The following is a 113904-nucleotide window of genomic DNA, read 5'->3' as shown; positions in this document are numbered from 1 at the left end:
CTGCAGCTCCGTTTCCGCGACCTTCCCTTTCACTTCTGCACTCGACGCGATGAGGCTGCCAAGTTCGCCGGTGAGGTCGGCTGCATCCCGCTGCAGGGCGTACACTCGCGTTGCGGGAATGACGCCCTGCCTGAGAAGCGGTTCCAGGCTGGCGAGTTCCTTCTCGATAATGGTGATTGCCCGGCGCTTGCCGTCCTGCTGCGCGATCAATCCTTCGGCCTGCTGGTTCAGTTGGCTGACCCTTTCCCGCAATTGCGCCATACGTCCCCGCAGGGAGGCGCGGCGGTCATCGAACAGCCTCTGCTCACCCCTTTCCAGTGCGGCAGCCTCGCCCGGGTTTTCATCGCCAAGGGCTGCCGGAAAGGCGATTGCATCGACGCCGTCCCGCTCCGCTGCCAGGCGCGCCGATCGCGCTGCCAGCTCTTTTAACCGTCTCGACACGATCGCAAGGCTTGCTCTCGTCTGCGTATCGTCGAGGTGAAGGACGACCTGTCCCGCGACAACGCGATCGCCGTTGCGCACGAAGACCTGCCTGACCGTCCCGCCCTTCTGATGTTGAACCGGCTTGACGTAGCTTTCGACGACAAGCGTTCCTCGTGCAATCACCGCACCATTGATACGAATTGCGGACGCCAGGCCGCCAAGCGCACCGACGAGAACGATGGCTGTTGTCAGAGAAAGCACTGTGAGACGGCGAATTGCTTTTTCCGGTGATGTCGCAGACAGCCTGATCATGATGACAGCTCCCCACCCGCACGCAAGAGCCTTACGAAGGAACCTGAAACGGCCGTCGACTTTGGCGCCGTGTTGAGGACCGCATGCGGCGGGCCGAAGGCCTTTGCGCGTCCACCTTCGAGAACGAGCACCTTGTCGACCCCGGCAAGCGCATTTTTCCGGTGGGCGATGACCAGCACGACACCCTTGCGCGAGCGCACGTTCTCGATTGCCTGGGAAAGCGCAACTTCGCCTTCCGCATCGAGATTCGAGTTCGGTTCATCGAGGACAACCAGGAACGGATCGGCATAAAGTGCTCTTGCCAAACCAATGCGCTGCCGTTGTCCTGCAGACAGGACAGCACCCCTTTTGCCAATCTGCGTGTCGAATCCCAATGGCAACCCGACGATCATGTCGTAGACACCAGCTGCTCGCGCGGCGGCAATGATCAGATCGGAAGGAGCGTCTGGGTCGAACCGTGCGATGTTTTCGGCGATCGTCCCATCGAACAAGGCGACATCCTGCGGCAGGTAGCCGATATGTCGACCAAGTGCCGCTCGCGACCATTGCCCAAGCGAGGCCTTGTCGAGCCTGACGTCGCCGGCAAAGGCTGGCCACAGACCGACGATCCCCCGTGCCAGTGATGACTTTCCCGACGCGCTCGGGCCGACAATGCCGATCGCTTCGCCGGCATGCACATCGAACGACAGGCCGCGAATGATCGGGGTCTTTGACCCCGGTGCACCGAGATGGAGATTGGTGACCGTCAGCGAGCCCTTGGGCGCAGGCAGCTCGACGTCATGTCCGGCGTCGTCGGCGTCGGGTGCCTCCTGGTTCAAGCGTGACCAGGCGTGTCGCGCGGCGGCAAATCCTCGCCAATGCGCAATGGCAAGTTCGATCGGTGCAAGTGCTCGACTGACGAGAATGGAGCTCGCGATCATGATACCTCCCGTCGCTTCCTGGCGAATGACCAGGACCGCACCGACCGCAAGCACCGCTGACTGAAGAAACATCCGCGCCGATCGCGAGAGCGTCGAAAGCGTATTGATGAGGGTCGAACTTTGCAGGTGACTGTCAAGGTGACGCTGATTGAGGCCGGCCCACCGTGTCGAAAGCCTGGCTGCAAAACCCATGGCGACCACCGCTTCCGAATTACGCCTGACGGCGTCGGCAAAATCCATCCGCTCGGCAAGGAGGGTAGCCGTCTCAGCGATCGGTTTCCTGGATTTGAGTTCGGCCATGCACGCGAGGCCCGCCAGAACAAGGGCGCCTGTCGCTGCGGTCACACCAATCCAGGGGTGGAAGAGAAAACACAAGGCAAGATAGAACGGCATCCACGGGAGATCGAAAAGAGCTCCTGGGCCGGAGCCGGACAAAAAACCGCGCACAGTATCGATATCGCGGATCGACTGGACTCCCGCATCTTGAGTCTGCTTTCTCGATGCGGCGAGCGCGACCTCGGAAAAGGCTCGGCCGGCAAAGCGCTCGTCGACGGTTCGCCCGACCTGCCCGAGCAAAAGCGAGCGTGTGAGGTCAAGCAGCCACTGGAAGGCGAACAGCGTGACAACGATTGCGATCAGTCCAATCAGGGTCGGCAGGCTCCGGCTGGGAATGACCCGATCGTAGACCTGCAACATGAAAAGCGAGCCCGTAAGCCCCAGGATGTTAACGAGGCAGCTGGTCACGCCGATTCCGAGAGCGCCGCCGCGTAGCATCGACAGGAGGCCAGGGATCGGCCGTCGCCTGATGGGGAGGTTGCTTTTGGACACCTGTGCTCCTTCTGGCTTCGGGACATCTCGCAGCAATCGACTGCAACCCCGTGTCGTTTTCTGCCTCTTTCGCCTCTCAGACTGAGCCAAAAGAAGACGAATGACGACCTCAAACCACGCTCGCCGCCAGCCCATGCCATAGGTCGGATAACGAGGTGTTAAGCGCAAAGCACACGTCCAGTGACAGGTCCCAGACAGACTGTCCGCATTCGCACGCGACGACGTTATTCTGAGTGTTCCTCAAATATCGACGTGGTCGGCCGCAGTGCGCCGGGACTGATAGTTGCATCTTCGCCACAAAACTACCTGAGTGCGAGCAGCCGGACAGTCTTACCGCGGCGTAATCAGTATCAACCATCTGCGCCCGTCGTCTCGAAATGGCGAGAACACGGATCGACCGGGATCCGCGTCGAATTTTTGAAGTATGTCCCAGCTATCGGCCGGCAATTCCGGGATTTCAGCTTTCCTCCTCTGGATCACACTGAATCCCGGGGGGTCGGATGCCTCAATGCCGCCACAGAATTCCCGGCTAACTTGTACTTAAACGGGCGGATAGCAAAAATGAAGTTTCTGATTCTTGTTGCGGCAGCTTTTTTGCTGTCTGTGTGCCAGTCGAGTGCCCAGATCTACGGGCCATATGACGACTACGACATCTACGGCGATGACGGGTACTACAACCCTTACATGCCACCTCCCTACTATGGAGAGCCGCTGCCCGAGCGTCGAACCCAGACGAGGAGGGCAACCGGCACGATCGAGATCGCAACTCGCGAGCATACGCTTGTCTACACCACCCCGAGAGGCAAACAGCTGGTCTATCCGATCGCCGTCGGCCGCCAAGGCAAGCAATGGTTTGGCACGACGCGGGTGACATCGAAGACCAAGCACCCCGTGTGGCGACCGACGCCGGACATGCGGCGCAAGAATCCGAGACTTCCTGCGGTCGTTCAGCCTGGTCCGTCCAATCCGCTTGGCACGCGGGCTATCTATCTCGCCGACGGCCTGCTTCGCATTCATGGTACCAACGATCCGCGGTCCATCGGCACGAACGCCTCGAGCGGCTGCTTTCGTATGTACCGTGAAGATGTCGAGGAGCTCTACGACATGGTCCAGCCGGGCACCCGCGTGATTGTCCGGCGGTAGGCTGTCTGCTTACTTGCTCGCGATGCTCAATGCTGCAAGCTGGGCCAATCGGCGGGATGGCGGACAGTCAGTCATGATCTGGTCGGACTCGGTCGTCGCAGTGCGCGCTTCGAACGTCCGATCGGAAGGTACAATGACTGAGAAAACTTTGAGCCGACCAAAGGGCGCGAGATCGGAAACTGGCCGATGCCGAGCTTTGGATGAGCCTCGAGCAGGAACGTCGGTACAATCCCCTTATCAAGATCACGTCGTGCGAGAGACATGCCCGGCATCATCGGAAACGAACGGGCCGATGCACCCGGTGAGCAAGGGCCGCTATCCGTTCGGCGCTCCCGAACGCCCGTCGTGAATCTCCCACCCACCTACAGGTCGGTCCAGCTCGAAAACGCTGCTGCCTGACCATGTCTATCGCCCGCCTCATCGATGAGTTGCCAGACCACACCATGCTCCATCCAGAAGCGTTTTCCTGATTTCTTGACCCGAATACCCCGGTAGTCAGCGATGAACCCCTGACGCTCGACGGCCTCGAGAAGCGACTGGCGCTCCGCCCGGTCCGGCGCTTCCGCAGACAATCGCGAGGGCATCCCGATGAATTCGTCCCACGCATATTCGAACCGCTGCTGTGCGGCGATGTTGGCGTAGATAAATCGTGGATCAGGCGCGGTATCATGGGCAAGGATGACGGTCGACGTACTCCGGTATAGCGAGTCGGGCCCAAAGCTTTGTCCATTGCCCATTTCCAGAAGCGGCCTTCCAACCAGCCGGAGAAAGCTGCCCATGAGCAGTTTGAAAAATTCAGGATCGATCGCAAGGCCGGTCGGTTCGGGCAACTCGGTTCTCATGCCTCAGTTTATCCTCTCCCGGGTCGTCCGATGATGCACGTGGAAATCGAGGCGATGCGCCCATGGCGTGCCGTGAAAGAATGCAAAGTCAGGCATCAAACAACGACGTCGGCAAGGTGTAGGTGAACCGGCCAGGCTTTGCCAACTGCATGGCGACAGCTTCCCGCAACAGCGCAAAACGCAGTTCCAGCGCTGTGACATCAGGTGACCGTGGCAGCGTCGCCAGTTCATTAGCGAAAAGATCGAACTCGCGCCCCAGCGCTGTCTCATGAAAAGGTAGGCTCATGTTCCTTGGCCTCGTAGATTGCCTGAAAGACTCAACTCCGCAGATTTACATCGAGGCATCAACGACCTCCTCACCCGCGTAGCGACATGCTGAATACCCAGTTAACAGCGCAGGCGCGGGTTGAACAATAGCAATATCTCGGACAGGCATCAGTCAGCACAAGGCGGATAACAACATGAACCATGCGTTCATCTGGGCTTCAGATGGGGCTGCTTAACGGTTGCCTCATCGTCATATCCGCAACGAATCGTCGGAACAATTTAGCAATGCCTCATCCTCCCTCTCAATCGGCCGGCCGCGATCGGCGTCTCGATTTCTTCCGGGGAATCGCCCTGATCATGATCTTCATCAATCATGTGCCTGGCAATTTTCTCGAAGGATTAACGTCGAAGAACTTCGGCTTTTCCGATGCGGCAGAGGCCTTTGTGCTGATGTCCGGCATGTCAGCCGGGCTCGCCTATTCGAGTGCCTTTGGGCGGGACGTTATGGTGGCGACCGGGCGCATTCTGCGCCGTGCACGACATCTTTACGGTGTGCATCTCGCCACAACCGGCCTCGCGGTCGCAATCCTCGTGACCGGCGACCATTTTCTTGCGACCGGCGCGCTGTCGGACCGTGTCAACCTCGGCTCCTACCTGGAAGCGCCCTGGAAAACCGCAGCCGGTTTCGTGGCGATGACCCACCAGCTCGGCTATTTTAACATCCTGCCCCTTTATATCTTGCTGCTTGCCGCAACACCGATCTTTCTCGCAATCGGCTCGATCAGTCGTCCGGCGCTGATTGCGGTGTCTGTCAGCATCTGGGGCGCTGCAGGCTACTTCAATATCAATCTTCCCAACTTCCCGACGGAAGGGATGTGGTTCCTCAATCCATTCTCGTGGCAGCTCATTTACTGCGTCGGTCTGTGCGCGGGCATGGCATTGAAGAAACAGGAGACTTTCGTCGGATACAACCTGACGCTGATGACGGCATCGCTTGCCTACCTCGCCTTCTCGCTTTTCGTGATCGTGGGCCAGCACTACGAGTTGACGAGCTGGGGCAACCATCCGGCGTTCCTCGTTGGCTTCGACAAGGCTACCCTTCCGCTTCCTCGCCTGCTCCACATCCTGGCTCTCGCCTACGTCGTCTCGCAGTTGCCGATCTGTGCTCGGATTGCTGCAGAAGAACGGCTTGGCGCCGTCACCGTCCTCGGAAAACAGGGGCTTGCGGTTTTTGCCTGGGGCTCGTTGATCTGCATCGCCTTGCAGGTTCTTCGGGAGGCCTATCAGTTCCCGCTGCTACTCGAGGCGGCCACCCTTGCAGCCGGGCTTGCGGCACAATATGTCGTTGCCGAGCGCCTGCAAAATTCCAAGCTTTCCGCTCGCGCCGCAACGCAGGCGGCCAGAGCCGAATAGACAGCCGGAGCCGCCATTCAACCGGCCTCGGCCCGTCAGTCAGACCTAAGCCGCGCCGAGCGCCAGCATCGCAACAGCGATCCAGAACAAGACGCATACCTCCGCCGCAACCAGGTAACCCATCGCCCGATCACTCATCAAAGTCCCTCCTCCAGGTCCTCAGAAGCATTCAATCAACCAGCACGTGCCTCTCTCTCCAGGCAGCATCCCGGGTCTGCAGCAATTCGACGTAGCGTTTCCGAAGCGTTTGGATGTCGATGTCGGCCCGAGCCCATTGGCCCAGCCAGCCCTCGAATTCCTCGGATGTCTCCAGCGGGCATCCGGCCTGCCTGACGCGGCTGAATGCCTTGGCTATCAATGCATGTCGGGCTTCGATTGACATCAAATTCCCCTCCAACAGCGGCCTGCCTCGAGGGCACAGTAAGGGGCAAAAGCCCTCCTGGCGCCAGCAACCATAAGGCGACCCGCCCTATATAATTTCAGGCGTTGCTAAGTTTCTGCAGCACCCTTGGCCGAGGGCGTGGCCGGCTTTCCAGAGCAGACGAGACGATCCTGCATTGACAGGACTGACCCGCCATGTATTCTTTTATAAAAGCGCATATAACATAATTGTGGAACAAATCGGGAGTTAGATATGAGATTGAAGCTCGCATTCCTCGTCAGCACGGCGCTGATCGCAGCGCCGTCGCTTCTGCTGGCGCAGGAAAAAGGCGGCGTGATCAACGTCGCGACGATCGGCGAACCACCGACACTCGATCCGATGACATCGACGGCCGACCTTGTCGGCATTGTCACCCAACACATCTTCGAAACGCTCTACACTTTCGACAAGAGCTGGGCCGTGACGCCGCTCCTGGCAGAGGCGCTTCCCGAGGTCAGCGCCGACGGCAAGACTTACACGATCAAGCTGCGCACCGGCGTCAAGTTTCACGACGGAAGCGACATGGCATCCGATGACGTCGTGGCCTCTCTCAACCGTTGGACCAAGCTTGCCTCGCGTGGCAAACAGGCTGCGGCCTTCATCGAGTCGATCACCGCGACCGACCCGTCAACCGTTACCATCAAACTGAAGCAGCCTTACGCGCCGCTGGTCTCGCTGCTTGCCTTCAACAATTCCGCGGCGATCATCATTCCTGCGGAAAAGCAGGCCGACACGATGAGCGAATTCATCGGCACCGGGCCCTACATGCTGAAGGAGCGCAAGGCTGACCAGTATATTCAGCTCGTCCGCTACAATGACTACAAGCCACGCTCCGGCGAGAGCGACGGTTACGGCGGCGCCCGCCACCAGTATCTCGACGAAATCCGCTTCGTACCCGTGCCCGATGCGAATACCCGTGTCGAGGCGGCTGTCTCCGGCCAGTACGACTACATCGATTCACTGCCGGTCGAATCCTTTGACAAGCTGACGACGTCGACGGCAACCCAGCCTCTGCTGCTGAAGCCATTCGGCTATCCGGTTTTCGTCTTCAACACCGCTGCCGGCGTCACGAAAGACGTCGCGATCCGCAAGGCGGTCCGCCAGGCACTCAGCATGGAAGACATGATGGCCGCAGCCTTCGGCGGCACCGACTTCTACACGGCCGACGGCAATATTTACCCAAGCAACTTCGCCTGGAGCACTGATGCCGGTGTCAAGGGAAACTACAATATTGCCGATCCCGAGGGCGCCGCAAAAGCTGCCAAGGAGGCCGGCTACAATGGGGAGCCGATCCGCATCCTCACCAGCCGCCAGTACGAGTTTCACTACAAGATGGCCCAGGTCGCGGCCGAATACCTGAAGCTTGCCGGTTTTGCGGTCGACTTGCAGGTCGTCGACTGGGCGACGCTGACACAGCGCCGAACCGACAAGGGGCTGTGGGACATCTATATCAGCCATAGCCCGTTCCTTCCGGAACCGGCTCTTATCGGCTCCCTCTCCCCGAGTTCGCCCGGCTGGTGGGATACACCGGCGCGCAAAAGTGTCTTCGATGCCTTCACGACAGAAGTGGATCCAAAGAAGCGCGTTGAGCTCTGGGCCAATGTCCAGAAGACGATGTACGACGAAGTTCCGTTCATGAAGATTGGCGACTTCAATGCCGTCTCGGCCATGTCGACAAAGCTTCAGGGTGTCGATCCCGCGCCCTGGCCTTACTTCTGGAACGCGTCGATCAAAAAGTAGGCCGAAGGCGCGGCGGGTGCCGGCCGTGAGGCCGGTATCCGTCCATGATCCCGCTCCAGCGGACATAGGAGCCGCTTTCCATGATACGCTACATCCTCCAGCGCCTCCTCGGCATGATAGTTGTGATTTTTCTCGTCGTCACGATTGTCTTCGTGATCGTGCGCGTCACACCCGGCGATCCGGCCGCAGTCATGCTCGGCCCCGATGCAACGACCCAGGACGTTGCCGACCTGCGCGCCCGGCTGGGTCTCGACCAGTCGATCGTCGTCCAGTACTTCTTCTATATCGGCCAGCTCCTGAAGGGAGACCTCGGCCAGTCGATCTTCCTCAACATGCCGGTCACGTCGGCCCTTCTCGAGCGCGCGGAGCCGACCTTCTTCCTGACGATCTTCTCGCTCGTGATCGCAAGTGTCATCGCGCTGCCGATCGGAATCTATGCCGCATATCGGCGCGGCTCCTTTATCGACCAGTTGTCGACCACCATCGCCATGCTGGCTGCGAGCATCCCGAGCTTCTGGCTCGGCCTCATTCTCATGCAGTTTTTTGCCGTGCGCCTGAACGCCTTTCCTGTCTCGGGCTATGGCGGTCCCGGCGCGTCCTTTTTTGAACGCATGTACCATCTGACATTGCCGGCCTTCGCACTCGGTCTCGTCTCCTCCGCACTAATCCTGCGCTTTACCCGCGCCTCGATGCTCGACGTGCTGGGCGACGACTATATCCGTACCGCAAGAGCCAAGGGACTGGTCGAACGCAAGGTCGTGCTCAAGCACGCACTGAAGAATGCACTGATCCCGATCCTGACCGTTCTCGGGCTCACCGCAGCCGTGCTGATCTCCGGCGCCGTGGTAACCGAGACCGTGTTTGGCCTGCCTGGCGTTGGCAATCTTGTCGTCTCTGCCGTTCTCAGACGCGACTATCCCGTCATCCAGGGCGCGTTGCTGGTGATTGCCGGCCTCTACGTCCTCATCAATTTCGCGATCGACATGCTCTATCTGCTGGTCGATCCAAGGGTGCGCTACTGATGGCCGATATCGCAACCACAACCGAGAAAACCCCACCCAGCGAGCGCAGCAAATTTCTTCGCCGCCTCCTCAAACGCAAGACGGTCGCCGCCGGAATCCTCGTCCTGACCATCTTCGTGCTTCTGGCGGCGCTGGCCCCCTGGATTGCGCCTTACTCGCCCTCGAAGCTTTCGATCGTCAACCGGCTCAAGGCGCCAAGTGAGCTGTTCTGGTTCGGCACCGATGAGTTCGGCCGTGATGTGTTCTCGCGGACGATCTATGCCGGCAGGCTCTCGCTCCTGGTCGGGGTGGCCGTTGTTGCGCTCTCCGCCTTGATCGGCGTCACGCTCGGACTGCTCGCCGGCTTCTTCAAGAAACTCGACACGCCGATTGCCCGGCTGATCGACGCCATGATGTCGTTTCCCGACATTCTTCTGGCGATCGCGCTTGTCGCCGCGCTCGGGCCGTCGCTCACCACTGTCATCGTTGCGCTGTCGATCGTCTACTCGCCGCGTCTGGCGCGGATCGTTCGCGCCTCGACCCTGGTGATCCGCGAGCTCCCCTATGTCGAAGCAGCGCAGGCGCTCGGCATTTCCACCTTCCACATCATGACGCGGCACGTGCTTAGAAACCTGCTGTCGCCGATCATCGTACAAGGGACTTTCCTTTTTGCCAGCGCCATGCTTGCCGAAGCCGGTCTTTCCTTCCTTGGCCTCGGCGTCAGCCCCGAAATTCCGACCTGGGGAACCATGATCGCAGCCGGCCGTCAGTATATCGGCCAGGCCGACTGGATGACCTACTTCCCGGGCTTCGCCATCATCCTCTCCGTGCTGTCGCTGCAAATGGTCGGCGACGGTCTGCGGGACATGCTCGACCCAAGACTTCGAAAGGACCTCTAGAATGACCGGTGAAACAGCGGGCAAGCCGCTTCTCATCACCAACGTCAAGCCAATGGCTTTTGGTGCCGCTTCGCCATCCGGCACGACGGATATCCTTGTCGGTGCCGATGGAAAGATTTCTGCAATCGGCCCGTCGCTTCCAACCCCTGCGGATGCCTCTCGCATCGATGCGAAAGACGCCTGGATTTCACCAGGCTGGGTAGACCTCCACGTCCATATCTGGCACGGCGGGACCGACATCTCGATCCGCCCGTCGGAATGCGGTGCCGAGCGGGGCGTCACGACTCTCGTTGATGCCGGTTCGGCCGGCGAAGCCAACTTCCACGGCTTCCGCGAATACATCATCGAGCCGTCGAAAGAGCGTATCAAGGCGTTCCTCAATCTCGGCTCGATCGGCCTTGTCGCCTGCAATCGCGTCGCTGAGCTTCGCGATATTCGCGACATCGATCTCGACCGCATTGTCGAGTGCTATGCGCAGAACAGCGAGCACATCGTCGGCCTGAAAGTGCGTGCGAGCCATGTCATCACCGGCTCGTGGGGCGTGACACCCGTGAAGCTCGGCAAGAAGATCGCAAAGATCCTGAAGATTCCGATGATGGTGCATGTCGGCGAGCCGCCTGCGCTCTACGACGAGGTGCTGGAGATCCTCGGCCCGGGCGATGTCGTGACCCATTGCTTCAACGGCAAGGCGGGCTCGAGCATCATGGAGGACGAGGACCTTTTCAATCTCGCCGAGCGTTGCGCTGGCGAAGGCATTCGCCTCGACATCGGTCATGGCGGGGCGTCCTTCTCCTTCAAGGTGGCAGAAGCGGCGATTGCACGTGGCCTCCTGCCATTCTCGATCTCGACCGACCTCCACGGTCACTCTATGAACTTCCCGGTCTGGGACCTGGCAACGACAATGTCGAAGCTCCTCTCTGTCGGCATGCCTTTCGACAAGGTCGTGGAAGCAGTGACCCACGCGCTGGCCTCGGTCATCAAGCTGTCGATGGAAAACCGTCTTTCCGTCGGCCAGAGGGCGGATTTCACCATCTTCGACCTCATCGACGCCGATCTCGAAGCCACCGACTCCAATGGCGATGTTTCCCGCCTGCAGAAGCTGTTCGAACCGCGCTACGCGGTGATCGGATCGGAGGCGACCACCGCCAGCCGCTATATTCCGCGTGCCCGCAAGCTTGTCCGCCACACTCACGGCTATTCGTGGCGTTGAGCGCAAGGTCAAAACCCGCAGATAGGAGCAGACGTGAACACGTCACCAGCAAAGGCCGCGGCAGCGGTGCAAACGCCTTATGAGCGCCTCGCGGCGCTCGGCATTACCTTGCCATCAGCACCAGTGCCGATCGCCAACTTCATCACCCACGTCCGCGAGGGCAATATTCTCTACCTGTCGGGCCAGGGCCCGCGGGAGGCGGATGGTCACCTCCATGCCGGCAAGGTCGGCAGCGATGTCAGTACGGAAGAGGCCTACCAGCATGCACGGCTTACCGGTATCAATCTGCTCGCCGTCATGCACGACGCCCTCGGCGACCTCTCCAGGGTAAAGCGGGTCGTCAAGCTGCTTGGCATGGTCAACGCCGTGCCGCACTTCGAAAACCATCCAAGCGTCATCAACGGATGCTCGGATCTGTTTATCGAAATCTTCGGGGAGGCCGGCCAGCACGCTCGCTCGGCCGTCGGCTTCGGATCACTGCCCGGCAACATCACCGTCGAGATCGAGGCGATCGTCTCGCTGAACGATTGAGGAGACCTTGATCAGTGATTGCGCCAACCCATCAATTTTTCGATCCGCTGCGCCGAAGCCCGCACCTGTTCAGTGTAGCGGCTCTCGTCGGACAGGACCTTCTGTTCCGGCAGCACAATCGAGATGGTCGCAACGCACTGTCCCTCCCGGTCGCAGACCGGGGAGGCAATGCAGGCAACCGCGTAGTCCGACTCGGCGACCTGGATCGACAGCCTCTCCGCAAACGCCTTCCCGGCTGCGTCAGAAAGCGTTGCCGCATCGATTTCGGCGCGTCCGGTCGGCGAGCTGCGGGCGCAGCGCCTGAACAGGTCCACCCGCTCGCTCTCCGGCAGGTGACCGACAAGAAGTCTGCCGGATGCAGTCCAGTTCAGTGGCACGCGCGTTCCGACCCGCGAGGCGACCTGGAAGTGGCTTGGACCGTCCGCCATCGCAAGGACCAGCATGTAGTCGCCGTCGCGACCGCATACCTGGACGGTTTCGCCCGCCTGGCGGCAAAGATCGTGCATTTCATGCGTGGCAACACTCATGAAATCCAGCGACCGCGCATAGGCGAGACCGTAATGATAGAGGCGCGAACCCAGCCAGATCGATCCGTCGGAATTGCGGGCCAGCATGTTCTTGTCTACCAGGTCGTCAATGATGACATAGACCGTGGAGAGCGGCGCCCGGACGGCCTTGGCAATCGCGTAGGCTCCGGCCGGGGAACCGGTCTCGTAAAGATAATCGATAACCTGCAAGGCACGATCGATGCCGCTCACCCGAGAGCGCCGCGCGCCTTTGGCGTCCGCCTCGTCAACCGATACCGTCTCGTCAACCTGGGTTGCGGAGGAGGGCTTGGTGTCCAATTTCAAGGTTCCTCGTCTGATTACGGGACGCTATTACATTACTATGGCATAACTGTCGATGGCAATTCGCAAGCCGCCACTTTGGAGAACTAGAATGTCCGATGATATCCGCACCACGATCGGCCTGCGCCCGGTCATCAACGTGTCCGGTACGATGACCAGCCTCGGCGCCTCGATCGTCGTTCCGCAAGCAATCCAGGCGATGGAAGCAATCCTGCCGCAATTTGTCGAAATCAATGACCTGCAGCGCATGGCAAGCAAGGTCATCGCCAGGTTGACCGGTGCCGAAGCAGGCTTTGTCACGGCATCGTGCTCCGCTGGCATCAGCCTTGCTGTCGCCGGTGCAATCACCGGCAACAATCTCCTCGCCATCGAAAAACTGCCCGATGCGACGCTCGAGAAGAACGAAGTCCTCGTGCAGATGGGTCATGTCGTGAGCTACGGCGCGCCCGTCGATCAGGCCATCCGACTTGCCGGCGGCAAAGTCGTGCTGATCGGGCAGGCCACCTCGACGCATCGCTTTCACATGGAAAATGCCATCACCGAAAAAACAGCGGCGGCCGTCTATGTCGTGTCCCATCATGTTGTCGACTATGGCCTGCTGCACCTCAGCGAGTTCGTCGAGATCGCTCACGCCAAGGGCGTTCCGGTCATCGTCGACGCAGCTTCCGAATACGACCTCAGGCTGTTTCTTGCACAGGGGGCCGATATCGCCCTTTATTCCGGGCACAAGTTCCTCGGCGGCCCGACCTCCGGCATCGTTGCCGGCAAAAAGGAACTGGTCCGCAGCGCCTTCCTTCAGAACATGGGGATCGGTCGCGGCATGAAGGTTGGCAAGGAGAGCATCTATGGCGTCATGGCTGCGCTGGAAGCGTGGGAAAAGCGCGATCACGCTGGAATCCGCGAACGTGAGACAGGCTATCTCAAGCTCTGGAAGGAAACGCTGGATGGCCGCCCGGGCGTGAGAGCCCTCATCGAACCTGATCCGACGAACAATCCGCTTGAGCGCCTGCGGGTCGTGGTGTCGCCAACCGAGGCACACATCACCGCGTGGGATCTGGCCACGGCACTGTCGCGTGGCGACCAGCCGGTCATCGTACGCGACCACGAGGTCGAGCATCAGCATTTCTATCTCGATCCCTGCAACCTGCATCCTGGCCAGGAAAAGATCGTTGCCGCCCGGCTGAGCGAAGAACTCGACAGGGCCCGCGCCTCGAACGAGATCATCGCCACCCCGCTCGAAAACCGCAGCAGACACCGCTTCGACGGGATTTTGCGCTGGCCGGACTGAGGATCGGCAGGCGGCAAGGGATAAAGGAAAGGGAACAAAAATGAGTGTCACAGAGATTAGCGCTTCGCGGCCCGCTAACCCGGTTCTGTCCGTTCACAACCTGACCACCTCGTTTCTGGTTGATGGTGGCTGGAAACCGGTCGTGCGGAATGTTTCCTTCTCCGTGTCACCTGGAGAAACGGTCGCCATCGTCGGTGAGAGCGGTTCGGGAAAGAGTGTGACGTCACTCTCGATCATGCGGCTCCTGCAGGCGGACTCAAGCCGTATCGAGGGCAAGGTCATGCTTGATGGCCGTGACCTCTTGTCCCTTTCGCAAGACGAGATGCGCAAGGTGCGCGGCAACGATGTCTCGATGATCTTCCAGGAGCCGATGACGAGCCTCAATCCGCTCTTTACCATCGGCGATCAGATCTCGGAGGCATTGCTGTGCCACAGGGCGATGTCAACGGCAGAGGCCAGGTCGGAGACCATTCGCCTGCTGGAAAAGGTTCGCATCCCGTCCGCGGCCTCCCGTTTCGACGAGTATCCGCATCGTTTTTCGGGCGGCATGCGCCAACGCGTGATGATTGCCATGGCGCTTGCCTCCCGGCCGAAACTCCTTATCGCCGACGAGCCGACGACAGCGCTCGACGTAACCATCCAGGGGCAGATCCTCGATCTCATCAAGATGCTGCAGGACGAACAGAAAACCTCGGTCCTCTTCATTACCCACGACATGGGCGTCGTTGCCGAAATCGCCGACCGGACCGTCGTGATGTACCGCGGTGAAGAGGTGGAGACCGGGACAACAGGTGACATCTTCCACCGCGCAAAGCATCCCTACACCCGCACTCTCCTGTCGGCCGTGCCGGTGCTCGGATCGATGCAGGTCTACACGCGGCCATTGCGTTTTCCCGTCGTCAACGCCGTGACGGGCGAAACCGATGCTGGGGTCGAAGTGCCTGATACCGTCACCAGGGACAGACCGATCCTCGAGGTCAAAGGGCTGACCAAACGCTTTGACATCCATTCGGGACTGCTTGGCCGATTGAGCGGGCGGGTGCATGCAGTCGAGAACGTGTCTTTCGACCTTCGCGCCGGCGAGACACTGTCCCTCGTCGGCGAATCCGGTTGTGGCAAATCGACGACCGGTCGCGCCATCATGCGCCTGATCGAGCCGGATTCCGGCGCCGTCATCGTCGAGGGACGCGACATGCTCTCCCTCGGCAAGCGCGAGATGCGCGAGATGCGCAAATCGGTCCAGATGATCTTTCAGGATCCCTTCGCATCGCTCAATCCCCGCATGACCGTCGGTCAGGCGATTGCCGAACCGTATCTTGAGCACAAGATGGGTACGGCGAAACAGGCACGGGATGTCGTCGCCGACATGCTGTTGAAGGTTGGGCTCACGCCCGATATGGCGCAGCGCTACCCGCACGAATTCTCCGGCGGCCAGCGACAGCGCGTTTGCATCGCCCGGGCCCTGGCGCTTCAGCCGAAGGTGATCGTTGCAGACGAAAGCGTCTCGGCGCTCGACGTATCGATCAAGGCGCAGGTCATCAATCTGATGCTCGACCTGCAGCAGAGCCTGGATCTCGCCTTCCTGTTCATTTCCCATGACATGGCCGTCGTCGAACGCGTCAGCCATCGGGTGGCCGTGATGTACCTCGGAGAGATTGTCGAAATCGGCCCCCGCGCGGCGATCTTCGGCAACCCCCAGCACGAGTACACCAGGAAGCTGATGGCAGCCGTGCCGGTACCGGATCCCGACCGCCGCCATCAGAAGCGCAAGGCCGTCGTCGAGGAGTTGAAGAGCCCGATCCGGCCCGTCGAATACGAGGCTGACCGGCGTGAATATCGAACCGTTTCGCCGGGACATCTTGTGATCGCCTGAGCGCTCCGTGATGAAGGTCGAAGCGATCGCTGCCGCCACACCTCGGGTGGCGGCAGCGGCAGACCGCGGTTTTCTCGCGCCAATCTGGTAAGCAGCTGCAGCAATCGTTGCGGAACCGTGGTCGGAGTTTGGCGTTTAGAAACGGTCGCCGGCGGCAGTGCTTTCTGTCATTTTGTAGTTTGCACCTGCCTGCTGTCGGCGACAACCCCTCACGTGCAGGCTTGCGCTGTCGGGACACAGGTCGTTTGGTGTCGAAAGGTACTGGTACAACGAAGAGGCGTGCCTGTTCACGGCATGGGGCGTGAGCTTGCCCGAACCGATGCGAGGTGGCCGATGCTCGCCACCTCACATCACTGTCACGCGTTCAGTCCTTCGGGGTCGTCACGAACCCAGCACCTTGTCGAGTGTGAGCGGGAGGTCGCGGATCCGCTTGCCGGTTGCATGGAAAACAGCGTTGGCAATTGCTGGCGCCACACCGACGATACCGACCTCCCCTACCCCCTTTCCACCTAGAACCGAGGCTTCCTTGTCTGGAATGCCGACCGAGATGACCTCGATGTCAGGGATATCAGCATTGGTGGCGACGAGATAATCACCGAGGTTGTTGTTGACCAGGCGACCATTGCGCGGATCCACCAGCCCCTCTTCGAGAAGCGCCTGGCCGATCCCCATGATGATGCCGCCGCGCCATTGGCTTTCCGCCAGCTTCGGATTGTAGATCCTGCCGCAGTCGAATGCCGATACGACGCGGGAGACACGGATCGTCCCGAAGTCTTCGTCGACCATCACCTCGACAAAATGCGCGCACCAGCTGTGCATGGAATAATCACCTGCCGTTGGTCCGCGGATGCTTCCCATGGTCGTCCAGGCCTTGCGGTGACTATCGGGCCCCTGCTCATTGTCCGGAAGCGTGTTTTTTCGCGTCTCGATCGACTGGCGACCGAGCGCTGACATAAGGTCACGGATCGGCAACGACATGCCTCCGTCGCGCGGAACCGAAACGCGCCCGTCGGCAACCGTCAGCGTGTTCGCGCCGGTATCGCGAAATGGTGACGCTCCATCGTTGAGCGCCAGCGCGATCAGTTCGTCGCGCGCGGCCGATGCAGCCTTGTGCACAGCCCCTGTTATGGCGCCGGCGAGCATCGAGCCGCCGGCAACCGTCGCACCGGGAAGCGATGAATCGCCAAGCCGGACATTGATCGTCTCGACCGGGACACCCAGCGCATCGGCCGCCGTCTGGGCAAGGATCGTGTAGGTGCCCTGACCCATGTCGATCGCGCCACTGACGACCTCTGCCGAACCATCAGCGAGAATACGGACAAGCGCTTCGCTTGCGGCTCGAAGGACCGGAAACGTTCCGCAAGCGACGCCCCATCCGACCAGACGCCGGCCGTTTCTCATCGAGCGGGGGGCAAGGCTTCGGCGCGACCATCCGAATGCTTCACTGCCCGCTGACAGCGCCTCCCGCAACCGCCGCGTAGACCAGGGCTTGCCCGACTGCGGATCACGTTCGGCATAGTTGCGCAGTCTGATCTCGACAGGATCAATGCCGACCGCGTAAGCGAGCTCGTCCATCGCGCATTCGAGCCCAAAGGCACTCGGATTTTTGCCTGGTGCCCGCAGCGCTCCAGGAACAATCGTATTCACCGCGACCAGCCGATGCTCCGCACTGAAATTCTCGACCGCATACATCAGCGGCGTTGCTGCGCTGGTCTGCTCCGGAAAATCGGCATAGGTCGCCGTTTCGCTGGCACCGCGATGGACAAGTGCCTGGAGGACCCCTTCCGAATTCGCGCCGAGTGCGATCGTCTGCCGGGTCGCGGCACGGCCGCCGAGGGCGGTGAACGTCTGAGGACGCGTCACGGCAAGCTTCACCGGCCGGGCGAGCTTGCGGGCAGCCGCCGCTGCAAGTGCGCCATAGGCATAAGCCGTCGCCTTGGAACCGAACCCGCCTCCGATGAACGGCGAAATGATCCGCACATTTTCATAGGGCAATCCGAACCACTCTGCATAGGTGCGGGCCATTCCGTGCGTCCACTGGCTGGGCTCCCGGATGGTCAGGGTGTCGCCGTCCCACTCTGCGGTGAGGCCATGCGGCTCGATCGCGACATGGAATTCCCGCGGCGTCTTGTACTCTGCCTCGACGCGAACAGGGGCAGCGGCGAGTGCGCTCGTTGCATCACCCCAGGTGACCGTCAGTGCGTCTAGTAGCTTTCCTTCTTTCGCCGCGGCGTCGTCGAAACCGACAATCGCCGGAGCCTCCTCATAGGTGATCTCGATCAGCCTTGCCGCCTCACTCGCCTGCTCCAGGGTTTCCCCGATGACAGCCGCAACGGCCTGACCGTTGAAGGTGATGTCCCGGGACAGCGGATGATAGGCCTGGTTGTCCGGCCGGTTTCCATACCAGTCCGACGCAATGCTGAGATTGAGTTCGGTGTCCGGCGTCAGCACCATCAGCGTTCCCGGTGCTGCCTCGGCCTTGCTGCTGTCGATGGCGACGATGCGCCCGGCTGCAATCCTGCTTTGCACGAGGACACCGTAAGTGACCCCCTTGACCTGATGCTCGAGGGCAAAGGGCGCACCGCCGGTGATCTTCAGCCGGCCGTCAAGGCGCGACAGTCGCCCACCGATCGTGCCATCAGAGGAGTCTCCACGTTTGCTGCGAGGTTCCATAATGGTCATGCCAGACCTCCTGTCTCGAGAATGGCGCGCGTCACGACACGCGGTGCGAGTTCGATCTTGTGACGGTTGCCGCCGTGACTGACGGCACCTTCCATGGCAAGGCGGCTTGCGGCCGCAATCGCTCCGACGTCATCAAGGGATTTCCCCTTCAGTGCTGCTTCAACGGACCGCGCCCGCCACGGCCTTGTCGCAACCCCGCCCAATGCAACGCTGGCGTTGCGGATCGTCTTGCCGTCGGCCTCGAATTCCAATCCGACGGCTGCACTTGCGACGGCAAACTCGAAGGACTGGCGATCACGAACCTTGAGGTAGGTCGAGTTTCTTGCCAGCGGCGTGCGGGGAACCCTGATCGACAGGATCATTTCTCCTGGTTCCAGTACCGTTTCTCTCTCCGGCGTGTCCGACGGCAGCAGGAAGAAGTCTTCCACGGCCACCTGACGCCCGCCGAGATCGATCACCGCATCGAGGGCAGCCAGCGCGACAGCGAGGTCGCCCGGATAGGACGCGATGCAGGCGTCGCTGGTTCCCAGCACGGCATGGTTTCGGGTTACCCCCTCAATTGCCGAACAGCCAGAACCGGGGGCGCGCTTGTTGCAGGCCTTGAAGGTCGCGGGGTCGCGGAAATAGGGACAGCGTGTCCTTTGCAACAGGTTCCCCCCTGTTGTCGCCATGTTTCGCAACTGTGCGGAGGCGGCAAGGGAAAGGGATTTTGAAACGGCCGGATAATCGGCGCGAATGCCCGGGCTTGCTGCCACATCCTCCATCTTCGCAAGCGCGCCGATCGTGACACCGTCGCTGTCAGCAGAGATCTTTGCCAGATCCGGAAGACGGCTGATGTCGATCACCGAATCGGGAGCGGCAACGCCGCATTTGGCGAGATCGAGGAGGGTTGTCCCGCCTGCGATAAACACGGCGCCCGATTGCATGACGTGCTTTCGGGCGTCATCGACCGAGCGGGCCCTGATATACTCGAAATCTCTCATCGGGCCATCTCCGCAGCTTGGCGCACGGCCGCAACGATATGGTTGTAGGCTCCGCAGCGACAGAGGTTGCCGGCCATGGCCTCGCGAATCTCCTCGTCCGTCATGGCGCCTCCCTCGCGGATCAATGCGACCGCCGACATGATCTGCCCCGGTGTGCAATAGCCGCACTGGAATGCATCATGGTCAAGAAAGGCTGCCTGCACCGGGTGCAGATCGCCATTGTCTGACGCCAGCCCCTCGATGGTCGTGACCTCCTGGCCTTCGACCTGCGCGGCAAGGGTCAGGCAGGCAAGCACGCGCTTGCCATCGAGATGCACCGTGCAGGCGCCGCATTGTCCCTGATCGCAGCCCTTCTTCGTACCGGTCAGGCCCAGATGCTCGCGAAGCGCATCGAGCAAGGTCACGCGTGGCTCGACATCGAGTTCGTAACGGTGTCGATTGACGTCGAGGGAAAGATGAATCGTCCGGGTCATGGGGAGCTCCTGCTCTCGTCACGGGATGGCAATGAGGTTCCAGAGGGGTGGCCAAACAAGCCCGGCGCGCTAGCTAACGTCATGAAAGCAAGGCCGGGCGCGTTTCAGCATGACATCATGCCCTCTTCTGGATTAAGAAGTGGAGGGCGCTCCATATAATCGGAGGCGCCTCCGTTTAATCTAGAGACTTGCCGCGTCGCGTCAAGTCCCGAACGTGCATGGAGTCTATTTTGCCCTCGGCCGCGCCGGAGACAGCACCGCCCTCACACCCTCCCCTTCGGGCCGACGCACGCCGGAATCGGGAAAAGTTGATTGAAGCCGCGTCCGCCGCCTTTGCCGAGCATGGCGTTGAAACGTCGCTCGAGGATATTGCTCGAAAGGCCGGCGTGGGGATCGGCACCCTCTATCGCCATTTTCCCACCCGCGAGCACTTGGTTGAAGTGATCTACCGCAGGGAACTGGAGGCTCTCGCGGCTGCCGCACTGGAGCTTGCGGCAAGGCATCCCTCCGATATCGCGTTGGAAGAGTGGATGCGACGTTTCGTCGACTACATCGCCACCAAGCGCGGAATGGCCGGCAGCCTGAAGATATTGATGGACTCGAACAGCTCTCTCTTTGCCGAGGGTGCCGGCCGCCTCAAAAGCGCGGCGGGCGGCCTTCTGACAACAGCAGCGCAAGAGGGCAAGATCCGGGACGACATCGACACGACGGACCTCCTGCACGCCCTTTCGAGCATATATTCCCTGCCAGCGTCCCCGGAATGGCGCGACCGCTCGAACCGCCTCATCGGGCTCTTGATGGATGGCTTGCGAAGGAAATAGCCGGCGACCGCATCGACGACGGCAGCGGCGTTGCCTGTCTGAGGTGAGGCTTGACGCTGAAAATGAAAAGGCGGCGCCAGGGACGCCGCCTTGAAATCATGCTGCCTTGAGTCACGCCGCCTTGACGGTCGTACCAAGGGGAATTTCGACATCAATCTCCAGCACCGACATATGCTCGTCGCGATCCATTGTCACGCGCACCCTTTCGTTGTCGACGTCAATGTGCTTGGCGATGACCGCAAGGATTTCCTCACGCAACAGCGAGACAAGATCAGACCCGGCAGAGACGCGCTCGTGCGCCAGCAATACCTGCAGGCGCTCGCGGGCTGCAGGCGCGGTCCGCTGTTTCCCAAAGAAGTTGAAAATGCTCATGCAGCCGCCCTCCGTCCGAAGATCTTGCCGAAGATGCCCCGCTTCTCTCCCGGGATGACGACTGGAAACTCCTCACCCGCCAGTCTCCGCGCCGCATCGAAATAGGCCAGCGCAGGCGCACTGCGATTGTCCGCCAGGGTCACGGGGGCACCGATGTTGGATGCGCGAAGCACGTCCGAACTTTCCGGGATGATGCCAAGCAGCGGGATCGAGAGGATCTCCAGCACGTCGTCGACCTTCAACATGTCACCCCGTTCGGCACGGTTCGGGTCGTAGCGCGTCAGGAGCAGGTGCTTTTCCATCCGCTCTCCGCGTTCAGCCTTCTCAGTCTTCGAATCAAGCAGACCGATGATGCGGTCGGAGTCGCGGACGGAGGAAACTTCCGGATTGGTGACGACCACAGCGACGTCGGCGTGGCGCATCGCCAGCGTAGCGCCACGTTCGATGCCGGCTGGGCTGTCGCAGATGATCCAGTCGAAATGACGCTTCAGGTCATTGATCACGCGCTCGACGCCTTCGGCGGTAAGATTGTCCTTGTCGCGCGTTTGTGATGCCGGCAAAAGGAAGAGCGTCTCAACCCGCTTGTCGCGGATCAGCGCCTGGGAAAGCTTCGCGTCCCCCTGGATGACGTTGACCAGGTCGTAGACAACCCTGCGCTCAGCCCCCATGACGAGGTCGAGGTTGCGAAGGCCGACGTCGAAGTCGACAACAACGACCTTCTCGTTCCTTTGGGCCAAGGCTGCTCCGAGGGCTGCGGTGGATGTGGTCTTGCCCACTCCGCCCTTGCCCGAAGTGACGACGATGACTTTCCCCATCTTTATCTCCTGTGTGATAGCCAGTTTCGGGCCTAACTAAGTTTCTCTGCCTTGATGGAATCACCGTCCAGCCAGAGCTGAACGGACTGTCCGCGAAGGTTGGATGCTATGTCTTCGGCCATCTTGTAGATGCCGTCGATGGCAACGAGCTCTGCCTCGAGCTTGCGGCAGAAGATGCGCGCTGACGTATTGCCAACCGAACCAGCCATGGCGCGCCCCCTCAATGTTCCGTAGATATGAACCGAACCGCCGGCAATAATCTCCGCACCTGACGCGACCGAACCTATGACGGTAACGTCGCCTTCTGGAAAAATCAGCGACTGACCGGAACGGATAGGCTCGCGAATGACGATTGATTGCAACGCCGCACGCGTTTCGATCACCGGCGCCTTGCGTTCAACATCAATGGTCGGCTCCTGCTGGGGAACCTCGAAATCCGAGACTGGGCGCCCTCCCTTGAGAGCCGGCGGCATGCCTGGTCCGATCAGCGACGGGCGGCAGCCTTCGATCCCCATGATGCTGACATTGCGCTGTGCAAGCTCGGCAATTAGGCCCTTCAGTTGTGCGCGGTCGATCTGAAGATCGCTCACGTCGAGTACCACAGGCCGCCCCAGGAAGAAGCCGGCAGACCGCGCGGCAAGATCATCCAGTCGTACGAGCCAGTCGTCGAAGGGAAGATCTGGCGATAGCATGACCGCGAGGAAGGAGCGGCCCTTGATACGGATAGAGCGAGCGTCAGTTAGCACTTTGGTCATCTATGTTAAGAAAACGTTGACCAATTTTTATCGCTGATTTGGTTAACAAATGGTTAATATCTGACGCCCGGGGCGTTAACAATTTTCATTCCGAAACGCCGTCGGCTTGTTGCAATCAGCGCTTGACGGCATCGTCGGCCAGGCCTCAAAGGCGGCTGCTTTGGCACCTGCCAGTTCACCCCTTTACGCGGAGGTAAGCGCGTGTCCTCCCGCGGCAATCGCTCTGATGATTGGTTGCCCGTATGTCGGGGTCGGGGCTGGACGGTATGGCCCAAATACAACAAAGGCCCGCTCTGGCGGGCCTTGATGTCTCGGTCTTCTCGTCGTCTTAGCGACCGTAAACCAGGCGCTTGATGTCACCACGCGTGACCCCGATGTCCTTCAGGGCTGCATCGTCGAGTCTCGAAAGGTCTCTGTAGGCTTTGCGGAGCTGTAAGAACTCTCCGATCCGGTTGCCGATTTTCATGTCATATCTCCTTGTGCGTTGCACAAATATATAGCTGACTGCTTTCCAAATGAGCACTTCGAAAACCGCATATGTGGCATCTCGAATTTGCAACCTCGCCCTGCCGGTGAGCAACCGGGCGGCGGTTTCCACATCGGGTCGTGCGTCCGATAACCGCCGACGCGGCACTCGTCAGGCTGTTTTGCAAAAACAGTATAACTGAGCATCCGGACAAGGTTTGACACTCGGTCACCAGGGGCTCGAGGTCAGGAATTCAACCCGATAGCCAGTCGAATTCTGGAATGCCGACGAGGCTGCGGCGCCGGATCGATGAGGCACCGGCCGGAATGAAGGATCACCCCCTGCAGCAGCTCGACGATCGGCGGCAGGCTATCTTCGACTTCCCGGGAGATGGCATAGTCCTGCGCAATATCGGCACCCCGGTGAGGATGGCTGTCATCGGCAAGCGGACGCCCAGCAACCCGGGAATAGCACTGAAAGCCACCGTGCCGATGAGGACGCCCCGAAGCTGGAACAGACCGCCATCGGCCAATGCCTCTACGATGTCTCCGGACATGGCATCGGGCGCAGTCGTTCCCCCTTCGCGACCATTCGCCGCGGCGCGCCAAGGTCATCCTTCTCACGTTTGTGGTCAGCGACCCGCTGCGCGGTATCAGGATCGTGTTGCGGACCGACATAGCGACGTGTCGTTCCTCCGTGTCCATCGGGGATGTCGAAATACCAGTAGCGGCGACCTTTGATGTTGGCGGGCGTGAACCGTCCCTCCGGAGGGAAATCGGCCGTCCACGCGGCGTCGAGCGAGCGCTGACCAACTCGGCCAGCATTGTCTGATCACGAGGTCGATAGTCTTCAAGCACCTGGACCCCGTTTTTGTGGCTCGCACGGCGTTAAACCATTTTACAAAAACAGCATAACCGGCGAGAAGCTGAAAGAACAAGCGGCGGGTCACTCCCGGACGGAACCTCTCAGGGGGACGACACGCTGCTCCGGCATTACTGCTTCGACAAGCCGATCCCTCCCCAGGATTATCCGGACGGAAAACTTCCGCTTATGGAGGTATTTTTGAAACCGATGTTTCATCCGGAGGCGCTTTTTGCTGGAACCTGAAACGCTTCGTCTCTGACACTGCGCTATTCTCCCCAGAACCAAGAGTCGAGGAGGAACGAAGATGGCACAGGTGGTCGCGACCCGTTTTCGAGACAGGGAGGTACCTGACGAAGGCATTGACTGGACGCGGGTTGCCAGTCTGCTCCAGCTGTCGCGGAGCCTTGATGAAATGGAAGAAGCGCGCCTTGTTCCGGAGAAGAAGGTCCTCTATCAATTTTCCGCCCGCGGCCATGACATGGCGCAGATCATCCTCGGCCTGCAGCTGACGAACAGACACGATGCGACATGCGGCTACTACCGGTCACGGCCTTTGCTCCTGTCCCTTGGCGTCGACCCCGCCGACGCCCTCGGCTCGGCCATGGGTCGGGCAGGTGGTTATTCCGACGGCCGCGACATTGGCGTGGTCTTCAACTATCCGAGCAGAAACGGCGCCTCGGCCCTGCCGATGTGCGGCGGTGTCGGCGCCCAATACACGCCGACGGCCGGTTGGGCGGAGGCGCTTCAGTACTATGCGGGGCCAATGGGAAAGCCTGAATATGGCGATGCAATCGCAGTCGTTCTCGGTGGCGATGGGTCCGTTGCGTCGAATGGCTTTTGGTCGGCATTGACGATTGCCACCACACAAAAGCTGCCGATGCTGTTCTACGTCGAGGATAACGGGTACGGGATCTCCGTGCCATCGGACATGCAGACGCCCGGCGGGAACATCGCGGCCAACCTCGCAAGCTGGCGCAACCTTGCCATATTTGAAGGCGATGGCTGCAGTCCTGCCGATGTCGCCCGCCTCACCCGACAGGCTGTCCACTATGTCCGCGGCGACAGAATGCCGGCCCTTCTGCGCCTGAGCGTCCCGCGCCTTGAGGGCCACAGCTTCCAGGATACGCAGGCCTACAAAAGCGAAGCACTCGTCAAGGCAGAGTGGGCGCGCGACCCGCTGCCGCGCCTGCGAGATTATCTGGTCCCATCGATCATGAGTGCAGAGGCGTGGGACAGAGCAAGGGCGGAAGCGGATAGCATTGCAGAACAGGCCCGCATCGAGGCGGAAAGCCGGAACGTGCCCTCACCGGAGACCGTGGTGCGCCATGTTTTCTTCGAGGGCGATCTCCAGGCCATGGGTGGCCAGTACAGCACCGGCTATCGCCCGCCGGAATCGACCGATGAGCCTTCCCCGGAAGGCCAGCGTATCAACATGGTCACATCGATCAGACGCACGCTTGATCATGAACTGAGCATCAACGAGCGCGTCGTGTTGTTCGGTGAGGACATCGGCCAGAAGGGTGGCGTCCATGCCGTGACACTCGGCCTGCAGGAGAAATTCGGGAAGGACCGGGTGTTCGATACTTCGCTCTCGGAGGAAGGCATCGTCGGGCGGGCGGTCGGAATGGCGCTTGCCGGACTTGTTCCCGTTCCGGAAATCCAGTTCCGCAAATATGCAGAACCGGCAACGGAGCAGATCAATGATTGCGGGACAATCCGGTGGCGCACCAACAATCGGTTCGCCGCGCCTGTCGTGCTGCGCATGCCGGGTGGCTTCTTCAAGTGTGGGGATCCGTGGCACAGCCAGACGAACGAAGTCGCCTTCATCCATCAGCCCGGCTGGAAGGTGGCGGTTCCCTCAAATGCGGAAGATGCGGTCGGACTGCTGCGCACTGCACTGCGCGGCAATGATCCAGTCATCTTCTTCGAGCACCGGGCAATGCTCGACCATCCCTGGGCACGTCGACCCTATCCTGGCGACCATTACACCCTCCCCTTCGGCAAGGCGCGGTTTACCCGCAAGGGCGAGGCGATCACGATCGTGACGTGGGGCGCGATGGTCCCTCGTTGCGAGGAGGCTGCAGAAGGGATCTCGGCGGATCTTATCGATCTTCGCACATTGATGCCCTGGGACCGCGAGAGTGTCCTTTCCTCGGTGCGCAGGACGCGGCGGTGCCTTGTCGTACACGAGGATCTTGGCACGGCCGGCTTTGGCGCCGAGATTGCTGCCGTCATAGCAAATGAGGCCTTCATCGACCTCGACGCGCCGGTCTCGCGATTGACGATGCCTGATATACCCAGTCCTCACAGTCCGGTCCTGCTCGAGTGGGCAGTGCCGTCGGCGGACCGCATCAGACAGAAAATCAAGGACCTCCTGGAGTACTAGACGATGGCGAACTTTATCGAGGTCCTGGTCCCCCTGGAACAGGAGGGGACAACGGCCGTCGTTCGCAACTGGCTGAAACAGGCCGGAGATGCAGTTGCTGAGGACGACGCACTGGTCGAGATCGAAACCGACAAGGTGACCCAAGAGATTCCGGCACCCGTTGCCGGCATTCTCGCCGAGATCCTCATGATGCCTGGCGCCGACGCAACGCCCGGAGCCGTGCTCGCCCGGATCCGGGCCGACCATGCGCTCCCTGACCAGGGGACTTGCGAGACCGCTGAGAACGAGACGATAAAAGGTGACAACGCTCCCGTACGTGCCGGCGTCGGAACGCTCGGCAGCGAACGTTTGTCGCCGGCGGTGCGAAGCGCTTTCGAGGAATACGGCATCGATCCGGCAAACGTTGTCGGTACCGGGCGGAACGGTCGCGTGACCCGTATGGATATGGACAACGCATTCCTGGCGAGGAAATCGCCAGGCGGTGGCGAAACACCTTCCGACACTGATCGACGACAGTCCGATCGACCGCCTGCCAGCTCCCGCATTGTCGCACACACGCCGATGAGGCTGTCGATCGCGCGGCACATGCTGGAGTCGGTCACGACCGCCCCCCACGTCACGTCAATCTTCGAAGCCGACTTCACCGCCGTGATGCGCCATCGTGCCATGTACAGGGCAGAATTTGCGGCCGAAGGCATCGATCTGTCCTACTCGTCCTACATTGTCGCGGCATGTGCCGCAGCCATGCGGGCAGTCCCTGAGGTCAACAGCCGATGGCACGACGACCACCTGGAGATCTTCGACGACCTCAACATAGGCATCGGCGTCGCGCTCGGCGACAGCGGGCTGGTTGTTCCCGTCATCCACAGGGCCCAGGATCTGGACCTGTCCGACGTCGCCGCAAGGCTTCAGGACATAACCATGCGGGGACGGGACGGAAAGCTGACCAATGCCGACATGCGCGGCGGCACGTTCACCATATCGAACCATGGCGTCTCGGGATCGCTTGTCGCAGCCCCGATCATCATCAACCAACCGCAATCAGCCATTCTCGGCGTTGGAAAGATAGAAAAGCGGGTTGTCGTCAGAACTGTCGACGGCGTTGACGCAATCCAGATCCGACCGATGGCCTATGTATCCCTGACGATCGACCACCGCGCCCTGGACGCCCATCAGACCAATGCGTGGCTGACGCGGTTCGTTGAGACGCTGGAAGCATGGGACGCATCGCAACCGTCACATCCGCGGCGCTAAGAACGCCGCTCGGCCGCCGCGCTGATGTCACCCGATCGCAGCAGTTGGCATCGGTCATTGCCTCGTCTACCGTGGCGGCCATCGAAACGGGATGGTCTGCAAATGTGCAACTTGTATCGCATGGAGGACAAGGACTGGGTCAGCAAATGGGCCCTCGACGTCGAGAGCCTCGTCAACCTCATGCCCGCCTACCAGATGAATCCCGACCAGGCCGGCCCCATCGTCAGGAACACGCTCGATGGTCGCAGGCAGCTCGTTCATGCCCGCTGGGGCCTTCCCTCCCCTTTTTTCGCCCAGAAGAAAGCTGCCGAAGCTCGTGCCGAGAAGCTCCGGAAGAAGGGTGAGGCGGTGGACATGGACGCCCTGATCCGCATGGAGCCGGACCGTGGGACAACAAATGTGCGGCAGTTTCATCTGGCGCATTGGAAACGCTGGCTTGGCCGGGAACATCGATGCATTGTCCCCGTAACCTCCTTTGCCGAGCCTGATCCCGCCGCCCAGCGCGACGGCGATCGTGTCCCCAATGCGTGGTTTGCTCGCAATGAGGAAAGACCGGTGATGTTCTTTGCCGGTCTTCACGTGCCGGGCTGGACCAGTGTACGCAAGGCCAGGGACGGACTGACCACCGACGATCTCTACGCTTTCCTGACCACGGACCCCAACGCCGTCGTAAAACCGATCCACGACAAGGCGATGCCTGTTCTGCTGCTGACGAGGGAAGAGACCGACATCTGGCTGAACGCGCCGTGGGAGGAGGCAAAAGCGCTCGCCCGCCCGGGGCCTGACGACGCAATCAGGGTGATCGGACGTGAGCAATGGGGATCGACCATCGTGTCACCCCGCGGAGAGCCGAGCGAACCCACCATCCTCTAGATCGAGCCGACTGCGTCACGGTGCGACTGGCGAGCCGCTCTTTCGAGCCGATGCGCCGCCGGAGCGGACATCGCCGAACCGGCCAGCCCGACGTCAGGGACAGATGCGCGGACATTCACTCTCAGGCAGAAGCCGCCACCGCCATGTAGTGCATCAACGCAGAGCTGCGGAACCCCGTTTCAGTAACTGCACGAACGACCATCGCTCGGCCGGAAGCCGTCAGAACAGGCTCGATTCATCGAATCGCCCGGCAGGTAGCCAGATGCGGACCCATAGGAGTTGGGGGGCGTCCCGCAGCCTGACGCGCCCGCGGCGAGCATGAAAGCCCCACACATTGCAAGAAATCTCCGGTACCTTCTCATCGGCGGCTCTCCACGAATGGTCATTGCGCAAGGCTGAATCTGCGGCCCTTTCAAAAGGATGCGCGAGGAATCACGCAAGGTCGACTTCCGTATGCTCGACCATAGCCTGTCAAGCGGATCTTCGAAAAGCGGGGCAAAGGAGCGCTCCGCCAAACCTTGCGCCGAAGTTTTCGAAGGGGGTCGGACGGCCTGATGAATTGCCTTGTCGACGACTTGCCTACATCTGCCTTATGGTCGCGGACATCATTCAGCACAGATCACAGGTAGAATTCGCGTGACACATTTCGCTTAGGCCTCACCCGTCGCGGCAATCACGAAGGACGAGCGCTTCGCAAGGCTGACCGGACTTCGTCAGGCCATGCAGTCACGTGGCGTCGCGGCAACCTTCCTTGGCCCGATTGAAAGCCTTCGCTACTTCACCGGCCTTGTCTGGCAGCCAAGCGAGAGGCTGCTTGGCGCGCTTGTCACCGAAGACAGGCTTACCTACATCGTTCCGGGCTTCGAACGCAGCCGCGTGGAAAGCCTCCCTCATCTGCCGGGCGATATCCTGAGCTGGGAGGAAGACGAGAGCAGCGCCGCACTCGTTGCCGGACTGATCTCGCCATCCGGCATCCTTGCACTCGATGACGCAATCGAACTCAGCTTCTACCACGCCTTTGCAGGCCAGATGGGGGCGGCAAGGCTTGTCGACGGCGGCGGCATGCTCAACGCCCTTCGCATGATCAAATCGCCGGCAGAGATTGCCCCGATCCAGTATGCGATGAACATCACGCTGGAGATCCAGCGCAAGGTTCGCGACATGATCGCGCCCGGCATCGCCGGCTCCGAGGTCTCCCGTTTCATCGACCAGCAGCATCGAGCCTGGCGCCGACAATGGATCGACCTTCAGGATCGTGTCGTTCGGATCTGCCACCTCCCTGCCACATGGCGCCGATGGCGAGCAGATCCTTTCTGCGGGAGACGTCATCCTCGTCGATACCGGCTGCCGCATCGACGGCTATCACTCCGACCTGACGCGCGCATCCATGCTCGGCGGCGGCAAGGCCGAGTTCGAGCGCGCCTGGGACATAGAGCGCAAGGGTCAGCAGGCGGTGTTTGACGCCGCGAAGCTCGGGGCCCCGTGCGAAAGCCTTGACGCCGCGGCGCGCCGTCTTTTCCCGACATGGTCTCGGTCCCGACTATCGCCTGCCCGGTCTGCCGCACCGCGCCGGCCACGGCCTTGGCCTCGACATCCATGAAGCACCGTTCATCGTCAGGGGCAACCGCACTCCCTTGCGACGGGCATGTGCTTCTCGAACGAACCGATGATCGTCTTCCCAGATGCATTCGGCGTTCGTCTCGAGGATCACATCTTCATCACAGCGGATGGTCCGCGCCACGCCGGCAAGCAGTCCCTCTTCCTCTAGTCCAGGCAAGACCGGACACGCCAATCGTTGCCAGGCGCCTGATTCGCCGTGCGGGTCCTCCGGATGGGCTCCGACCTCGGCCGAATGCAATTCCGTTTGCCGTTGCCGAGGGAAACGATATCCGTCGTCATCAGATGCAACCCTGCCCTGAGACACACGTGAGGCTCGCGCCAATTTGGCGTTGCGATCGCCACAAACGTGCAGAATACTGTGCTATGGTAGCGTTTTCTGTTGACTGGAACACGGTATACGCTAGCTCTTATATAAGCTGCCATTGCGAAACGGTGGCAGTCAGAAGCCAACACCCGAGCGCGGCGGGATGAGGAGGTCCAAGCTATATGCCGGAAAATCGTCCGGATTGGCCCAAGCTGGTTCCGCAAGGATCCGAATTCTTTCATCGCGCCGCGGCAACGTTCTCGCTCTTTGATCTCGACCTCGTCATCATCGACTGGTCCGACGATCTGGCGAAGCGTGAGGGTTTCGCCGGTCGATCAACCGTAACATTGTCGGACGTCTACCCGACGCTCGCCAGACCGCCGATCGCCGAGCTTGTCCGACAGGTCATCAAATCCGGCAGACCGCGATCGGTCCGGCTGGGCAGGACACCTGACGAACAATGCGACCTGCTGCTGCTTCCCGCCAAGGACGGGCTCGCAATCATCGAGATCGCAGCCGGCGATCTTGCCGGCGAGACACACGCCCAGGAAGACGAACGGGCGCTCTGGCGTCACCAGGCAACGCACGATGTGCTGACGGGGCTTCCCAATCGTCGTCGCTTCAGTGACGAACTCGCGCGTCTCCTGCCGACGAAGGGTACCAATCTCGCACTGATGCAGATCGACCTCGACGACTTCAAGCCGGTCAACGATACGCTCGGCCACGGTGCCGGCGACATCGTGCTCAAGCTTGCCGCCAACCGCATTCGAAGCGTGCTCGGCACCGATGACACAGCCTTTCGCCTCGCCGGCGATGAATTTGCCATCATCCAGCTCGCACAGGGTCAGCCACGCGAAGGCGAGAGACTGGCGGACGACCTGATTGCCGAGTTCAAGAAGCCCTTCGTGGTGGATGGCATCACAGTCTTTGTCGGGGCGAGCGTCGGCATCGCGATTGCGCCCCGCGACGGCAACGAGGGCGAGCAACTGATGAAGGCTGCCGACGTTGCTCTCTATGCGGCGAAGAAAGAGGGCAGACGTCGCGCGCGCACCTTCGATCCGGCGATGCTGATTGTCCTCGAGCAAAGGGAGTTCCTGCGGCGGAGCTTGCGGGTCGCGCTGCAGCACAAGGAGTTCTTCCTTGAATATCAGCCTCTCTTCGACCCTTCCCGAACTGTCACCGGTTTTGAGGCGCTATTGCGGTGGCGCCACCCGCGGCTTGGCGTCATCCCGCCGATCGTCTTCATCCCAATGGCCGAAGCCGATGGCCTGATGAGCGAAATCGGCCAATGGGTACTGGAGGAAGCCTGCAGGGCGGCCCTCAACTGGCCGGACCATTATACGGTTGCCGTCAATCTTTCCCCCGCCGAGTTCCTGACGGCCGGATTTACCGACCGCGTGTCACAAACGCTCGACCTCGTCGGCTTACCCGCCGAGCGGCTGGAACTGGAGATCACGGAAACCGTGCTCCTGGAACGTACGACCAACAATCTCGACACGCTGAACACCCTCAACGTACTTGGCATCCAGATCTCGCTCGATGATTTCGGGACGGAATATTCCTCGTTGAGTTACCTCAAGAATTTCCCGTTCGATAACATCAAGATCGACAAGTACTTCATCAACGATCTGCTTGATGACGAAAAGAGCCAGACGATTGTGCGGTCGATCATTTCCCTGTCACATGGTCTCGACATGTGCGTCACTGCCGAGGGGGTCGAGACCGCAGAACAGGCAGCCTGGCTCCTGGCAGAGGGATGCGACCGTCTGCAGGGCTACTTCCTGGGCCCGCCCATGCATGTCGATCGGCTTGGTTCGTTCATCCGGCATGGGAAGAAGGCAAGGATCGGCGCAGCCGCCGGTACGACAACGCGTGCCCACGGTGCGCAGATGTCCGTTGGTCAGGGAAGCAATTGAAAGGTCCGATGCAATGAAAGAGGCCGCGTTCGAGCAACTGCTCAAACTCGAAATGGAGATGGCAACCTTCACGGCCGACTGGCTGCATTGCGACCAGCTGTCAAATTATGTCGCCCGCATGGTCAGCCATGACCGCCGTGACCCGTTGCGCCATTCCAACCTTCTGTCATCAGCCCTGAACGAACTTCTCGAGATGTCGTTTCGCGCCGACGTCCAGGATGGTGAGCTCGTCTTCGGCTTCTATCGCCACCAGCACGTCGAACGCATCGAATTGAGCTTCCCCTGCCCATCGCAGCAGCAACGGCACTATAGCGAGGTCGTGGACTCGCTGAAGGATGGCGACAAGCTCGCTGGCTATGTCGAGATCATCGCAGATGAGACAGCGCCCATCGAGCAGTCGGTCCTCGTGGGGCTGGCGGTCAATTATGACGCGGGCATCGAGTTGCGCTCGACGGGTGCCGACACCTTGACCTTCGTCGTCGACCTGCCGCTCGAGAGGTTGCTCAATTGACCGCCATCACGTTTTCTCCGGCCTTCACGACGCAGTTCGACACCAGCAATCAGGAGTTTCTCGCCGCCGGTGTCTGCCGCCCTCGCTCCATCGCCGACATCGCCGACGACCTTAAAGTCCTCCGGGATGGCATCGAAACGGTGAAGGGCGTCTTCTATGTCAACCTCAAGCGCGTGACGCATATGAACAGCACGGCCTTCCACGCGCTTAGCCGCGTCCTGGTCGACGCGTCGCGCTCGAGGCCGGAACTGCAGATCGTCGTTGTCGTATCGAGCGTCGTGACATGGGCAACGCAGATGTTCAGGCATCTCGGCGAGCTCTCCCCGAACATCACAATGGAGGTCTACGATTCAGCCTTCTATCCCGGCCAGACCTTCGTCGAGAACCAGAGCTTCATCCCGATCCTCAGAACCCAGACCAAGATGACCTGGCGGCATGAACGGCAAATCCTGCCCCGTCATGGCTTGCGCAGCGGCATGACGATTGCCGACATCTGTTGCGGCATCGGCGATTTCGCGATGCTTGTCCGGAAGGAATTTAACCCCGCCAGGATGGTTGCGCTCGATCACTCGGTGGCAAGCCTCGACTACGCACGCTCGGTCGCGGAGCAATTCTGCGTCAGGGACATCGAGTATACCTTCGGCGATGCCTCGCAGATGCTGTTCGAAAGCGACCAGTTCGATTTCGTGACATGCCGGCATTCCCTGCAGATCTTCGACCGGCCGGAGGTTCTCCTCAGGGAACTCTTTCGCATCTGCAAACCGGGCGGGCGCGTCTACATCACGAACGAGAAGAACTCCCACTGCCTGGGCGAGCCGCGCGCCGACAGTATTCAGTGGACCTATACCGAGGTCGCCAAGCTGTTTCGCCATTTCGACATGGATGTCGAGATGGGTCCGAAGGGCTCACGCCTGTTGCGGGATGCCGGCTTTGACGATGTGAAGATCGAGAGCTTCATGGTTACCAATCACGACGGCGACCCCCAGGAGTTCGCTGACATCATCCAGGCGTGGGAAGATGTCTACGCCGGCGAAATGGCAGTCAGGCGCGGCGATACGCCCGAATTCATCAAGCGTTTCAGACAGGGTTTCGCTGATCATATCTTTGCTGCCCTGCATCCGCGCGGCTATGCCGGCTGGCCGATCTGGGCCGCTTCGGGACAAAAGCCACTATGACGGTAACCGCTGGCGGGCAAGGTGTTGGGCTTCGGTCGTTTCGTACGAAATTCATCATCGTTGTCGGTGGTGCGGTGCTGTTCGACCTGCTTGTCAGTGGCGGCCTCGCCCTGTGGAACGTGCAGCGATTGTCCCGGGATGCGACGGCACAGGTCGGTCAGGGCCTGGAAAAGGCGAGCCAGGACTACATTCGCACATCCACGGATTCGACGGCTGCGCAGGTCAGCCTCCTTCTTGGTCAGGTCCATTCGGATGTCAAAGCCCTCGCAGGCGTTCTGCAGGACCAGATCGATCATTCGGCCCGCAACGATGCGGTTGGCGCCGCGATGGCAAGTGCCGAACCCAAAGGGGTGACGGTTGCCTATGACGCCAAGGGCAACTGGGCACAGAACCTTCCGGGGTCCCCTTCCGTCGTCAGTGTATGGGGGTATCTGCTCGACAAGGATCATCGTCCACTACCCCAGGTCCAGGCCGATATCGACACAAGCACCGTTCTCGATCTCGTTGCGCCGAACCTGTTGCGGACGGGCGCATCGAAACTGCAGATGTACTACATCGGCCCGAAGGAGCGGCCAATCTTCAGGACGGCGCCCTACACGGATCAGGCGCAGACGTTCGATCGGCTCTATCCGAAACACAACGACCAGAACTTCTGGGATTTCTTCTTTCCGGGGCTCTACGAGTCATGGGAGCGGTGGGCGCTTGATCCCGCGTCGCGTCCCGCTCCAGACAACATCACCCAAACCGCGCCCTATACCGATGCCATCACCGGAAAGCTGATCGTCAGTTTCTTCCATCCACTGTGGACGCCCGACCGTCGCGGCGTCGCCGGGACCGCCGGTGCCGACATCACGCTCGACCAGCTCGCTGAGGTCGTCGAGCACGTGAAGGTGGCAGAGACCGGCTTCGGTTTCCTTGCCATGTCGAACGGCAATGTCGTGGCGATCAATTCGGCCGGCGAGAGGGTTATGGGCCTCCAGGCGGCGAATGAAGAGGCGGGCAAGGGTGTCACCGGGCTTGACCGTTCCTTGCCAAAAAGCTCGCAAAAGGCCATCGCTTCCCTTCCCCTGGATCAGGACGGCAAGGTCCAGCGCATCTCGCTGACGGAGAACGGCGAGGACGTGCCCTATCTGCTTGTCACCAAGCAGCTTGCCCCGTCCAATCTGTGGGTGGATGGTCCGGTCAAGCAGGAGGCCATGTCGCTCGGCATCGTCGTCCCGGAGCGGGAGATCTATGCCTCGCTGATCGCCGCCAGAGAGCAGATCACCAAAGCGACCAATCGCATCCTGATCTATCAGGTGCTTGCGGTCCTCATCTCGCTTCTGATCGTCACCGCCGCCGTCTTTGCGGCGTCGAAACGCATTACCGGGGGCATCAGCGCCCTCGCGGCAGCTGCCCGGCGCATTCAGGCCAAGGACTATTCCGTCAGGGTCGACATTCGCAGCAAGGACGAGGTGGCAGAGGCCGGGCTCGCCTTTAATCGCATGGCCGAGCAGATCAGCTTTCACACCGAAAACCTCGAAAACATGGTGACAGAACGGACGCGGCAGATCGAGGAGGCCAAGGAGGAAATCCAGGCCTTGAACACGCAGCTGAAGAGCGAGAACCTGCGTCTCGGCGCCGAGCTGGATGTCGCCAGGCACATTCAGATGATGGTCCTGCCGCGCGCGACCGAACTCGGCGCGGTCGAGCACCTGGAGATTGCCGCCTACATGCGTCCCGCAGACGAGGTCGGGGGCGACTATTATGATGTCCTGCAGAGCGGCAGGAGTTTGAAGATCGGCATCGGCGACGTGACCGGTCATGGCCTCGAGAGCGGGGTGCTGATGCTCATGGTGCAGTCGGTGGCCCGGGCATTGCTGGAGGCAGGAGAAACGGATCCCTCGAAATTCCTCACCCACTTGAACAGCGCGATCTTCAAGAACATCGAGCGGACGAGGACCGACAAGCACCTGACATTGTCGTTCCTCGATTACGACGGCGACCGACTGACGATTTCGGGGCAGCATGAAGATCTGATCGTGGTGCGCCAGACCGGCGAGGTCGAGCGCATCGATACCGGCGACCTCGGCCTGCCCGTCGGCCTTGAGTCCGACATCACGCCATTCGTCGACACGCGCGAGATCTCGTTTGAGAAAGGCGACCTGATCGTGCTCCACACCGACGGTGTCACCGAGGCCGAAAATTCCCGTGGCGAGCTGTTCGGCATCGAAAGGCTTTGCCAGAGCGCACGACAGCTGCACGGCCAGTCGGCCGAGGAAGTCAAGGACGGCATCATTGACGGCCTCATGGCGTACATCGGAACGCAGAAGATTCATGATGACATCACGCTGGTCGTGATGCGACATAGGTGAAGTGATGACAACGGTGCTCTTTGGACAGGAATATCTGGCGTCACCGGAGATTGCCCACTCCATTCGACTGCGTCTGCTTGACGGTCCGCTCGATCTCGCCTGGAAACATTCCGGGATGACGTCAGACTTCATTGCAGAGATGATGACACCGAGATTTCGGCCGTCAAAGCGGCTTTACAACCAGCTTCGACAGGATATTGGCTATCTTGCAAACGAGCTGATCGAGAACGCCATCAAGTTTCGCAGCCGCGGCGAGGTGGTCGTGGAAGCGCTGGCACAGGCAGACTGCTTCCGGCTTCGCGTCTCTAACCTCGTCGACCGCGAAACCGCCGACAGGTTTCAGCAGTTGCTGGCCACGGTCACGAGCGGTGACCCCGGCGAGCTCCTGATCGAGCAAATCGAGGCCAGTGCGATGGCGACAAGCGGGAATGCATCCGGCCTCGGCATTCTGACGCTGATGAGCGACTACGAGGTGCAGTTTGCCTGGCTTTTCGAAGGCGAGGAAGACAACGAACCGACGAAGATCCAGACCTATGCCGCGATGGCAATTCCATCGTCCTGAAACATCAAAGGTGCTGAATGGAAATTAGAGAAGAAGCATACCGCGTCTGGTCCGAGGGCGGCACCGTCTATTTCGACGGTACGATGAGGCTCGCGGGACCCGATGCCTATGCGCCGGTCCATGCGCTGGCGATGAAAGCCATTGAAGACGGCGGCGGCAAGACTACCTTGGATCTGACTGGGCTTGAATTCCTCAACTCCTCGGGGATAAATTTATTGGCTAAACTGACAATCGAAGCGCGCAAGCGACCGGATCTGCATTTGACGGTGCTTGGCTCTTCTCAGGTCTCCTGGCAGATGAAATCCCTGCCGAACCTGAAGAAGCTGCACCCGGGCGTCGATCTGAGGATGACCTAGGATTATGAGTTGGCCTGGACCAGGCAAGGGTGGTGCCTTGCCTGGTCCGTCAAGGAGGCGTCAATTGCCCGACAATGGACCATCACGAGCAGCCGCGCCGCCCGCAGGTGAGGATGCGCGCGCCGAAGAAAGCAGAACGTCAGGGATCGAACGCCGCCGGTTCCCGCGAGAGGAAAAGCCGCCGGAACCGCCCGCTCCTCCCTCGGTCCTGAAGCCGCTCCGCTTTACCACGGGGAATTTGCCGGCGGACCAGCAGTTCTCTGCCTGGCAGGCCTATATGGCGCCATTGGTCGACGTTCGGCTGCCGGACAGCGTTCCTCCCGGAACGCCCTTCCCGGCCGACCACGCAGCATGGAACCTCGGCGGAATGCTGGTCGTACAGCAGACGGCCCCGGCACACAGCTTCCTTCGCCAGGAGACAAAGGTGAGGTCAAACCTCATGGACCACTGGCACGTCATGGTCGTGCGCAGCGGCAGGACATGGACCGAGGTCGACGGACGCGTTTGTCACGGCGAACCGGGCAAGGTCGAGTTGCGAACCCTTGGACACCCTTTCCGAGGGCGTTCGACGGACGCCGAGATCCTGTCCCTCTACCTGCCGCGGGAACTGCTTTACTTCACCTCCACCGAGGTCAAGAACAACACGACGCTATCGGGAACGCGGACAACGCTGCTGATCGATTATCTGGACGGGCTCGAGGCAAAGCTTGCTCAATTGTCGGAGGGGGATCTTCCTCACGTGGTCCAGACGGTCCGTGACATGATCCTGACCTGTGTCTCGCCGTCCGCGGCGGACTATCCTTCGGCAGAACTGCCCTCGTCCCTGCCCCTGAAGGAACGGGTTTTCCGTTTCGTGCAGGCCAATCTGACGGCCGATGACCTGACGACGGAGCGAATTTGTCGCGAACTCGGCGTGTCGCGCACGCGGCTATACCAGGCTTTCGAGCGCGATGGCGGTGTCCACCACTTTATCCAGCGTCGACGGCTCCTCTCCGCTCACGCTGCCCTTAGCGATGCTGCCAACCGGCAGCAGATCATCGACATTGCCTTTGCTGCCGGTTTTTCCTCCGCCGCCCACTTCAGCCGGGCCTTCAGCAAGGAATTCGGCTACACCCCGCGCGAGGCGAGACACATCGCCGTTCCCTCCTACCTCGGACAGGCGGTCGAACCGATCTCGGGGGTCGAAGGCGCAGATTCCTTCGACAAGTGGCTGAGGTCGCTTGGCCACCGCCAGGACTGACGGTCCTCCAATCAACAAAAAAGGTGGTCGACGGGGAAACCGGCACGCTGGCGTGTGGCCTTGACACTCCAGCGCAAAGGAAGTGCCGCACGCGCCTTGCACACAGCAACCGCGTCAATCAACGCAACCCCGCAGGCACCATCTGCCGGCCCCGTTAAAAATAGCAGTTACCTGGAGTTGCTGCTCTCAGAAATGGACGCTGCTGCAAGTTTCCGGATGCTTGGCTAACGACAAGGGTCGGGTAAGCCATTAAAAACGAAGCATAATCAAAGTGCAGGCAGCGGAGATGGAGTGCACGACAAATGCGCTCCAGTGCAATAAGGCAACTTTCAGAGGCACAGGCAATGGACCCGACCAATCCCACGATCAATATTAACAATCCTCAGTATGCTGCGAATGATCCGTATCGCGTCGTCGAGCGCGAGGAAGTGCTTGCAACGGCTTTCCGGGCCTTTGTACAGCGCGCAGTGGGTGCGGGTTGGAACGAAGCAGAAGTCGCACTGACGTTGGCAGACATCGCTGACGACTATGTCATGGCACTCGCCCGAAGGGTCAAGGCAAACTAGTACCGCGTAGCATTCGCGTCCTGCTGGGGAGGACGCGAACATGCCCGACCCCGGGGTCGGCCCGAGTGCATGCCGCTTCGCGCACCACCGCGAAGCGGCACGTTCATTTTTGGGGCACCGGTCCGGCCTGGCTGCTCGTGCCATCGGCAAACCGGTTTGTACTCCTGGCGCTCCCAGCCCTTCCTGCAGGTTGACGCTTTGTCGTGGCCTCTATAAGAGGCGGCATCGAAACTTGTTTGCCGATATTTGTTTTTGCTGCGCTCGTCGCTTCGTAACAACTTCCCTTCTCACAAGTCGAAAAGCACCCCAGCGTGTTGGCAACATCACGCGGGAAGGAACATGTTTTCCAATACGAGGTTGAAATGCTCGTTGAGGCAGGCGCCCCTTGAAGCAGGAATTGGCGAAGCGAGCGAGGCTGCGGCATCGGTTCTTCGGCCAGGAAGGCAAATTGGACATATGAAAGGCAGTGTCGCAGTGCTTACCGCTCCGGTAAGGGCGAATGATCGCGCGTGGCTAAAGGTTCTTTCCGCATACCGCCAGCCTCGCCTCTGGCGAAGCAGCTTCGAGATCGTGGTGACGCTCGTTCCCTTTGCGATTTTTTGGGGCATTGCATTCATCTCTCTCTCGAAGGGCGTCTGGCTGGGAATGATATCGATCGTTCCGGCGGCTGCATTCCTGTTGCGGCTTTTCATGATCCAGCACGATTGTGGACATGGCTCGTTTTTTGCGCGCCGACGTCTTGATGACTGGACGGGACGAACAATCGGCGTTCTGACCCTGACCCCCTATGACTACTGGCGGCGGGCGCATGCTACCCATCATGCATCGGCTGGAAATCTGGACGAGCGAGGAACGGGCGACATCCACACCCTTACGGTCGCCGAGTACCATTCACTTTCAAGACTGAAAAAGCTTGCTTATCGCCTCTATCGGCATCCGCTGGTCATGTTCGGCATCGGGCCCGCCTGGCTGTTCCTTTTAAAGCAACGCCTGCCGTTCGGGATGATGCGCGATGGTCTGTCGCCGTGGATTTCCACAATGGCGACCAATTTCGCGATCGCGGCACTGTCGCTCGGATTGATATGGACTGTCGGAATTGCCCATTTTCTTGCAATCCACCTGCCAATCGTGACCCTCGCAGGGGGAGCAGGTATTTGGCTCTTTTACGTACAGCACCAGTTCGAGGAGACGCACTGGTCGAATGCCGACGACTGGCAGTTTGCGGAAGCTGCGCTCCACGGCGCTTCATACTACGATCTGCCGCCGGTGCTTCGATGGATAACCGGCAACATTGGGATTCATCATGTTCATCACCTGTCGAGCAGGATCCCTTACTACCGGCTGCCCGAAGTATTGCGCGACTACCCACAGCTGAGAAATATTGGCCGCATCTCGCTTGGCGATAGCCTCAGATGTGTGCGGCTCGTGCTCTGGGACGAAGCGAAGGGCAAGCTCGTATCCTTTCGCGAAGCCTCCCGGGCAGCGGCAGGGGCCTGACAGGCTCCAGATGATCCTCTGGTGGAAATCGCCATGCACAGCAATGTCAACACTTCAAGGACTGCAATAATGCCGACCACGCTTACGCCGACACAAATCAGAGGCCTGAAACTCGCCAGGGATGGAAATCTGTTTCCCGCTGATGCCGGGAAATGGACCCACCTGAACGCAACCGTGACCTATGCGAAGAACGACAGGTTTAAGGAACGCCCGCAGAAGATCAAATTCCTGACCTCGGCGACAGTCGATGATCTGAAACAATTCGGATTGCTGCAAGACCTTTCGCCGGACGCGGGCAAATACGACGCCGCTTGCGGTATCACGATGGCGGGCAAGATCTGGCTCATGCAGAACAAGTAGTCTGCACCTTAACGACTGTCTGCCGTTGTTTCCTCTCACCGTCGGCAACGTTGCTTTCAAGATAAGCGACGGGCCAACGATCCTTCTCACCGAGCCAGATGTCGACGGGGCACGACCAATGGAAATCATTTCCTTTGGGGATGCGAGACTGTAGTCTCCACGCGGGCCCTCCGATCGTCCCCGGGCCCAATGTCCGCGGCAGCGAGACCACGCTGCCGACCTCAGAGGAGAAGTGATGTTCGACCATGTTTCCATTGGCGTTGCCGATCTCGAGCGTGCACGCAAGTTCTATGACCAGGCGCTGGAGCCTCTCGGATACACCAGGCTTTCAAACAGTGACAATTGGGTCGGCTACGGCGCCGAACACCCGCAATTCTGGATAAAGCCGGCCGCACGGCCGGTTGTCCCCGACATCGAATCGGGACTGCATTTCTGCTTTGTCGCCAAGAGCGAGGATGCTGTTCGATCCTTTCACGCCAACGGCATTGCCAATGGCGGGACCGACAATGGTGAACCGGGTCTCCGGCCGGAATACGGATCATTTTACTACGCCGCCTTCATGATCGATCCCGATGGCTATCGGATCGAGGCTTTCTTCCACCGCCCCGAATAACCTCGCAAGGCGACCGCCTGCCATAGACAAACGCAAGGCCATCGAATGCCACAGCATCGACAGACCGTCTCCGATCATGCGCCGTCAGCGATGGTTTGGGTCGGCTTTGTCGCGATGTGCACCGGAATGTTCATGGCGATCCTCGACGTCCAGGTCGTAGCAACGTCCCTGCCGACAATCCAGCAAGGCATCGACATCGATCCCGACAAGATGAGCTGGATCCAGACAGCCTACCTGATCGCGGAAGTGGTCGCGATCCCGCTGACGGGAATTCTTACCCGCGTTCTGACGATGCGGTGGCTGTTCATCGTTTCCATCCTCCTGTTCGTCGTGGCTTCGGCCGGCTGCGCAGCGAGCGGAACCTTTGGCGCACTGGTGTCATGGAGGGTGCTTCAGGGCTTCTCGGGGGGAACACTGATCCCCGCCGTTTTCTCCGCCGTCTTCATTCTTTTTCCGAACGAGCGGCAGGCGATCGCCACGACCATCGCAGGCGTGCTCGCCGTCCTTGCCCCCACCATCGGCCCGATCATCGGCGGCTGGCTGACGGCGACCTATTCCTGGCACTGGCTGTTTCTGATCAACATCATTCCGGGACTTGTCTCTGCGGTGGTAGCCTGGCGGTGCCTTCCGCACCACAAGGCAGATTTCGGCGAACTCAAAAGCCTCGACCTTGCCTCGCTCGTCATGCTGGCGATCTCGCTTGCCAGTCTAGAACTTGCACTGAAGGAGGCGCCCACGTCAGGCTGGACTTCGTCCCTTGTGGCCGGCCTGTTTGCCACAAGCTTCGTCGCGGGAACCGGTTTTACGGTTCGCTCGCTGCGCCGCAGACGTCCGATCGTCGACCTCGGTCATTTCCGTGATCGAAATTTCCTGATCGGTTCTGCCCTGAGTTTCGGGCTCGGGATCGGCCTCTTCGGTTCAGTCTACCTCATGCCTGTCTTTCTGGCCTTCATCAGGGGACAGAACGCGCTCGAGATCGGCGCGACCATGCTCGTGACCGGCATCACGCAACTCATTGCCGCACCGATCGCAGTCTATCTGGAGAAGCGGACGGATCCGCGCCTCCTCTCTGCCGTCGGCTTCTTTCTCTTTGCGCTCGGACTGTGGATGAGTGCGTTCGAGGATCCACGGACCGGTTACGACGCGATGTTCTGGCCGCAGGTCGTGCGTGGGGCAGCGATCATGTTCTGTCTGCTGCCGCCGACTCGATTGGCGCTGGGGACCCTTCCGCCCGACCAGGTTCCGGATGCCAGCGGCCTTTTCAACCTGATGCGCAACCTTGGGGGCGCGATCGGCATCGCCATGATCGACACGATCATCTACACGCGGTCCGAGCCATTGACGCAATCCCTGTGGGATCGGCTGCGCGCGGGCGACCACGCAGCCGCCGCCTTTGTCGGCGCACCCGCAGAGGAGCTTGTTGGACATGGAGGCACCCTCAACCCGGATACCGTCGCGGCACTCGACCCCCTGGTGCAGACGGCGGCGAGTGTCCAGGCGATCAACGAGGCGTGGATGATGGCCGCCGTCCTGACTGCCTGTGCATTGCTTGTCCTTCCATTCGCAAGGCCGGTCGCAGCACCGCGCTGACCGCTCATCGTTGCGGCATCCCGTATTTCCGGCGGCGTTTAGTCTGTCTGACGTCGGAGGTCGCAAACGGTGAACGCAGCGTTCAATCGCCTTTTCATGGCAAATTCCCCTTCCCATGTTATGGCCATCACAATCCGGCGGTTCAGACCGTCACAGTCACGGACGTCATCATGAAGAAAATCGGTTTCCTTTCCTTTGGCCACTGGTCGCCCTCGCCCCAGTCACAAACCCGCTCTGCCGGCGATGCTCTCCTTCAGTCGATCGATCTTGCTGTGGCCGCCGAAGAGCTCGGGGCGGAGGGCGCCTATTTCCGCGTCCATCATTTTGCCCGGCAACTCGCCTCGCCATTCCCACTGCTTGCCGCCGTGGGCGCCAGGACGAAGAGCATCGAAATTGGAACCGCGGTCATCGACATGCGCTACGAAAACCCGCTCTACATGGCCGAGGATGCCGGCGCGGCCGACCTCATTGCAAACGGGAGGCTACAACTCGGGCTCAGCCGTGGCTCGCCCGAGCAAGTGATCGACGGCTGGCGCTATTTCGGCTATCAGCCAGACGAAGGGTCGAGCGACGCCGATATGGGACGCAGCCACGCCGAAGTCTTCCTGCAGGCGCTGAAGGGTGAGGGCTTTGGCGAGCCCAATCCAAGACCAATGTTTCCAAACCCACCTGGCCTGCTGCGTCTCGAACCGTATTCGCAGGGCCTGCGCGATCGCATCTGGTGGGGCGCTGGATCCAATGCGACCGCCATCTGGGCGGCCAGACTCGGGATGAACCTGCAGAGTTCTACCTTGAAGGATGACGAAACCGGTGAACCCTTCCATGTCCAGCAGGCAGCCCAGATCCGCGCCTATAGGCGGGCCTGGCAGGAGGCCGGCCATCAGAGAACGCCGCGTGTGTCGGTGAGCCGCAGCATCTTCGCGCTCGTCGATGATCGCGATCGTGCCTACTTCGGGGGCAGTGGCAAGGAGCAGGATTCGATCGGCTTTATCGACCAGAACACGCGGGCCATATTTGGTCGCTCCTATGCGGCCGAACCGGACGCTCTCGTAAAGCAGCTCGCATCGGACGAAGCGATCGCGGAAGCCGATACGCTGCTGCTCACCGTGCCCAACCAGCTCGGCGTCGACTATAATGCCCATGTCATCGAAATGATCCTGAAGCATGTCGCGCCGGCCCTCGGCTGGCGCTGATCGGTCGCCATCAGGATGGAGCATTGCGCGTTGCCATATTGAAGAGCGGCAGCGGGCCTTGGCTGGCCTTGCGATTACCGCGGCACAAAGAGCGTACTGCGTCCGCTTGTGGTGTCTGCAACAAGCCGTTCGACGTCCTCCGATTTCCATTCCGGAAAGCTTGCCGTCAGCTCGGCGCCGCCTCCATGAAATGTCTCCTTGAGGATGGAGAGGCCCGGGACCGCCGCCAGGCGCGCCTTCAGGATCGCCAGGTCCGAATAGGCTGCCTCAATCGTTCCTTCGAGCGTCGGGACGATCTCGATCGTCTCCCCCGCCCGCAGGCAAGCGGCAGCCGTTCCGCCATAGGCCCTGATCAGGCCGCCCGTGCCGAGGAGCACACCGCCGAACCAACGCGTGACGATGACGATGACCTTGTCGAGCGATTGCCCGTCGATTGCCTGCAGGATCGGCTTGCCGGCGGTTCCACTCGGCTCACCGTCGTCGCTGAACCGATAGGTCTGGCCGCTTCGCCAGGCAAAGCAATTGTGGTTGGCATCGGCATGCGCGTAAGTGGCCAGTGCATCCTTCGCGTCGGCTTCATCGGCAATCGGTAGGGCCGCCGCCAGAAACCTGCTTTTTTTGACGATCTGCTCGAAGACAATAGGGCGTTCCAGGGAATACATCGCAGCTGTATACGCCAGCCTTGCCGACGGGCGAAGGGGATTATGGGGCGTGATCATCCGTAACGGATCAGCTTCGAGGGCGGCTGACCGTCGCCGCCCGGCCTCAATCCGTCCCTTCATGTTCAGATGGAACCAACAGTAATAGTCAATCGACCGGATCCCCTTGAACTCGGCGGTCGCCGTATGGGCAAGGATATCCCTGTTGACCCATTCGATCGTTTCACCTGGCCTGGCGGTGACCCCCGGCGGGCGCAAACATCATTTTCTCGATCGTTACCGCGATTGTCTCTGCCCGCGCTGGAGCGGCCCCGAGGGCCACCGCGAAGGCCAGGATGGTCCATCGATGCCGCATCATCATTGTCCTGCAGTGTGACCTTGAGCTTCTTCACCAGGGCAAGCGCCTGCTTGTTGATCGCCTCGTGGTCCCGCACCATGTCCTCGGCAAAGCTCGGTGCCTGCTTTGCCGCCTCGATCTCGATCGATCCGGCCGTGTAGGCGATATGAGCGATCTGGGGATCTGTCGGTTTGTCCGCAGCCGGCGCAGGGTGCCAACCCAAGCAGGCAGATCGTGGTCACAGCTGTCATCAGTCGCGTAGTCATGGAACCTCCTTCGTCCTTGCCGAAAGGCCGGACAGTTTATCGCTGTACAAACGTTGGATGTCGGCTCCCGAATAAGGTTCCCGGCATCGACCGGGAGAACCGGACCGCTCCCGTATTCGTGTTCTGCAACACCCTTTTCTCCCCGGGGGCAACGGAAGACAGTCAGGGCGAAGGCTGCGAAAATCTTGCACATGTCGATGCCACGTGATGGCATTTGACAAGCGCGGCAAAGGAGGCCGACATTGCCACCAGCAACGACACCGTTTTTGGATGGGATGGAGAAGATGAACCTCAAGGATCCTGGACTCTTTCGCGAGGCGGCCCTGGTCGGCGGTCGATGGATCGACGCCGATCCATCGAACGCGATCGAGGTCAATGACCCGGCCACAGGCGACATCATCGGTCGTGTACCGAAGCTTGGCGCTGCGGAAACCAAAGCTGCGATCGAGGCGGCCGCCACGGCGCAAAAGGCCTGGGCGACCCGCACAGCAAGAGACCGTGCGATCATCCTGCGCAAATGGTTCGAGCTGATGATCGAAAACAAGGACGATCTCGGCCGCATCCTGACGCTGGAACAGGGCAAGCCCGTTGCCGAAGCCACCGGCGAAATCGTCTATGGCGCAAGCTTCATCGAATGGTTCGCAGAGGAAGGCCGGCGCGTTTATGGCGATCTCGTTCCCGGCCACCAACCGGACAAGCGCATCATGGTGATGAAGCAGCCCATCGGCGTGGTTGCCGCCATCACGCCCTGGAACTTTCCCAACGCCATGATCACCCGCAAGGCAGGTCCGGCATTGGCCTCCGGGTGCGCCCTGGTGCTGAAGCCAGCCAGCCAGACGCCTTTTTCAGCGATCGCGATCGCCGTGCTTGCAGAGCGTGCCGGACTGCCCGCCGGCCTGTTCTCCGTCATCACCGGTTCGGCGCGCGAGATCGGGGCGGAGATGACCGCCAATCCGATCGTGCGCAAATTGACCTTTACCGGCTCGACCGAAATCGGCGCCGAACTTTACAGGCAGAGCGCCCCGACCATCAAGAAGCTCGGGCTGGAGCTCGGCGGCAATGCCCCCTTCATCGTCTTTGACGATGCCGATCTCGATGCTGCGGTGGAAGGCGCGCTGATCGCCAAGTTTCGCAACAATGGACAAACCTGTGTTTGCGCCAACCGCCTTTACGTCCAGGACGGTATCTACGAGGCCTTTTCGCAGAAGCTTTCCACGGCTGTCGGCAAGCTGAAGATCGGCAATGGCTTCGACGAGGGTGTGATCCTTGGTCCCTTGATCGATCAGCCGGCCCTGGAAAAGGTCGAGGAGCATGTGGCTGACGCCCTGTCGAAGGGGGCACACGTCATGGAGGGTGGCAGGCGCCATTCGCTTGGCGGCACCTTTTATGAGGCAACGGTGCTGACCGGTGTCACCAGCGACATGGCTGTCGCGCGCGAGGAAACCTTCGGGCCGGTGGCGCCGCTTTTCCGGTTCAAGGACGAGGCCGATGTGATCGCCCAGGCCAACGATACCGAGTTCGGCCTAGCATCCTATTTCTACGCCAAGGATCTCGCCCGCGTGTTCCGCGTGGCCGAGGCCCTCGAATACGGCATGGTCGGGGTCAATACCGGGCTGATCTCGACGGCAGAAGCGCCCTTTGGGGGCGTGAAGCTCTCCGGCCTCGGCCGCGAAGGGTCGAAATATGGAATCGATGAATTCATGGAGATCAAATACGTCTGCCTCGGCGGCATCAGCTAAGAGACTGGTCGCAGCTCGTCTTCACTCTTCTGTGAGCGCTCGCACGGCCACCCAACGTCCTTCGCCGTAGCAAAACGCGTCCTGCGGCTGTGATTTCCTTCGCCGGCACAGAATTGCAGCGGTCGAAAATACAATGGTCGTCGCGGCAGCGTGATGACCTTTGCCATGGAGATTGGATGGCTTTCGTGGCATATTGTCATCAGCACTGCTCAACATTTGAGTCGCAATTCCAGCGCTAGAATGGAGACGATATGATGCTGTATGGCCCTTACGAGCCAAATCCGAATTCCTGTAAGTATTTGAAGGAACAAATACTACGCAGCGCCGTTATAGTGATGAGCGGGCCGACAGGGCTGCTATCCCGTTTTAACCAGCCGGCCGCGGGAGAGCATCATGCAAAAGGGTGAAAGCGACGTCTTTGATCTTTTTTCGGAAATTTACACAAGTGCTGCGCAGGAAGAATTTAGCCTGCAGGAATATCTGCTAGCGTGCCGCGATGACAAAAGTCTCTACGCAACGGCGCAAGAGCGCATGGTCGAGGCGATCGGTGAACCGACGCTGATCGATACCAGTGCCGACGAACGCATGGGCCGCATCTTTGCCAACCGGACTCTGAAGATCTACCCCACATTTGCCGACTTTTATGGCATGGAAGATACGATCGAGCGGATCGTCGGCTACTTCAGATACGCTGCCCAGGGCCTCGAGGAACGCAAGCAGATCCTCTATTTGCTCGGACCCGTCGGCGGCGGCAAGTCATCGCTGGCCGAACGCCTGAAAAGGCTGATGGAACAGCGGCCAATCTATACGCTGGCGGTCAATGGCAAGGTAAGCCCGATCTTCGAGTCCCCCCTTGGGCTCTTCCACCCGGACCGGATGGCCGGCCTTCTCGAAGACAAGTACGGCATTTCCAGGCGCCGCCTCACCGGGCTGATTTCGCCCTGGGCAACCAAGCGGCTTGACGAGATCGGCGGCGATATTTCGAAATTCAGCGTCGTCAAGCTGACGCCATCCCGGTTGCGCCAGATCGCAATTGCAAAGACCGAACCGGGTGACGAAAACAACCAGGACGTCTCGGCCCTGGTCGGCAAGGTCGACATCCGACAACTCGAAAACTTCAGCCAGGCCGACCCGGACGCCTATTCCTACAGCGGCGGGCTGAACAGGACGACGCAGGGGCTTCTCGAGTTCGTCGAAATGTTCAAGGCACCGATCAAGGTCCTGCACCCGCTGCTGACTGCGACCCAGGAAGGCAGCTACAACGGGACCGAGAACTTCGGCGCCTTCCCCTTCCAGGGCATCGTCGTCGCCCACTCAAACGAATCCGAGTGGCTGCAGTTCAAGAACAATAAGAATAACGAGGCATTTCTCGACCGTATCCTTGTGGTCAAGGTTCCCTATTGCCTCCGGGTCACCGAGGAACGGCAGATCTACGAAAAGCTTCTTCGCGAGAGCGAACTGGCAAACAGCCCCTGTGCTCCCGAAGTCCTCGAGAACCTCAGCCGCTTCACCGTCGCAACACGCCTTCACGTGCATGAGAATTCTCCGCTCTACACGAAGATGCGCGTCTATGACGGCGAGAATCTGAAGGATACGGATCCGAAGGCAAAGTCCGTCCAGGAATATCGCGATGCGGCGGGCGTTGATGAAGGCATGACCGGCATCAGCACCCGCTTCGCGTTCAAGGTCCTCTCGGAGACCTTCAACTACGACACAAAGGAGGTGGCAGCCGATCCGGTGCATCTGATGTACATCATGGAGCAGGCGATCCGGCGGGAGCAGTTCCCGAAGGAAACGGAGGCGCGCTACCTCGACTTCATCAAGTCGGAACTCGCCGCGCGCTACGCGGAATTCATCGGCCATGAAATCCAGAAGGCCTACCTGGAATCCTACAGCGAGTACGGCCAGAACCTCTTTGACCGCTATATTTCCTATGCCGACGCGTGGCTGGAGGACCAGGACTTCAAGGACTACGACACCGGTCAGATTCTCAATCGGGAAATTCTCGACAGCGAATTGTCGCAGATCGAAAAGCCGGCCGGCATCGCCAACCCCAAGGACTTCCGCAACGAGGTCGTCAAGTTTACCTTGCGCGCCCGCGCCAGGAACAGCGGCCGGAACCCCTCCTGGACCAGCTATGAAAAGCTTCGCGAGGTAATCGAGAAGCGGATGTTCGGTCAGGTCGAGGATCTACTGCCTGTCATCAGCTTCGGCTCCAAGAAGGACAGTTCGACTGAAAAGCAGCACGCCGAATTTGTCCAGCGCATGACTCAGCGAGGCTACACCGTCCGCCAGGTCCGGCGGCTCGTTGATTGGTACATGCGGGTCAACAAGGCCGGTTGACAATGCCGAACCGGGGGATTGGCAGATGCCGAATTTCATCGACCGCCGGCTCAATCCGAAGGACAAGAGCCTTGGCAACCGACAGCGTTTCCTGAACCGAGCCCGGGAGGAATTGAAGCGGGCTATCAAGGAGCAGGTAAAATCGGACAAGATCGCCGATGTGGACGCCGCCCACGGCGTTCCCATGCCCAAGCGTGGCGCGGGCGAGCCGACATTCCAGCCAAGCAGCGGCAGCGGCGACCGGGAGTACATCCTCCCCGGCAATCGGGAATACATGGCAGGTGACAAGCTGTCGCGACCACAAGGAGGTGGCGGAGGCGGAGATCGCGGCGCTGGTCGCGGCGAGAGCGAGGATGATTTCCAGTTCATCCTGTCGCGCAACGAAGTCCTCGACCTCTTCTTCGAGGATCTCGAGCTTCCTGACATGGTAAAGCTCAATCTGAAGGAAACGGTTACCTACAAGCCGCACCGTGTCGGCTTCAGCACCGCTGGTACGCCCACCAACATCAATGTCGGGCGCACGATGCGAAACAGTTTCGGCCGCCGAATAGCGCTGCAACGCCCGAGCGAGGCGACCGTGAAGGCAGTTGCGGACGAGATCGCCGTGCTGGAGGCGATGGAGGAGCGATCTGCCGCGGACCGGCGGCGCCTGCAGGCGCTGCGCGAGGAACTGGAGCAGTTGGAACGGCGGCGACGGCGCATTTCTTATGTCGATCCCGTCGATATTCGCTTCAACCGCTTCGAACGCCAGCCGCTGCCCAATGCCAGCGCCGTGATGTTCTGCCTGATGGACGTATCGGCATCGATGGGCGAGCGCGAGAAGGATCTGGCCAAGCGCTTCTTCGTGCTGCTGCATCTGTTTCTCACGCGCCGGTACGAGCGGATCGACATCGTCTTCATCCGTCACACCGATGAGGCCCATGAGGTCGACGAGGAAACGTTCTTCTACAGCAAGCAGAGCGGTGGCACTGTTGTTTCGACCGCGCTCGAGGAAATGCTTCGGGTGATCGAGGAGCGATATCCCGCCAATCTCTGGAATATCTATGCCGCCCAGGCCTCCGACGGCGACAATATCAGCGGCGATTCGGAACGCTGCGCGGAGCTTCTCCGCAACCATCTGATGCGCCTTTGCCAGTACTACGCCTATGTCGAAATCATTGATGAGCGCGAAACGGAAATATTTGGAGCCACAGACAACGGCACCTCGCTGTGGCGTGCCTACCGCACCGTCGACGGCGCGATCCCCAACTTCCAGATGACCCGTATTTCCAAGCCGGCCGACATCTATCCGGTTTTTCGCAAGCTCTTTACCCGGCAGCCTGCCGTGCGCACGCGCAAGTAAGGGAAGACCGAATGGCGAGACGCTCGAGCCCAGGCCTGCTGTTTGACGGTTCCGACTGGAATTTCGCGACCCTTTCACGTGCCTACGACGCCATCGAAACCGTGGCGCTCGACGAGATGGGGCTGGATGTCTATCCCAACCAACTGGAAATCATTTCGTCGGAACAGATGCTGGATGCCTACTCTTCGGTCGGTATGCCGTTGATGTACCAGCACTGGTCGTTTGGCAAGCGCTTCATCTTCGAGGACAATCTCTATCGCAAGGGCCGGCGCGGACTTGCCTACGAACTGGTGATCAATTCCAATCCGTGCATCACCTATCTGATGGAAGAAAACACCATGGCCATGCAGGCGCTGGTGACCGCCCATGCCGCATTCGGCCATAATCATTTCTTCAAGAACAATTACCTGTTCCGGCAGTGGACCGATGCCGGCGCGATCCTGAGCTACATGGAGTTTGCCAAGAAATACGTTTCCAAATGCGAGGAGCGGCACGGGACGAATGCCGTCGAGGCAGTCCTGGACTCGGCACACGCCTTGATGGACCAGGGCGTCTTCCGCTACCGGCGGCCGCCGCGCCTTTCATCCGAAAAAGTCAGGGAGCGTGCCCGCGAACGACTGGAATACGAGGAACAGACCTATAGTGACCTGTGGCGAACACTGCCGCTCGCAACAGAGAGCCGCAATCCGGAGGATGCCGAACGCGATGCGTCCGAGCGCAAGAAGGTTCTCAACCTTCCCGAGGAGAACCTGCTCTACTTCCTGGAAAAGAACAGTCTCATCCTCGAGCCCTGGCAGCGTGAAATCCTCCGGATCGTGCGGGTGATTGCGCAATATTTCTACCCGCAGCGCCAGACCAAGGTGATGAACGAGGGCTGCGCCACCTTTGTGCACTACACGATCATAAACCGCCTCTTCGATCAGGGCCGGATCAGCGAAGGCGTGATGCTGGAGCTCCTGGCAAGTCATTCCAACGTGGTCTTCCAACCCGCCTTTGATGATCCCCGCTTCCCAGGAATAAACCCATATGCGCTTGGCTTTGCGATGATGCAGGACATCCAGCGCATCTGCATGGACCCGACGCAGGAGGATCGCGACTGGTTTCCGTCCTTTGCCGGCAATGGTGACTGGCAGGCAACGCTTCTGGATGCCTGGGCAAATCACCGCGACGAGTCCTTTGTCCTGCAGTATCTGAGCCCGGCCATGATGCGAAAATTCCGGCTGTTCGTGCTGAGCGATCGCGCCACCGACAATTTTTGCGAGGTATCTTCGATCCATAACGAACGAGGCTATGCGGCAATCCGGTCGTCGCTTGCGCGCAGCTATGACGTCGGCGCAAGACAGCCCGATATCCAGGTGGTTGATGTCGACCTGCTCGGTGACAGGCAGCTCAGGCTGCAGCACAATGTCAGAAACGGCATCCTTCTCGAAGAAAGCAACCGTGATGCCACCCTGGCTCACATCCGCCACCTATGGGGCTACGATGTAAGCCTACAGGGTGTCGATGGCTCGACGGGGGCAGTCCTTTACGAGTGCTCGACCGCCTGAACCGGGAAGGAATTGGCGCCCCAAAGCGGATTGCCGCAAGTCGGGCCATTGCCTTTGTCTCCCGCAAGCCCAATCGCATATCGCTCCGGCTGCCTGGGAAAGCACATCAATGCCTATCCTCTTCGGCATGCCTGCGCCTGATGCTGCGCACAACAAGCCACATGCCGGCGACGACGAGGGGAACGGACAGGCCGGTCAGCGTTTCCGGGGAGACGTCGAGGCCGATATTGTGCGCGCCCTTCGCCAGATAGCCGAGCAGCCCGACGACATAGTAGGAGATCGCGGCAACGGACAGGCCTTCAACGGTCTGCTGCAGCCGCAGCTGCAGTTGCGCACGACGGTCCATCGAATTGAGCACCGTCGTGTTGATGCGTTCCAGCTCGACATCGATCCAGCTCCGCAGCAGGGCTGTCGCGCGCGCCAGCTTGCGCGACAGGTTCGCCTGCCGTTCCTCCACCGATTGGCAGGTCCGCATTGCCGGCGCAAGCCGACGCTCGAGGAAGGCGCCGAGCGTCTCGCTGCCGGGCATCGCCGTCTCCGCCAATGCCCGGATACGCTCCTGAACAATCTCGTAATAGGCGCGGCTGGCTCCGAACCGGTAGAGGCTGAGTGCCGCATTCGCCTCCAGCTCGGCGGCCAGGCGTGTAATCTCGGACAACATCTGGTCCGCTTCGTCGCGCGCATGCAGCTTCATGCGCTGGGTAATCGCCGTCAGGCCGGATTCGATCTGGCGAATTTCGGGCGAGAGCGATTGCGCCAGTGGCAGGCCCATCATCGCAAGGGTACGGTAGGTCTCGATATCGAGAAGGCGCTGGACAAGCGCGCCCCGGGCGCTGTCGGACATGCCGCGATCGATGACCAGAATTTTCGTCAGACCGTCTCCGTCCTGACGAAAATCGGTGAGGATCGCGGCCTGGCCATTCTTCAGTTCGCTCCGGCACAGGCTGGTCGGGTCGAAGACCGATTTTTCCTGCTCCGTCTCAGGCGTATCGGGCCGGATTTCCAGCCTGATACCGGAGATGAATGGCCCCGGTGGCGAAAAGCTTGCGCCGAAGGGATGCACGGCGATCGTCTGGCCAAACCTGTCCGGTGCTGGACAGTCCCAGAAATAGGTCGAAAATTCCGTATGCCGCTCCCAGCGGAGCGTCCCCGGCCCCCAGGTGATGGCATGATGGCTCGTTTCGCGGGCGGGTGGCGCAACCCCGCTTGACCGGGAAAGATCTGCAAGCGTCTCGTGATCGTTGTCACCGGCGCTTTCCGTCAGGAAAGCGAGCTGGAATATGACGCGCGACGCCGGCACGAGCGCATAGGGCCGCGCGTGAAGTTCCCCGAGCGAGCGTGCCCGAATGTCCGCAGGCGGAAAGCCAAAGCTTCCTTGCGTCATGCATCCATTCCCCGTGTCCATGATCCGTCCCCTTGGCCCCGAGCCGCCGGCATGCAATCAGCTCGCCCGGCCCCTGTCCAGCGGCATTGGACGCAGCGACCGTTTGCCACACCGGGACGGCACCCGAGGCTCAGGCAAGCCGCTCGATCACCTCATCGGCTGCCCTCTCGCCGCTCTGCCAGGCTCCATGTGCGGTGGAAAAGTCAAAGGGGTGGGTCGCCTCGCCAGCGAAGAATAACCTCTCGGCCACAGGCCTCGCCAGGGTCAGGCGGGCGCTCGCCTCACCCGGCAATGCATGGCTGTAGGAGCCCCCCACCCAGTCGGTCCGGCACCATGATGTTGCTGCAAGCGGCCGCACATGGCGACGGATATGGGCGCCGAGCTGCGCCGACAACTCCTCGATCGCAAACGCAAAGGCCTCGAGCAGCCCGGCACGCTCGATGGCGACAGCGCCCGTGCCACCGAAGAAGCCCTCGATCACCGGTCGACCAAGCGGCCGGATATAGTAACTGCCGGTTTCGCTTGCATGTGGATTGCCGAGGAGATGGGACTCGGGGTCAAGCCCGTGGTCGCCGTGCAGTTCGAAGAACAGCTTGTCGGCAAGGCCGAGGGGGAGTTTGCCTGCGGCATGGAGATGGTCGTCTACATCCGCGTCGAAGGCGATTGCACCCCTGGACAGGATGTTCGTCGAGGCGGTGACAACAGCCGTGCGCGCACTGACAGCGCCATGATCGGTATCCAGGCGGACGCCCTGACCGGTCAAGGCGATGCGACGAACCGGCACGGACAGCCTGAGTGCCACCTCCGGAAGGCTTGATGCAATCAGGCTGCCGTATCCCTTACGCACCCGCCAGTTGGAATCGGTCGACGCCTTGTCGTAGGCAAGGAAATCGACGACCGACAGTCGGTCGAGGGCAGCGCCATTCATGTAGCCGCTCACCGACTGGCAATAATTGTTCCATTCGCCCTCTGGCGGCAAAAGGTCCGAGGCCCGGTCACTTGCCGGCGGAGCGCTCTCCATGCGTTGCTGCAGGGTCGACCAGGCGGTCGCGGCGGCCTGTTGCTCCTCGGCAGAAAAGCCGAGATCATGCCATTGTCTTTGCCAGGCCGTGGGGCCTGCTTCGATCTCGAAGCCTTTGGCCTGCGCGAGTTTGACCAAGGGATTACGCTCGGCCGAGTGCAGCCAGCCGCATCCCATGTCGAGCGGCATCTGAGCCAGTTCGATGGTCCAGGCGCGGCCGCCGACGCGGTCGCTCGCTTCGATGAGCATCACCGAACGCCCGGCCTTAGCCAACCGGCGCGCCGCCGCAATGCCCGCAGCGCCAGCACCCACAATCGCAACGTCGTAATCCATCTTCGCGCTCCGCGCCGCTGCACTATTATGTCGGCAGTCGGAGCTTCGAGCATTACAGGGAATTTACGACCGCTTCAACGCGCGCGAAAGCCTGCTACTATTCAACGATGACGTTCTTTGAAACCCTCGTCGCCCTGCTTGCGGTCGCGATCTTGCTTTTGCAGGTAACGCGGCGAATGCAGCTGCCTTATCCCGGCATTCTCGCTGCCGCCGGCGTCGCTGTCGCGATGCTGCCAGGCGCCCCGGTCATTCCGATCGACCCGCCGACGGCGCTTGCCCTGTTCATCGCGCCTGTCCTCGTCGACGCAGCTTATGATTTTCCGCTTGGCGCAGCCAGGCGGATGGCGTTGCCGCTGTTCGTCTATGCCGTGGTCGCCGTACTGGTCACCACAGGTGTCGTGGTCTCGATCAGCGCATGGACTGTCGGGCTGCCGCTTGCCGTGGCCGTCACGCTTGGGGCAATCGTCGCTCCGCCTGATGCCGCCGCCGCGACTGCCGTCCTGTCCAATCTGCCGGTCTCGCGGCGGGTGGACGCCCTGCTCAAGGGCGAGAGCCTCTTCAATGACGCCACCGCCCTTCTGCTGTTCAGCGCGGCCCTGACCGTCCAGGCTCGCGGTGGCATCGATTTGAGCACCGTGGTGCGACTTGGCCTTGCGGCTCCAGGCGGAATAGCCTTCGGCATTTTGTTCGGTTATCTCGTCTCCGGGTTAAGACCTGTCACAGACAATACTGTCGGCGGCACGCTGCTTCAGTTCGTGTACGCCTTCGCAACCTGGCTGATCGCCGAAAGGCTGCATCTGTCAGCCGTGCTGGCGACTGTATCGTCGGCGATGACCATTGCAGTCCTCACCACGGTCAATGATTCACCACGCATGCGCGTTCATTCCTTCGCCGTCTGGACAACCGTTGTCTTCCTTTTGAACGTCGTCGCATTCCTGCTGATGGGTTTGCAGGCGCGTCGCATCGTGGAGGCGATGTCGGCTGCCGAACTCGCCCGGGCACTCCGGTTTGCGGCGATCGTCGTCGCCGGGGTGATTGGCGCGCGGCTTTCGGTCGCCTTCCTCTTTCACGCCATCGTAGGATTTCGTCATCGACGCGGACACAGTCTTGCACCCTTCGCATCCGGCGAAACCCTTCTTGTCGGATGGTCTGGCATGCGCGGTCTCGTGACCCTTGCCACGGCCTTTGCGCTGCCAGCCGATTTTCCCGAACGAAACCTCGTCGTGCTGACAGCCTTTTCGGTCGTGCTGGCGACGCTCATCATCCAGGGCGCGACCCTGGCTCCGATGATCAGGCTTATGAAGCTCGGACGACAGGAAGAGGCACGCGAGGAGCTTTTCTTGGCGCGAAAGTCATTGGCCGAGGCTGCGCTCGTCCGGCTTTCGACCGAGAGTGGCGCGGAGGTAGAAGCGCTGCGCCAGGCATATCGTGAACATTGCGAGCGGGATGCCAACCCGGGCAAGTCCGAGGTCGATCGACGGCAATTCCTGTCGCGGCTTGCAGTGCTTGCGCAACGCGAGCGGCTGGAGGAACTGCGCGACACGGATCGAATTGGGCCAGGGCAATATCTCGAGCTGCAGGAGGACCTGGACTGGAAGCAGCTCGCCACCGGCTCCGACGAAGAGCGGCGGATCTCCGAAAGCTAAGGGCGCATCCGAGCGTCCTCCAGCCTCCACAGCCGTCTGCAGCCGCTTGGAAAACGATACACCCACAATGTTGTGATGGAACCATCTGGCTGCTGCGGCCTTAGTGGTTCACAATCCCTGCGCGGAGCCAAAGGCTGTGGAAATTGTGATGCCCGCCCATGCTTTGAGCGTGGGTCTGCTTCGCGTCGGGCGCTGGCGTGCTATGGCCCGATCTTGCTCGGGAGTGATTCGATGGCCTTGATCGATATTCTGACGTCCGTGGTCCTCGCTGCTGCCTCGACCGTTACCGCCTCCATTTCGCCAACTGAATCGGCGCCACCGGCTTTCAGGCCGTTTGGTGTTGCGCAGGATTCGCTGCCATCGGCATTGGGCTGCAAGCCGATCTACGGAGACGGCGCCGATACGACGGGTCAGTATACATGCTCCAGCCTGCCGGGTGGGAGCGACCTCTATGACCAGTACGTGCTCGCCTATGTTCAAGGCATGGGGATATGCAATGTCGTTGCCGTGTCGCGCTATATCAATGACGACCAGCGCGGCACCACTACGCGACAGGTCTACAAGGAGGCCGCGTCACTGCTCGCGTCCGAGTTTGGTCCGGCCGACGAAAAGGTTGATCACGCTGCCAGGTCCAAATACGGCAAGGACGGAATGTTCCGGGACGCCGTGGTGGCGCAGGAACGGCAGGTCTTTGAGCAATGGGATAATCTCAGCGCAAAGTACAAGAATGCACAGTCGGCGAGCGTCACCATATCAGGCAGCGATGAACTTGGCCTGGCGGTTTACAGCATTTTCCGCTTTGCCCATAACGATCAATGCCTCAGCACCCTGCAGGAGCAGACAGGTTTGTCCGGCGACCAGGGTGATTGACCCCGTCACGTCGGGCCGGCCGTCGTTCAGACGGACGGCAAGCCGGGCAGATTCTTTCCTGTGCCCTGTCGACACCCTCAGGACATGAACAGGGCCCGTAGCCGCGCAAACAGGGTCGGCTTTTCCGTGCCGAGGATTCCGCGGACATAGTGGGCCGCCGTTGCAGCGCTGACCGTTGCGCCGAAATGGCAATAGCACAGAACGTTATGCAATTCGCCGTCGGTCAGACCGAAGAAGGTCTTGGCCTCGCCATAGGTATCCCCTTCAAGGCCAGAAGTACGCAGGATCGGATCCTCGAACGCGACCGAAATCGGCGAATTGTCGCTACGCAGGCGCGACAGGATTGACGTGGGCTGATGCTCGGTCTGATAGAGCGTTGCCAGCCGCCGATGCGGGCTTGCCTCAAGGAGCTCAACCCAGCGCGTGAGACGTTCGTTGCGAGACATTAGCCGTTGCGGAAACGCCTGGTCGATCCCCGCAATTGCCTGCAGTTGTTCCAATGTTTGATGTTTCATGGTGGGCTCCATCCGGCTGAAAGTTGCGCGGCCCCGTCGAGGCACTCTTCGCCCCTTTTTATGGAGCTAGGGGACAACGAGGTCCAATCAAGATCGCCCCGCAAGGATTTGTTGGTGCAGCTGAAGAGTTGATCGTGCGCAGCCCGGCCGCCGCTGCGATCAGCTGGATGCGGCACGCGGCAAGGGTCGATGCTCTCCCTTCGGAAGATGCACATCGGGCGATCGGGATGTCCGTGCCTGTGTTGGAACTGCCATGCCGCCCACGTCGCTTTTATCGCGAGATCTCTGCCCGCCATAGAGGCGAAAGAGCCTGACGAGTGGCTGTAGGGCGGCCGACCAGAGAGTTTCAAACCTCGGCTTCGCCTGTCTGCTTGCCGGGAACCTCCGGATTCCTCTCCGTCCGGTCACGGTGGAGAGCGGCGCGCGCGAGCAGCATGAAGGTCACCGGCGTCGTCACGGTGACAAAGATTCCGATGAGGATTTCGTGAATGACCAATCGTTCGGAGCCGACCGAAAAGAAGATCATCGAGCCGAGCATGATACCGCCTATCCCCCAGCTCGTGCCGAGTGTCGGCGCATGGATGCGCTCATAGAAGGTCGGCAGTCGCAGAAATCCGATTGCTCCGATCAGCGCAAGGGTCGCACCAAGCAGCAGGAAGACCGCAACCGCTATGGCGACCGGAAGGGGAAGATCTGTCGCTTCATAGATCATTCAATCACCTCCCCGCGCATCAGGAACTTGGCGAGGGCAACGGTTGCAACGAAGCCAAGCATGCCGATGACAAGTGCTGCCTCGAAGTAGACCACGCGGCCGGTGCCGACACCGAAGGTAACCAAGAGAAGCATTGCATTGATGTAGAACGTATCGAGGGCGATGATGCGGTCCTGGGCACGGGGTCCGATGAACATTCTGATCGAGGCAATCGCCATCGCCGCAACCAGCATCAGCTGCGCAATCGAAACCGCGGTAAACACAATGATGGCACTCATGCGAATATCTCCATAAGCATTTTCTCGTACCGGTTCTTGATCGTGTTGCGCCACACCGCTTCGTTCTGGATGTCGAGGACATGCAGGAGAACCGTGTTGTCATTGGAGTCGTATTCAAGCCATGCAGACCCTGGCGTGCTTGTCAGGATGATCGCAAGCAACGCCAGGGCAAAGGGGTTGCGAACTTCCAGTTCGATGCTGAGAAAGCCGGGATCGTGCCGCCGGCCGCGTCGCAGGATGATCCATGAGACCGAAAGATTGGACTCCGCGATATCGACAACAACCCGGAAGAACAGTTTCGGAAGAAGATACCATTTCGCCAGGGCCGGTCGCTCGGTGCGCAACGATGCCATGGCCCAGGAGGCAAAGACGGCAACGAGGATGCCAAGCACGAGCTGACCGAGGCTGAACCCGTTGAGCAGCAACCACATCAGCACCAGAAAAAGGGTGAGAATCGGATACGGAAGCACTATCTGCCCTCCTCATCGCCGTCGGTGGCTGCATCCCGGTAGGCAGGAAGTCTCACCGCATCTCTTACCGCATCGATATAGAGGCCCGGCCTGCTCAGGCTGCGGATGGTGGCATCCATGTACTGCATCGCGGGACCGGCCTGGACCGTGAGCGCAAGCGTGAGTGCAAGCAGGAACAAGACGGGCACGACCTCGATGACCAGCACGCGCGGAACCGTTCCCTCAAGCGAACTCCAGAAGGTGCGAATTCCGGCCCGGGTCATGGAAATCAGCGCTGCGACACCGGAGAGGATCACAAGAACGGCCAGGGCCCAGACCGCCGCTGTCGGCGGCACGCCGATCGCCCCTGCTCCCATCATCGTCGAAAGCATCGCGAATTTAGCGACAAATCCCGACAGCGGAGGCAGGCCGGAAAGCAGCACGGCACATGCGGCAAAGCAGATCCCGAGGATCGTCATGGTGCCGGGCATCGTGACACCTTCGCTTTCCGCGGCTTCGTCGTCCTCGGCATCCCCATAGGCTTCCATGGTCACCGCAAGCACGTTGGCGCCAGCGTCCTGGCCGCGTTCGACAAGCTCTATCAGCATGAAAAAGGCGCTGATCGACAGCGTCGAGCTAACGAGGTAAAGCAGCGCGCCTGAGGAAATCGCACCGTCGTTGATCCCGATGACCATCAGAAGCGTTCCCGACGACACCAGCACGAAAAATCCCGCCAGGCGCCCGAGTGCCTGCGAGGCAAGCACGCCAATGGTCCCGAAGATGAGGGTCGCCATCCCGCCATAAAGCAGCACGACAGTTCCGAAGCGGGCCGACGGCCCTACACTGAACAGCAACATCGTCAGGCGCAGGATGACATAGATGCCGAGCTTGCTCATAATGGCGAAAATTCCGGCAACCGGTGCGGAGGCGGCACTATAGGCGGTGGGCAGCCAGAAGCAGAGCGGCCACATGCCGGCCTTGATCAGGAACACGATCCCGAGAATTCCGGCACCGGCTTCCATCAGCATGCGGCGATCCGGTTCGATCTCGGGAATGCGGGCAGCAAGATCTGCCATGTTTAATGTCCCCGCCGTGCCGTAGATGAGGCTGACACCGATCAGAAAGAGCAGCGCCGCAACCAGGTTGACGGCGATGTAGTGCATCCCCGCCTTGACCCTGAGCGGCCCCGAGCCATGCAGCAGGAGACCATAGGATGCAGCCAGCATGACCTCGAAAAATACAAACAGATTGAAGAGGTCACCTGTGAGGAAGGCACCGTTGACCCCCATCAGCAGGAGTTGGAACATGCTGTGGAAGTGGGCGCCCACCGCATGCCAGCGGGCAAGTGAAAAGACCAGCGCCGAAACCGCCAGAAGCGCGGTCAGGAGCAGCATCAGCGCAGACAGTGCATCCAGCACCAGCACGATGCCAAAGGGGGCCGCCCAATTGCCGACGAGGTAGACCCCTTCGAAGTCGCCTTGCCCGATTTCGGTCCGGAACAAGACAAGGGCAACGAGGATCAGAAAGAGCGTTGAGCCGAGGCTGATCATCGCCTTGGTCGTGCGGCGACGCTCATCGACCAGAAGCAGGATTGCACTTGCGACCAGCGGAAGCAGGATCGGCGCGACGATGAGGTGATGCATCAAGCCGGTCATCGCGGCTCGTTCCTCCCGTCGACATGATCATTTCCGCTCAGACCCCGCGAGGCAAGCAGCACGACGAGAAACAGCGCGGTCGTTGCAAAGCCAATGACAATGGCCGTGAGGACGAGCGCCTGCGGTACCGGGTCGGCAAGGGCGGCTGCCGCAACGTCATCCCCGAGGATGGGCGGGACATTGGCCTTCACACCGCCCACTCCGAAGATGAACAGGTTCACGGCATAGGACAGCAGCGACAGTCCGACGATCACCTGGTAGGTGCGAGGGCGCAGAATGAGCCAGATCCCGCAGCTGGTCATCACGCCGATCGCAATGGACAGGACAAGTTCCATTACCTCGCCTCCGATTTGGCAGCGTCGATGGCGCGCAGGCGGTTGATGCGGATGGACTGGTGGGCGAGTGCGACGAGAATGAGCACCGTCGAGCCAACGACCAGGCTGAAGACGCCGAGGTCGAACAAAAGCGCCGAGGCGGCGGGGATCTTGCCGATCAGCGGCAGGTCGATATACCGCGAATGCGAGGTCAGGAACGGATAGCCGAGAACCCAGGCGCCCGCACCGGTCAGAACAGCCGTCAAAAGCCCTGCGCCCATCCAGCGCAATGGCAGGATGCGAATACGGTCCTCAGCCCAGCGCGTTCCGCCCGCAAGATACTGCAGCAGGAAGGCGATCGAGAGGGTCAGGCCGGCCGAGAAGCCGCCACCTGGAAGATCATGACCACGCATGAAGATGTAGACGGAAAGGGTAATGATGACAGGAAACATCCACTGCATGATGACGGAGGGGATCAAGAGGTAGTCCCGGACAGTATCCCCGGCCGACCGCTCCGGCCGCTCCTCGTCGAACCGGTTCTGGATTTGCTGCTGCTCCGGCATGTCCATACTGTCGGCAGCGGGGCGGAAGCGGCGCAGCAAGGCATAGACCGTGAGCGCCACGACGCCGAGGACGGCAATTTCGCCGAGCGTGTCGAAACCGCGAAAATCGACGAGAATGACATTGACGACGTTGCGACCTCCTCCTTCGGAATAGGCGTTTTCAAGGAAGTAGTTTGCGATCGCGTCGGGGACTGGCATGGTCATGACAGCATAGGCCATGAACGACATTGCGATCCCGCAGACAACGGCGAGAGCGAAATCCCGAAAGCGGCGGAAGCGGGCGCGCAGCGTCATCGCCTCGCCAATTCCCTCCGTGCGCTTCGGCAACCACCGCAGACCAAGGAGAATGAGGACGGTGGTGACGATCTCGACAAGAAGCTGGGTAATCGCAAGATCGGGCGCCGAAAGCCACACGAACGTCGTGCAGACGATCAGACCGACACCGCCGAGCATGATCAACGCCGCCAGCCGATGGTATTTGGCAAGATAGGCCGTACCGATCGCCAGGCAGATGCCAATTGTCCAGAGGATGGCAAACACCGGGTCAACGCCGGAATTCTGAAAGGGGCGGCTTTCGAAACCCCTGAGATAAAGAGGCACGAGACCGGCGGCAAAGCCCATGATCACGACCCAACGGAGCTGGGGCTGCAGCTTGCGCGTCCCGAGACGCTGCTCGGCAATGCGGGCCCAGTGCCATGAGACCTCGACCAGGGCACGCTCGAAAATGCGCTGGCCCTTGAGGCGTCGCAGCAAGGGGGGGCCGTCCTCGCAGCGCGCGAAATAGTCCTTCAGCGTCAGAAAGATCGCCGTCCCGCCGACAAGCGCAATCAGGCTCATGATCAGTGGCAGGTTGACGCCATGCCAGATGGCCAAGCTGTAATCCGGAGTATCGCTGCCAAGCACGCCGATCACCGCAGCCCTGAGAAACGGTCCGATCGACAGCGCCGGAATGATGCCGACAATCAGGCAAAGGACGACCAGCAGTTCGATCGGAAAGCGCATGAAGCGCGGCGGCTCGTGGGGATGCTTGACCGGCAGGTCGACCGGAGGAGGACCAAAGAAGACGCTGTGAATGAAGCGGAGCGAATAGGCGACGCTGAATGCGGATGCGACGGTGGCGACATAGGGCAGGATGCGATCGAGGATCGAGTCCGCATGCGTCTCGACCGCCTCGGCAAAGAACATTTCCTTGGAGAGAAATCCGTTGAGCAGCGGAACGCCGGCCATGGCCGCGCTCGCAACGATGGCAAGGGTCGCGGTATAGGGCATGAAACGAAACAGACCGCTCAGCCTTCGCATGTCACGCGTGCCGGTCTCGTGGTCGATGATGCCGGCTGCCATGAAGAGAGAGGCCTTGAAAGTCGCGTGGTTCAGCATGTGGAAGATCGCAGCGACCGTGGCCAGCGGGCTCGAAAGGCTGAGCAAGGTGGTGATCAGCCCGAGATGGCTAATGGTCGAATAGGCGAGCAGTCCTTTCATGTCCTGCTGGAACATCGCGAAGTAAGCCCCGAGCAGAAGTGTTATCATGCCGGCGGCACCGACGATCCAGAACCACTCAAAGGTCCCCGACAATGCCGGCCAGAAGCGCGCAAGTAAAAAGACCCCTGCCTTAACCATGGTGGCCGAGTGCAGGAACGCGGATACCGGCGTTGGCGCCGCCATGGCGTTCGGTAGCCAGAAGTGGAAGGGGAATTGCGCGCTCTTGGTCAGCGCCCCGAGCAGAACGAAGATGAGCGCTGGCACGTAGAGCGCATGGGCGCGGATGAGGTCACCCGAATCCAGGATTTTGTCGAGGTCGTAGCTTCCAACGATATGCCCAAGAAGAAGCAGGCCGATCAGCAGGCAGAAGCCACCGATACCCGTCACCGTGAGCGCCATGCGGGCACCGTCGCGGGCGGCCGCACTGTTGTGCCAGTAGCTAATCAAGAGGAACGAGAAGATGCTCGTCATTTCCCAGAATACCGACAGCAGGATGACGTTTCCCGAGATGATGATGCCGAGCATTGCGCCCATGAAAGCGAGCAGGAACGAGAAGAATCGCGGAACCGGGTCTGCCTCAGACATGTAGTAGCGTGCGTAGACGACGACGAGCAGCCCGATTGCGGTCACGAGCATGGAAAATATCCATGCGAAACCATCCATGCGCAGCGAGAAGTCGAGACCAAGCTGGGGCAACCAGGCAGCGCTGTACCTGACAACCCCGCCATCCGACACGGCCGGATAGAGGCTGGCGGTTAGAAGAAGTGCGGCAAGTGTCGCCAGCCCCGCAAGGCCGGCCGGAAGGCGGCGGGATGTGGTGTTCAGCAGACATACGGACAGGAGACTTCCTGCGAAGGGCAGGACGAGCAGGATAACGAGTAGATATGGTCCGCCTGTTATCCCAACACCATGATCCTTTTCGTTTCCGCCCGGTCGACCGCGGACAACCCGCTGCAGCGTCTAGCAAAGCAAGTGAAACTGCTATATATGTTAGATAATAACCAATATGGGCAGGTTTGCACAATGGGTCAAGCTATCAATGCCAAGATTTTGACGCCGGCACTCTGTCGCGCGGCGCGCGGGCTCCTAGACTGGACCCAGAGCGAACTCGCTGACCGATCTGGCGTATCAAGGAGCACCGTGCGTGACTACGAAGGCAACCGACATGACGTCCATCGGGCAACGGAGGCGCAACTGCGCCTTGCCTTCGAAAGCGGCGGCGTTTCCTTCGTCAGCCTTGACGATGATACCGTCGCAGTTTGCGCCAGGTAAGGCTTGTGCTGGCAACGGTCTCCGCGAGGCTGCGGGCAGGCCCGTCAGCCTCCTCGGAAAGGAAGCGGGGCTATAGCGCCTCAGACCGAGGCGCAAACGGCGTTGTTGTTTTTGTTGGAGAACTCCGCCTGCGCCTCAAACGCAAGCGGAATGGACTTCACAATCCGGCGGAACCGGCTCCCAAAACCTCACACCGATCCGGAATCACGGCCAGTTCTCGACACCCTCGATTTTTGCCGCAACGCCCGAAGTTCGACTGAGTACATCGCTGGTCACACGGAGGCGATTGTCGTTCTTTCCCAACCCACCCAGATACTGATGCCCGGCCAAAGACAAGACATGATGTGGAGAGCTACTGTTCTTGTGGGCCAATTCGAGGATGCCAGCAATGGCGGTTGCGTAAACCCTATTGGCTTTTGATTCGCTGTCCTTGTGGGTTTCGAGGGCATCTCCGCTTTCATACCATTCGTAAAACTCGGCCAGACCTTTTGTGATCTTTGCAAGCTCTTCGTGGCGTTGCCATGCTTGGAGCCCTTTTCAGGTCAGGGTATTGCGGCCTTGGTAGATTTTCTCGATGTCGTCCGACCGCGATTGATTAAACTATATGATCGGGTCTCTACCCAAATTGGCTTTGATTGGATCGTCATTGCCAAAAGATCCCGTGTCCCCGGGATCGGTTGGAAACCTGCCGCTTCTGGCCGTCATCCACCCATGAGGCCGACGCGAGCACTGGCTTTCAATTTGCCGGGCTGACCTTCCAACCCGCATTGGCAGAATGGCATGCGACACCCTTGATTCGTGATTCGCCCTGCAGGGAGCGCTGCGTTGTCACGAAATTTCTGCATTCTCCATCCAACCCTGGTGCAACGGTGATTTCCTCTATCACGCCAGTGCTCCCGGTCGACGGATTGGCCCAGGCAAGCGGTTCGACGCCGACGGCCGACTCCCCGACTCTCTCGGCAATGATCGAGGTGTCGGCCTGCCTGATTTGCGGCGTGGATTGTGTTGTCAAAGATGTGTCGAGAGGTTCCACGCTCGTGCAGCCCGCAAACGACAGGACAATCAGGCCCAATGGCAGCCAACGCATTCGTATCGAAGTCATCATGCTGCATCCAGTTTTAATCAATCTGATCGTCGCAGCAAGACCTTTCAACCCTATTAAGCAAGCCTGTGCTAAATTGATGTGGGCGTCTCCGTTCTTCCTGCGCATCACCGCGCGGGAAACTTTCGTTTTATGGAGGGCGACGCAGCCGCATTGTCGCAGGAAGGACACCATATGTCGCATATGAGGGTTCGTTAAAATTAAAAGAACCTAATCTCGTCAGCAACGAAATAAAGCGCGCTCGAATCGCGCATGGGACGCAACAATGAAACCCTCTGAATACAAGGCGGCGCTCGCTGTAGTCGGATTGACAGCGGGGACCGTCCAGCAGCTTTTCCAGATTGACTACATCACGTGCCGTCGCTGGGCGAGCGGCGAAGTACCCGTTCCGCGGGCCGTGGAACTCAGCCTGCTGCTCATGGCATCAAGGGGCATGACCTGTTCGCAGGCAATGATTCTCGTCGGACACGACCCGGCCGCAGTAGAACGGGACGCGGCCTAGGCCTGTCTTTTCCTGAGTGCTGGCAATGGCCAGCGGTCAACGCGCGAACCTGCGGGCGGCGCCGACGCAGGCGACCACGGCCGCCGTCACCGCAAACATCGCCCAGGTGACGGTTTCATTGAGCAATGTAGCCGCCAGGATCAGGCCGAAAAACGGCTGCAGCAATTGCAACTGGCCGACGCCGGCGATACCGCCAAGAGCAAGGCCTCGGTACCAGAAAATGAAGCCGATCAGCATGCTGAACAGCGACACATAGGCGAGACCAGCCATCGCTGGCGCCTGGATTCCGGAAAAGCTCGACGGCATCGACAACAGCGAAAGAGCGGCCATGACGGGCAATGACAGGACGAGCGCCCAGGAAATCACCTGCCATCCTCCCAGTCGCCGGGACAGTGTTGCACCTTCGGCGTAGCCAAGGCCGCAAAGCGCGATCGCAGCAAGCATCAGTCCGTCGCCGACCGGTGCTGCGGTCAGTCCTTGCAGAATGGCGAAGGTACAGACAAGCGCGCTTCCCGTGACCGCAAACAGCCAGAATTGAGGTTTGGGGCGCTCGCCGCCACGGATGACGCCAAAGGCGGCCGTCGCAAGTGGCAGCAGGCCGACGAACACGATGGAATGCGCTGATGTGATGTGCTGCAATGCAAGCGCGGTCAGAAGCGGGAAGCCGACGACAACCCCTGCCGCCACAATCAGCAGTGATGGGATGTCACGCCTTTCAGGACGTTTCTCGGAAAAGCAGATCAGCAGCAAAAGTGCGAGGACGCCGGCGATCGCTGCCCGTGTTGCGGTCAGGAATATCGGATCGAATTGCGCCACCGCCAGCCGCGTGGCAGGCAGCGATCCGCTGAAGATCACGACACCGATAAAGCCGCTGAGCCATCCGGATGTTGAACGTTCCATGGAAATACCTCGTCTCAGGGCCGCCTTGATCGCGCCAAACCGCTGACAATACCAGCGACAGTCTGATACAGTTTGACAAAACTGTTATGCTAGAGGCAGCCATACAGATGGAAGAAGCCGGCCAACACACCCTCACCCGCGTCGAGACCGTCATGGCAACCATCCGCCATAGGATAGCCGGGCGAAGCCTGACAGCCGGGGCAAGACTGCCCTCGGTCAGGGCGATGGCGGCAATATCTGGCGTTTCCACATCGACAGTTGTCGACGCCTATGAGCGCCTGGTCGGGGAAGGCGTCATTGTCTCCAGGCCCGGGTCCGGGTTCTTTGTTGCCCCACAGGCCGCGCCATTCTCGCTGTCGGCTGCCGGTCCCAAACTCGATCGCGCCGTCGACCCGTTCTGGGTATCGCGACAATCACTGGAGGCAAGAGAGAGCGACCCGAAACCAGGCTGCGGCTGGCTGCCCTCGTCCTGGCTTCCCAATCAAGCGATCCGCAAGGGTTTGCGCGCGCTGTCGCGCAGCGACGACACGGCTCTTTCCGACTATGGCTCCCCTCTTGGCCTGGAGCCGCTGCGACAGCTCATTGCAAGGCGCATGGCGGACCGCGGAATGGAAGCATCGCCCGACCAGATCATGCTGACGGAGTCCGGAACCCAGGCGATCGATCTTCTGTGCCGGTTCTTTCTCGAGCCCGGCGATACCGTGCTCGTCGACGACCCATGCTATTTCAACTTCCAGGCGCTGTTGCGGGCCCATCGTGCAACCATGGTCAGCGTCCCCTATACGTCGTCGGGGCCTGACATCGATCTTTTCGCGCAGGTCTTGGCTGAGCATCGCCCCCGCCTCTACATCACCAACTCGGCGATTCATAATCCGACCGGCGCCACGCTTTCACCTGTTGTCGCCCACAGGGTCCTGAAGCTTGCCGACCAGTTCGACCTGACCATTATCGAGGACGATATCTTCGCGGATTTCGAGCACACCGTTGCGCCCCGGCTCGCCGCATTCGACGGCCTTGACCGGGTGGTCCATATCGGCAGTTTCTCAAAGACCCTTTCGGCCTCGGCTCGGTGCGGATTCATCGCGGCAAGGAAGGAGTGGATCGAGAGCGTCATCGACCTCAAGATCGCAACCTCGTTCGGCGGCGGACGGCTTTCTGCCGAGCTCGTCTACAAGGTGCTGAGCGACGGCAGCTACCGCAAGCACGTCGAAGCCCTGCGCACACGCCTCTCGAAGTCGACGCTCGACGTCAGCAGACGGCTGAAGCCGCTCGGCATCCTTCCCTTTGTCGAACCCCAGGCAGGAATGTTTCTCTGGTGTCGACTTCCGGGGAATGTCGACGCTGCAAAGGTCGCTCGCGCCGCGCTGGACAGAAGTGTGGTTCTGGCGCCGGGAAACGCCTTCAGCCTCTCCCAGTCTGCGACGCAATACATGCGCTTCAATGTCTCCCAGTCTCTTGACGACAGGGTCTACGAGGTTCTGCGCGAGGCGTTGAACCATTGTCCGTGAAGCAATCCAGTCATCTGGGCGTTCAGCGATCGAACATGTCTTGCCATTGCCGCTCGCCGATCATGCAATCCGTCTTCGCCTGGTCGGCAATCCTGTGTGAGAAGGGAAGAGGAACAAAGCCACTCACCTCGAGGACAAGTTTTCGTCGCACTGCGGTCGCGAAGTCCTCGATCTTGTAGACCGGCAGGACGAAGGAACCTGGCCCGCCGATCACACAGTCCGCGTAATATTTGTCGAGGCCGCCTGGCGCGCCGGAGGGACGCAGCATCAGTGCAAGCCCGTTGATGACGATTCCGGCCTCGACGGCCTTGTCGCGGGTTGGCTCAACGGGATTGCCGGAATTGTTTGTGCCATCACCCGAGACGTCGACCACCTGCCTCCGACCGTTATAAGGGCTCGAAACGATCATGGCCGCGCCCTGCGCTATGGCTGTCGAGATCGATGTCCGGCGCTGCGTCGTGATCGGCCGCTCTTCTAGCCTTGCAGCAAAGTCGATGGCGTCCTGTTCCGTGGCAATCAGTTGCCAGTCGATGACCGAATCCGGAACCACATAGCCCGCCCATTCGAAATAGCTGATCGCGATGCGGCCGTTGAGCCCGCCGGTCACTGCCTCGATGAACTCGCGGTGTTTCAGCGCCTCGACGTAGCCCTCACGCTGGATGCGAACCTCTTCCTGGTCCATGGACCGGGACGTGTCGACCGCGAGCACGAGCTTGACGTCGACCTCGCCTCCTGCCGGCAGTGCGGCGGCCGGCGTCGGACCTGACAAACTCATGAGCACTGCAAGTGTTGCAAGCATCAGGCCTCCGTTCGATCGTCCCGCTGCGAGAAATGTAGCACATTGTCGCCGTCGCCCTGCCGCTCGAAAGTCAACTTTCGGTGAAGCTCACCGGTCAGCGACCAAGTTTCGGGCCGACGGCCCTGCCCACTTGATTTGGGATCTGAGCCACCTCATCTGATCATCGTTGTTCAACCTGTCGAACCGACAGCCCCTCGCTTTCCGCAGCCGCTGCCGTTCCTCACTTCGACGCTTCCTGCGTCCGAGGAGTCTTTCATGGGATTCATTGATCGCGACATCCAGCCGTCTGACGCGGGGCTGCTGGATGCCTATTCGCAATCGGTATCGAACGCGGTCGATCTGGTTGGCCCCGCCGTCAGCCGCATCGAACGTGTGAGTGGCCGCGCCGGACACGGATCCGGCTTTGCAATTTCACCTGATGGTCTTGTCGTCACCAACAACCATGTCGTCGAAGACAGCCGGACCGTCCGCATCAAGACACCGGAGGGGTTCGCGATCGAAGGGAAGGTCCTTGGCCGCGACCCCGACAGTGATCTGGCGCTCATTCGTGCCAACGACTGGTCTGGGGCTTTTGCCAGACTGGGCGATTCCAAATCGTTGAAGCGCGGCCATATCGCAATCGCGATCGGCAATCCGCTCGGCTTCGAATGGACCGTGACGGCTGGCATCGTTTCAGCGCTCGGGCGTTCGATGCGAGGGGCAAGCGGTCGCCTGATGGACGATATCATCCAGACGGATGCAGCGCTTAACCCCGGCAACTCCGGCGGGCCGCTCGTATCGTCGGCAGGCGAGGTTATCGGCGTCAATACAGCGGTGATCCAGGGCGCACAGAGCATCGCATTTTCCGTCGCTTCCAACACCGCCAAGCATGTTGTGTCGGAACTGCTCCGCTTCGGACATGTGAGACGCGCCTATATCGGCATTGCAGCCGACACCGTCGAACTGCATCGCCGCATTGCGCTTCAGGCCGGCCTTGCGCAGACGACAGCCGTGCGCCTGCGCCGGGTCGAAACGGACAGCCCTGCAGCCCGCGCAGGGCTGCACGAAGGAGACTACCTGCTGGCGATCGACGGCCAGCCGACATCGGGTGTCGATGACGTCGTCAGGCTCCTGGACGGCGACAGGATCGACACGGATATCGAGGTTCTGATCTTCTCGCTGGCGGGCAGGATCGAGCGCCTCACGCTTCGTCCAGCCCATCGCCCGACATAGTTCCGCGGCGCTTCGATGATCCTCTCATGCCGCCCTCGACACTCAGGCGTCCTGGCAGCCGGAGGCGACAGCTTCCTGATGTTGAACGGCGCTCTCGACTGGAGCGTCCGTTCAATCAGCGGCGATTGATGATCGCACCGTTCTCGGCGACGAGCCTGCCGGCCTTGAACACGCGGCGACCTTTCGGAACAGAAACGACAGCTTCGGGGACGTGGCTCGCCGCAAGTGTCACGAAATCCGCCCTCGCCCCGACCTCGATGCCGTAGCCTTCGACATTGAGGGCCTTGGCACCGCCTGAGGTGACGACATCGAACGCAGCATCGAGCTCTGCATCCGTGTAGAAACCCGAACGGTAGCCAATGATCTCTGCGCGCCTCAACATGTCGCCATCGCCGTAAGGCCACCAGGAATCGCGAATGTTGTCGCTGCCGCTGAAAACCACGACCCCTTCGCTCCTCAGGAGCGCAACCGGCGGAAAGTTATGGCTGCCGGGCGCATTGGTCATGATCGATACACCGCTCCTCGCAAGCAGGCCCGCACTCTTGCCGGCAGCCTCGGGGGAAAGGTCACCAAGTCCGTAGGCGTGACTGATGGCAACCCGTCCCTGCATGCCGAGCGCAGTCGTGCGCGCGCAGATTTCTTCGATTGTAAAGGAACCAAGCGTTCCCGGGTCGTGGAGGTGAATGTCGACGTCAACGCCGCGCCTCTCCGCAATCCCGAAGACGACATCGAGATGCCCCTTGATGTCCCGGTCGAAACTCAATGGATCGAGGCCGCCGACGAGATCGGCGCCTAGAACGATGGCCTCGTCCAGCAGCTCCGCCGTTCCCGGACTTTTCAGAATGCCGCCCTGAGGAAAGGCGACGAGTTGAATGTCGATCAGGTCAAGGTATTCCTCCCGAACCTTCAGGATGGTCTCCAGGGATTTCAGCCCCACCGATGCGTCAACCATCACGTGACTGCGCATCAGCAGCGCGCCATTTGCTATGCAGAGATCGAGCTGCTTTCGTGCCCGTTCGTCCATGGGTGCGGCGATTGCCATGTTCTGCGCCTGGAAGGCCACGCGCTCATGGACGTCGAAGCCGTTGGAACAAGGCTTGTGCGCAATCCAGGCATCGCCGTAGAAGCTGGTGTCGAGATGGATGTGGCCCTCGACGAAGCCGGGGACAAGAAGCTCTGCAGCGATATCGATGACGCATCCCGCTTCGGCGTCGCTGCCCTTGTCTGCAATCGATCTGATCCGCCCATCTGCGACCGCAATATCGTAGGTGCCGCCGTCAGAAAGTCTGGCATTCTTAAAAAGCATGTCGATCGTGTCAGTCATATCTTTGTCTTTGAAGCGCCCAGCATCGCAACAGCCGAAGGGAACAAGTCCCCAGCGGCCGCCAAGCGATCGCACTGATCAGGAGAACGGTACCTTCTTGTAGCGGCCGCGCGAAAATATGTCTACAACTTGCGCGCAAAACTGCATGCGATTTTAGTATGCAATTTCTGTCGCAGGTTGCCACACGTTGTTTCCCGCCCGGGACAATCGGGCCGGAAAGGCGCACTTGTCAGTGCAAGGCGCTCACCAAATGGTTACAACAGGTCTTATAGCGTGACGGAACCAGTGCGGAGCCGGCCCTGTTTCCAATGGGAAAGGAGCCGACATGACTGAAGACGTGCATGGAATGTATACGCTCGCCGCACTGCAGAAGCAGTATTGCCTGAACAGGGGAGAAGCCCGGCGATTGATCGAAAGCTTTGGCAACCGCCAACAGGAGATGGACAGGCTTCTTGCCGCGAGAGGACGAACACAACGCCATCGCGTGCGCGAAATTCGGACGCCTGTCTCAAAGGCGCCCTTCGGAATAGGCTAACCTACCCATCATCCAGATGTGAGTTGAAACATGCTCGTGAGAGCTCGGCCGATCCGGCACTGCTCATTCGACAGGCCATGGCCGGCGCCGGTTGCACCGAAACGCGCCGGCTCGTCCGTGGTGACCTAGATCGCGCTTCGAACCCGCTCCCAGGCATTGCCAAGATGCGGCCGAGAACTTCCGAGAGCCGGCTCTCGTCCCTTGCCTCGAGCGCAAAAATCATTTCCTCGTGCTCGGCAACCGCCGCAGCCCATTTCTCGTCGCCTTCGTGACGGATGAAACGGATCCGCTTGAGCCGCGTCTGCAGCATCTGGTGAACTCCGCTCAGTGTCGAGTTCGCGGCCAGCCTGACGATCCCGCTATGGATCTCCTGGTTAAGCTTGTAATATTGCAGGCGATCCCCACCCGGCAGCGCGCAACCATCTCATCGTGCAGACGGCGCATCTGGCTGATGTCGGCATCGCTTGCCAACAGGCATGCAAGCCTGCCCGCGAGCTCCTCGAGATTGCGAAGCACCGCAGAAGCGACGGCAAGCCTCACACCAAGGCTTGGTCGTGCACGGCCACTCGCCGAAAAGAGCATCGGTCATCCTGATGCCGGGGCAATATCGCTTGCCATGATCGCCGCCTGCGCGGCCATGGTTCTCGCGGCTGCCGATGAGCCTGCCTGACCGGGTCCGGTTCAACGGCATCCGTTAAATGGACAGCGGCGCGACAACAGCGCGGCGGTCATGGAACCTCCCGAGCCGCTTGCTGCAGCGGAGGCGCTCGTTCAGTCGACGTCCGGCGAGGAAGCCGCGCCGAGGTTTGTGCTGCTTTTCGACAGGGCCTGCTGGTTCTTCATGAGGCGCAACAGAAGGCTGCGCTTTCTCTTGTGCGGGACGAGATCCTCGTCGCTGACAAGTCGTGCCCCGCCCTCGCGGCGCTCCAGTGTGATCTTCCGGCTATGGAAGGCTTCCAGTTCGGCGCGATGCGCGACGCTAACGATCGTGACCTTCGGCAATTCCTGGATCATCGTCTCCATCATCCTGTCCTGGCTCTTCTCATCGAGTGCTGATGTCGCTTCATCGAGCACGACAAGATCGGGCTTGTGGAGCAGCAGACGGGCAAAGGCGAGGCGTTGCTTTTCGCCACCCGACAACGTCTGGTCCCATGGCGCCTCCTCCTCGATCTTGTCATTCAGATAGTCGAGTCCAACCTTGTCGAGGGCCTCCTTGATCATTTCGAGGGACCAGCTGTCGGCTGCACCAGGATAGGCGACAGCACGCCGGAGCGTCCCGGACGGGATATAGGGCCGCTGCGGCAACATGAACAGTCGCCGACCAGGCCGGAAATTGACGCTCCCTCCACCCCATGGCCAAAGACCCGCAATGGCCCGCACCAGCGTGCTCTTGCCCGAACCGGACTCGCCGGCGACAAGGACCCGCTCGCCGGGAACGACTTCGACCTGTGTTTCCTTGACCACCGCGGTGCCGTCATTGAGCGAGACGGACAGGTCGTTCAGGCTGAGGATCGCCTCGCCCTCGACGTCACCATGCTTGATGCGTCCGAGGGCATCGCTCTGCTCCGCGCGCTCGAGCCCGTCGAGCGACACCATCAGCGACGCAATGCGCCGTGCGCAGGCGTTCCAATCGGCAAGGCGGGGATAGTTGTCGACCAGCCATCCAAACGCGCTTTGAACAATGGCGAAAGCGGAAGCCGCCTGCATCACCTGCCCAAGTGTCATGCTGCCCTCGAGAAACTTTGGAGCGCAAAGCAGGACAGGCACAACGGGCGCAAACAGCATCGATCCCTGTGACACAATCGTCGTGCGCCGGTGCTGGCCTGCAAGCAATGCCCATTGCCTCAGCACGTTGGTAAACGTCTTGTCGAGGTCGCTACGCTCCTCTTCCTCACCACCGAGCAGTGCAATGCTCTCTCCGTTTTCCCGCACGTGCGTCAGCGTATAGCGGAATTCGGCTTCCGCCTGATTCTTGACCTCGGACACGTGGACGAAGTTGCGGCCGATCACCACCATCGAGCTTGATGTGATCGCAGCGTAGATGACAGCGGTAATGACGAGAAAGCCGGGAATCGTGACCGTCGAGCCTGCGACTGTCACATGCAGCGCTCCGCCGATCGTCCAGAGCACGACAATGAAGGTCGAAGCCGCCAGGAATGCCGACATGACGCCGGCGATGAAGTCGACCGGCGACTCCGTGGCGATCCGCAGATCCTCCGCAATACGCGCTTCGGGATTCTTGTGGTCTCCGCCGATGAGGTTCAACTGGTAGTAACGCCCGTTTGCGAGCCAACGGGCAAGCACCGCATTCGTGAGCCACGAACGCCAGCGCCGCTGGATCATCATGCGAAGAGAAACTTGCGCCGCGACAACCACCACGCTTCCAAACACGAGTGGCAGGAACACGCCGCTTAGAAAATATACGGTCGTAGCATTACGCTGCTCTATGGCGTCGAAAATTCGACGGTTCCATACATTGATCCCGTACTGGAAGCCGACGTTTATCACGATCAGTCCCAGTAACCCGATCGTGCATACCCAGGCGAGCCTGCCTCCATGAGGACCCCAGTAACCACGGGCGCTTATCCAGAAACGCTTCAGCAGATACTTCTTGCGCACCTGCTCTATCTCTTCCGGCGTCAACTCCGGATCGGGCTCGATGGCAATTGGCGGCGGCGGGGGTTCGACAGCGGGCGTCGCCTGCTGAGACGTATGAGCCTCATCTTGCCCAGCGCCGTTGGGAGGACCTCGATGGAATTCAATGTCTGTCATGGGCGGCGCACCAAAGGCATGGCAACGAAGAGGTGGACAGGCCGTCGTTCAGGTCCGATCGAACGCTGACGTCCGATTTCACATCCTGCTGTTTCCATCCGGCTGGTCCTCCGATCAAGTCTTTAAGGCGCGCAGAAACTGGCGAAGAAAATCACGACCAAATCTCTGATGCTCGGCTACTCCAACGGCTGGCACTCGCCCGGTCGCCCCATCACCGATCGACAAGGAAGCGACCTGTCGGCAGACAAGGCGAAATTAAAAAGCCAATGCATCGTCGCCGGAATTAATTTCCCTGCGGTGCGGGCTGAACTCGCTGGCTTCCGTCGACGTCTTCGTTCGATCCCGCACCGAGTCAGTGATCCCGCGTCTTCATGCGGAGAGTAGTCTTTGCCGCAGGTCATGGCCCAATCCCTTCACATCGCTGTAAGACGGAAACATCCGACCGATCATAAAGTTCTGATCTCGGACTTTGGTCCGATGATTTTGATTGGCTCTAGGGCATCCCGGTCAAAGCGCAGACAGGTTCGCTTCAGGAGCCGACTGGTTCAACCCGGATGGGCATCTTTCAGCAGCAGAACCGAACGTGTCGAGAGCACTCGCGAGCCAGCATGTACGGGACTTAAGTCTAAGGCCCCTCCGACTGAAGTCCCAAGTTTGGAACAGTGCCATGATTTGTAGGTTGTGACCCCGCAGTGGCAAAAACCCGCCACAACAAAAGGAGGAAACTCTATGAATAACAAAGCAGTAGGAATCGTGGCCGGGGTTCTCCTGGCATCGACGTGCGCCTTTGCGCAGTCGTCGACGGTTACCGGTGCAGCCGGTGGTGCCGCGACGGGAGCCGTCGTCGGTGGTCCCGTGGGTGCGGCCGTCGGTGGCGTCGTCGGTGGCGTCGCAGGTACCCTTCTCGATCCACCGCCTCAGAAGGTGGTGACCTATGTCCAGCAGGCTCCTGCCCCGACAGAACGCATCGTCGTCAAGGAAAAGATTGTCGTCGGACAGCCCTTGCCGAAGACCGTTGTCGTTACTCCGGTTCCTGATCAACCGAAGTACGCATACGCGATCGTCAACGACGGGCGTGTGATCGTCGAACCTTCCTCCCGGAAGGTCATCCAGGTCATCCAGTGACCACGGGCGGCTGCAGCCGCCATTTTCCAGCAATGAGGGTACGCGTGACGCGCATGAGGATGCGCAGTGCATAGCGTTCCCCGATCTTTAGGAGATCAAATCGTGAAGAACAACAATCTCGCCATAATCATCGCAACGTTGTCGCTCAGCGTCTCGCCGTTTGCCACCCTGCCGGCCAAGGCCCAGCAGGATACGCAGACCCAGAGCCAATCAGGTACAGGCGCGCAGACAGGCACGAAGACCGACACGCAGCCCGGTTCCCAGTCGGGTTCGGAGTCGGGTACAAAGTCCGACCAGTCGCAGTCCGATTCAAGCACCTCGGGCACCGATTGTTCTTCGCCTGACGCCTCGGGCGCCTGCTCAAAGAAGAGTATGTCGTCCGAACAGAAAACAGGCTCAGGGTCGGAAACCCAGAAGAGCGCCAAGCAGCCGTCGAGCGACGGCTCGACCAGCGGAACCGCGTCGGGCAAGACATCGACTGAGACCAAGTCGAAGACTGGATCGCAGGACGCCACAGGCAGCACGACGACGCAGCAGAAGCCCGAGTCCGACACCAGCGGCTCGGGGACCTCAGGCTCGAAGAGCAGCACGCAGTCCAAGTCGTCTGACGGAACCGACAAGAGCAACACTACCCAGAGCGGTGATGCCACCAAGCAGTCAAGCGACCAGAACTCGACGACGACCAACACCACCAACAACAACAGCACGACGAGCAACCAGACTACGAACAACAAGACGAACGTCAACGTGACTGTCGAGCAGCAGACGGAAATTCGCCAGGTCGTGAAGGAGGTTCATGTCCAGCCGGTAAGAGAGCCCGACTTCACGGTTTCGGTCGGCACCAGGATTCCAAAGAAGGTCCATCTTGAACCGCTGCCGCCGCGGGTTGTGAAGATCGTACCGGAGTATGAAGGCTACCGCTTCTTCCTCCTTGCGGATGGCCGGATCATCATTGTAGATCCCGATACTCTCGCGATCGTCTATATCCTCACGGCATAGCAGGCAGCTCCCGGCGGCGGCTTGGAGCGCCGCCGGGGCCGCTGGGCCTTTCCCATCATCGTCATTCTGCTGGGCCATGGCGGCCATCCTTTGCGGCCTTGTCCTGACATCAGGCAACACGATAACGACACGCGTCTGGATTCCAGCGAGCACGCCCCAGGCGAATGAGACCGGCTAGATATATCCGGGCTTTGATAAACGACGCCGCAGGCGTTGCAAGTAAGCGGCCCGAAAGAGACAATAGCCCTGTTCGAACCCGAAGCAGGTCCGTCCCCATTCGGATTGCCATTCACGCGACATATCCCCTGACTTCGTTCCCTATGCTCGCGACGACCTGTCTGCTTTCGTAGGGCTTGGCGAAATATCGACAGCCGGAAGGAAGCTCCGGGAGAGCAAGGCTCGGATCGGCAGACATGATCATGACTTTGACCCGAGGTCGCAGCGACTTTGCCAACGTGCCAGTGCCGATCCGTCCAGCCCCTGCTTGAAGTGGATGTCGGTGATGATAGCTTCGATAAAGGGGTCGCGGGGCAAGCACGGCAAGCGCGTCAGCCGCGTCCCGCGCTTCGCTGACAACCATTCGTGCGTCCTCGAGCTCGTCCCTCAGCATCCGGCGGATAAGGGGTTCGTCTTCGACGACGAGCAAGCCTGTCCTGTCCGACGACGACATGGTCGATGCCATCGAGGCAATGGGACAGGGGATCCAGGACAGGGGCAAGGCTGAACCGGGCGACAAGACGATGATCGATGCCTGGCTGCCGGCAACAGCGGCAGCGAGATCCGCTCGCCTTCAAGGCAGCCCCCTTGGCCAATGTCTGAGCGCTGCGCTCGAGGCCGCAACAAGGGGCGCGGAAGCGACAAAAGACATGGTTGCCGCCAAGGGGCGCTCCTCGCGGCTTGGAGACCGGGTCATCGGCCACATGGATCCAGGTGCCGCCTCCGCCGTCGTCCTGATCGAGGCAATCAAGCGCACCTTCGAGAACCTGATCTCCGGGACGGGCCGGCGGCCGATTTCGCCAGAAACCGGCTGCCTCGCCCGTCAACGGGCAGTTTTGCGACAATGTCCGGCGGACGGGGACTTGCATCGCCAGTGGCAGCCGGACTAAGGTCGTTGCCGTTCTCAGGGCGGGGTGCAATTCCCCACCGGCGGTATCAGGCCCAGGCCTGGAGCCCGCGAGCGCTTCCGGTGTTGCCGGAAGGTCAGCAGATCCGGTGCGATGCCGGAGCCGACGGTACAGTCCGGATGGAAGAGGACATGGCAGGCGCGTCTTTCGCAGCGAAAGAAGTGCGTCCTGTCTGTTCGCTCAAGGGATCAGGCCCTCCGGGGCTTTGTCGTCACAGCCGGGCCACCGGCATACCCTTGAAAGGCATTTCAATGCTTCAGACCGTGGTTTCAAAGCAAAAACGCATCGCAGTCGTCCGTGCCCGCTGGCATGCCAATATTGTCGACAAGGCGGTTCAATCCTTCGCCGACGAATGGACGGCCATCGGACGGTCCAGCTCCGACATCGAGGTCATCGATGTGCCGGGCGCCCTCGAAATTCCGCTCCATGCCCAGTCACTGATCGCCACCGGCCGATACGACGCCGTCGTTGCCTGCGCCTTCGTCGTTGACGGCGGGATCTATCGACACGATTTCGTTGCCGCAACCGTCCTTGACGGCATGATGCGCGTTCAGCTCGATACCGGCACTCCCGTCATCTCGGTGGTGCTGACCCCGCATCACTTCCAGGAAACAGACGTCCATGTCGGCTTTTTCGAGCAGCATTTCGTGACGAAAGGAAAGGAAGCTGCCGCCGCCTGCGCCGCCATCCTCGACGCGAGGACGCGTCTGGGGGCCACCGTCATCTAAACCGCCGTCCGGGCCAGTCGACGGCCAGTTACGGCCGTCGTTTCCACGAAACAGCATTGTCCACAGACACGATATCGCGCTTTCACTGGCTCGATTAGACGCTATGCTCTGATCAAACACAGCGCGAGACGTTCATGGCAGAACAAACACAGGCTCAACCGAAGGAACGAATAACAATCCTCGGAGACCTCGAGGCCCCCTCCTTCGTCCCCTGGATCAGGCGTCACGCTGAAAAACTCGGCCTGTCGCAATCCATATCCCACAGCAGTGCCGATCGGATCGAACTCGATGTTGCCGGCCCCGAAGAGTTGATCGACATGATGGAAATGGGATGCTCGCTCGGCCCCATCGATGTCTGGGTGGAAACCATCGTTCGAACGCCGGTTGGCAAGAATCCAAACTAGCCCGGGAACGCCGCCTCGATTTTCCAGTGCACGTTATTTGATCAGCGTTGCCAATGCGAAAAGATTATGCAAACGTGCTTTCCGCCCGTTGCAAGTCGTGAAATGACCAGCCACACTTGAAGTACGGCAAGACATTGATAATATAAAGAAAGTTCAAACCATGCCAGCCGAAATGACGGGCTTCTGGGCGCCAGTTGCGCTATCAGGGGATCTACCGCCAGCAACGGTCATCCCCGCACGCACAACAGCCGGCTCGATCGCTCTCTGGAGGTCACAGTCGGGTCGCGTCGCGGCCTCGGCTGACCGGTGTCCTCATCGTGGCATGCGCCTGTCGCATGGCTTTGTCCGCGGCGAGGCCTTGTCCTGCATTTATCACGGCTGGAGCTACTCACAGGCAGGAAATTGTCTTCGCATTCCAGCCCATCCCGGCCTCTCGCCGCCGGAGACAATCCGCGTCGCAACCCAAAAGGTCGAGGAGGCAGACGGCCTGCTCTGGGTGGCTGTCGGAGACCCCGCCCATCAACCGCCCGCACTCGCCGGCCTTGTTCCGCTGCGGTCGCTGACGGTGGAAGCAGACATTGGCGCCATCGAGCGCGCCGCCGGCGCGACCCTGGACGCGCGCGGCGTGCTGGAAACCGTGGAGAATTCGCAGGCAGTCCGCCTGCTGCTCGTCGAATTGCAACCGCACCGCACGCTCGTTCATGTTCTCGTCGATGACGGCGCGACGCCCGCCGAACGCATCATGGCGTCCAGGGCAGCCGAAAGCCTGCGCAGACGCGCTGAAAGCCTGCAGGGAGGGATCGCATAATGGCAGGGAATGCGATGCTCAACGAGTGGTATCCCGTTGGCCTGTTCAGCCACCTCGCCATGGGCGTCTACAAGACGGCCCTGATGGGGGAAAAGATCGCGGTCTCGGCCGACGCGAACGGAGACGCTGTTGTAATAACCTCCGCAGGTCGGATCCTTCCCGTCCTCGTGCGTTTCGGACATGTCTGGTCATCGCTTGGAGAACCTACCAAGGACCTCTTTTCCATTCCCGAGGCTGATCAGCCCGGCCGCCGGTTTGTCGAAGTCGGTGTCGTTCGCGTCCGCTGTTCGCCCCTGCGCGCGGTCGAGAACTTTCTCGACATCGCGCATTTTCCTTTCGTTCACACCGACATTCTCGGCGCCGAGCCACACACGGAGGTCCAGAACTACAAGGTGGAAATTCGAGACGTCGAGGACGAGGTCTGGGCAACCCAGGTCAAGTTCTACCAGCCGCAGGCGGCGAAGTCCGCAAGCGGCGGTATCACCACGGAATACATGTATCGCGTCCCGTCACCGACCTGCTCGGTGCTCTACAAGACCTGCCCACCCCGGCCAACCGAATGGGATGTCATTACCCTCTTCGTCCAGCCGCTGGCCGAGGATCTTTGCGATGTCTGGCCGTGGATGGCGCTCTTTGACGACGAGACCTCGATGACGGACCTCATCCATTTCCAGCAGACTATCTTTCTGCAGGATCGGTCGATCCTCGAAAACCAGATCCCGCACCTGTTACCGCTCGATCCCGGGATGGAGATCCCCACCCGCGCTGACATGACGTCCGTGGCTTACCGGCGCTGGCTCAAACGTCACAATTACACCTATGGTGCACAGCTGGTGGCGCAATGAAACTCTACGATTACATCCTTTCCCCGAGCTGCTACAAAGTGCGCCTGATGGCTGCCCTGACGGGCATTCCTCTTAAGATCAGGCCCGTGGACTTCCATCCGGGCGGCGAGCATCGGAAAGCAGAGCTCCTGGGGCTGAACCCGGCCGGTTCGATCCCGATCCTGGAGGATGGCGATCTTGTCTTGACCGAATCCTCGGCGATGCTCGTCTATCTCTCGATGAAAACCGCGCCCGAGTGGCTGGGTGACGGCACGGCCGAACAGGCAGCCCGCGTGCAGCAGTGGCTTTCCTTCTCACATCGATTGACCGCCAATCTCGGTGGGGCTCGCTTGCATGAGATGCTGCACAGGCCAGGTGACATCGCCGCTCTCCAGGCGCACGGGATCGCGGCGTTGCGCGAACTTGAGGCCGGCCTGGTCGAACAGGGACTGCGGGGCAAGTCGTTCCTCGCATGCGACCGGCCGACGATCGCCGACATAGCCTGCTTCCCCTATGTCGCGCTCGCCCCCGATGGCGGCGTCCTGCTTGATCCCTACCCAGCTATCCGTCTCTGGTCGCGCGCCATTCGCGCGCTCGACGGTTTCATCGAGATGCCAGGCATTCATCGGCTGCATGAGTTGAAGCCCGACCCATCGATCGAGGCGGGTGAGGAATGACATGGCCGGCTATCTCCTGAAAAACTGCGCCGCTGTCGTCGTCGACGACGGCAAGGGGCCGACCGCCCGTCGCAATGTCGATGTCCTGACGGATGGTCCCGTCATGCGGGCGATCGGTGACAATCTGGCTGAGCTTGAGCTTCCGGCGAATACGATAACCAGGGACGCCAGCGGCTGGTTCGTCTATCCCGGGCTCGTCAACACGCACCATCATTTCTTCCAGACTTTCGTACGCAACCGGGCCGACCTCGACTGGACGAAACTGTCTGTCATCGAATGGCTTGATCTGATCTATCCGGTCTTCTCGCGGCTCAACGAGGATTGCTTCTATCACTCCTCTGTCACCGCCATGGCCGAACTGATCAAGCATGGCTGCACGACGGCGTTTGATCACCAGTACTGTTTCCCGAGACATGCCGGCAAACGGCTGATCGACCGGCAGTTCGAGGCTGCCGAGGTGCTTGGCATGCGCTTTCACGCCGGGCGTGGCGGCAACACCTTGCCGAAATCGGAAGGGTCGACCATCCCGGACGCCATGCTGGAAACGACGGACGAATTCATCGCCGATTGCGCCCGCCTGATCGACACCTATCACGACGACAGTCCGTTCAGCATGCGACAAGTGGTGGTTGCCCCCTGTCAGCCCGTCAACAGCTATCGCGAGACCTTTGTGGAGTCGGTAGCGCTGGCACGCGATCGCGGAGTGCGGATGCACACCCACGTCGGAGAAGGAGAGAGCCCGGTCATTGCGGCGCGCCACGGAATGCGGACCGTCGATTATTGCGCGGAACTCGGATTTGCCGGCCCCGATGCCTTCTATGCCCATTGCTGGGAACTCAGCCATGACGAACTGGCGAAGATGGCGGCAGATGGCACCGGCGTTTCCCATTGCCCGGAACCGGTCTATCTGGTCGGGGCAGAGGTGACAGACATACCGGCCATGCAGGCCTTAGGCCTGCGTATCGGGATCGGCTGCGATGGCGCTGCTTCGAACGACAATTCGAACCTAATGCATTGCGTGCACTCGGCCTACATGCTGCAATGCCTGGCGGCTTCAGGGCGAAAACACCCCGTCCCGGTTCCGGTCGACTTCCTCGGCTATGCCACGACCGGTGGCGCGGCGCTGCTTGGTCGAGCGGACATCGGCAGGCTGGCGCCCGGGATGGCCGCCGACCTGTTTGCCATCGATACGCGACGCATGGACTACGTCGGCACACGTCATGATCCGCTGAGCCTGATTGCCAAGGTCGGCATCGGCATGGCGACCGACATGACGATGATCAACGGCCAGATCGTTTGGGAGAACGGCGAGTTCATCGGCCTTGACGAAAAGCGGCTGTTTGCCGAAGCCGAAGCCGCGCTCGCGACCGTCAATTTCTAAAGCATGCAAAAAGGGGAACCAAAATGACCAACATCACCCGCAGAACTCTGATGCAGGGCGTTGCCGCCGCAAGCCTTGCCGGCACCTTCGGCGCACGAGCAACCCTCGCAGCCGACGGCCCGCTCGGCATCACCCTCGTCGTTCCCTCGCCGATCGGCGATGTCGGCTGGGGCCGCGCGCTCCAGGACGGGCTCGAACCGGTCAAAGCCGCCCATGGCGACAAGGTCAAGGTCACCGTGCTCGAAAACATCGCGGAAGGTCCGGATGCCGACCGCATCATGACGAAGTCGGTGGCCGACGGGAACAACTTCCTCATCGCCGGCTCCTTCGGCTACCAGAATGGTGCGCTGCAGATCGCGCGTCGCAATCCGAAGGTCAGCGTGCTTCATGCTTCCGGCTTCCAGGTGGCGCCGAACTTCTCGCCCTTCGCTGCCAAGAACTTCGAAGGCACCTACGTGCTCGGCATGGCGGCCGCCGCACTCTCGAAGACGGGCAAGCTCGGCTCCGTCTCCGCCTTCGCCATTCCGGAACTGATTGCCTCCGTCAACGCCTTCACCCTCGGCGCACAGGCAGTCAACCCGAAGGCAGAGGTTACGGTCGTCTGGGTGAACTCCTGGTTCGACCCGGCCAAGGAGCAGGAAGCAGCCAAGGCGCTCGTCGCCCAGGACTGCGACGTGATCTTCTCCAATGCCCAGGACACGCCGTCGGTGGTTTCGGCCTGCGAAGCGGCAGGTGTCTATTCGCTGAACCTCAATTCCTCGATGAAGAAATATGCGCCGAAGTTTTACCTCGGCTGTGCCGCCACCGACTGGTCGCCGTTCTTCAAGGCGTCCGTCGACGCCCACCTGGCGGGGACCTTCAAGGGTGCCAACGCCTTCCTCGGCATGAAGGAAAAGGTGGTTCACATTGCCGATGCAAGCCCGGACATCCCGGCCGACGTGGCGGCGAAAATGAAGGAAGTCGAGGCCAAGTTCGCCGACGGGAGCGGCTCGCCCTTTGCCGGTCCGGTCACCAAGGCGGATGGCAGCCAGGCCGCGGCTGCAGCCGCGACGCTTTCGGACGCGGAAATCATTGCCATGGATTGGCACGTCAAGGGCGTCACCACGCCTCTGCCGAAGTAAGCCATGCCTGCACCCCTTCTGTCACTCCGCGGCATCTCCAAGAGCTACGGCCAGACCAAAGCCAACCAGGGCATTGATCTGGACGTGGCTGCGCGGTCCATCCATGCGATCCTCGGCGAGAACGGGGCGGGCAAGTCGACGCTGATGAAGCTCATCTACGGCGTCGAGCAGCCGGACGACGGAACCGTCGCCTGGGAAGGCGAGGTCCTCGACCTCGCCTCTCCCGCCGAGGCGCGCCGTCGCGGCATTGGCATGGTCTTCCAGCATTTTTCGCTGTTCGAGACACTGACGGTCATTGAAAACATCCATCTGGTGGTACCTGGACGCAAGAGCGAGTTGACCGAGCGCGCCCGCAAACTCGGCCGCGATTTCGGCCTCGAAGTCGACCCTCTCGCCCACGTGCACGCGCTTTCCGTCGGGGAGCGCCAGCGGGTCGAGATCATTCGCTGCCTGATGACCAACCCGAAGCTCCTGATCCTCGACGAGCCCACCTCCGTGCTGCCGCCCCAGCTCGTCGAGACGCTGTTCGATACCTTGCGCCGGTTGCGGGATGGCGGCGTTTCGATCCTGTTCATTTCGCACAAGCTGGAGGAGATCCGGGCAATCTGCGATCACGCGACGATCCTGCGCGGCGGCAAGGTGACCGGCAACGTGGATCCGCGCGAGCACGATGCCCATGACCTCGCCCGCATGATGATCGGTCACGACATGCCGGAGCCGATGCCGGCGGTTCCCCACGCCGGTGGCGAAAAGCGGCTCCAGATCAATAACCTCAGCCACCGTCCCGACGACCCGTTTGCTGTTTCCCTTTCCAGTATCAGCCTGGCGGTGAGCGCTGGCGAAATTCTCGGCATAGCTGGGGTCTCGGGAAACGGACAGGCCGAGCTCGCCAGGCTGATATCGGGCGAAACAATGCTGCCTCGCGACCAGGCGAACCATATCCTCATGATGGGCAGGGACGTCGGCAGGCTCGATGCGGCCGCACGCCGGAAGCTCGGCTTCGCCTTCGTGCCGGAGGACCGGCTCGGGCGCGGCGCCGTACCGGAAATGCCCCTCACCCTTAACAGCCTCCTGACTGCGCATCCCCTCGATCTTCTGCAGCATGGCCTCGTCGACAGAGCCAAAGCCATTGCCTTTACCGAGGACTGCATGCGCCAGCATGACGTTCGCGCCTCCGGTCCGGAGGCGGAGGCTGGTTCTCTGTCCGGCGGCAACTTGCAAAAATTCATCGTCGGACGCGAAATGATGCTGTCGCCGAAGCTGCTGTTCGTCGCCCAACCGACATGGGGCGTCGATGTCGGAGCAGCCTCTGCCATACGCCGCCGGCTTATTACCCTGCGCAACGAAGGGATGGCCATCCTCGTCATTTCAGAGGAACTCGAGGAGCTTTTCGAGCTCTGCGATTCCATCCAGGTGCTCTATCACGGCACGCTGAGCCGGCCACTCGTCACCCGCGATACCCGGCCGGAAGAGATCGGTCGCTACATGATGGGGGCACAATCCTCCGAGAAGGCTTTCGCATGAGCGCATCCTCCACCCTCCATTTCCTCCCGAGCCTCGTGCGCAGGGAGCGCGCCTCTCTCACGGCAACCCTGCTTGCCCCGGCAATCGCGCTCGTGGTGGCCACGCTTCTCAATCTCGCACTTTATGTCCTGATGGGCCGTGACCCGACAGCCGTCGTCTATGCGATGCTGCTCGAACCGTTCCTGTCCTGGTCGTCGTTTTCCGAAGTACTCCTGAAGATGGGGCCGCTTCTTCTCATTGCCCAGGGTCTTGCGATCGGCTTTCGCGCGAAGGTCTTCAACATCGGCGCCGAGGGCCAGTTCATTCTCGGCGCGATCTTCGCTTCGGCAATTCCGATCTGGTATCCAAACGCTACCGGCCAATGGATCTGGCCGGCGATGCTACTGCTCGGCGCCGTCGGCGGCGCGCTCTGGGCGTCACTGACCGCCGTCTGGCGTGTCCGGTTCAACGCCAACGAAATCCTCGTATCGCTGATGCTGAGCCTCGTGGCAGCGCAACTCCTCTACTACCTGCTGCTAGGCCCATGGAAGGACCCGAACGGTTTCAACTTCCCGCAGTCGGTGATGTTCCAGTACGATGCCATGGTGCCGCTTCTCATTCCCGGCACCCGCGTCAATGTCTCGCTTGTGATCACGCTTGTGCTGTCCGCCCTTGCCTGGATCTTCATGCAGCGCAGCTTTACCGGCTTCAAGCTCCAGGTGGGGGGGCTTGCCCCTCGCGCTGCCGGCTATGCCGGCTTCAGTGAAAGCGGGGCGATCTGGCTCTCGCTGCTGATCGGCGGTTTTGCCGCGGGCCTTGCCGGCGCTGCCGAGGTCGCGGGGCCGCTCGGACAGTTGCAGCGCTCGATCTCGACCGGCTACGGTTATGCCGCCATCATCGTCGCCTATCTCGGAGGTCTGCATCCGCTCGGCATCATCGTTTCCTCGCTGATCATGGCAGCTCTTTACATCGGCGGGGACAATGCGATGGTCTCGGCCAATCTGCCGATCGCTGCTGTCCGCGTCTTCCAGGGCAGTCTCCTGCTCGCCTACCTCATAGCCATCGCCTTCGTGCGGTACCGCATCGACTGGCCTCGCGCCGTTCACCGGAGCCAATCATGAACGCCCTCCAGTTCATCCTTGCCGGCACGCTCGCGGCCGCGACGCCGTTTCTTCTCGCCGCTCTCGGTGAACTCGTCGTCGAACGCGCCGGCGTGCTCAACCTGGGTATCGAGGGTCTGATGGCCTTCGGCGCGGTGCTCGCCTTCGTGATCGTCTACCATGGGGGCGGACATTTTCTCGGCTTCGTCGCCGCTGGCGTCGGCGGTGCGCTGCTGTCGCTGGTCTTTGCCTTTGTCGCACTTGGATTCCGGGCAAACCAGGTCGCGGCCGGGCTCGCCATTGGTATCCTTGGCCAAGGGCTTTCGGCGCTGTTCGGTAAGCCCTATGAAGCGCTTACGGTTCCTGGGATCTCCAAGATCGCCATTCCCTTTCTCTCCCAGATCCCTGTCGTTGGCGGGCTCTTCAAACAGGACATCGTCGTCTGGCTTTCACTCGTAGCAACACTCGCGATCTGGGCGATGTTTTCCTACAGCAAGACCGGCCTGGTCGTGCGTGCCGTCGGTGAGAACCCGAAGGCAGCGCACGCCATCGGCTATCCCGTCATTGCCGTTCGCGTTGCGGCCGTCGCCTTCGGCGGGACCATGGCAGGCTTTGCCGGCGCCTATGCCGCAGTCGTCTACACTCCGCTCTGGGCCGACGGAATGATCGCAGGTCGCGGATGGATTGCGATCGCACTTGTTGTTTTCGGAACCTGGCTTACCGGCCGGATCTTCCTTGGCGCCTGCCTGTTTGGAGCGGTCTCCCTGATGGGACTTGCCGCACAGGCAACAGGCGTGAACATTCCATCGCAGTTGCTGGCAAGTCTGCCTTACCTCGTCACTATCCTTGTCCTCGGCATCATTTCGTCAGACCGGCGTCTTCTAAAGCTGAATGGGGTAGCATCGCTCGGCGAGCCCTTCGAACGCTGAACACCGGTCCAGGGGCGATCGTGGATTCGCCTACCAACCCGGAATGAGAGCAAGCCGGTCACAGCCAATCAGATCTACCACAGGGGCATAAATATTGGTCGCACGGCGTCATCTCGACCGACAGAAACCGCCAGGCGACAGAGGCTGCGGATGGCAGCATCGGTCGTCAGGTCAGCGGATCGCGGTAATCTTTTTTTGACCAATGAATAGTACTAGAACCTTGCGCGACCAGTTCAGCGTACGCGCCCACGGTTATCGAATGAAAGCCAATATCGTTTTAGTCAGAATTTGGTCAGCGGCTGCCATATTGATGGTACTCGTGGCTATCAATCCATTCGGCCGTCACGCGCTCGACGCAGCGACAACGGCATCCTTCCCAGCCGAACGATAGGCTCAGACAGCCGGTGCTGGAGAACACCCGCGTTGTCAACCTTATAGGACAAAGGCAAATCGGCAAGACGACGCCGGTCCGTGATGTGTTCACGCACGGCCTATTCGTAACATTGGACGACCACAACGCTCTTCACGCATTCCGGCAAATTGAGTAGTCGGCCGGAAAAGCTCCTTCCGAATTTCCGCCAATGCTCAGGCCGAACTTTACAAAACTCGCGCCCAATCCGCCGGCCTCATAGAGTTGATCGCTACAGTCCCGGGTTCCGGTTCGGACCCGGTCGAAGGTCTATTAACCTAAAGTAGCCCAATCAAATTCAATCATGGTTATGGCTATTTTGTCATCTTACGTTTAAGTAAGCGATCGATTTTGTGAATGTAGGTGAACTCCTGAAATGCGCATGGATACAGAATTCGAGGAAGAGGCTAGACTTCTTTCGCTCCTGGCAAATGAAAAAAGACTGCTGATTGCCAGCCTTCTCCTGGACAATGAATTGAACGTCGGCGACTTGGCGAAACGCGTCGGCCTTTCGCAATCGGCTCTCTCCCAGCATCTCGCCCGTCTTCGTGAGGGGAATGTCGTGAAAACCCGTCGCGACGCCCAGACGATCTATTATTCGACCGACCACTACGGCGTTCGAAAGATTCTCTCGACGCTCAACGAGATCACTGGACGTTCGACGCAGGCCTTGAAGGCCGCCAGCTGACGTTCGCCAACCATCGGCCGATCGGCGCTTATCGTTGCGGCGACCATCGGGTTGCCTCCCTGCGGACGACTGTCATGCCATCAGTGCCGCGCCCCTTCACCGCGCCTGTCATGGCTTCCAGGGGAATGCCGCGGCTTCGAAAGCTGGTGCGATAGCCCATGCCTTGCAAGCCGCGCCCGGGGCTTCAGACCGGGCAGCGCGGCCGGTGTGAGGGCACCAATCTGGTTCCATTTCTCAGCGACTATCCTTCAGACTGGCAGCACGACAACCGACGACGAGCTTCGCCTCGTGGGACATTGGGAAGACACGCGCCGCCTTGTGCTTGCGCGGGATGGATACAAGTGCGTTTCGTGCTTGACGAAGCTGCGATCGCGTGATGCTGACTTTCATCACCTCCTGCAGCGATCGATGGGCGGCTCCTATGAACTGTCGAGCCTGGTCGTGCTCTGCAACGGCTGCCATGCAGCACATCACCCGAACCTCGCCGGACGGCTGGCAAGACGGGCAATCGAGCGCTGGGCAATGCGTCTTGCCCGCTGGCTCGACCGGGATGCGCGATCGCTCGAAGCCGACATGAATTTCGGCCCGGTGCTGCGCCTGTTCGGTGTCTCCCATTTCCCGAAAGGGACAGCTCCCGATCATCCTTGCTGCGCTCGCCGGCAAGTCCATCCTTGGCGTTAGTCCGACTGGCTCCGGCAAGTCCTCTGCTTTCAGGTGCCTGCCCTGCTGCGCCGGGGCTTCACCATCTCTTTCGCAGCAGGCTCTCCATTGAAGAAGTTCATCTTCTGTGCCCCGTTGAACCCGGCGACGAAAGGCGTTGCAGGCTTGTTGTAGAGCGTCATGGGCTGCCAACCCGTTCGATTTCCCGCCATTCAGGACAACGATCTTGTCTGCCATGGTCAATGCCTCGACCTGATCTTGGGCGACGTAGATCATCGTCGCGCCGAGTTTCGCGTGCAGTTCGTTCGAGGTGCAGCGCAGTGGTGCATCGAGATTCGATAGCGGCTCCTCGAAAAGAAGACCTGCGGATTGCGAATGATGGCGCGGCCGATCGCGACGCGCTGGCGCTGACTTCCAGAGCGCCTTGGGCTTGTCTGGCCAGCAGGCCGGTCTGCACTGCGACGAGCGGCTCGTCCCGAACCTCGAGCTATCCGATGTAATGGCTGCCAACGGCGGCCGGATATGATACCGATGCTGCAAGGCGCCGCCTCGTCACTGGCCCAAGTCGTCACTGGCCAAGTCGTCACTGGCCAATTCGTCACTGGCTCGACGCGCGCCCCCGAGCCTGGCCAATGACCTGGTGGGAGGCAGCAGCACCGGTGATATCCCCTTGATCGTATTCCTGGATTTCGAAGCATCGTCACTCGCCAAGCAGAGCTTCCCGATCGAGGTTGCCTGGGTGTTTCAGGACGGTCGCTCCCGTTCCTTCCTGATACGCCCCGCACCCGACTGGACCGATTGGTCCACCGAGGCGCAAGCGATCCACGGCATTTCGCGAGAACTCATCGATAGCGACGGCATCGCCGCGGATGAGGTGGCGCAGGGCATGATGAAAGAGCTTTCAGGGCACGACCTCTATGCCAGCGCTCCCTCATGGGACGGAAAATGGCTGAGCGTCCTCCTGCGCGCCGGCGGCCTGCCACGCCACGCTCTGAGGATCGGCAAATCCAGGGACGCATTTCTCGCCGCTGCGCGCGATCTCATGGCACCTGCAGCGGACGAAGCCGCGCTCGCAAACCTTGTCGAGGGCGCCATTGCCACCATCAGGTCCGGCAATGCGCCAACCCACCGCGCCCTGCCCGACGCAATGCTCGACCTTCAATGCTGGCACCTGGTTCGCAATGAAGCGGCAAGGCGCACGGGCAAGAGCCTCACATAGAGGGGGCGTCACGCTCTGCGGCCCTTTCCTTCCGTTGCGCAACGGCGTCACCGTCACGATGCCCGGGGGCTCGGTCTCTGCGTACCGGATCGGGCCTTCACCTCCTGGCCAGGGAACCTTTCGCGGGCTCGCACGCCTGCCTCCGGGGTGCGTCTTTCAAGGGAGCATGATCTTGATCAATGACCTCTGGTACAAGAACGCCGTCATCTATTGTCTTTCCGTCGGGACATTCATGGATGGTGAACGGCGACGGCGTAGGTGATTTTCAGGGCCTTGAGCGACGTCTCGACTATCTCGCCGGACTCGGCGTCACCGCCATATGGCTGAGCCCTTCCAGACGTCCCCCGGACGCGACGACCGTTACGACGTTTCCGACTACTACAACGTCGATCGTCGATACGGCACGCTTGGCGATTTCGTCGAATTCACCCATGGCGCAAAACAGCGCGGCATACGCGTCCTGATCGATCTTGTCGTCAATCACACCTCTGACCAGCATCCGTGGTTCAGGGACGCATGCTCGGACAAGGCGCACATCTCCGGTTTATGGAGATATAAGATAGATACATTATAACTAGTTATAAGCCAATATTCTCATCAGGGTCGTCACAGTTGATTCCGATCAAGACTGTTGACGCGGTCGATGCCAGAAGGATGCCAGATAGGAAGGTTTGTGACATGGATCTTTTAACATTCGGGCTTGGCGTCTTTGGCCTTCTCGTTCTACCCGGCCCGACAAATGCCGTGCTTGCCCTGGCCACCTCCGCCCTCACACCAGGACGATGCCTCACGCTTGTGGGTGCGGTGGTTGTCGCCTATCAAATCATGGTCCTGCTGGTCTCCGGCTTTGCCAGTCCAATCTTTCATTCACATCCCGAAATCGCCCAGGCCGTGAAGTTTCTTGCGGCGACCTGGGTTCTCGCCCTGGCATTGAAACTGTGGGCACCTTCTCAAGGTGGGAAGGCAGCAACCGTTGGCCCGCGCGAACTCTTCGTCACGACGCTCCTCAATCCGAAGGCCATCATCATCGGGCTGGCCATGGTGCCGTCAGTGGGGGCAGATGCCGTCCCGACTATGCTGGTTTTGTTGGCAACCACGGCGGCGACCTCCGCTCTGTGGCTTGCCTTCGGACGGGCGATCATCGGCCGGAGGCAGGAAATGCCGCTGTTTGCCCGGCGCTGCGGCTCCGCGGTTCTTCTCGTTTTCTGCGTCATGCTGACGCTCAGCGGTCTCACGTGATCTCCACGATGATCGTCAGTCCGATCCTTGCGGCCTTCTGCGACACAGGCCACATATGAGGCCGTATCCGTAAAGCCAGGAGATCACCGTGCCGTCCGCCTTTCCCGATCCAAACCAGTATGCCGCGTTCCTCTTCGACATGGACGGCACCATCCTGAGCTCGACCGCGTCAGCGGAACGGGTCTGGGGAGCCTGGGCAGAGCGCCACGGACTTGATCCCGTCCGCTTCCTGCCGACCATGCACGGAAAACGGGGTATCGACACGATCCGTCAGCTCGGCCTTCCCGGTATCGATCCTGTCGCAGAATCCGACAAGATCACGAAGGCCGAAATCGACGACGTCGACGGTGTTGTCGCCATTCCCGGCGCTGCGGAGTTCCTCGCCGCGCTGCCGCCCGAGCGCTGGGCAATCGTAACCTCCTCGACCAAGCCTCTGGCCCTACGCCGGCTTGGCGCAGCAGGGCTGCCCGTTCCCCGCTTCATGGTCACCGGAGACGACGTTACCATCGGCAAGCCGAATCCCCAGTGCTACATCCTTGGCGCCGAGGTCCTCGGCGTTCGTTCAGCCGACTGTCTCGTCTTCGAGGATGTCGAGGCCGGCGTGCAGGCGGGCGAAGCGGCGGGAGCAAGCGTCCTGGTGATAACAGCCGCCGGTCACAAGCAAGATCTCGGCAATCGCCCATCAATCGAAAACTACACGACCATTTCTCCCGAAATCGCTGGGGACGGTCTGATGTCAATTGTCCCTAGGCGACAGATCATCGGGTAGCCGTCCCGGGGCCAAGGAGCGAGGGCCGAGGAGCGATCGAGGTCGCCGGGATGACAATTCAGAGCCGCGCGGTTTTGTGCCGTTCATCGCGTCTCTCACTCTTATGAAACGGCGGTACAGGCCGCGGCCCTCCGCCATGCGACAACATCAACCGTAGTGCTTGAAGTCGCCGGTGGCCGACTGCAGCAATGTCAGCGGGTAACGTTCGGGGTGGTGGATCAGGGATGTCATGTTTATCGGCCGGTCACGCTCATCAAAGGCGATCTGGTCGACTGTCAGCACCGCCCCCGGCTGTGGAAGTTGAAGGAGTTCTGCTTCCACCGCACTCGCGAGCCGCGCGCTGAGCGTTGTCTGGCCCCGGCGCGGCTGAATCTTGTAGAGCTCTCGCAATTCAGAATAGAGCGACCGATTTGCAATCGTCCAGTCAAGACCGGTCAGGCCGGGGGCCCTCGACGCCGCGATCCAGTCCGTCTGCAGGACGACCGGAATTTTATCGAGCAGACGCAAGCGCGACAGGACGATGACCTCCGATCCAGGCGGCAGCATCAACGGCCGGGTGACATCCAGCGATGCCTTGACGACGGCGATGTCGAGCAGCCGTTGCCCGGGCGTGCGACCACTTGCAAGGGCGGTGCTGGTGAAGCTTTTGAGGACTTCGAGCTCGAAACCTGCACCGTTGTCGACAACGTAGAGACCCTTGCCAGCCTGGCTTTGCACGACACCTTGGCGGATCAGTTCGCGCACGGCATGTCGTATGGTGATACGGCTGACATCGTAGAGCGAAACCAGCTCGCGCTCGGAAGGCAACTTGCCGCGCAATGGCACCTTCCCCTCGCGGATCGACGACAGCAGCGCCTCATAAACCTGTTGATGGAGCGGACGGGGAGCAGTCCTGTCGATGGTCGCCTCACCGGCCTTGCTTGTCGCTCTCTGTCCTGTCGTCACGCTCCGCTCCCGGATCGGTGCTTGCTAGGCGGTGTCACATCTTTGCTCGCAGTAAGTGCAAGAGTCCAGTTGACATGACTGGTCATAACCAGTCCTATTAGGATCAGGAACCACAGAGTTCCACACAGTTCAAGTGTGATAAAGACAAGGAACAGCTCATGTTGAAGAAATGCCTCGCTGCGGCTGCAGCCGTTGCCGGCCTCTGGGCCAGCACCGCACATGCGGAAACCATTTCGGCCTTCTGTTCACCGACGGAATTCGAGCTTTGCACCAAGGTTGCCGACGCCTGGAAGGCGAAGACCGGAAACGAGGCGAAGATCAACAAGATGCCGGCGCTGCTCGATGATGCGATCCCGCTTTACCAGCAGTTGCTGGCCGCAAAATCGAAGGATGTCGACGTCCTATTTCTCGACGTGATCTGGCTTGGCATGTTCAAGGCCAACCTTCTCGATCTGAAGACGATGATCCCCCAGGCCGACCAGGACAAGCATTTCGCCTCGACGCTGAATGCGGCAAAGCTTGACGGCAACCTTGTCGCGATGCCCGCCTACATGGATGTGGGCCTGATGTTCTATCGCAAGGACCTCCTTGAAAAATATGGCAAGCAGCCGCCGAAGACCTGGGACGAACTTGCCAGCACGGCGAAGGAAATCCAGGACAAGGAGCGTGCTGACGGCCACGACAAGATGTGGGGCTATGCCTGGCAGGCAAAAAGCTATGAGGGCCTGACCTGCGATGCGATCGAGGTGATTGCCTCCAATGGCGGCGGCACCATCATCTCGGATGACGGAAAGGTGACGATCAACAATGCCGACGCCGCCGAGGCGATCAAGAAGGCAAAGGGATGGATTGGTTCGATCAGTCCGGAAGGCGTCCTGAACTACGATGAGGAGGCGTCACGGGCGGTCTTCGAAGCCGGCGACGCAGTATTCCATCGCAACTGGCCCTATGTCTGGGGAACCTCCCACAAGGAGGGCAGCGCGATCATCGACAAGGTCGGGGTCATGCCACTGCCTGTCGGCAAGGAGGGGCAGAAATCCAGCGGTTGCCTTGGTCCGATGTACTATGGCGTTTCCAAGTACAGTGCAAAGCCTGAGGTCGCTGCAGACTTTGTGAACTTCATCACCGGCACCGACATGCAGAAGATGCGTGCCGTCGACGCAACCCTCAATCCATCCATCCAGTCGCTTTACAGCGATCCCGAGGTTCTGGAAAAGATCCCGTTCCTGAAGGACAACCAGCAGGCCTTCGCAGACAGTGCGGTGCGGCCATCAGGCTATACGGGCACCAGCTACAACCGAGTCTCCCAGGCCTTCTATCGCTCCGTGCACGACATGCTGTCGGGTTCCACCGATCCCAAGGACGGTTTCGCTTCACTCGGCAAACGCCTCGAGAAGCTCAAGGAAAGCCGCTAATCGGCAAAAGACGCGGGGGGGCGTCGCAGGGCGACCGTGGCGCTGACCCCCGCGTCCTTTTTCGCCGGCAGCAAGCCGGCCCTGCCCCTGTGCAAGCCAAGGTGAACAATGGCATCGGTTTCGATGGAATCCGTTTCGAAGAGTTTCGGAACACATAAGGTCATTCAGGATGTGAACCTTGCGATTAAGGACGGAGAATTCGTCGTCTTTGTCGGTCCCTCGGGATGCGGCAAGTCAACGCTGCTTCGCATCGTCGCCGGCCTGATCTCCGCATCGTCAGGAACAGTCAGAATCGGCGGCGACGACGTCACCGACATCCCCGCCGCCAAGCGAGGCGTTGCCTTCGTCTTCCAGTCCTATGCGCTCTATCCGCACATGACGGTTGCCCGCAATATCGGATTTGCGCTGGAAACAATGGGGATCAAGCGCGATGCGATCGCGCGCAAGGTAGAAACCGTCGCCCGCATGCTGAAGGTCGACCACCTGCTGCAGCGGCGACCGCGTGAACTGTCCGGAGGCCAGCGACAGCGCGTCGCCATTGGGCGGGCGCTGGTCAGGCAACCGGACATCTTCCTGTTCGATGAACCGCTGTCCAATCTGGACGCCGATCTCAGGATGGAAATGCGGATGGAAATCGCAAGGCTCCACGAGGACCTTCGCACCACGATGATCTATGTCACCCACGACCAGTCGGAGGCCATGACCCTCGCCGATCGGATCGTCGTTCTCAACCACGGCCGCGTAGAGCAGATCGGTACGCCCTCTGAGCTCTACCATCGCCCGGACAATCGCTTCGTCGCAGGCTTTATCGGCAGCCCGCGGATGAACTTCCTTCCCGTGAAGGCAGGAGCGGACGATCGCGGCGAGGGCGTGCTCGGCCCGGGCGGCCTGTGGCTCCCACGGGTTGCCAACCTTGCGGCACCGGCGGAAATCGGTGTCAGGCCGGAGGCCTTGCGCATTGTCCCGGCCGGTACCGGCCGCTTCGACTGCGTGCTCGAGCGCGTCGAGGATCTCGGCCACGAGCATTTCGCCTATTGCAGGATCGCTGGCGGCCCGATCTGGGTGATCCGGCTTGCAGCCTCCCCCGAACAGTCGTTAATCGGCAAGGACGTTGCGCTTTCCTTCGAGGATCACTCCATCTTCTTCTTTGCCGCCGACGGGGAGCGGATCGCGGTTCCGTCTGACGAGACGGATGCAAGGAGGGCGATCCGATGAGTGCCCGCCTTGCCCGCCGCGACCATCGCGCCGCCTGGTTCTTCCTGCTGCCGGTCATCGCAGCGATGCTCGTCGTGGCCGTGTGGCCGCTCGGGCGCACCTTCTTCTTTGCGTTCACCGACGCCTATCTCGACGACCCGGGCGTTTACACCATGGTGGGCCTTGCCAATTTCCTCGAGGTCTTCAACGATCCGAGCTGGTGGCTTGCCGTCAGGAACACCTTGGTATTCACCGTCATATCCGTATCGATCGAGACCGTCCTTGGGCTCGCAATCGCGCTCCTGATCAACGATGCAATTCCCGGCCGCGGCCTTGCCCGCGCGGCGATCCTGGTGCCGTGGGCCATTCCGGTGGTGGTCGCGACAAAGATCTGGGAATGGATGCTCAACGACCAGTTCGGGGTGATCAACAAGGTGCTGATCGAACTCGGCCTCATCGATCACGGGGTTGCCTGGACCGCGAGCGGCTCGCTGATCATGGGTGTCGTTATCTTCATCGACGTGTGGATGACGACGCCGTTCATGGTCCTTCTCATCCTTGCTGGCCTGCAGATGCTGTCTCACGAAATCTTCGAGGCGGCGGCCGTGGACGGGATCCCGGCATGGAAACGGTTCTGGTCGATCACTCTTCCCATGCTGCGGCCCGCAATCGGCGTCGCAGTCCTGTTTCGCTCGCTTGATGCGCTGCGCATGTTCGACCTATCCTATGTGCTCGCCGGCAGCAACGAAAAGGTCATGACCGTCTCGATCTACGCTCGCGACCGCCTGATCAGCTTCCAGGAACTCGGCATCGGTTCCGCGGCCTCGACATGGGTCTTCCTGCTGGTCGCCCTCGTTGCCATCATTTTGATCGGCGCATTGCGCCTCGATAAAGCAGCGGGGCATTGATGATGGCCGACCTGACCCTTTCCCGCCCGCTGCGCAGGTCCAGTGCCCATTACCGGCTGCGGCGCCGCGCGTTTCGGACCCTGCAAGTCTGCGCACTGGGCCTGGTGCTCGTCTATACGCTGTTTCCCTATTACTGGGCTTTCGTTTCATCGACGAAGCAGGGGGCAGCCCTCTATCGATCGGTTCTGCTGCCCGCGCTTGATTTCACCTATTACCGGCAATTGATCGACAATCCCGTGTTCATGGGATCGCTTCTGAACTCCGCCTATGTGGCCGTATCCACCACCTGCCTGTCTCTTTTCATCGGCATCAGCGCCGCCTACGCACTTGGCCGGATCGATTTCCCGCAGCGCCGGGCGGTGCTGATGGTGATCCTGATGATTTCGATCTTTCCGCAGGTCGTGGTGCTGTCGGGCATGTTCGAGCTCATCAACTGGCTCGGCCTCTTTAACCGTCCAAGCGCCCTCGTTCTCACCTATCTCCTGTCGACGGTCCCCTTCACAACCTGGATATTGACGACCTTCATACGGGAGTTTCCGCGGGAGCTGGAGGAGGCCGCGATCGTCGATGGGTGCTCGCATCTGCGCATCCTCGTGAAGATCCTCCTTCCCCTGATGGGGCCGTCCCTTGCGAGCACCGGAATCCTTGCCTTCATCCTTGCCTGGAACGAATTCCTGTTTGCCCTCACCTTTACCCTGACGGATGAAAACCGCACCGTGCCCGTCGCCATCGGGCTGATCGCAGGCACAAACCGCTATGAATATCCCTTCGGCCAGATCATGGCCGCGTCGGTGACGGTGACCCTGCCGCTGATCGCCGTCGTGCTGGTTTTCCAGCGACGGATCGTGGCCGGACTGACCTCCGGTGCCGTCAAGGGTTAGTCATCAGAAGGACCCCATCATGGACATGCTCGTCAAACTCTACGATCTCAAGCCGGATGCGTCGGTGGGCGCCATGATGGAGCGCCACGGCATTACCATCCGCCGCCTGCTTCCGCCGGAGTTGAAGACACTCACAGACTGGATCACGCCGCGCTTTGGAGCCGGCTGGTCCAGCGAGGCGACAGCCGCGGCAATGCGGCAGCCGCCCACATGCTTCATCGCGATAAAGGATGGCACGTTGATCGGCTTTGCCTGCCACGAGGCGACTGCGAAGGGCTTCTTCGGACCAACCGGTGTGGATACCAAAGCGCGCGGTCAAGGGGTCGGCCGGGCGCTGCTCCTGACAACGTTGCTCGACATGTCCGCACAGGGATATGCCTATGGCATCATCGGTGGCGCAGGCCCGATGGACTTCTATCGCCAGAGCGTCGGTGCAATCCCGATCGAAGGGTCTGTTCCCGGGATCTACCGGGGAATGCTCAGTGAGGCGGAGCCGGACGACATATCGGCGTCACATGAACCGGTGCCACCTGATGCGACCTAGCGTCGACGATGTCGGATCAGACAGGGTAGTGGAACTGGAACGTTCCCATCCCGTCGGGCCACCTCAGCATGGCGGCGAGGTCCCCGGATCTATCAGGATACGATGAGCAGCCCGTTGCCTCCATTTGGCATCCCATCGGGCTGATACATCAGGTGACCCCACCGGCCATTCCTGAAACCCAATAGATACATGGCGCCGCAAGTTGTTTCGTCCAGTGCAGGTCTTGTCCCTAATGCATTGTTTCGCACGCCAAATTCGGGTCAACCAGGCCGTGACAGCCTCTCTCAATCGTTCAGCTCGTCCGAGAACTTACGCCCAATCCTGACGGCTTTAACGCAATCAGTTCAACGTTGAAGTCTACGACACAGCGAATAAAAATGTCGCCAGATGTTCTGCTTATCGCGTCCGATGATGCAGACGACCAATGTGAACGTTAATGGAAGTCATCTCTCATGCCTGAGAGACGATTGTGCGCCCGGACCATGCCTTCTCCGTGGGCAACGGCCGCGCCTACTGGATCGTCTCGTCGCCCTCGATCTCGACAACGATTCCCTTCCGAAGCGCCTCGTCCCTTGCGGCCTGAAGAGCCTGTTGGATATGGAAGACCACCAGATCGAAGTCCGGCCCCTCGAAGGAGGCAAGTTCCCGAGCAACGCTCAGCGCAAACACAAGTTGGACAGTGTTCGTTTCGATCACGACCGCAGCTCCCCAGCAAGTGCAAAGCCTACCGTCCTCCCGGTTTTGCTGCAACGCTAAACTTTGGGAGGATCGCCAGAACTCCAACCATATGGCGCTGCTCAAACACATCAGTGTGAAAGCTGTCGGAACTCTTGAAAAATGGCTGCACATTTCATCAAAGCCGCGTAATGCCGCCGGCCAGGTCCTGTGCTTCACGGCGATAGACAATCATCCGGCACGGCGGCAAATGCCCCATTGTCGGCGGTTTTGATGCCTTTTCCGGCACGCCGCAACGTACTTTCGCCGAAGCCCGGAAAAACCTTCGCTTTCCAGCTCCGCAGCCATGAAAAACGCAGGAAAGTTGCGTCACTTTCCTTGGCATGCCGGAGCTTTTTTTGGCAGTCTGCTGTTGCAAGCAGCAATCGCGAAAATGGCGACAGCCTGCAGGCATAGCTGCAGTCGATTGCCGCCCAGGGGAGCGGGTTGGGCGATCGAAAAAAGACCAGCGACGCATGGGAGGACAGTCATGCAGATCCGTGGAGGAACATTCATCGTCAGCGGCGGCAGCTCCGGTCTTGGCGCAGCCACTGCCCGGTTGCTGATCGAAACCGGAGCGCGCGTTGTCATCGCCGACCTCAACCAGGCAGCCGGCGAGGCCATCGCCTCGGAGTTCGGGTCGGATGCACGCTTCGTCAAAGCCGATGTCACGCGCGCCGATGATGCTTCAGCTGTCATTGCCACCGCGACCGACGTGTTTGGCAGCCTGCACGGGCTTGTCAATTGCGCCGGCGTCGCACCGGCCGAGAAGATCATCGGCCGTGACGGACCGCATGATCTCGAGAGCTTTGTGCGTACCGTCTCGATCAACCTCGTCGGCACCTTCAACATGACCCGCCTTGCGGCTCTGGCGCTTCAGCTTCAGCAGCCGGACGAGGAAGGGGAGCGCGGCGTCATCGTCAATACCGCCTCGATTGCGGCTTTCGATGGTCAGGTTGGTCAGGCCGCATACGCTGCCTCCAAGGGCGGCATCGCCTCCATGACGCTGCCCGTTGCGCGTGAACTTGCCCGACACGGCATTCGTGTTGTCTCCATCGCGCCGGGGATCTTTGAGACCCCGATGATGGCCGGCATGCCCCAAGAGGTGCAAGAAGCGCTCGGCAAGAGTGTGCCCTTCCCCCAGCGTCTTGGCCGGCCAGCTGAATTTGCGGCGCTCGTGCGCCATATCCTCGAGAACAGGATGCTCAACGGCGAGGTCATTCGCCTCGACGGCGCCTTGCGCATGAGCGCGCGCTGACCCATTGACAAAAGGGAGGAAGAAGGATGGCTCTAGAGGATCCGATTGTGATTGTCGCAGCAGCCCGAACGCCGATTGGCGGTTTCCAGGGAGCGCTGAAGGAGGCAACGGCACCAAAGCTCGGAGCTGCCGCGATCGGGGCCGCCCTCCAACGCGCCAGCCTCGCGCCGGAGGCGGTCGACGAAGTCATCTTCGGCTGCGTTTTGCCGGCCGGCCAGGGCCAGGCACCGGCGAGACAAGCCGCAATTGCGGCTGGTCTGCCATTTTCCACCGGCGCAAGCACCATCAACAAGATGTGCGGATCCGGCATGAAGGCCGTCATGCTCACCCATGATCTCCTGGCGGCCGGAAGTGCTGCCATCGGCGTCGCGGGCGGCATGGAGAGCATGACCAACGCGCCCTATCTTCTCGATCGTGCCCGCGGCGGCTACAGGCTCGGCCATGGCCGCGTGACCGACCATATGTTCCTCGACGGGCTGGAGGATGCCTACGACAAGGGACGTCTCATGGGAACCTTCGCAGAGGACTGCGCAGAAGCCTACCAGTTCACGCGCGAGGCGCAGGATCGGTATGCCGTGATGTCCCTGACCCGCGCGCAGCGGGCCATCGACGACGGCAGCTTTGCCGCGGAAATCGCACCGGTGACCGTCTCCTCGGGGAAGGGTGAAACGTCGGTCGACCAGGATGAACAGCCGGGCAAGGCGAAGATCGACAAGATACCCTTGCTGAAGCCTGCCTTCCGCGATGGCGGAACGGTAACGGCGGCAAATTCGAGCTCGATTTCCGATGGTGCGGCCGCTCTCGTGTTGATGCGCCGCTCCGAGGCCGAGCGCCGAAACCTGCAGCCGCGTGCGACGATCAGCGGCCACGCTACTCACTCCCAGACACCAGCGCTTTTTGCAACCGCTCCAATCGGAGCGTTGCAGAAGCTGTCGGACCGAACCGGCTGGCCGCTCGATACAGTCGACCTGTTCGAGATCAATGAAGCATTCGCCGTTGTCGCCATGGCCGCCATGCGTGACCTGAACCTGCCTGACGAAAAGGTGAATGTACACGGCGGAGCCTGCGCGCTTGGTCATCCGATCGGAGCGTCCGGTGCGCGTATCCTCGTCACCCTGCTTGCCGCGCTTGAGCGCTATGATCGAAAGCGCGGGATGGCCGCTCTGTGCATCGGGGGTGGCGAGGCGACCGCGGTTGCGATCGAGCGCGCCTAGAAAGGCGGGAGGAAAGGCACGATGATCCTGAACGAATTGCAGCAGCAAATCCGTGATCTCGCCAGAGACTTTGCCCGCGAGCGGCTTGCTCCGGGTGCAGCCGACCGCGATCGCGAGCACAGGTTTCCTCGCGAAGAGCTTGCAGAGATGGGCGGACTTGGCCTCCTCGGCATGCTGGTACCAGAGAATTACGGCGGATCGGAAACCGGCACCCTTGCCTATGCGGCGGCGCTTGAGGAAATCGCCGCAGGCGACGGGCCCTGCTCCACCATCATGAGCGTGCACAGCTCCGTTGCCTGTGTACCGATCCTGAAATTCGGCACCGAGGAGCAGAAACAGCGCTTTCTTCCGAAGCTTGCGAGTGGCGAATGGATCGGGGGTTTTGCGCTGACGGAACCGCAGGCCGGCTCAGACGCGTCCAATCTCCGCACAAGGGCGCGTCGTGATGGCAATGATTACATCCTCGATGGCGCCAAGCAGTTCATCACCTCCGGCAAGAATGGCCAGATGATCATCGTCTTTGCCGTCACCGACGCTTCCGCCGGAAAGAAGGGCATCACCGCCTTCATCGTCCCGACCGACACACAAGGATATGAGGTTGTCCGGGTCGAGGAAAAACTGGGGCTGCATTCGACGGACACCTGCCAGATTGCCTTCAATGACATGCGCATCCCCGCCGACCTGAGGCTGGGTGACGAGGGTGAGGGATACAGAATCGCGTTGGCGAACCTCGAGGGTGGGCGCATCGGCATTGGTGCCCAGGCCGTTGGCATGGCCTGCGCAGCCTTCGAGGCAGCCAGGGATTATGCGCGCGAGCGAACGTCGTTCGGCAAACCGATCATCGAACACCAGGCGGTCGCCTTTCGTCTTGCCGACATGGCGACCGAGATCGAAGCTGCCCGCCAGCTCGTCTTCCACGCAGCGGCGCTGCGCGACAGCGGTCTGCCCTGCCTGTCGGAGGCGTCGATGGCCAAGCTTTTTGCATCCGAAATGGCAGAGCGGGTCTGCTCGGCCGCGATCCAGGTCCATGGCGGCTATGGCTACATGGCCGATTATCCGGTGGAGCGGATCTATCGGGATGTCCGCATCTGCCAGATTTACGAAGGAACCAGCGACGTGCAGCGAATGGTGATCGCGCGCAACCTGTAAGACATGATCGTGCGATGCCCCGCGTAAAGGGAGGAGCAGCCATCGCAAACGGGAGGGAAATTGACGATGACGGATACCGCTCAACTGAGCTTGCATGTGCCCGAACCCGCCGTCCGGCCGGGCGGACAACCGGATTTTTCCAATGTGAAGATTGCAAAGGCTGGCGCAGTGCCGCGCCCCGCCGTTGACGTTGCCTCAGAGGATATTCGCGACCTTGCCTATTCCATCATTCGTGTCCTGAACCGTGATGGAGAGGCCGTCGGCCCCTGGGCCGGCCTGTTGTCAAATGAGGATTTGCTGACCGGCCTTCGCAACATGATGAAGCTGCGCGCCTTCGATGCCAGGATGCTGATGGCGCAGCGACAGGGAAAGACGTCCTTCTACATGCAGCATCTTGGTGAGGAGGCCGTCAGTTGTGCCTTCCGCAAGGCGCTGCGCAAGGGCGACATGAATTTTCCGACCTATCGCCAGGCCGGCCTCCTGATCGCTGACGACTACCCCATGGTCGAGATGATGAACCAGATCTTCTCGAACGAGAGCGACCCGCTGCGGGGCCGCCAATTACCGATCATGTATTCGTCGAAGGAGCATGGCTTCTTCACCATCTCGGGCAACCTTGCCACGCAATATGTCCAGGCCGTCGGCTGGGCCATGGCATCGGCGATCAAGAATGACACCAGGATCGCCGCCGCATGGATCGGCGACGGCTCGACAGCCGAATCCGATTTTCATTCCGCCCTCGTCTTCGCCTCGACCTACAAGGCGCCCGTTATCCTCAACATCGTCAACAACCAGTGGGCCATCTCGACGTTTCAGGGGATTGCGCGCGGAGGGTCCGGGACGTTTGCGGCGCGTGGGCTCGGCTTCGGCATTCCGGCATTGCGGGTCGACGGCAACGATTATCTCGCCGTCTATGCCGTCGCCTGCTGGGCCGCGGAACGCGCCAGGCGCAATCTCGGGCCGACCTTGATCGAATACGTAACCTATCGTGTAGGCGCTCACTCGACTTCCGACGATCCAAGCGCCTATCGGCCAAAAACGGAATCCGAGGCCTGGCCACTCGGCGACCCCGTGCTGCGTCTGAAAAAGCACCTGATTGTCACGGGCGCTTGGTCGGAAGAGCGCCATGTCCAGATGGAAGCCGAAATCATGGACGAGGTCATCGAGGCGCAGAAGCAGGCCGAGCAGCATGGCACCCTCCATGCCGGAGGCAGGCCGTCCGTGCGTGATATCTTCGAGGGCGTCTATGCGGAGATGCCGCCACACATTCGTCGGCAGCGGCAGAAGGCAGGTTTCTGACATGGCCAGGATGACGATGATTGAAGCGGTGCGCAGCGCCATGGATGTTTCGATGTCGCGCGATGATGATGTCGTCGTGTTTGGCGAGGACGTTGGTTATTTCGGCGGCGTCTTCCGATGCACGCAAGGCCTTCAGGCAAAATACGGCAAGACACGCTGCTTCGATGCGCCAATCAGCGAGTCCGGTATCGTCGGTACGGCGATCGGCATGGCAGCCTATGGACTGAAACCCTGCGTAGAGATCCAGTTCGCCGATTACATGTACCCGGCCTACGACCAGATTACCCAGGAAGCAGCCCGCATCCGGTATCGCTCGAATGGTGATTTCACCTGTCCGATCGTGCTTCGCATGCCAACGGGTGGCGGCATCTTCGGTGGGCAGACGCACAGCCAGAGCCCGGAAGCGCTGTTCACCCACGTCTGCGGGCTGAAGGTGGTCGTGCCGTCAAACCCCTATGATGCAAAAGGGCTTCTCATTGCCTCGATCGAGGATCCGGATCCTGTCATGTTCCTCGAACCGAAGCGGCTCTACAACGGCCCCTTCGATGGCCATCATGAGCGTCCCGTGACGCCCTGGTCGAAGCATGAGCTCGGCGAAGTGCCAGAGGGCCACTACGCAATTCCGATCGGCAAGGCGGCTGTGCGCCGCGAGGGGTCGGCTGTGACGGTCATCGCTTACGGCACAATGGTGCATGTCGCGCTCGCCGCTGCCGAGGATACAGGCATCAATGCTGAAGTCATCGACCTGCGCAGCCTGCTGCCGCTCGACCTCGAGACGATCGTGCGATCGGTCAACAAGACGGGGCGCTGCGTGGTCGTGCATGAGGCCACGCTGACATCAGGATTCGGCGGTGAAATCGCCTCTCTCGTGCAGGAGCATTGTTTCTATCACCTGGAAGCCCCCGTCGTGCGCGTGGCGGGCTGGGACACGCCCTACCCGCATGCACAGGAATGGGACTACTTCCCGGGCCCCGGTCGCGTCGGGCGAGCCCTTGCCGAAGTCATGGAGGCCTGAGGAATGGGCGAGTTCATCATCAAGATGCCTGACGTCGGTGAAGGTGTCGCCGAGGCAGAGCTTGTCGAATGGCATGTGAAGGCGGGCGACCCGGTCCGCGAGGACATGGTGATCGCGGCAGTCATGACCGACAAGGCGACGGTGGAAATCCCGTCACCTGTCACGGGAACGGTCGTCTGGCTCGGCGCCGAGGTCGGCGACAAGATCGCCGTCAAGGCCCCCCTCGTCCGCATCGAGACCGACGACGGGACAGCAAGGCCGGTCGAGGCGCAGGCTCCCGATGTTGCTCCCGTCAGCCCGGGGCAGCCAATGGATGGTGGCGTCGAGGCGAAGCGTGCTTCTCCCGCACGCGCTGATCAGGCACGCGTTGACGGGGGGCGGCCCGAGCAGGTGCAGAAAGACCAGGCCCAGTCCGACAAAACTGAAGTCGACAAGACCTTGAGAGACGGGGCCCGGCTGAACAATTCGGATATCGAGAAACCGATCGCATCGCCTTCCGTCAGACGCGTCGCGCGCGATAGCGGCGTGGACCTTCGCCTGGTCAAGGGGACCGGCCCCGCAGGCCGGATCCTGCACGAGGATGTCGAGCAGTTTCTTGCCCGTGGCGAGACCGCGCCGCAGGCGCCTGCGATGGCAAGGAAGACGTTGACCGAGGAGGTCAAGCTCACCGGGCTCAGACGCCGCATCGCCGAAAAGATGACGCTGTCGACGTCGCGCATTCCCCACATCACCTATGTCGAGGAAGTCGACATGACGGCGCTCGAGGAATTGCGCAACACCATGAACCGCGACCGCAAGCCGGAGCACCCTAAGCTAACCGTCCTGCCGTTCCTGATGCGGGCGATTGTTAAGGCCGTCGCCGAGCAACCGAGCGTCAACGCAACCTTCGATGACGACAAGGGCATCCTGACCCGGCATGGCGCCGTCCACATCGGCATCGCCGCCCAGACCCCAGCCGGACTAGTTGTCCCGGTCGTAAAGCACGCAGAGGCTCGCAGCATCTTTGACTGCGCGATTGAAATGGGCAGGCTCGCCGAGGCCGCACGCACGGGCACGGCCACCCGCGACGAACTCTTCGGCTCGACCATTACGATCAGCTCCCTCGGTGCGCTCGGCGGTATCGTGTCAACGCCCGTGATCAATCATCCAGAGGTGGCGATCGTCGGTGTCAACAAGATCGCCATCCGTCCGCATTGGGATGGCACCCAGTTCGTGCCGCGCAAGATGATGAATCTCTCCTCCAGTTTTGATCACCGGATCATCGACGGCTGGGATGCAGCCACCTTTGTCCAGCGCGTTCGGCTCCTGCTCGAAACCCCGGCACTCATCTTCATCGAAGGCTAGGTCCATGAAAGAGATCACCTGCAAACTCCTTGTCATCGGTGCTGGCCCCGGAGGTTATGTCTGCGCCATTCGCGCCGGACAGCTCGGCGTCGATACTGTCATCGTCGAGGCAGACAAGCCCGGGGGTACTTGCCTCAACGTCGGCTGTATCCCTTCGAAGGCCCTGATCCACGCCGCCGAGGAGTTTTCGGCGACGGCACACATGCTTGAAGGCAGGAACGCGATGGGCATTCGCGTCGAAGCGGCGTCGATCGATCTCGCAAGGACCATGAGCTGGAAGGACGGCATTGTCGGCCGCCTGAACGCCGGCGTGACCGCGTTGTTGCAAAAGGCACGGGTCAAGATCGTTCATGGTCGGGCCGCCTTCCGCGATGGCAAGACGGTCGAGGTCGAGACAGAGATCGGCCTCCAGGTGATCCGTGCCGAGACGGTGGTCATTGCCACGGGATCCGAGCCTGTCGAGCTCGCAGCTCTGCCTTTCGGTGGCAGGATCATTTCCTCGACGGAGGCCCTTTCCCTTCGCGAGCTGCCGAAGAACCTGGTGGTCGTGGGAGGCGGTTATATCGGCCTCGAACTAGGCACGGCCTTTGCCAAGCTGGGATCGGCGGTTACCGTCGTCGAAGCCACGCCGCAGATCCTGCCGCAGTATGATGCAGACCTGGTGCGGCCGATTGCACGGCGGCTTGGTGAGCTCGGTATCCGGCTGTTGACGAGTGCGAAGGCCACGGGTCTCGATGGCGATGCGCTGTCGATCGAAACGTCGGACGGCGGGAGCGAACGCCTCCCGGTTGATCGTGTGCTCGTCACAGCAGGTCGTCGACCGAGGACAGCGGGATCGGGTATCGATGAACTCGACCTCGATCGGAGCGGCACTTATCTGCGCATCGATGATCGTTGTCGCACCTCGATGCGTGGCGTCTATGCAATTGGTGATGTCACCGGAGAACCGATGCTTGCGCACCGCGCAATGGCGCAGGGCGAAATGGTCGCCGAAATCGTCGCCGGGCGAAAGCGTGCGTGGGACAAACGTTGCATTCCCGCCATCTGCTTCACGGATCCGGAAATCGTCACCGCCGGCCTGTCACCGGATGAGGCACGCGCACAGGGATTTGCCATCCGCGTCGGACAATTTCCGTTCAGCGCAAATGGCCGCGCAATGACGATGCTGGCAGAAGACGGCTTCGTGCGTGTGGTCGCGCGAGCCAATACCGGTCTTGTCCTTGGCGTTCAGGCTGTCGGTGCCGGCGTTTCCGAACTCTCGGCAAGCTTTGCGCTCGCAATCGAGATGGGAGCACGGCTGGAGGATATCGCAGGCACGATCCATGCGCATCCGACGCGCAGCGAAGCATTTCAGGAAGCGGCATTGAAGGCGCTGGGGCACGCCCTGCACATCTGAGGACGGCGGCGTCCTGCCTCATCTCCATCCCTGTTTGGCGATGCCGGATTATCTGATAGCTAGCGCGTTGATCACAATCGGAGCGTTGAGAATGACAGCCGCATTTTACCGGGACTACGTCGTTGACCTGAAGGACAGGATCGACCGGTTGCACGAGGATGCGGGGCGCTATCAGACCTTCGCGTTGACGATGGAACTTCTCGCCCAGAGGAACCTCGTCACCTACACGGAAAAAAAGGCGAAGGGGCAGACGGAGGGCCTGTGCTATCGGCGCGATTTCACGACCGGTCGCGCCGTGCAGATGCAACCCCAAAACGCTTACGGGCTGTTCAGCGGGTTCTTCGGCCTCGGCCAGTTCCTGGCCTTTTCCGGGCAGGTGCAACAGCAGAATGCCGGGCAGTTGGCCGAATTTCTGACCGGTGGCTGGCAGTATCCGACCTGCGCGGTGCATCTCGTCTATCGCCAGAAGGGCGCACCAAGGACGGAATCGACGAAGATGCATTTCGTCGGGCTGAACAGCGATGAGGATGCCGTGGCCTACCAGCAGGAAACCGAGCGGGCTCAGGTGCTCGCGCAACGTCGGCCTTTATCGTCAGACAGATTTTTTGAATGGAAATAGGTCCGCGTGCCGCGCCAACAGACGATCCAGCCGACCGGATTGCCGCTCAGGCAGGATTATTTCGCCAATCGATGGATCGCTTCCCCGCCACCCTTGTTTTCGTGTGCAACGGCGTTTTTCGATGTTCAGGATTGGCAGGCCGGTTTCTGCCACCGTCTCAACCAGTGGCGGACGGCCAAGCGACCCGCGCAAGCGCGCTTTGGCCTTCAACGCAGTTCGGATCGATCCGAAACCCGAGAACAAAATCGATCACCTTCGACGCCGACATCTCGCAGGGTTTCAAAACGCCACGTCCTTCGGAAAGTCGATACCAGTTGAAGCTGACGATCTCGTTCCCGCCAAGCTCCTCGGCCAGCATCCACGTGCGTCGTCCGTCCAAGGATCGGCGTACGGTCGCACTCCAGCGGCGTCCCTCAAAAACGCCCTCCATGTAGCCATCGGGAAATTGTTCGAACGTGTCTTCGAATGCTGAGAGGGCCGAGGACATGTCGCTGACGCCAAGACACTCATCACAGATACCGCAACCGTCTTCGTCCATCTCGGATGGCGCATGCGGGCGATTGCAACACAAGCACAGGACAAAATCCGGACAACGGCGACGCGTACGTCGGGGAGGAACGATTTCGATCGTCGGGTGGCTTGTTTGACTATCCATGTCACATCTCCGCAATGCGGTCGCATCACAGATAGGAATTCCGTCTGCAGGTGCAAGAAGCGTGTGGCAAAAGCAATCGCGGGAGCGCTCAAGTCATCGCCATGACTGCAGAATCAAGCGGGTACCGCGTCGAGCGTCCGCGCTAAAGGTCGCCCCGGTCTTCAGTGTTTCGGGATGACGGTGATCCTTGCCCCGCGCGCTGCCTTGACGAAAGCCTTGCGGGCACGTTTCGCCTTCTTTTCATCCTGCTGAGAGCGGAGGCATGTCATCAGCGCGTCTCGCCAAAGCGTGTCGTTGGGCTTCTTCGGCCATCGGCTCGAGAGCAGCAATTCCGTCATTTCGGAGACCGTTGTGGCGATCTGTCGGTTATCGGTGTCGTGAAAGGAGATGGCGACCCGGCGAATTGGTACGGGCGATGAGACAAACATGCTGCGCTCCCGGTATCGTGAATGCTGTTAACTCAATATTCCCTCGGATGGTTCCCTGACGCTGCCGGGACGAACAAGGCCTCAGCAAAAGGTCGCAGCGACGCTGGCAACACCACCGGCTCCGATATATGTCAAAGGCTCGCCACGCCATGTCGTTCGCCAAGCGGCTCTCAGGCGCTCGCTGCCGCGTGTCTCAGGCCGCCTTTCCCTGCGTGGCGGGTGACGCACGGATCCAGGTCGGCCCTGGGGCCCTGCTGACCGACGGACAACACTCCGACCAGGCGGCCTTCTACCCTCCAGACTGTAACCCTCAACAGCCTGATTTTCTAACGAATTGTCTTTCCGCCGGAACTTCTTTTCATCTGGGAGCTTAAGTTTCCACGCAATGCAAGGAGACAACGACATGGCTGACGATCCAGGTAAATCCCCGGCAGTACAATCGATGCGCAATGAGCAGGCTCAGCAACGCCGCCGCGCGCGCAAGGGAGAACTCGAGGCTGGTTTGGAATCCACTTTCCCGGCGTCTGATCCGGTCTCCGTCACTCATACGGCGATCCCGGCCGGCCGGACCGACGTTGAAAGCGCCGCGCGTGTCAGCACGGCACCGGATCCTTACGACGTGGGAGTCGACCGGTCCGAGGCTCATGACAAGCGGGAGATCGTGCAAAACAAATTCCGCACGTTGCGCCACGACGCCGTAACGGTGAAGGATTCCCTATCCGGGGCAGCGGCGGGATCCGTCGACGTCGTCAGGGTGAGAACCCGCAGGGTTCTCGAGGACATCGAGAACACGATCCGCGAGAGACCAATCACTGCGATGGCCGTCGTCGCTGCGGTTGCGTTCGTTTTTGGGACAACCCGATAAAAGATCGGTCAGTCAAGACATCACGGTCGCGCTAACGCAGGAGATCGTCGCACCAGACCGGAAGCCTCGTGGTGCGGACCTCACGCAGCCGCCGAATTGGCAGGTCCCCGAACTCGCTTCCGTGAGGAACATGCAAGGTCATGTTCAGGTAGTTCTTCTTGCCGCATCTCTCACATCTGAACCGTCGCAGGACTTTGTCGAGGGTAACGTTGCCGCAAAGCTCGATGAGATCTGTTGCGAAATACCGATGCGTCACCCGACAGTAGTCGCATGTAATTGATATGAGCTGGCCCTGATCGCGAGCAGCGAGCAACGTCCAGGCACGGAGTCGCTTGAATGGATGGATCTCCGGCATTGGTCTCCGTTCCCTTAGACTGTTCCTTATTTGTTCTTTCTGGAGGCGCTGTCAATGGTCGAGCGATACCAAGTTCGGACCGGCAAGCCATGCTTCTTAGAATGCGTGATCCAATAGCCAGCCGATTGAACGGGCCTTGACCGCCCGCATGATCGCCGCGCGGCATCTGATGCAGGATGGATCTGTCGGTCGCCGCAAGTCCATCAACGAGCGTGACCTGCAGTCGTCCTTGGATCTTCCGAACGCGTTGAGCTTCCCATTCAACGCGCATGCCGGGTAAACGGAAAAGGCGCGTGCCACCTTTAAGGATTGGAAGGCATCATTCCAGCATGATCGTGATGTTCTGATGCATCGTCAGGTTGGTGAACATGCGTCGCTTCGGGTTGGGCGCGCAGCTCCGCTATTTCGGCCGATTTCGTCGCCAGGTATGATATGAGATCGGCGGTATCCGCCTCCGACATACCAAGGTTCGGCATGCGCACACCGTTAAACTTCGCGTCGAGCTCGGCCAGCGTTGGATCCTTCTCCGCCCTCAGCCGGACAGGATTCATGATCATCCGCTTCAGCCATGCCGGATCGCGGCTGACCGTAACATCGAGAAGATCCGGGCCGATACGGTCGCCGACCCCTACCGTGTGGCACGGTGCGCAGATCTTCTTGAACAGAACCTGTCCCGGCTCGCGATCCAGCGTCAGGCCGGCTTGTTGTTGATTTGTGGCTGGAGCCAACGATAGCGCGGGAGCGTAATGCCCCTCGCGCCATGCCGGATCCATATCGCGGATCGCTAGTTCCACGCTCTCGATGTCGGCGAAAGGCGAATTCCTTGCCCACTCTCCGGTGGTGTCGTTGCCAAGCACGATTTCGTTGCGGTGATCAGTTGCAACGTTGCTTTTGTTCCCAAGCTTTGCGTTGATGGCGCGTATGTCCTCAGGCTTGCCGGTGATGAACGTCCAGCCCGGTCCCTTATAGAAGGCATCGGCGAACGCCTTCAACTTTTCAGGTGTGTCGTTTTCGGGATCGACAGTGATCGATACCACAAAGATCTTCTTGCCGATTTGGTCCTGGATCCGGTCAACGACCTGGGTAATGCGTGCCGTCGTCAGCGGGCACAGATCGGTACAACTGGTGAAAATGAAACTGATCAGGACAATCTTGCCCTTAATCAGGTCATCGTAGAAATGCACCCTGTCGCCGGTTTGGGTGATGACTTCGACGTTGGGAAAGTAGTCTTTTCCCCAACGCGAAGCGGCGGAAGCAGCCCCGCCACATAGAACTGACAGAATGGCAGCGATAGCCAGGACGGCCACGGGCCTACGTCTCATAAATACACCTCCGGAAACCCACACCCCGAACAGAGAAAGGCTGCGCAATCAGCGCAGCCGTCATGGTTGGGGATTGGTGTTCAGCTGGGCCTGCATCTGCGGCTGGGTATTCGTCCACCCCTTTGGCGCACCTTCAGGCAATATTTCCGGCGTGGTGAAGAAGACGCCATACTCGGTCGGATTGGGCGTTGGCGTCACCGCTGCCTGCGGCGTCCCCGCAACGCCAGTCAGCAACTGAATGCGCGCCAGCATCGCGAAGTCTTCATGCACGGTGTTGTGGCAATGGTTCACGTAGGACCCACCAAACTCGCCGAACTGGATCTGGAACGTCACGCTGCCGCTTTCTCCAAGCCGCCAGACGTCCTTCCGCTGCAGGTTCTCGGTCGGTGGCGGAGCCTGGCCATTCCGCAGCATGGTGATGCCTTCCTCGAAATGCAGGTGAATGGGATGATCCCAGCCGCCGCCGCCGTTCTTGTAGGTCCAATGCTCCACTTCCCCGGCCTTGGGAATGAGCAGGGAAATCCGGTTGGCGTTCATCGAATGCGCCGTCTCGCCGTTGATGCGAATGGTCCATGGGAAGGTCACGGTCTCACCGCAATCCGGCGTGCAGCCATTCGGCCCACGCGAGTCCCCGGTTCCCGCCCTGCCGAATTCGACCATGCGCGTGCGCACCGGCGTCACGATCGGAATTTGTTCCGTGAGCGTTGCTGGAACCTGGCTCTTGTCGGGATCGGTGGCG

The 113904-nt window shown here is 60.5% G+C and carries 106 protein-coding genes, 7 pseudogenes and 1 riboswitch (1 of these 114 only partly in view); of the genes and pseudogenes, 72 read left to right on the top strand and 41 right to left on the bottom strand.

Annotated features, from left to right (window positions below; all coding sequences use genetic code 11):
* Together FHT76_RS33560 and FHT76_RS33555 are read right to left on the bottom strand one after the other, a co-directional pair.
* Positions 1-735, bottom strand: the 5' portion of a protein-coding gene (locus FHT76_RS33560) for an HlyD family type I secretion periplasmic adaptor subunit (RefSeq protein ID WP_183756405.1). The gene continues 573 nt to the left of window position 1, outside the view; 735 of the gene's 1308 nt are visible here — the first part of the coding sequence; it begins with the start codon at positions 733-735; the stop codon falls past the left edge of the window.
* Positions 732-2429 (bottom strand): type I secretion system permease/ATPase, encoded by a 1698-nt coding sequence (locus tag FHT76_RS33555; RefSeq protein WP_183756562.1) that lies wholly within the window; start codon positions 2427-2429, stop codon positions 732-734. The genes FHT76_RS33560 and FHT76_RS33555 overlap by 4 nt, the downstream gene beginning before the upstream one ends.
* A 615-nt stretch (positions 2430-3044) precedes the next feature.
* Here FHT76_RS33555 and FHT76_RS33550 point away from each other — a divergent pair.
* The gene (locus tag FHT76_RS33550) at positions 3045-3626 is read left to right on the top strand and encodes a L,D-transpeptidase (protein ID WP_183756406.1); all 582 of its coding nucleotides are present in this window, start codon (positions 3045-3047) and stop codon (positions 3624-3626) included.
* Between the two features lie 362 nt (positions 3627-3988).
* Here the strand turns inward: FHT76_RS33550 and FHT76_RS33545 are convergent, their stop codons facing one another.
* Both FHT76_RS33545 and FHT76_RS33540 read right to left on the bottom strand, forming a co-directional pair.
* A complete protein-coding gene (locus tag FHT76_RS33545; RefSeq protein ID WP_183864531.1) occupies positions 3989-4468 on the bottom strand; it encodes an MEKHLA domain-containing protein in 480 nt (159 codons plus the stop codon).
* A gap of 88 nt (positions 4469-4556) precedes the next feature.
* Positions 4557-4754: a hypothetical protein gene (locus FHT76_RS33540; protein WP_183756408.1), complete on the bottom strand. Its 198-nt coding sequence runs from the start codon at positions 4752-4754 to the stop codon at positions 4557-4559.
* Between the two features lie 266 nt (positions 4755-5020).
* Between FHT76_RS33540 and FHT76_RS33535 the strand changes: the two genes are divergently transcribed.
* The gene (locus FHT76_RS33535) at positions 5021-6148 is read left to right on the top strand and encodes an OpgC family protein (protein ID WP_183756409.1); all 1128 of its coding nucleotides are present in this window, start codon (positions 5021-5023) and stop codon (positions 6146-6148) included.
* A 169-nt stretch (positions 6149-6317) separates the two neighbouring features.
* Here the strand turns inward: FHT76_RS33535 and FHT76_RS33530 are convergent, their stop codons facing one another.
* A complete protein-coding gene (locus tag FHT76_RS33530) occupies positions 6318-6530 on the bottom strand; it encodes a hypothetical protein (RefSeq protein WP_183756410.1) in 213 nt (70 codons plus the stop codon).
* Between the two features lie 252 nt (positions 6531-6782).
* Here FHT76_RS33530 and FHT76_RS33525 point away from each other — a divergent pair, with 252 nt between their 5' ends.
* The 5 genes from FHT76_RS33525 (at position 6783) to FHT76_RS33505 (ending at position 11950) form a co-directional block, all read left to right on the top strand.
* Positions 6783-8309 carry an ABC transporter substrate-binding protein gene (locus FHT76_RS33525; RefSeq protein WP_259130660.1) on the top strand — a complete coding sequence of 509 codons (1527 nt, stop codon included), beginning with the start codon at positions 6783-6785 and terminating at the stop codon, positions 8307-8309.
* Positions 8310-8389: 80 nt separating this feature from the next.
* The gene (locus tag FHT76_RS33520; RefSeq protein WP_183756412.1) at positions 8390-9331 is read left to right on the top strand and encodes an ABC transporter permease; all 942 of its coding nucleotides are present in this window, start codon (positions 8390-8392) and stop codon (positions 9329-9331) included.
* Positions 9331-10209: an ABC transporter permease gene (locus tag FHT76_RS33515; RefSeq protein WP_183864528.1), complete on the top strand. Its 879-nt coding sequence runs from the start codon at positions 9331-9333 to the stop codon at positions 10207-10209. The genes FHT76_RS33520 and FHT76_RS33515 overlap by 1 nt, the downstream gene beginning before the upstream one ends.
* Before the next feature lies 1 nt (position 10210).
* On the top strand, positions 10211-11419 hold the full coding sequence (locus FHT76_RS33510) for an amidohydrolase/deacetylase family metallohydrolase (RefSeq protein WP_259186265.1): 1209 nt from the start codon (positions 10211-10213) through the stop codon (positions 11417-11419).
* 33 nt (positions 11420-11452) lie between these two features.
* Entirely contained in the window at positions 11453-11950 is a 498-nt protein-coding gene (locus tag FHT76_RS33505) for a RidA family protein (protein WP_183864527.1), read from the top strand.
* 11 nt (positions 11951-11961) lie between these two features.
* On the opposite strand, the gene FHT76_RS33500 is transcribed toward FHT76_RS33505, so the two are convergent.
* Complete coding sequence (locus tag FHT76_RS33500) at positions 11962-12801, bottom strand: IclR family transcriptional regulator (protein ID WP_405049316.1); 840 nt, start codon at positions 12799-12801, stop codon at positions 11962-11964.
* Positions 12802-12889: 88 nt separating this feature from the next.
* On the opposite strand from FHT76_RS33500, the gene FHT76_RS33495 reads away from it, so the two are divergent.
* Both FHT76_RS33495 and FHT76_RS33490 read left to right on the top strand, forming a co-directional pair.
* Complete coding sequence (locus FHT76_RS33495) at positions 12890-14086, top strand: aminotransferase class V-fold PLP-dependent enzyme (RefSeq protein WP_183756417.1); 1197 nt, start codon at positions 12890-12892, stop codon at positions 14084-14086.
* Positions 14087-14126: 40 nt separating this feature from the next.
* Positions 14127-15959, top strand: coding sequence for an ABC transporter ATP-binding protein (locus FHT76_RS33490; RefSeq protein WP_183756418.1), 1833 nt, complete (start codon positions 14127-14129; stop codon positions 15957-15959).
* A 381-nt stretch (positions 15960-16340) separates the two neighbouring features.
* Here the strand turns inward: FHT76_RS33490 and FHT76_RS33485 are convergent, their stop codons facing one another.
* From FHT76_RS33485 to FHT76_RS33475, 3 genes are read right to left on the bottom strand one after another with little or no spacing between them, the layout of a single operon-like run.
* A complete protein-coding gene (locus tag FHT76_RS33485; protein WP_259130664.1) occupies positions 16341-18641 on the bottom strand; it encodes a xanthine dehydrogenase family protein molybdopterin-binding subunit in 2301 nt (766 codons plus the stop codon).
* Positions 18638-19624: a xanthine dehydrogenase family protein subunit M gene (locus FHT76_RS33480; RefSeq protein WP_259130666.1), complete on the bottom strand. Its 987-nt coding sequence runs from the start codon at positions 19622-19624 to the stop codon at positions 18638-18640. Before FHT76_RS33480 ends, FHT76_RS33485 begins: the two co-directional genes overlap by 4 nt.
* Positions 19621-20097: a (2Fe-2S)-binding protein gene (locus tag FHT76_RS33475; RefSeq protein ID WP_183756421.1), complete on the bottom strand. Its 477-nt coding sequence runs from the start codon at positions 20095-20097 to the stop codon at positions 19621-19623. Before FHT76_RS33475 ends, FHT76_RS33480 begins: the two co-directional genes overlap by 4 nt.
* Positions 20098-20315: 218 nt before the next feature.
* On the opposite strand from FHT76_RS33475, the gene FHT76_RS33470 reads away from it, so the two are divergent.
* A complete protein-coding gene (locus FHT76_RS33470) occupies positions 20316-20918 on the top strand; it encodes a TetR/AcrR family transcriptional regulator (protein ID WP_183756422.1) in 603 nt (200 codons plus the stop codon).
* A 111-nt stretch (positions 20919-21029) separates the two neighbouring features.
* On the opposite strand, the gene minE is transcribed toward FHT76_RS33470, so the two are convergent.
* From minE to FHT76_RS41505, 5 genes and pseudogenes are all read right to left on the bottom strand, one after another.
* Entirely contained in the window at positions 21030-21290 is a 261-nt protein-coding gene (minE, locus tag FHT76_RS33465) for a cell division topological specificity factor MinE (RefSeq protein WP_183756423.1), read from the bottom strand.
* Positions 21287-22105 carry a septum site-determining protein MinD gene (gene minD, locus FHT76_RS33460; protein ID WP_183756424.1) on the bottom strand — a complete coding sequence of 273 codons (819 nt, stop codon included), beginning with the start codon at positions 22103-22105 and terminating at the stop codon, positions 21287-21289. The genes minE and minD overlap by 4 nt, the downstream gene beginning before the upstream one ends.
* A 32-nt stretch (positions 22106-22137) precedes the next feature.
* A complete protein-coding gene (gene minC, locus FHT76_RS33455) occupies positions 22138-22860 on the bottom strand; it encodes a septum site-determining protein MinC (RefSeq protein ID WP_183756425.1) in 723 nt (240 codons plus the stop codon).
* Between the two features lie 328 nt (positions 22861-23188).
* Entirely contained in the window at positions 23189-23326 is a 138-nt protein-coding gene (locus FHT76_RS33450; RefSeq protein ID WP_007797120.1) for a DUF1127 domain-containing protein, read from the bottom strand.
* Positions 23327-23563: 237 nt separating this feature from the next.
* Positions 23564-24179: pseudogene (locus FHT76_RS41505) on the bottom strand (GSU2403 family nucleotidyltransferase fold protein); the annotation flags it as partial.
* 315 nt (positions 24180-24494) lie between these two features.
* Between FHT76_RS41505 and FHT76_RS33435 the strand changes: the two are divergent.
* The 3 genes from FHT76_RS33435 (at position 24495) to FHT76_RS33425 (ending at position 28703) form a co-directional block, all read left to right on the top strand.
* The gene (locus FHT76_RS33435; protein ID WP_183756426.1) at positions 24495-26576 is read left to right on the top strand and encodes a transketolase C-terminal domain-containing protein; all 2082 of its coding nucleotides are present in this window, start codon (positions 24495-24497) and stop codon (positions 26574-26576) included.
* 3 nt (positions 26577-26579) lie between these two features.
* The gene (locus FHT76_RS33430) at positions 26580-27830 is read left to right on the top strand and encodes a dihydrolipoamide acetyltransferase family protein (protein WP_259130673.1); all 1251 of its coding nucleotides are present in this window, start codon (positions 26580-26582) and stop codon (positions 27828-27830) included.
* 102 nt (positions 27831-27932) lie between these two features.
* Positions 27933-28703 (top strand): SOS response-associated peptidase, encoded by a 771-nt coding sequence (locus FHT76_RS33425; protein ID WP_183756428.1) that lies wholly within the window; start codon positions 27933-27935, stop codon positions 28701-28703.
* A gap of 179 nt (positions 28704-28882) precedes the next feature.
* Here FHT76_RS33425 and FHT76_RS33420 read toward each other — a convergent pair whose 3' ends face one another.
* Entirely contained in the window at positions 28883-29065 is a 183-nt protein-coding gene (locus FHT76_RS33420) for a hypothetical protein (protein ID WP_246712761.1), read from the bottom strand.
* 310 nt (positions 29066-29375) lie between these two features.
* Here FHT76_RS33420 and FHT76_RS33415 point away from each other — a divergent pair.
* From FHT76_RS33415 to FHT76_RS33350, 14 genes and pseudogenes are all read left to right on the top strand, one after another.
* Positions 29376-30471 (top strand): annotated as a pseudogene (locus FHT76_RS33415) (M24 family metallopeptidase).
* A 338-nt stretch (positions 30472-30809) separates the two neighbouring features.
* A complete protein-coding gene (locus tag FHT76_RS33410; protein WP_183756429.1) occupies positions 30810-32543 on the top strand; it encodes a bifunctional diguanylate cyclase/phosphodiesterase in 1734 nt (577 codons plus the stop codon).
* Between the two features lie 13 nt (positions 32544-32556).
* The gene (locus FHT76_RS33405) at positions 32557-33054 is read left to right on the top strand and encodes a ubiquinone biosynthesis methyltransferase UbiE (RefSeq protein ID WP_183756430.1); all 498 of its coding nucleotides are present in this window, start codon (positions 32557-32559) and stop codon (positions 33052-33054) included.
* Positions 33051-34229 carry a class I SAM-dependent methyltransferase gene (locus tag FHT76_RS33400; RefSeq protein WP_183756431.1) on the top strand — a complete coding sequence of 393 codons (1179 nt, stop codon included), beginning with the start codon at positions 33051-33053 and terminating at the stop codon, positions 34227-34229. The genes FHT76_RS33405 and FHT76_RS33400 overlap by 4 nt, the downstream gene beginning before the upstream one ends.
* A complete protein-coding gene (locus tag FHT76_RS33395) occupies positions 34226-36583 on the top strand; it encodes a SpoIIE family protein phosphatase (protein ID WP_183864518.1) in 2358 nt (785 codons plus the stop codon). Before FHT76_RS33400 ends, FHT76_RS33395 begins: the two co-directional genes overlap by 4 nt.
* 4 nt (positions 36584-36587) lie before the next feature.
* Complete coding sequence (locus FHT76_RS33390) at positions 36588-37145, top strand: slr1658 superfamily regulator (RefSeq protein WP_183864517.1); 558 nt, start codon at positions 36588-36590, stop codon at positions 37143-37145.
* Positions 37146-37162: 17 nt separating this feature from the next.
* On the top strand, positions 37163-37501 hold the full coding sequence (locus FHT76_RS33385; RefSeq protein WP_183756434.1) for a slr1659 superfamily regulator: 339 nt from the start codon (positions 37163-37165) through the stop codon (positions 37499-37501).
* Between the two features lie 64 nt (positions 37502-37565).
* A complete protein-coding gene (locus FHT76_RS33380; protein WP_183756435.1) occupies positions 37566-38741 on the top strand; it encodes a helix-turn-helix domain-containing protein in 1176 nt (391 codons plus the stop codon).
* A gap of 344 nt (positions 38742-39085) precedes the next feature.
* Positions 39086-39307 (top strand): hypothetical protein, encoded by a 222-nt coding sequence (locus tag FHT76_RS33375; RefSeq protein WP_183756436.1) that lies wholly within the window; start codon positions 39086-39088, stop codon positions 39305-39307.
* Between the two features lie 456 nt (positions 39308-39763).
* Positions 39764-40804: a fatty acid desaturase gene (locus FHT76_RS33370; RefSeq protein ID WP_183756437.1), complete on the top strand. Its 1041-nt coding sequence runs from the start codon at positions 39764-39766 to the stop codon at positions 40802-40804.
* 69 nt (positions 40805-40873) lie between these two features.
* Positions 40874-41164, top strand: a complete 291-nt coding sequence (locus FHT76_RS33365) for a hypothetical protein (RefSeq protein ID WP_183756438.1) — start codon at positions 40874-40876, stop codon at positions 41162-41164.
* A gap of 235 nt (positions 41165-41399) precedes the next feature.
* Positions 41400-41777, top strand: coding sequence for a VOC family protein (locus tag FHT76_RS33360; protein ID WP_183756439.1), 378 nt, complete (start codon positions 41400-41402; stop codon positions 41775-41777).
* A gap of 45 nt (positions 41778-41822) precedes the next feature.
* The gene (locus tag FHT76_RS33355; RefSeq protein WP_183864516.1) at positions 41823-43367 is read left to right on the top strand and encodes a DHA2 family efflux MFS transporter permease subunit; all 1545 of its coding nucleotides are present in this window, start codon (positions 41823-41825) and stop codon (positions 43365-43367) included.
* Between the two features lie 170 nt (positions 43368-43537).
* Positions 43538-44560 carry an LLM class flavin-dependent oxidoreductase gene (locus tag FHT76_RS33350; RefSeq protein ID WP_183864515.1) on the top strand — a complete coding sequence of 341 codons (1023 nt, stop codon included), beginning with the start codon at positions 43538-43540 and terminating at the stop codon, positions 44558-44560.
* A 74-nt stretch (positions 44561-44634) separates the two neighbouring features.
* Here the strand turns inward: FHT76_RS33350 and FHT76_RS33345 are convergent, their stop codons facing one another.
* The gene (locus FHT76_RS33345) at positions 44635-45222 is read right to left on the bottom strand and encodes a YigZ family protein (protein WP_183864537.1); all 588 of its coding nucleotides are present in this window, start codon (positions 45220-45222) and stop codon (positions 44635-44637) included.
* Between the two features lie 338 nt (positions 45223-45560).
* Positions 45561-45822: pseudogene (locus tag FHT76_RS33335) on the bottom strand (DUF4142 domain-containing protein); the annotation flags it as partial.
* A gap of 284 nt (positions 45823-46106) precedes the next feature.
* Between FHT76_RS33335 and gabD the strand changes: the two are divergent.
* The 4 genes from gabD (at position 46107) to FHT76_RS33315 (ending at position 52793) form a co-directional block, all read left to right on the top strand.
* Positions 46107-47561, top strand: coding sequence for an NADP-dependent succinate-semialdehyde dehydrogenase (gene gabD, locus FHT76_RS33330; RefSeq protein ID WP_183756564.1), 1455 nt, complete (start codon positions 46107-46109; stop codon positions 47559-47561).
* Positions 47562-47954: 393 nt separating this feature from the next.
* The gene (locus tag FHT76_RS33325) at positions 47955-49904 is read left to right on the top strand and encodes a PrkA family serine protein kinase (RefSeq protein ID WP_183756442.1); all 1950 of its coding nucleotides are present in this window, start codon (positions 47955-47957) and stop codon (positions 49902-49904) included.
* A 25-nt stretch (positions 49905-49929) separates the two neighbouring features.
* Positions 49930-51246, top strand: a complete 1317-nt coding sequence (locus FHT76_RS33320) for a YeaH/YhbH family protein (protein ID WP_183756443.1) — start codon at positions 49930-49932, stop codon at positions 51244-51246.
* 11 nt (positions 51247-51257) lie between these two features.
* A complete protein-coding gene (locus tag FHT76_RS33315; RefSeq protein ID WP_183756444.1) occupies positions 51258-52793 on the top strand; it encodes a SpoVR family protein in 1536 nt (511 codons plus the stop codon).
* A gap of 106 nt (positions 52794-52899) precedes the next feature.
* Here the strand turns inward: FHT76_RS33315 and FHT76_RS33310 are convergent, their stop codons facing one another.
* The gene (locus FHT76_RS33310) at positions 52900-54177 is read right to left on the bottom strand and encodes a DUF3422 family protein (protein WP_183864514.1); all 1278 of its coding nucleotides are present in this window, start codon (positions 54175-54177) and stop codon (positions 52900-52902) included.
* 130 nt (positions 54178-54307) lie between these two features.
* Positions 54308-55531 (bottom strand): NAD(P)/FAD-dependent oxidoreductase, encoded by a 1224-nt coding sequence (locus FHT76_RS33305; protein WP_183864513.1) that lies wholly within the window; start codon positions 55529-55531, stop codon positions 54308-54310.
* A gap of 107 nt (positions 55532-55638) precedes the next feature.
* Here FHT76_RS33305 and FHT76_RS33300 point away from each other — a divergent pair, with 107 nt between their 5' ends.
* Complete coding sequence (locus tag FHT76_RS33300) at positions 55639-57177, top strand: sodium:proton antiporter (RefSeq protein ID WP_183756447.1); 1539 nt, start codon at positions 55639-55641, stop codon at positions 57175-57177.
* A gap of 231 nt (positions 57178-57408) precedes the next feature.
* Positions 57409-58047, top strand: coding sequence for a hypothetical protein (locus tag FHT76_RS33295; RefSeq protein ID WP_183756448.1), 639 nt, complete (start codon positions 57409-57411; stop codon positions 58045-58047).
* A gap of 77 nt (positions 58048-58124) precedes the next feature.
* Here the strand turns inward: FHT76_RS33295 and FHT76_RS33290 are convergent, their stop codons facing one another.
* From FHT76_RS33290 to FHT76_RS33260, 7 genes are all read right to left on the bottom strand, one after another.
* On the bottom strand, positions 58125-58562 hold the full coding sequence (locus FHT76_RS33290) for a hypothetical protein (RefSeq protein WP_183756449.1): 438 nt from the start codon (positions 58560-58562) through the stop codon (positions 58125-58127).
* A 346-nt stretch (positions 58563-58908) separates the two neighbouring features.
* Positions 58909-59274 carry a monovalent cation/H(+) antiporter subunit G gene (mnhG, locus tag FHT76_RS33285; protein WP_183756450.1) on the bottom strand — a complete coding sequence of 122 codons (366 nt, stop codon included), beginning with the start codon at positions 59272-59274 and terminating at the stop codon, positions 58909-58911.
* The gene (locus tag FHT76_RS33280; protein WP_183756451.1) at positions 59271-59552 is read right to left on the bottom strand and encodes a K+/H+ antiporter subunit F; all 282 of its coding nucleotides are present in this window, start codon (positions 59550-59552) and stop codon (positions 59271-59273) included. The genes mnhG and FHT76_RS33280 overlap by 4 nt, the downstream gene beginning before the upstream one ends.
* Entirely contained in the window at positions 59549-60022 is a 474-nt protein-coding gene (locus FHT76_RS33275) for a Na+/H+ antiporter subunit E (RefSeq protein ID WP_183756452.1), read from the bottom strand. Before FHT76_RS33275 ends, FHT76_RS33280 begins: the two co-directional genes overlap by 4 nt.
* Positions 60022-61656 (bottom strand): monovalent cation/H+ antiporter subunit D, encoded by a 1635-nt coding sequence (locus FHT76_RS33270; RefSeq protein WP_259130684.1) that lies wholly within the window; start codon positions 61654-61656, stop codon positions 60022-60024. The genes FHT76_RS33275 and FHT76_RS33270 overlap by 1 nt, the downstream gene beginning before the upstream one ends.
* Positions 61653-61991: a Na+/H+ antiporter subunit C gene (locus tag FHT76_RS33265; protein ID WP_183756454.1), complete on the bottom strand. Its 339-nt coding sequence runs from the start codon at positions 61989-61991 to the stop codon at positions 61653-61655. The genes FHT76_RS33270 and FHT76_RS33265 overlap by 4 nt, the downstream gene beginning before the upstream one ends.
* On the bottom strand, positions 61991-64912 hold the full coding sequence (locus FHT76_RS33260) for a monovalent cation/H+ antiporter subunit A (RefSeq protein ID WP_259130738.1): 2922 nt from the start codon (positions 64910-64912) through the stop codon (positions 61991-61993). Before FHT76_RS33260 ends, FHT76_RS33265 begins: the two co-directional genes overlap by 1 nt.
* Before the next feature lie 78 nt (positions 64913-64990).
* Here FHT76_RS33260 and FHT76_RS33255 point away from each other — a divergent pair, with 78 nt between their 5' ends.
* Positions 64991-65284: a helix-turn-helix transcriptional regulator gene (locus FHT76_RS33255; RefSeq protein ID WP_183756566.1), complete on the top strand. Its 294-nt coding sequence runs from the start codon at positions 64991-64993 to the stop codon at positions 65282-65284.
* Between the two features lie 736 nt (positions 65285-66020).
* Here the strand turns inward: FHT76_RS33255 and FHT76_RS33250 are convergent.
* Positions 66021-66569: an RT0821/Lpp0805 family surface protein gene (locus FHT76_RS33250; protein ID WP_259186263.1), complete on the bottom strand. Its 549-nt coding sequence runs from the start codon at positions 66567-66569 to the stop codon at positions 66021-66023.
* A gap of 82 nt (positions 66570-66651) precedes the next feature.
* Between FHT76_RS33250 and FHT76_RS33245 the strand changes: the two genes are divergently transcribed.
* Positions 66652-66888, top strand: coding sequence for a hypothetical protein (locus FHT76_RS33245; protein ID WP_183756455.1), 237 nt, complete (start codon positions 66652-66654; stop codon positions 66886-66888).
* 36 nt (positions 66889-66924) lie between these two features.
* On the opposite strand, the gene FHT76_RS33240 is transcribed toward FHT76_RS33245, so the two are convergent.
* The gene (locus FHT76_RS33240; protein ID WP_183756456.1) at positions 66925-67788 is read right to left on the bottom strand and encodes a DMT family transporter; all 864 of its coding nucleotides are present in this window, start codon (positions 67786-67788) and stop codon (positions 66925-66927) included.
* Positions 67789-67874: 86 nt separating this feature from the next.
* Here FHT76_RS33240 and FHT76_RS33235 point away from each other — a divergent pair, with 86 nt between their 5' ends.
* Positions 67875-69296: a PLP-dependent aminotransferase family protein gene (locus FHT76_RS33235; RefSeq protein ID WP_183756457.1), complete on the top strand. Its 1422-nt coding sequence runs from the start codon at positions 67875-67877 to the stop codon at positions 69294-69296.
* Positions 69297-69318: 22 nt separating this feature from the next.
* On the opposite strand, the gene FHT76_RS33230 is transcribed toward FHT76_RS33235, so the two are convergent.
* Positions 69319-70095 (bottom strand): DUF1194 domain-containing protein, encoded by a 777-nt coding sequence (locus FHT76_RS33230; RefSeq protein WP_259186261.1) that lies wholly within the window; start codon positions 70093-70095, stop codon positions 69319-69321.
* A 255-nt stretch (positions 70096-70350) separates the two neighbouring features.
* Here FHT76_RS33230 and FHT76_RS33225 point away from each other — a divergent pair, with 255 nt between their 5' ends.
* Positions 70351-71307, top strand: a complete 957-nt coding sequence (locus FHT76_RS33225; protein ID WP_183756459.1) for a S1C family serine protease — start codon at positions 70351-70353, stop codon at positions 71305-71307.
* A gap of 115 nt (positions 71308-71422) precedes the next feature.
* Here the strand turns inward: FHT76_RS33225 and FHT76_RS33220 are convergent, their stop codons facing one another.
* Positions 71423-72631: an amidohydrolase family protein gene (locus tag FHT76_RS33220; RefSeq protein WP_183756460.1), complete on the bottom strand. Its 1209-nt coding sequence runs from the start codon at positions 72629-72631 to the stop codon at positions 71423-71425.
* 325 nt (positions 72632-72956) lie between these two features.
* Here FHT76_RS33220 and FHT76_RS33215 point away from each other — a divergent pair, with 325 nt between their 5' ends.
* Positions 72957-73166 (top strand): hypothetical protein, encoded by a 210-nt coding sequence (locus FHT76_RS33215; protein WP_183756461.1) that lies wholly within the window; start codon positions 72957-72959, stop codon positions 73164-73166.
* 125 nt (positions 73167-73291) lie between these two features.
* Here the strand turns inward: FHT76_RS33215 and FHT76_RS33210 are convergent.
* Positions 73292-73682, bottom strand: a pseudogene (locus FHT76_RS33210) (GntR family transcriptional regulator); the annotation flags it as partial.
* Here FHT76_RS33210 and FHT76_RS33205 point away from each other — a divergent pair.
* Positions 73675-73836: pseudogene (locus FHT76_RS33205) on the top strand (DAK2 domain-containing protein); the annotation flags it as partial. The pseudogenes FHT76_RS33210 and FHT76_RS33205 overlap by 8 nt on opposite strands.
* 101 nt (positions 73837-73937) lie before the next feature.
* Here FHT76_RS33205 and FHT76_RS33200 read toward each other — a convergent pair.
* Entirely contained in the window at positions 73938-75938 is a 2001-nt protein-coding gene (locus tag FHT76_RS33200; protein ID WP_259186259.1) for an ABC transporter ATP-binding protein/permease, read from the bottom strand.
* A 729-nt stretch (positions 75939-76667) separates the two neighbouring features.
* Here FHT76_RS33200 and FHT76_RS33195 point away from each other — a divergent pair.
* Together FHT76_RS33195 and FHT76_RS33190 are read left to right on the top strand one after the other, a co-directional pair.
* Complete coding sequence (locus FHT76_RS33195; RefSeq protein ID WP_259130692.1) at positions 76668-77063, top strand: DUF1236 domain-containing protein; 396 nt, start codon at positions 76668-76670, stop codon at positions 77061-77063.
* 102 nt (positions 77064-77165) lie between these two features.
* Positions 77166-78062 carry a DUF1236 domain-containing protein gene (locus FHT76_RS33190; RefSeq protein ID WP_259130695.1) on the top strand — a complete coding sequence of 299 codons (897 nt, stop codon included), beginning with the start codon at positions 77166-77168 and terminating at the stop codon, positions 78060-78062.
* Between the two features lie 289 nt (positions 78063-78351).
* Here the strand turns inward: FHT76_RS33190 and FHT76_RS33185 are convergent, their stop codons facing one another.
* Positions 78352-78732: a hypothetical protein gene (locus FHT76_RS33185; protein ID WP_259130696.1), complete on the bottom strand. Its 381-nt coding sequence runs from the start codon at positions 78730-78732 to the stop codon at positions 78352-78354.
* Here FHT76_RS33185 and FHT76_RS33180 point away from each other — a divergent pair.
* The 13 genes from FHT76_RS33180 (at position 78632) to FHT76_RS33120 (ending at position 90439) form a co-directional block, all read left to right on the top strand.
* Positions 78632-79168: a DAK2 domain-containing protein gene (locus FHT76_RS33180; RefSeq protein WP_310503296.1), complete on the top strand. Its 537-nt coding sequence runs from the start codon at positions 78632-78634 to the stop codon at positions 79166-79168. The genes FHT76_RS33185 and FHT76_RS33180 overlap by 101 nt on opposite strands.
* A 6-nt stretch (positions 79169-79174) precedes the next feature.
* A riboswitch (FMN riboswitch) is annotated at positions 79175-79321 on the top strand.
* A gap of 116 nt (positions 79322-79437) precedes the next feature.
* On the top strand, positions 79438-79914 hold the full coding sequence (locus tag FHT76_RS33175) for a 6,7-dimethyl-8-ribityllumazine synthase (RefSeq protein WP_183864508.1): 477 nt from the start codon (positions 79438-79440) through the stop codon (positions 79912-79914).
* 134 nt (positions 79915-80048) lie between these two features.
* Positions 80049-80318, top strand: a complete 270-nt coding sequence (locus FHT76_RS33170) for an acylphosphatase (protein WP_259186257.1) — start codon at positions 80049-80051, stop codon at positions 80316-80318.
* Between the two features lie 160 nt (positions 80319-80478).
* Positions 80479-81126 carry a Rieske 2Fe-2S domain-containing protein gene (locus FHT76_RS33165; protein ID WP_183756468.1) on the top strand — a complete coding sequence of 216 codons (648 nt, stop codon included), beginning with the start codon at positions 80479-80481 and terminating at the stop codon, positions 81124-81126.
* Positions 81126-81971, top strand: a complete 846-nt coding sequence (locus FHT76_RS33160; RefSeq protein ID WP_183756469.1) for an aromatic ring-hydroxylating dioxygenase subunit alpha — start codon at positions 81126-81128, stop codon at positions 81969-81971. Before FHT76_RS33165 ends, FHT76_RS33160 begins: the two co-directional genes overlap by 1 nt.
* Positions 81968-82627, top strand: coding sequence for a glutathione S-transferase family protein (locus FHT76_RS33155; RefSeq protein ID WP_183756470.1), 660 nt, complete (start codon positions 81968-81970; stop codon positions 82625-82627). The genes FHT76_RS33160 and FHT76_RS33155 overlap by 4 nt, the downstream gene beginning before the upstream one ends.
* A 1-nt stretch (position 82628) precedes the next feature.
* Positions 82629-84008, top strand: coding sequence for an amidohydrolase (locus tag FHT76_RS33150; RefSeq protein ID WP_259130701.1), 1380 nt, complete (start codon positions 82629-82631; stop codon positions 84006-84008).
* A gap of 23 nt (positions 84009-84031) precedes the next feature.
* Positions 84032-85129, top strand: a complete 1098-nt coding sequence (locus tag FHT76_RS33145; protein WP_183756472.1) for a BMP family ABC transporter substrate-binding protein — start codon at positions 84032-84034, stop codon at positions 85127-85129.
* Between the two features lie 3 nt (positions 85130-85132).
* On the top strand, positions 85133-86653 hold the full coding sequence (locus FHT76_RS33140; protein WP_259130704.1) for an ABC transporter ATP-binding protein: 1521 nt from the start codon (positions 85133-85135) through the stop codon (positions 86651-86653).
* Positions 86650-87753, top strand: coding sequence for an ABC transporter permease (locus tag FHT76_RS33135; protein WP_183756474.1), 1104 nt, complete (start codon positions 86650-86652; stop codon positions 87751-87753). The genes FHT76_RS33140 and FHT76_RS33135 overlap by 4 nt, the downstream gene beginning before the upstream one ends.
* Positions 87750-88661: an ABC transporter permease gene (locus FHT76_RS33130; RefSeq protein WP_183864503.1), complete on the top strand. Its 912-nt coding sequence runs from the start codon at positions 87750-87752 to the stop codon at positions 88659-88661. Before FHT76_RS33135 ends, FHT76_RS33130 begins: the two co-directional genes overlap by 4 nt.
* A gap of 785 nt (positions 88662-89446) precedes the next feature.
* Complete coding sequence (locus FHT76_RS33125) at positions 89447-89758, top strand: helix-turn-helix transcriptional regulator (RefSeq protein WP_183756476.1); 312 nt, start codon at positions 89447-89449, stop codon at positions 89756-89758.
* Positions 89759-89965: 207 nt separating this feature from the next.
* Positions 89966-90439: an HNH endonuclease gene (locus FHT76_RS33120; protein WP_310503295.1), complete on the top strand. Its 474-nt coding sequence runs from the start codon at positions 89966-89968 to the stop codon at positions 90437-90439.
* 68 nt (positions 90440-90507) lie between these two features.
* Here FHT76_RS33120 and FHT76_RS33115 read toward each other — a convergent pair.
* Positions 90508-90837 (bottom strand): annotated as a pseudogene (locus FHT76_RS33115) (sugar ABC transporter ATP-binding protein); the annotation flags it as partial.
* Positions 90838-91088: 251 nt separating this feature from the next.
* Between FHT76_RS33115 and FHT76_RS33110 the strand changes: the two are divergent.
* From FHT76_RS33110 to FHT76_RS33095, 4 genes and pseudogenes are all read left to right on the top strand, one after another.
* A complete protein-coding gene (locus tag FHT76_RS33110) occupies positions 91089-91637 on the top strand; it encodes a transcriptional regulator (protein WP_259130707.1) in 549 nt (182 codons plus the stop codon).
* A gap of 179 nt (positions 91638-91816) precedes the next feature.
* A pseudogene (locus FHT76_RS33105) lies at positions 91817-92211 on the top strand (alpha-amylase family glycosyl hydrolase).
* 104 nt (positions 92212-92315) lie between these two features.
* Positions 92316-92876: a threonine transporter RhtB gene (locus tag FHT76_RS33100; protein ID WP_183756477.1), complete on the top strand. Its 561-nt coding sequence runs from the start codon at positions 92316-92318 to the stop codon at positions 92874-92876.
* A gap of 139 nt (positions 92877-93015) precedes the next feature.
* Positions 93016-93645 carry an HAD-IA family hydrolase gene (locus FHT76_RS33095; RefSeq protein WP_183756569.1) on the top strand — a complete coding sequence of 210 codons (630 nt, stop codon included), beginning with the start codon at positions 93016-93018 and terminating at the stop codon, positions 93643-93645.
* 147 nt (positions 93646-93792) lie between these two features.
* On the opposite strand, the gene FHT76_RS33090 is transcribed toward FHT76_RS33095, so the two are convergent.
* Positions 93793-94590 (bottom strand): GntR family transcriptional regulator, encoded by a 798-nt coding sequence (locus FHT76_RS33090; protein ID WP_259186255.1) that lies wholly within the window; start codon positions 94588-94590, stop codon positions 93793-93795.
* Positions 94591-94748: 158 nt separating this feature from the next.
* Between FHT76_RS33090 and FHT76_RS33085 the strand changes: the two genes are divergently transcribed.
* The 5 genes from FHT76_RS33085 (at position 94749) to FHT76_RS33065 (ending at position 99532) form a co-directional block, all read left to right on the top strand.
* A complete protein-coding gene (locus FHT76_RS33085; RefSeq protein WP_183756478.1) occupies positions 94749-96005 on the top strand; it encodes an ABC transporter substrate-binding protein in 1257 nt (418 codons plus the stop codon).
* A gap of 108 nt (positions 96006-96113) precedes the next feature.
* Entirely contained in the window at positions 96114-97220 is a 1107-nt protein-coding gene (locus tag FHT76_RS33080; protein ID WP_259186253.1) for an ABC transporter ATP-binding protein, read from the top strand.
* A complete protein-coding gene (locus FHT76_RS33075) occupies positions 97217-98107 on the top strand; it encodes a carbohydrate ABC transporter permease (protein WP_183756480.1) in 891 nt (296 codons plus the stop codon). Before FHT76_RS33080 ends, FHT76_RS33075 begins: the two co-directional genes overlap by 4 nt.
* Positions 98107-98988 (top strand): carbohydrate ABC transporter permease, encoded by an 882-nt coding sequence (locus FHT76_RS33070; RefSeq protein ID WP_210280962.1) that lies wholly within the window; start codon positions 98107-98109, stop codon positions 98986-98988. The genes FHT76_RS33075 and FHT76_RS33070 overlap by 1 nt, the downstream gene beginning before the upstream one ends.
* 19 nt (positions 98989-99007) lie before the next feature.
* The gene (locus tag FHT76_RS33065; protein WP_183756481.1) at positions 99008-99532 is read left to right on the top strand and encodes a GNAT family N-acetyltransferase; all 525 of its coding nucleotides are present in this window, start codon (positions 99008-99010) and stop codon (positions 99530-99532) included.
* 510 nt (positions 99533-100042) lie between these two features.
* Here FHT76_RS33065 and FHT76_RS33060 read toward each other — a convergent pair.
* Positions 100043-100228, bottom strand: a complete 186-nt coding sequence (locus FHT76_RS33060; RefSeq protein ID WP_183756482.1) for a hypothetical protein — start codon at positions 100226-100228, stop codon at positions 100043-100045.
* 508 nt (positions 100229-100736) lie between these two features.
* Here FHT76_RS33060 and FHT76_RS33055 point away from each other — a divergent pair.
* The 8 genes from FHT76_RS33055 to FHT76_RS33020 all read left to right on the top strand — a co-directional run bounded on the left by FHT76_RS33055 (position 100737) and on the right by FHT76_RS33020 (position 109540).
* Positions 100737-101504 carry a 3-hydroxyacyl-CoA dehydrogenase gene (locus FHT76_RS33055; protein WP_183864501.1) on the top strand — a complete coding sequence of 256 codons (768 nt, stop codon included), beginning with the start codon at positions 100737-100739 and terminating at the stop codon, positions 101502-101504.
* A gap of 26 nt (positions 101505-101530) precedes the next feature.
* Complete coding sequence (locus FHT76_RS33050) at positions 101531-102718, top strand: acetyl-CoA C-acyltransferase (RefSeq protein ID WP_259130716.1); 1188 nt, start codon at positions 101531-101533, stop codon at positions 102716-102718.
* A 21-nt stretch (positions 102719-102739) separates the two neighbouring features.
* Positions 102740-103867: an acyl-CoA dehydrogenase family protein gene (locus tag FHT76_RS33045; RefSeq protein ID WP_183756486.1), complete on the top strand. Its 1128-nt coding sequence runs from the start codon at positions 102740-102742 to the stop codon at positions 103865-103867.
* A gap of 66 nt (positions 103868-103933) precedes the next feature.
* Positions 103934-105166 carry a 3-methyl-2-oxobutanoate dehydrogenase (2-methylpropanoyl-transferring) subunit alpha gene (locus tag FHT76_RS33040; protein WP_183864499.1) on the top strand — a complete coding sequence of 411 codons (1233 nt, stop codon included), beginning with the start codon at positions 103934-103936 and terminating at the stop codon, positions 105164-105166.
* 1 nt (position 105167) lies between these two features.
* Entirely contained in the window at positions 105168-106181 is a 1014-nt protein-coding gene (locus tag FHT76_RS33035) for an alpha-ketoacid dehydrogenase subunit beta (protein WP_183756488.1), read from the top strand.
* 3 nt (positions 106182-106184) lie between these two features.
* Positions 106185-107525, top strand: a complete 1341-nt coding sequence (locus FHT76_RS33030) for a dihydrolipoamide acetyltransferase family protein (RefSeq protein WP_259130721.1) — start codon at positions 106185-106187, stop codon at positions 107523-107525.
* 4 nt (positions 107526-107529) lie between these two features.
* The gene (lpdA, locus tag FHT76_RS33025; RefSeq protein WP_259130723.1) at positions 107530-108921 is read left to right on the top strand and encodes a dihydrolipoyl dehydrogenase; all 1392 of its coding nucleotides are present in this window, start codon (positions 107530-107532) and stop codon (positions 108919-108921) included.
* A gap of 91 nt (positions 108922-109012) precedes the next feature.
* Entirely contained in the window at positions 109013-109540 is a 528-nt protein-coding gene (locus FHT76_RS33020; RefSeq protein ID WP_259186248.1) for a hypothetical protein, read from the top strand.
* Between the two features lie 157 nt (positions 109541-109697).
* On the opposite strand, the gene FHT76_RS33015 is transcribed toward FHT76_RS33020, so the two are convergent.
* On the bottom strand, positions 109698-110195 hold the full coding sequence (locus tag FHT76_RS33015) for a hypothetical protein (protein WP_183864495.1): 498 nt from the start codon (positions 110193-110195) through the stop codon (positions 109698-109700).
* Between the two features lie 161 nt (positions 110196-110356).
* The gene (locus FHT76_RS33010) at positions 110357-110623 is read right to left on the bottom strand and encodes a DUF982 domain-containing protein (protein ID WP_259130727.1); all 267 of its coding nucleotides are present in this window, start codon (positions 110621-110623) and stop codon (positions 110357-110359) included.
* 403 nt (positions 110624-111026) lie between these two features.
* Between FHT76_RS33010 and FHT76_RS33005 the strand changes: the two genes are divergently transcribed.
* On the top strand, positions 111027-111488 hold the full coding sequence (locus FHT76_RS33005) for a hypothetical protein (RefSeq protein WP_183756494.1): 462 nt from the start codon (positions 111027-111029) through the stop codon (positions 111486-111488).
* 31 nt (positions 111489-111519) lie between these two features.
* Here the strand turns inward: FHT76_RS33005 and FHT76_RS33000 are convergent, their stop codons facing one another.
* The 3 genes from FHT76_RS33000 to FHT76_RS32990 all read right to left on the bottom strand — a co-directional run.
* Positions 111520-111843, bottom strand: a complete 324-nt coding sequence (locus tag FHT76_RS33000; RefSeq protein WP_259186246.1) for a hypothetical protein — start codon at positions 111841-111843, stop codon at positions 111520-111522.
* A gap of 302 nt (positions 111844-112145) precedes the next feature.
* Positions 112146-113165 (bottom strand): SCO family protein, encoded by a 1020-nt coding sequence (locus FHT76_RS32995; protein ID WP_183756496.1) that lies wholly within the window; start codon positions 113163-113165, stop codon positions 112146-112148.
* Positions 113166-113225: 60 nt separating this feature from the next.
* Positions 113226-113904, bottom strand: a 679-nt coding sequence (locus FHT76_RS32990; RefSeq protein ID WP_259130730.1) for a multicopper oxidase domain-containing protein, incomplete at its 5' end; no start/stop codon positions are given.

The organism is Rhizobium sp. BK176 (assembly GCF_024808055.1).
The sequence above is the reverse complement of the archived record's forward strand: the minus strand, read 5'-3'. Positions and strand labels throughout refer to the sequence as shown.

Bases quoted from the DNA above. Each gene is read 5' to 3' on its own strand.
- FHT76_RS33555 (WP_183756562.1), bottom strand. From the start codon at position 2,429: ATGCTACGCGGCGGCGCTCTCGGAATCGGCGTGACCAGCTGCCTCGTT.
- FHT76_RS33550 (WP_183756406.1), top strand. From the start codon at position 3,045: ATGAAGTTTCTGATTCTTGTTGCGGCAGCTTTTTTGCTGTCTGTGTGC.
- FHT76_RS33545 (WP_183864531.1), bottom strand. From the start codon at position 4,468: ATGAGAACCGAGTTGCCCGAACCGACCGGCCTTGCGATCGATCCTGAA.
- FHT76_RS33540 (WP_183756408.1), bottom strand. From the start codon at position 4,754: ATGAGCCTACCTTTTCATGAGACAGCGCTGGGGCGCGAGTTCGATCTT.
- FHT76_RS33535 (WP_183756409.1), top strand. From the start codon at position 5,021: ATGCCTCATCCTCCCTCTCAATCGGCCGGCCGCGATCGGCGTCTCGAT.
- FHT76_RS33530 (WP_183756410.1), bottom strand. From the start codon at position 6,530: ATGTCAATCGAAGCCCGACATGCATTGATAGCCAAGGCATTCAGCCGC.
- FHT76_RS33525 (WP_259130660.1), top strand. From the start codon at position 6,783: ATGAGATTGAAGCTCGCATTCCTCGTCAGCACGGCGCTGATCGCAGCG.
- FHT76_RS33520 (WP_183756412.1), top strand. From the start codon at position 8,390: ATGATACGCTACATCCTCCAGCGCCTCCTCGGCATGATAGTTGTGATT.
- FHT76_RS33515 (WP_183864528.1), top strand. From the start codon at position 9,331: ATGGCCGATATCGCAACCACAACCGAGAAAACCCCACCCAGCGAGCGC.
- FHT76_RS33510 (WP_259186265.1), top strand. From the start codon at position 10,211: ATGACCGGTGAAACAGCGGGCAAGCCGCTTCTCATCACCAACGTCAAG.
- FHT76_RS33495 (WP_183756417.1), top strand. From the start codon at position 12,890: ATGTCCGATGATATCCGCACCACGATCGGCCTGCGCCCGGTCATCAAC.
- FHT76_RS33490 (WP_183756418.1), top strand. From the start codon at position 14,127: ATGAGTGTCACAGAGATTAGCGCTTCGCGGCCCGCTAACCCGGTTCTG.
- FHT76_RS33485 (WP_259130664.1), bottom strand. From the start codon at position 18,641: ATGACCATTATGGAACCTCGCAGCAAACGTGGAGACTCCTCTGATGGC.
- FHT76_RS33480 (WP_259130666.1), bottom strand. From the start codon at position 19,624: ATGAGAGATTTCGAGTATATCAGGGCCCGCTCGGTCGATGACGCCCGA.
- FHT76_RS33475 (WP_183756421.1), bottom strand. From the start codon at position 20,097: ATGACCCGGACGATTCATCTTTCCCTCGACGTCAATCGACACCGTTAC.
- FHT76_RS33470 (WP_183756422.1), top strand. From the start codon at position 20,316: ATGGAGTCTATTTTGCCCTCGGCCGCGCCGGAGACAGCACCGCCCTCA.
- minE (WP_183756423.1), bottom strand. From the start codon at position 21,290: ATGAGCATTTTCAACTTCTTTGGGAAACAGCGGACCGCGCCTGCAGCC.
- minD (WP_183756424.1), bottom strand. From the start codon at position 22,105: ATGGGGAAAGTCATCGTCGTCACTTCGGGCAAGGGCGGAGTGGGCAAG.
- minC (WP_183756425.1), bottom strand. From the start codon at position 22,860: ATGACCAAAGTGCTAACTGACGCTCGCTCTATCCGTATCAAGGGCCGC.
- FHT76_RS33450 (WP_007797120.1), bottom strand. From the start codon at position 23,326: ATGAAAATCGGCAACCGGATCGGAGAGTTCTTACAGCTCCGCAAAGCC.
- FHT76_RS33435 (WP_183756426.1), top strand. From the start codon at position 24,495: ATGGCACAGGTGGTCGCGACCCGTTTTCGAGACAGGGAGGTACCTGAC.
- FHT76_RS33430 (WP_259130673.1), top strand. From the start codon at position 26,580: ATGGCGAACTTTATCGAGGTCCTGGTCCCCCTGGAACAGGAGGGGACA.
- FHT76_RS33425 (WP_183756428.1), top strand. From the start codon at position 27,933: ATGTGCAACTTGTATCGCATGGAGGACAAGGACTGGGTCAGCAAATGG.
- FHT76_RS33420 (WP_246712761.1), bottom strand. From the start codon at position 29,065: ATGAGAAGGTACCGGAGATTTCTTGCAATGTGTGGGGCTTTCATGCTC.
- FHT76_RS33410 (WP_183756429.1), top strand. From the start codon at position 30,810: ATGCCGGAAAATCGTCCGGATTGGCCCAAGCTGGTTCCGCAAGGATCC.
- FHT76_RS33405 (WP_183756430.1), top strand. From the start codon at position 32,557: ATGAAAGAGGCCGCGTTCGAGCAACTGCTCAAACTCGAAATGGAGATG.
- FHT76_RS33395 (WP_183864518.1), top strand. From the start codon at position 34,226: ATGACGGTAACCGCTGGCGGGCAAGGTGTTGGGCTTCGGTCGTTTCGT.
- FHT76_RS33390 (WP_183864517.1), top strand. From the start codon at position 36,588: ATGACAACGGTGCTCTTTGGACAGGAATATCTGGCGTCACCGGAGATT.
- FHT76_RS33385 (WP_183756434.1), top strand. From the start codon at position 37,163: ATGGAAATTAGAGAAGAAGCATACCGCGTCTGGTCCGAGGGCGGCACC.
- FHT76_RS33375 (WP_183756436.1), top strand. From the start codon at position 39,086: ATGGACCCGACCAATCCCACGATCAATATTAACAATCCTCAGTATGCT.
- FHT76_RS33370 (WP_183756437.1), top strand. From the start codon at position 39,764: ATGAAAGGCAGTGTCGCAGTGCTTACCGCTCCGGTAAGGGCGAATGAT.
- FHT76_RS33365 (WP_183756438.1), top strand. From the start codon at position 40,874: ATGCCGACCACGCTTACGCCGACACAAATCAGAGGCCTGAAACTCGCC.
- FHT76_RS33360 (WP_183756439.1), top strand. From the start codon at position 41,400: ATGTTCGACCATGTTTCCATTGGCGTTGCCGATCTCGAGCGTGCACGC.
- FHT76_RS33355 (WP_183864516.1), top strand. From the start codon at position 41,823: ATGCCACAGCATCGACAGACCGTCTCCGATCATGCGCCGTCAGCGATG.
- FHT76_RS33350 (WP_183864515.1), top strand. From the start codon at position 43,538: ATGAAGAAAATCGGTTTCCTTTCCTTTGGCCACTGGTCGCCCTCGCCC.
- FHT76_RS33345 (WP_183864537.1), bottom strand. From the start codon at position 45,222: ATGTATTCCCTGGAACGCCCTATTGTCTTCGAGCAGATCGTCAAAAAA.
- gabD (WP_183756564.1), top strand. From the start codon at position 46,107: ATGAACCTCAAGGATCCTGGACTCTTTCGCGAGGCGGCCCTGGTCGGC.
- FHT76_RS33325 (WP_183756442.1), top strand. From the start codon at position 47,955: ATGCAAAAGGGTGAAAGCGACGTCTTTGATCTTTTTTCGGAAATTTAC.
- FHT76_RS33320 (WP_183756443.1), top strand. From the start codon at position 49,930: ATGCCGAATTTCATCGACCGCCGGCTCAATCCGAAGGACAAGAGCCTT.
- FHT76_RS33315 (WP_183756444.1), top strand. From the start codon at position 51,258: ATGGCGAGACGCTCGAGCCCAGGCCTGCTGTTTGACGGTTCCGACTGG.
- FHT76_RS33310 (WP_183864514.1), bottom strand. From the start codon at position 54,177: ATGACGCAAGGAAGCTTTGGCTTTCCGCCTGCGGACATTCGGGCACGC.
- FHT76_RS33305 (WP_183864513.1), bottom strand. From the start codon at position 55,531: ATGGATTACGACGTTGCGATTGTGGGTGCTGGCGCTGCGGGCATTGCG.
- FHT76_RS33300 (WP_183756447.1), top strand. From the start codon at position 55,639: ATGACGTTCTTTGAAACCCTCGTCGCCCTGCTTGCGGTCGCGATCTTG.
- FHT76_RS33295 (WP_183756448.1), top strand. From the start codon at position 57,409: ATGGCCTTGATCGATATTCTGACGTCCGTGGTCCTCGCTGCTGCCTCG.
- FHT76_RS33290 (WP_183756449.1), bottom strand. From the start codon at position 58,562: ATGAAACATCAAACATTGGAACAACTGCAGGCAATTGCGGGGATCGAC.
- mnhG (WP_183756450.1), bottom strand. From the start codon at position 59,274: ATGATCTATGAAGCGACAGATCTTCCCCTTCCGGTCGCCATAGCGGTT.
- FHT76_RS33280 (WP_183756451.1), bottom strand. From the start codon at position 59,552: ATGAGTGCCATCATTGTGTTTACCGCGGTTTCGATTGCGCAGCTGATG.
- FHT76_RS33270 (WP_259130684.1), bottom strand. From the start codon at position 61,656: ATGACCGGCTTGATGCATCACCTCATCGTCGCGCCGATCCTGCTTCCG.
- FHT76_RS33265 (WP_183756454.1), bottom strand. From the start codon at position 61,991: ATGGAACTTGTCCTGTCCATTGCGATCGGCGTGATGACCAGCTGCGGG.
- FHT76_RS33250 (WP_259186263.1), bottom strand. From the start codon at position 66,569: ATGCGACATATGGTGTCCTTCCTGCGACAATGCGGCTGCGTCGCCCTC.
- FHT76_RS33245 (WP_183756455.1), top strand. From the start codon at position 66,652: ATGAAACCCTCTGAATACAAGGCGGCGCTCGCTGTAGTCGGATTGACA.
- FHT76_RS33240 (WP_183756456.1), bottom strand. From the start codon at position 67,788: ATGGAACGTTCAACATCCGGATGGCTCAGCGGCTTTATCGGTGTCGTG.
- FHT76_RS33235 (WP_183756457.1), top strand. From the start codon at position 67,875: ATGCTAGAGGCAGCCATACAGATGGAAGAAGCCGGCCAACACACCCTC.
- FHT76_RS33230 (WP_259186261.1), bottom strand. From the start codon at position 70,095: ATGCTTGCAACACTTGCAGTGCTCATGAGTTTGTCAGGTCCGACGCCG.
- FHT76_RS33225 (WP_183756459.1), top strand. From the start codon at position 70,351: ATGGGATTCATTGATCGCGACATCCAGCCGTCTGACGCGGGGCTGCTG.
- FHT76_RS33220 (WP_183756460.1), bottom strand. From the start codon at position 72,631: ATGACTGACACGATCGACATGCTTTTTAAGAATGCCAGACTTTCTGAC.
- FHT76_RS33215 (WP_183756461.1), top strand. From the start codon at position 72,957: ATGACTGAAGACGTGCATGGAATGTATACGCTCGCCGCACTGCAGAAG.
- FHT76_RS33200 (WP_259186259.1), bottom strand. From the start codon at position 75,938: ATGACAGACATTGAATTCCATCGAGGTCCTCCCAACGGCGCTGGGCAA.
- FHT76_RS33195 (WP_259130692.1), top strand. From the start codon at position 76,668: ATGAATAACAAAGCAGTAGGAATCGTGGCCGGGGTTCTCCTGGCATCG.
- FHT76_RS33185 (WP_259130696.1), bottom strand. From the start codon at position 78,732: ATGTCGTCGTCGGACAGGACAGGCTTGCTCGTCGTCGAAGACGAACCC.
- FHT76_RS33175 (WP_183864508.1), top strand. From the start codon at position 79,438: ATGCTTCAGACCGTGGTTTCAAAGCAAAAACGCATCGCAGTCGTCCGT.
- FHT76_RS33170 (WP_259186257.1), top strand. From the start codon at position 80,049: ATGGCAGAACAAACACAGGCTCAACCGAAGGAACGAATAACAATCCTC.
- FHT76_RS33165 (WP_183756468.1), top strand. From the start codon at position 80,479: ATGCCAGCCGAAATGACGGGCTTCTGGGCGCCAGTTGCGCTATCAGGG.
- FHT76_RS33160 (WP_183756469.1), top strand. From the start codon at position 81,126: ATGGCAGGGAATGCGATGCTCAACGAGTGGTATCCCGTTGGCCTGTTC.
- FHT76_RS33155 (WP_183756470.1), top strand. From the start codon at position 81,968: ATGAAACTCTACGATTACATCCTTTCCCCGAGCTGCTACAAAGTGCGC.
- FHT76_RS33150 (WP_259130701.1), top strand. From the start codon at position 82,629: ATGGCCGGCTATCTCCTGAAAAACTGCGCCGCTGTCGTCGTCGACGAC.
- FHT76_RS33145 (WP_183756472.1), top strand. From the start codon at position 84,032: ATGACCAACATCACCCGCAGAACTCTGATGCAGGGCGTTGCCGCCGCA.
- FHT76_RS33140 (WP_259130704.1), top strand. From the start codon at position 85,133: ATGCCTGCACCCCTTCTGTCACTCCGCGGCATCTCCAAGAGCTACGGC.
- FHT76_RS33135 (WP_183756474.1), top strand. From the start codon at position 86,650: ATGAGCGCATCCTCCACCCTCCATTTCCTCCCGAGCCTCGTGCGCAGG.
- FHT76_RS33130 (WP_183864503.1), top strand. From the start codon at position 87,750: ATGAACGCCCTCCAGTTCATCCTTGCCGGCACGCTCGCGGCCGCGACG.
- FHT76_RS33125 (WP_183756476.1), top strand. From the start codon at position 89,447: ATGCGCATGGATACAGAATTCGAGGAAGAGGCTAGACTTCTTTCGCTC.
- FHT76_RS33100 (WP_183756477.1), top strand. From the start codon at position 92,316: ATGGATCTTTTAACATTCGGGCTTGGCGTCTTTGGCCTTCTCGTTCTA.
- FHT76_RS33095 (WP_183756569.1), top strand. From the start codon at position 93,016: ATGGACGGCACCATCCTGAGCTCGACCGCGTCAGCGGAACGGGTCTGG.
- FHT76_RS33085 (WP_183756478.1), top strand. From the start codon at position 94,749: ATGTTGAAGAAATGCCTCGCTGCGGCTGCAGCCGTTGCCGGCCTCTGG.
- FHT76_RS33080 (WP_259186253.1), top strand. From the start codon at position 96,114: ATGGCATCGGTTTCGATGGAATCCGTTTCGAAGAGTTTCGGAACACAT.
- FHT76_RS33075 (WP_183756480.1), top strand. From the start codon at position 97,217: ATGAGTGCCCGCCTTGCCCGCCGCGACCATCGCGCCGCCTGGTTCTTC.
- FHT76_RS33070 (WP_210280962.1), top strand. From the start codon at position 98,107: ATGATGGCCGACCTGACCCTTTCCCGCCCGCTGCGCAGGTCCAGTGCC.
- FHT76_RS33065 (WP_183756481.1), top strand. From the start codon at position 99,008: ATGGACATGCTCGTCAAACTCTACGATCTCAAGCCGGATGCGTCGGTG.
- FHT76_RS33055 (WP_183864501.1), top strand. From the start codon at position 100,737: ATGCAGATCCGTGGAGGAACATTCATCGTCAGCGGCGGCAGCTCCGGT.
- FHT76_RS33050 (WP_259130716.1), top strand. From the start codon at position 101,531: ATGGCTCTAGAGGATCCGATTGTGATTGTCGCAGCAGCCCGAACGCCG.
- FHT76_RS33045 (WP_183756486.1), top strand. From the start codon at position 102,740: ATGATCCTGAACGAATTGCAGCAGCAAATCCGTGATCTCGCCAGAGAC.
- FHT76_RS33040 (WP_183864499.1), top strand. From the start codon at position 103,934: ATGACGGATACCGCTCAACTGAGCTTGCATGTGCCCGAACCCGCCGTC.
- FHT76_RS33035 (WP_183756488.1), top strand. From the start codon at position 105,168: ATGGCCAGGATGACGATGATTGAAGCGGTGCGCAGCGCCATGGATGTT.
- FHT76_RS33030 (WP_259130721.1), top strand. From the start codon at position 106,185: ATGGGCGAGTTCATCATCAAGATGCCTGACGTCGGTGAAGGTGTCGCC.
- lpdA (WP_259130723.1), top strand. From the start codon at position 107,530: ATGAAAGAGATCACCTGCAAACTCCTTGTCATCGGTGCTGGCCCCGGA.
- FHT76_RS33020 (WP_259186248.1), top strand. From the start codon at position 109,013: ATGACAGCCGCATTTTACCGGGACTACGTCGTTGACCTGAAGGACAGG.
- FHT76_RS33015 (WP_183864495.1), bottom strand. From the start codon at position 110,195: ATGGATAGTCAAACAAGCCACCCGACGATCGAAATCGTTCCTCCCCGA.
- FHT76_RS33010 (WP_259130727.1), bottom strand. From the start codon at position 110,623: ATGTTTGTCTCATCGCCCGTACCAATTCGCCGGGTCGCCATCTCCTTT.
- FHT76_RS33005 (WP_183756494.1), top strand. From the start codon at position 111,027: ATGGCTGACGATCCAGGTAAATCCCCGGCAGTACAATCGATGCGCAAT.
- FHT76_RS33000 (WP_259186246.1), bottom strand. From the start codon at position 111,843: ATGCCGGAGATCCATCCATTCAAGCGACTCCGTGCCTGGACGTTGCTC.
- FHT76_RS32995 (WP_183756496.1), bottom strand. From the start codon at position 113,165: ATGAGACGTAGGCCCGTGGCCGTCCTGGCTATCGCTGCCATTCTGTCA.